Annotated in this window: 96 protein-coding genes and 3 pseudogenes (1 of these 99 cut by a window edge); 55 read left to right on the forward strand and 44 right to left on the reverse strand. The window is 72.1% G+C overall.

The features are described 5' to 3' along the window. Positions 1-214 precede the first annotated feature (214 nt). Together ABT245_RS02545 and ABT245_RS02550 are read right to left on the reverse strand one after the other, a co-directional pair. A complete protein-coding gene (locus tag ABT245_RS02545) occupies positions 215-877 on the reverse strand; it encodes a response regulator transcription factor (RefSeq protein ID WP_030041211.1) in 663 nt (220 codons plus the stop codon). 271 nt (positions 878-1,148) lie between these two features. Continuing rightward, a complete protein-coding gene (locus tag ABT245_RS02550) occupies positions 1,149-1,826 on the reverse strand; it encodes a DUF3000 domain-containing protein (protein WP_351727861.1) in 678 nt (225 codons plus the stop codon). Between the two features lie 131 nt (positions 1,827-1,957). Here ABT245_RS02550 and hemE point away from each other — a divergent pair, with 131 nt between their 5' ends. Next, a complete protein-coding gene (gene hemE / locus ABT245_RS02555; RefSeq protein ID WP_351727863.1) occupies positions 1,958-3,025 on the forward strand; it encodes a uroporphyrinogen decarboxylase in 1,068 nt (355 codons plus the stop codon). Between the two features lies 1 nt (position 3,026). On the opposite strand, the gene ABT245_RS02560 is transcribed toward hemE, so the two are convergent. Then, entirely contained in the window at positions 3,027-3,851 is an 825-nt protein-coding gene (locus tag ABT245_RS02560) for a rhomboid family intramembrane serine protease (RefSeq protein ID WP_351727864.1), read from the reverse strand. Positions 3,852-3,943: 92 nt separating this feature from the next. On the opposite strand from ABT245_RS02560, the gene ABT245_RS02565 reads away from it, so the two are divergent. Continuing rightward, positions 3,944-4,240 carry a hypothetical protein gene (locus ABT245_RS02565; protein WP_351727865.1) on the forward strand — a complete coding sequence of 99 codons (297 nt, stop codon included), beginning with the start codon at positions 3,944-3,946 and terminating at the stop codon, positions 4,238-4,240. 135 nt (positions 4,241-4,375) lie between these two features. Here ABT245_RS02565 and ABT245_RS02570 read toward each other — a convergent pair whose 3' ends face one another. Together ABT245_RS02570 and ABT245_RS02575 are read right to left on the reverse strand one after the other, a co-directional pair. Further along, positions 4,376-5,806 carry an FAD-dependent oxidoreductase gene (locus ABT245_RS02570; protein WP_351727866.1) on the reverse strand — a complete coding sequence of 477 codons (1,431 nt, stop codon included), beginning with the start codon at positions 5,804-5,806 and terminating at the stop codon, positions 4,376-4,378. Positions 5,807-6,349: 543 nt separating this feature from the next. Further along, positions 6,350-7,345, reverse strand: coding sequence for a DUF4349 domain-containing protein (locus ABT245_RS02575; protein WP_351727867.1), 996 nt, complete (start codon positions 7,343-7,345; stop codon positions 6,350-6,352). 160 nt (positions 7,346-7,505) lie between these two features. Here ABT245_RS02575 and hemG point away from each other — a divergent pair, with 160 nt between their 5' ends. After that, the gene (gene hemG, locus ABT245_RS02580) at positions 7,506-8,972 is read left to right on the forward strand and encodes a protoporphyrinogen oxidase (protein ID WP_351727868.1); all 1,467 of its coding nucleotides are present in this window, start codon (positions 7,506-7,508) and stop codon (positions 8,970-8,972) included. Between the two features lie 4 nt (positions 8,973-8,976). Further along, positions 8,977-9,708 (forward strand): hydrogen peroxide-dependent heme synthase, encoded by a 732-nt coding sequence (gene hemQ / locus ABT245_RS02585; RefSeq protein WP_351727870.1) that lies wholly within the window; start codon positions 8,977-8,979, stop codon positions 9,706-9,708. A gap of 147 nt (positions 9,709-9,855) precedes the next feature. Here hemQ and ABT245_RS02590 read toward each other — a convergent pair whose 3' ends face one another. The 3 genes from ABT245_RS02590 to ABT245_RS02600 all read right to left on the reverse strand — a co-directional run bounded on the left by ABT245_RS02590 (position 9,856) and on the right by ABT245_RS02600 (position 13,137). Further along, positions 9,856-10,629 carry a DUF4142 domain-containing protein gene (locus ABT245_RS02590; RefSeq protein WP_351727872.1) on the reverse strand — a complete coding sequence of 258 codons (774 nt, stop codon included), beginning with the start codon at positions 10,627-10,629 and terminating at the stop codon, positions 9,856-9,858. A 326-nt stretch (positions 10,630-10,955) separates the two neighbouring features. After that, positions 10,956-12,272, reverse strand: a complete 1,317-nt coding sequence (locus ABT245_RS02595) for an MbnB/TglH/ChrH family RiPP precursor modification enzyme (protein ID WP_351727873.1) — start codon at positions 12,270-12,272, stop codon at positions 10,956-10,958. A 394-nt stretch (positions 12,273-12,666) separates the two neighbouring features. Continuing rightward, positions 12,667-13,137 (reverse strand): MarR family transcriptional regulator, encoded by a 471-nt coding sequence (locus tag ABT245_RS02600; RefSeq protein WP_351727875.1) that lies wholly within the window; start codon positions 13,135-13,137, stop codon positions 12,667-12,669. 157 nt (positions 13,138-13,294) lie between these two features. Between ABT245_RS02600 and ABT245_RS02605 the strand changes: the two genes are divergently transcribed. The 4 genes from ABT245_RS02605 to ABT245_RS02620 all read left to right on the forward strand — a co-directional run bounded on the left by ABT245_RS02605 (position 13,295) and on the right by ABT245_RS02620 (position 17,060). Beyond that, positions 13,295-14,965, forward strand: a complete 1,671-nt coding sequence (locus ABT245_RS02605) for a purple acid phosphatase family protein (protein ID WP_351727877.1) — start codon at positions 13,295-13,297, stop codon at positions 14,963-14,965. Between the two features lie 254 nt (positions 14,966-15,219). After that, entirely contained in the window at positions 15,220-16,071 is an 852-nt protein-coding gene (locus ABT245_RS02610; protein WP_351727878.1) for a polysaccharide deacetylase family protein, read from the forward strand. 18 nt (positions 16,072-16,089) lie between these two features. Then, complete coding sequence (locus ABT245_RS02615) at positions 16,090-16,275, forward strand: hypothetical protein (protein ID WP_351727879.1); 186 nt, start codon at positions 16,090-16,092, stop codon at positions 16,273-16,275. A 62-nt stretch (positions 16,276-16,337) separates the two neighbouring features. Next, a complete protein-coding gene (locus tag ABT245_RS02620; protein ID WP_351727881.1) occupies positions 16,338-17,060 on the forward strand; it encodes a peptidyl-tRNA hydrolase in 723 nt (240 codons plus the stop codon). 131 nt (positions 17,061-17,191) lie between these two features. Here the strand turns inward: ABT245_RS02620 and ABT245_RS02625 are convergent, their stop codons facing one another. The 4 genes from ABT245_RS02625 to zapE all read right to left on the reverse strand — a co-directional run bounded on the left by ABT245_RS02625 (position 17,192) and on the right by zapE (position 21,911). Next, positions 17,192-18,103, reverse strand: a complete 912-nt coding sequence (locus ABT245_RS02625) for a slipin family protein (protein ID WP_351727882.1) — start codon at positions 18,101-18,103, stop codon at positions 17,192-17,194. Between the two features lie 101 nt (positions 18,104-18,204). Further along, a complete protein-coding gene (locus ABT245_RS02630) occupies positions 18,205-19,665 on the reverse strand; it encodes a SulP family inorganic anion transporter (RefSeq protein ID WP_351727883.1) in 1,461 nt (486 codons plus the stop codon). An 8-nt stretch (positions 19,666-19,673) separates the two neighbouring features. Continuing rightward, positions 19,674-20,252, reverse strand: coding sequence for a carbonic anhydrase (locus ABT245_RS02635; protein ID WP_351727885.1), 579 nt, complete (start codon positions 20,250-20,252; stop codon positions 19,674-19,676). 558 nt (positions 20,253-20,810) lie between these two features. Further along, positions 20,811-21,911 (reverse strand): cell division protein ZapE, encoded by a 1,101-nt coding sequence (gene zapE / locus ABT245_RS02640; RefSeq protein ID WP_351727887.1) that lies wholly within the window; start codon positions 21,909-21,911, stop codon positions 20,811-20,813. 259 nt (positions 21,912-22,170) lie between these two features. Between zapE and ABT245_RS02645 the strand changes: the two genes are divergently transcribed. From ABT245_RS02645 to ABT245_RS02700, 12 genes are all read left to right on the forward strand, one after another. Then, positions 22,171-22,956 carry a pyrimidine reductase family protein gene (locus ABT245_RS02645; RefSeq protein WP_351728220.1) on the forward strand — a complete coding sequence of 262 codons (786 nt, stop codon included), beginning with the start codon at positions 22,171-22,173 and terminating at the stop codon, positions 22,954-22,956. Positions 22,957-23,111: 155 nt separating this feature from the next. Further along, a complete protein-coding gene (locus ABT245_RS02650) occupies positions 23,112-23,585 on the forward strand; it encodes an indole-3-glycerol phosphate synthase (RefSeq protein WP_351727888.1) in 474 nt (157 codons plus the stop codon). 306 nt (positions 23,586-23,891) lie between these two features. Then, positions 23,892-25,283 (forward strand): UDP-N-acetylmuramate--L-alanine ligase, encoded by a 1,392-nt coding sequence (murC, locus tag ABT245_RS02655; RefSeq protein WP_351727889.1) that lies wholly within the window; start codon positions 23,892-23,894, stop codon positions 25,281-25,283. Between the two features lie 14 nt (positions 25,284-25,297). After that, on the forward strand, positions 25,298-25,705 hold the full coding sequence (gene msrB / locus ABT245_RS02660) for a peptide-methionine (R)-S-oxide reductase MsrB (protein ID WP_351727891.1): 408 nt from the start codon (positions 25,298-25,300) through the stop codon (positions 25,703-25,705). A 525-nt stretch (positions 25,706-26,230) separates the two neighbouring features. Then, positions 26,231-27,409 carry an AAA family ATPase gene (locus ABT245_RS02665; RefSeq protein ID WP_351727893.1) on the forward strand — a complete coding sequence of 393 codons (1,179 nt, stop codon included), beginning with the start codon at positions 26,231-26,233 and terminating at the stop codon, positions 27,407-27,409. Next, positions 27,369-27,806 carry a hypothetical protein gene (locus tag ABT245_RS02670; RefSeq protein WP_502982057.1) on the forward strand — a complete coding sequence of 146 codons (438 nt, stop codon included), beginning with the start codon at positions 27,369-27,371 and terminating at the stop codon, positions 27,804-27,806. The genes ABT245_RS02665 and ABT245_RS02670 overlap by 41 nt, the downstream gene beginning before the upstream one ends. A 15-nt stretch (positions 27,807-27,821) precedes the next feature. Beyond that, positions 27,822-29,192 carry a S8 family peptidase gene (locus tag ABT245_RS02675; protein WP_351727896.1) on the forward strand — a complete coding sequence of 457 codons (1,371 nt, stop codon included), beginning with the start codon at positions 27,822-27,824 and terminating at the stop codon, positions 29,190-29,192. Then, positions 29,165-29,944 (forward strand): phytanoyl-CoA dioxygenase family protein, encoded by a 780-nt coding sequence (locus ABT245_RS02680; protein WP_351727897.1) that lies wholly within the window; start codon positions 29,165-29,167, stop codon positions 29,942-29,944. Before ABT245_RS02675 ends, ABT245_RS02680 begins: the two co-directional genes overlap by 28 nt. An 848-nt stretch (positions 29,945-30,792) precedes the next feature. After that, positions 30,793-31,722, forward strand: a complete 930-nt coding sequence (locus tag ABT245_RS02685) for an aminoglycoside phosphotransferase family protein (protein ID WP_351727899.1) — start codon at positions 30,793-30,795, stop codon at positions 31,720-31,722. Between the two features lie 159 nt (positions 31,723-31,881). After that, positions 31,882-33,012: an ABC transporter ATP-binding protein gene (locus tag ABT245_RS02690; protein WP_351727900.1), complete on the forward strand. Its 1,131-nt coding sequence runs from the start codon at positions 31,882-31,884 to the stop codon at positions 33,010-33,012. After that, complete coding sequence (locus ABT245_RS02695) at positions 33,009-33,737, forward strand: ABC transporter permease (protein ID WP_351727902.1); 729 nt, start codon at positions 33,009-33,011, stop codon at positions 33,735-33,737. Before ABT245_RS02690 ends, ABT245_RS02695 begins: the two co-directional genes overlap by 4 nt. Next, positions 33,734-34,402 (forward strand): ABC transporter permease, encoded by a 669-nt coding sequence (locus tag ABT245_RS02700; RefSeq protein ID WP_351727904.1) that lies wholly within the window; start codon positions 33,734-33,736, stop codon positions 34,400-34,402. The genes ABT245_RS02695 and ABT245_RS02700 overlap by 4 nt, the downstream gene beginning before the upstream one ends. A 2-nt stretch (positions 34,403-34,404) precedes the next feature. Here ABT245_RS02700 and ABT245_RS02705 read toward each other — a convergent pair whose 3' ends face one another. From ABT245_RS02705 to ABT245_RS02720, 4 genes are read right to left on the reverse strand one after another with little or no spacing between them, the layout of a single operon-like run. Beyond that, positions 34,405-35,004, reverse strand: a complete 600-nt coding sequence (locus ABT245_RS02705; protein ID WP_351727905.1) for a GTP-binding protein — start codon at positions 35,002-35,004, stop codon at positions 34,405-34,407. Next, positions 34,991-35,407, reverse strand: a complete 417-nt coding sequence (locus ABT245_RS02710; RefSeq protein ID WP_351727907.1) for a DUF742 domain-containing protein — start codon at positions 35,405-35,407, stop codon at positions 34,991-34,993. Before ABT245_RS02710 ends, ABT245_RS02705 begins: the two co-directional genes overlap by 14 nt. Positions 35,408-35,452: 45 nt before the next feature. Next, entirely contained in the window at positions 35,453-35,929 is a 477-nt protein-coding gene (locus tag ABT245_RS02715) for a roadblock/LC7 domain-containing protein (RefSeq protein WP_351727909.1), read from the reverse strand. Next, positions 35,926-38,514: an ATP-binding protein gene (locus ABT245_RS02720; RefSeq protein WP_351727911.1), complete on the reverse strand. Its 2,589-nt coding sequence runs from the start codon at positions 38,512-38,514 to the stop codon at positions 35,926-35,928. Before ABT245_RS02720 ends, ABT245_RS02715 begins: the two co-directional genes overlap by 4 nt. 380 nt (positions 38,515-38,894) lie before the next feature. Between ABT245_RS02720 and ABT245_RS02725 the strand changes: the two genes are divergently transcribed. Further along, positions 38,895-39,857 (forward strand): ABC transporter substrate-binding protein, encoded by a 963-nt coding sequence (locus ABT245_RS02725; RefSeq protein ID WP_351727913.1) that lies wholly within the window; start codon positions 38,895-38,897, stop codon positions 39,855-39,857. Positions 39,858-39,867: 10 nt separating this feature from the next. Continuing rightward, positions 39,868-41,430, forward strand: coding sequence for an aromatic amino acid ammonia-lyase (locus tag ABT245_RS02730; RefSeq protein WP_351727914.1), 1,563 nt, complete (start codon positions 39,868-39,870; stop codon positions 41,428-41,430). 806 nt (positions 41,431-42,236) lie between these two features. On the opposite strand, the gene ABT245_RS02735 is transcribed toward ABT245_RS02730, so the two are convergent. Continuing rightward, positions 42,237-42,692 (reverse strand): tellurite resistance TerB family protein, encoded by a 456-nt coding sequence (locus tag ABT245_RS02735; RefSeq protein WP_351727916.1) that lies wholly within the window; start codon positions 42,690-42,692, stop codon positions 42,237-42,239. A 614-nt stretch (positions 42,693-43,306) separates the two neighbouring features. On the opposite strand from ABT245_RS02735, the gene ABT245_RS02740 reads away from it, so the two are divergent. Continuing rightward, complete coding sequence (locus ABT245_RS02740) at positions 43,307-43,954, forward strand: ScbR family autoregulator-binding transcription factor (protein WP_351727917.1); 648 nt, start codon at positions 43,307-43,309, stop codon at positions 43,952-43,954. Between the two features lie 22 nt (positions 43,955-43,976). Beyond that, positions 43,977-45,167: a damage-control phosphatase ARMT1 family protein gene (locus ABT245_RS02745; protein WP_351727919.1), complete on the forward strand. Its 1,191-nt coding sequence runs from the start codon at positions 43,977-43,979 to the stop codon at positions 45,165-45,167. A gap of 251 nt (positions 45,168-45,418) precedes the next feature. Here the strand turns inward: ABT245_RS02745 and ABT245_RS02750 are convergent, their stop codons facing one another. Beyond that, positions 45,419-45,577 carry a hypothetical protein gene (locus ABT245_RS02750; protein WP_351727921.1) on the reverse strand — a complete coding sequence of 53 codons (159 nt, stop codon included), beginning with the start codon at positions 45,575-45,577 and terminating at the stop codon, positions 45,419-45,421. A 617-nt stretch (positions 45,578-46,194) separates the two neighbouring features. On the opposite strand from ABT245_RS02750, the gene cyc2 reads away from it, so the two are divergent. From cyc2 to ABT245_RS02780, 6 genes and pseudogenes are all read left to right on the forward strand, one after another. Next, positions 46,195-48,354 carry a germacradienol/geosmin synthase Cyc2 gene (gene cyc2 / locus ABT245_RS02755; protein ID WP_351727922.1) on the forward strand — a complete coding sequence of 720 codons (2,160 nt, stop codon included), beginning with the start codon at positions 46,195-46,197 and terminating at the stop codon, positions 48,352-48,354. A 290-nt stretch (positions 48,355-48,644) separates the two neighbouring features. Beyond that, positions 48,645-49,208 carry a PDZ domain-containing protein gene (locus ABT245_RS02760; protein WP_351727923.1) on the forward strand — a complete coding sequence of 188 codons (564 nt, stop codon included), beginning with the start codon at positions 48,645-48,647 and terminating at the stop codon, positions 49,206-49,208. 165 nt (positions 49,209-49,373) lie between these two features. Further along, positions 49,374-50,501, forward strand: coding sequence for an aminopeptidase P family protein (locus ABT245_RS02765; RefSeq protein ID WP_351727924.1), 1,128 nt, complete (start codon positions 49,374-49,376; stop codon positions 50,499-50,501). A 72-nt stretch (positions 50,502-50,573) separates the two neighbouring features. Further along, positions 50,574-51,521, forward strand: coding sequence for a phosphotransferase family protein (locus ABT245_RS02770; protein ID WP_351727925.1), 948 nt, complete (start codon positions 50,574-50,576; stop codon positions 51,519-51,521). A gap of 46 nt (positions 51,522-51,567) precedes the next feature. Continuing rightward, positions 51,568-51,741, forward strand: coding sequence for a hypothetical protein (locus ABT245_RS02775; protein ID WP_502982058.1), 174 nt, complete (start codon positions 51,568-51,570; stop codon positions 51,739-51,741). Then, positions 51,734-52,200 (forward strand): annotated as a pseudogene (locus tag ABT245_RS02780) (NUDIX hydrolase). The gene ABT245_RS02775 and the pseudogene ABT245_RS02780 overlap by 8 nt, the downstream one beginning before the upstream one ends. Positions 52,201-52,306: 106 nt before the next feature. On the opposite strand, the gene ABT245_RS02785 reads toward ABT245_RS02780, so the two are convergent. Beyond that, entirely contained in the window at positions 52,307-55,063 is a 2,757-nt protein-coding gene (locus ABT245_RS02785; protein ID WP_351727927.1) for a SpoIIE family protein phosphatase, read from the reverse strand. Positions 55,064-55,451: 388 nt separating this feature from the next. After that, positions 55,452-57,311 carry a sigma-54-dependent Fis family transcriptional regulator gene (locus ABT245_RS02790; protein ID WP_351727928.1) on the reverse strand — a complete coding sequence of 620 codons (1,860 nt, stop codon included), beginning with the start codon at positions 57,309-57,311 and terminating at the stop codon, positions 55,452-55,454. A 254-nt stretch (positions 57,312-57,565) separates the two neighbouring features. On the opposite strand from ABT245_RS02790, the gene ABT245_RS02795 reads away from it, so the two are divergent. From ABT245_RS02795 to ABT245_RS02835, 9 genes are all read left to right on the forward strand, one after another. Next, on the forward strand, positions 57,566-59,479 hold the full coding sequence (locus tag ABT245_RS02795; RefSeq protein WP_351727930.1) for a hydantoinase/oxoprolinase family protein: 1,914 nt from the start codon (positions 57,566-57,568) through the stop codon (positions 59,477-59,479). A gap of 29 nt (positions 59,480-59,508) precedes the next feature. Continuing rightward, positions 59,509-59,937 (forward strand): acetone carboxylase subunit gamma, encoded by a 429-nt coding sequence (locus ABT245_RS02800; RefSeq protein WP_351727931.1) that lies wholly within the window; start codon positions 59,509-59,511, stop codon positions 59,935-59,937. Between the two features lie 31 nt (positions 59,938-59,968). Beyond that, positions 59,969-62,098 (forward strand): hydantoinase/oxoprolinase family protein, encoded by a 2,130-nt coding sequence (locus ABT245_RS02805; RefSeq protein WP_351727933.1) that lies wholly within the window; start codon positions 59,969-59,971, stop codon positions 62,096-62,098. A 38-nt stretch (positions 62,099-62,136) separates the two neighbouring features. Beyond that, positions 62,137-64,440, forward strand: a complete 2,304-nt coding sequence (locus ABT245_RS02810) for a hydantoinase B/oxoprolinase family protein (RefSeq protein ID WP_351727935.1) — start codon at positions 62,137-62,139, stop codon at positions 64,438-64,440. A 46-nt stretch (positions 64,441-64,486) separates the two neighbouring features. Then, on the forward strand, positions 64,487-65,542 hold the full coding sequence (locus ABT245_RS02815; protein ID WP_351727937.1) for a zinc-dependent alcohol dehydrogenase family protein: 1,056 nt from the start codon (positions 64,487-64,489) through the stop codon (positions 65,540-65,542). 82 nt (positions 65,543-65,624) lie between these two features. Next, entirely contained in the window at positions 65,625-66,431 is an 807-nt protein-coding gene (locus ABT245_RS02820) for a hypothetical protein (protein WP_351727939.1), read from the forward strand. A 17-nt stretch (positions 66,432-66,448) separates the two neighbouring features. Then, the gene (locus tag ABT245_RS02825) at positions 66,449-67,228 is read left to right on the forward strand and encodes a CoA transferase subunit A (RefSeq protein WP_351727940.1); all 780 of its coding nucleotides are present in this window, start codon (positions 66,449-66,451) and stop codon (positions 67,226-67,228) included. A gap of 2 nt (positions 67,229-67,230) precedes the next feature. After that, the gene (locus ABT245_RS02830) at positions 67,231-67,869 is read left to right on the forward strand and encodes a CoA transferase subunit B (protein WP_351727941.1); all 639 of its coding nucleotides are present in this window, start codon (positions 67,231-67,233) and stop codon (positions 67,867-67,869) included. 290 nt (positions 67,870-68,159) lie between these two features. Next, positions 68,160-68,462, forward strand: coding sequence for a YceI family protein (locus ABT245_RS02835; RefSeq protein ID WP_351728221.1), 303 nt, complete (start codon positions 68,160-68,162; stop codon positions 68,460-68,462). A gap of 25 nt (positions 68,463-68,487) precedes the next feature. Here ABT245_RS02835 and treZ read toward each other — a convergent pair whose 3' ends face one another. Then, the gene (treZ, locus tag ABT245_RS02840) at positions 68,488-70,233 is read right to left on the reverse strand and encodes a malto-oligosyltrehalose trehalohydrolase (RefSeq protein ID WP_351727943.1); all 1,746 of its coding nucleotides are present in this window, start codon (positions 70,231-70,233) and stop codon (positions 68,488-68,490) included. A 185-nt stretch (positions 70,234-70,418) separates the two neighbouring features. Here treZ and ABT245_RS02845 point away from each other — a divergent pair, with 185 nt between their 5' ends. Next, a complete protein-coding gene (locus ABT245_RS02845) occupies positions 70,419-70,970 on the forward strand; it encodes an FHA domain-containing protein (protein ID WP_351727945.1) in 552 nt (183 codons plus the stop codon). Positions 70,971-71,292: 322 nt separating this feature from the next. On the opposite strand, the gene ABT245_RS02850 is transcribed toward ABT245_RS02845, so the two are convergent. Then, the gene (locus tag ABT245_RS02850) at positions 71,293-72,543 is read right to left on the reverse strand and encodes a M14 family zinc carboxypeptidase (RefSeq protein WP_351727947.1); all 1,251 of its coding nucleotides are present in this window, start codon (positions 72,541-72,543) and stop codon (positions 71,293-71,295) included. Positions 72,544-72,884: 341 nt separating this feature from the next. Beyond that, positions 72,885-75,290 carry a malto-oligosyltrehalose synthase gene (treY, locus tag ABT245_RS02855; protein WP_351727949.1) on the reverse strand — a complete coding sequence of 802 codons (2,406 nt, stop codon included), beginning with the start codon at positions 75,288-75,290 and terminating at the stop codon, positions 72,885-72,887. Positions 75,291-75,766: 476 nt separating this feature from the next. On the opposite strand from treY, the gene ABT245_RS02860 reads away from it, so the two are divergent. The 4 genes from ABT245_RS02860 (at position 75,767) to ABT245_RS02880 (ending at position 80,394) form a co-directional block, all read left to right on the forward strand. Further along, complete coding sequence (locus tag ABT245_RS02860; protein ID WP_351727950.1) at positions 75,767-76,612, forward strand: Tat pathway signal sequence domain protein; 846 nt, start codon at positions 75,767-75,769, stop codon at positions 76,610-76,612. Between the two features lie 132 nt (positions 76,613-76,744). Continuing rightward, positions 76,745-78,064 (forward strand): copper amine oxidase, encoded by a 1,320-nt coding sequence (locus ABT245_RS02865; RefSeq protein WP_351727952.1) that lies wholly within the window; start codon positions 76,745-76,747, stop codon positions 78,062-78,064. A gap of 72 nt (positions 78,065-78,136) precedes the next feature. Then, a complete protein-coding gene (locus ABT245_RS02870) occupies positions 78,137-79,408 on the forward strand; it encodes a DUF5919 domain-containing protein (protein WP_351728222.1) in 1,272 nt (423 codons plus the stop codon). 272 nt (positions 79,409-79,680) lie between these two features. Further along, positions 79,681-80,394 (forward strand): exonuclease domain-containing protein, encoded by a 714-nt coding sequence (locus tag ABT245_RS02880; RefSeq protein WP_351727954.1) that lies wholly within the window; start codon positions 79,681-79,683, stop codon positions 80,392-80,394. Positions 80,395-80,439: 45 nt separating this feature from the next. Here ABT245_RS02880 and ABT245_RS02885 read toward each other — a convergent pair whose 3' ends face one another. Further along, positions 80,440-81,303, reverse strand: a complete 864-nt coding sequence (locus ABT245_RS02885) for a phosphotransferase enzyme family protein (RefSeq protein WP_351727956.1) — start codon at positions 81,301-81,303, stop codon at positions 80,440-80,442. Positions 81,304-81,478: 175 nt separating this feature from the next. Between ABT245_RS02885 and ABT245_RS02890 the strand changes: the two genes are divergently transcribed. The 4 genes from ABT245_RS02890 (at position 81,479) to mgt (ending at position 86,008) form a co-directional block, all read left to right on the forward strand. Further along, on the forward strand, positions 81,479-82,402 hold the full coding sequence (locus ABT245_RS02890) for a carbohydrate ABC transporter permease (protein ID WP_502982059.1): 924 nt from the start codon (positions 81,479-81,481) through the stop codon (positions 82,400-82,402). Continuing rightward, on the forward strand, positions 82,399-83,232 hold the full coding sequence (locus tag ABT245_RS02895) for a carbohydrate ABC transporter permease (protein ID WP_351727958.1): 834 nt from the start codon (positions 82,399-82,401) through the stop codon (positions 83,230-83,232). Before ABT245_RS02890 ends, ABT245_RS02895 begins: the two co-directional genes overlap by 4 nt. Continuing rightward, positions 83,232-84,509, forward strand: a complete 1,278-nt coding sequence (locus ABT245_RS02900; RefSeq protein WP_351727960.1) for an ABC transporter substrate-binding protein — start codon at positions 83,232-83,234, stop codon at positions 84,507-84,509. The genes ABT245_RS02895 and ABT245_RS02900 overlap by 1 nt, the downstream gene beginning before the upstream one ends. Positions 84,510-84,796: 287 nt before the next feature. After that, entirely contained in the window at positions 84,797-86,008 is a 1,212-nt protein-coding gene (gene mgt / locus ABT245_RS02905) for a macrolide-inactivating glycosyltransferase (RefSeq protein WP_351727961.1), read from the forward strand. Positions 86,009-86,574: 566 nt separating this feature from the next. Here mgt and ABT245_RS02910 read toward each other — a convergent pair. Further along, positions 86,575-88,818 carry an MMPL family transporter gene (locus ABT245_RS02910; protein ID WP_351727963.1) on the reverse strand — a complete coding sequence of 748 codons (2,244 nt, stop codon included), beginning with the start codon at positions 88,816-88,818 and terminating at the stop codon, positions 86,575-86,577. A gap of 412 nt (positions 88,819-89,230) precedes the next feature. On the opposite strand from ABT245_RS02910, the gene ABT245_RS02915 reads away from it, so the two are divergent. Next, on the forward strand, positions 89,231-89,779 hold the full coding sequence (locus ABT245_RS02915; protein ID WP_351727965.1) for a DUF1697 domain-containing protein: 549 nt from the start codon (positions 89,231-89,233) through the stop codon (positions 89,777-89,779). A 333-nt stretch (positions 89,780-90,112) separates the two neighbouring features. Here the strand turns inward: ABT245_RS02915 and ABT245_RS02920 are convergent, their stop codons facing one another. The 15 genes from ABT245_RS02920 to ABT245_RS02990 all read right to left on the reverse strand — a co-directional run bounded on the left by ABT245_RS02920 (position 90,113) and on the right by ABT245_RS02990 (position 105,157). Continuing rightward, entirely contained in the window at positions 90,113-90,946 is an 834-nt protein-coding gene (locus ABT245_RS02920) for a sirohydrochlorin chelatase (protein ID WP_351727967.1), read from the reverse strand. A gap of 8 nt (positions 90,947-90,954) precedes the next feature. Next, positions 90,955-91,845: an ABC transporter permease gene (locus ABT245_RS02925; RefSeq protein WP_351727969.1), complete on the reverse strand. Its 891-nt coding sequence runs from the start codon at positions 91,843-91,845 to the stop codon at positions 90,955-90,957. Continuing rightward, entirely contained in the window at positions 91,832-92,611 is a 780-nt protein-coding gene (locus ABT245_RS02930) for an ABC transporter ATP-binding protein (protein ID WP_351727971.1), read from the reverse strand. The genes ABT245_RS02925 and ABT245_RS02930 overlap by 14 nt, the downstream gene beginning before the upstream one ends. A 33-nt stretch (positions 92,612-92,644) precedes the next feature. Next, complete coding sequence (locus tag ABT245_RS02935; protein ID WP_351727972.1) at positions 92,645-93,757, reverse strand: aliphatic sulfonate ABC transporter substrate-binding protein; 1,113 nt, start codon at positions 93,755-93,757, stop codon at positions 92,645-92,647. 223 nt (positions 93,758-93,980) lie between these two features. Continuing rightward, positions 93,981-95,315 carry a sulfate adenylyltransferase subunit 1 gene (locus ABT245_RS02940; RefSeq protein ID WP_351727974.1) on the reverse strand — a complete coding sequence of 445 codons (1,335 nt, stop codon included), beginning with the start codon at positions 95,313-95,315 and terminating at the stop codon, positions 93,981-93,983. 1 nt (position 95,316) lies between these two features. Continuing rightward, positions 95,317-96,252 (reverse strand): sulfate adenylyltransferase subunit CysD, encoded by a 936-nt coding sequence (gene cysD, locus ABT245_RS02945; RefSeq protein WP_351727976.1) that lies wholly within the window; start codon positions 96,250-96,252, stop codon positions 95,317-95,319. Beyond that, on the reverse strand, positions 96,249-96,785 hold the full coding sequence (gene cysC, locus ABT245_RS02950) for an adenylyl-sulfate kinase (RefSeq protein ID WP_351727977.1): 537 nt from the start codon (positions 96,783-96,785) through the stop codon (positions 96,249-96,251). The genes cysD and cysC overlap by 4 nt, the downstream gene beginning before the upstream one ends. Positions 96,786-96,811: 26 nt before the next feature. After that, entirely contained in the window at positions 96,812-97,522 is a 711-nt protein-coding gene (locus ABT245_RS02955; RefSeq protein WP_351727979.1) for a phosphoadenylyl-sulfate reductase, read from the reverse strand. After that, a complete protein-coding gene (locus tag ABT245_RS02960; protein ID WP_351728235.1) occupies positions 97,519-97,758 on the reverse strand; it encodes a hypothetical protein in 240 nt (79 codons plus the stop codon). The genes ABT245_RS02955 and ABT245_RS02960 overlap by 4 nt, the downstream gene beginning before the upstream one ends. Further along, positions 97,755-99,452: a nitrite/sulfite reductase gene (locus ABT245_RS02965; RefSeq protein ID WP_351727980.1), complete on the reverse strand. Its 1,698-nt coding sequence runs from the start codon at positions 99,450-99,452 to the stop codon at positions 97,755-97,757. The genes ABT245_RS02960 and ABT245_RS02965 overlap by 4 nt, the downstream gene beginning before the upstream one ends. Positions 99,453-99,578: 126 nt before the next feature. Next, entirely contained in the window at positions 99,579-99,662 is an 84-nt protein-coding gene (locus tag ABT245_RS02970) for a putative leader peptide (protein ID WP_309486338.1), read from the reverse strand. Between the two features lie 127 nt (positions 99,663-99,789). Next, positions 99,790-100,362 (reverse strand): GNAT family N-acetyltransferase, encoded by a 573-nt coding sequence (locus ABT245_RS02975; protein ID WP_351727981.1) that lies wholly within the window; start codon positions 100,360-100,362, stop codon positions 99,790-99,792. 17 nt (positions 100,363-100,379) lie between these two features. Continuing rightward, entirely contained in the window at positions 100,380-101,714 is a 1,335-nt protein-coding gene (locus ABT245_RS02980; protein WP_351727983.1) for a hypothetical protein, read from the reverse strand. A gap of 244 nt (positions 101,715-101,958) precedes the next feature. Continuing rightward, entirely contained in the window at positions 101,959-103,236 is a 1,278-nt protein-coding gene (locus ABT245_RS02985; RefSeq protein ID WP_351727985.1) for a GAF domain-containing protein, read from the reverse strand. Positions 103,237-103,519: 283 nt separating this feature from the next. Further along, complete coding sequence (locus ABT245_RS02990; protein WP_351727986.1) at positions 103,520-105,157, reverse strand: acyl-CoA dehydrogenase family protein; 1,638 nt, start codon at positions 105,155-105,157, stop codon at positions 103,520-103,522. Positions 105,158-105,297: 140 nt separating this feature from the next. Between ABT245_RS02990 and ABT245_RS02995 the strand changes: the two genes are divergently transcribed. Both ABT245_RS02995 and ABT245_RS03000 read left to right on the forward strand, forming a co-directional pair. Next, positions 105,298-106,452, forward strand: coding sequence for a YihY/virulence factor BrkB family protein (locus ABT245_RS02995; protein WP_351727987.1), 1,155 nt, complete (start codon positions 105,298-105,300; stop codon positions 106,450-106,452). Positions 106,453-106,921: 469 nt separating this feature from the next. Further along, entirely contained in the window at positions 106,922-107,608 is a 687-nt protein-coding gene (locus tag ABT245_RS03000; RefSeq protein ID WP_351727989.1) for a helix-turn-helix domain-containing protein, read from the forward strand. Here the strand turns inward: ABT245_RS03000 and ABT245_RS03005 are convergent. After that, the gene (locus ABT245_RS03005) at positions 107,591-107,992 is read right to left on the reverse strand and encodes a VOC family protein (RefSeq protein ID WP_351727990.1); all 402 of its coding nucleotides are present in this window, start codon (positions 107,990-107,992) and stop codon (positions 107,591-107,593) included. The genes ABT245_RS03000 and ABT245_RS03005 overlap by 18 nt on opposite strands. A gap of 252 nt (positions 107,993-108,244) precedes the next feature. On the opposite strand from ABT245_RS03005, the gene ABT245_RS03010 reads away from it, so the two are divergent. Both ABT245_RS03010 and ABT245_RS03015 read left to right on the forward strand, forming a co-directional pair. Next, a complete protein-coding gene (locus ABT245_RS03010) occupies positions 108,245-109,108 on the forward strand; it encodes an isocitrate lyase/PEP mutase family protein (protein WP_351727992.1) in 864 nt (287 codons plus the stop codon). Further along, positions 109,105-109,362, forward strand: a complete 258-nt coding sequence (locus ABT245_RS03015) for a hypothetical protein (protein WP_351727994.1) — start codon at positions 109,105-109,107, stop codon at positions 109,360-109,362. Before ABT245_RS03010 ends, ABT245_RS03015 begins: the two co-directional genes overlap by 4 nt. 256 nt (positions 109,363-109,618) lie before the next feature. On the opposite strand, the pseudogene ABT245_RS03020 reads toward ABT245_RS03015, so the two are convergent. Beyond that, positions 109,619-109,771: pseudogene (locus ABT245_RS03020) on the reverse strand (LacI family DNA-binding transcriptional regulator); the annotation flags it as partial. Positions 109,772-109,892: 121 nt separating this feature from the next. Here ABT245_RS03020 and ABT245_RS03025 point away from each other — a divergent pair. Beyond that, a complete protein-coding gene (locus ABT245_RS03025; protein ID WP_351727995.1) occupies positions 109,893-111,461 on the forward strand; it encodes a carboxylesterase/lipase family protein in 1,569 nt (522 codons plus the stop codon). A 953-nt stretch (positions 111,462-112,414) separates the two neighbouring features. Here the strand turns inward: ABT245_RS03025 and mmuM are convergent. Together mmuM and ABT245_RS03035 are read right to left on the reverse strand one after the other, a co-directional pair. Beyond that, positions 112,415-113,341 (reverse strand): homocysteine S-methyltransferase, encoded by a 927-nt coding sequence (gene mmuM / locus ABT245_RS03030; protein ID WP_351727996.1) that lies wholly within the window; start codon positions 113,339-113,341, stop codon positions 112,415-112,417. 415 nt (positions 113,342-113,756) lie between these two features. Next, positions 113,757-114,185: a pyridoxamine 5'-phosphate oxidase family protein gene (locus ABT245_RS03035; RefSeq protein WP_351727997.1), complete on the reverse strand. Its 429-nt coding sequence runs from the start codon at positions 114,183-114,185 to the stop codon at positions 113,757-113,759. Between the two features lie 271 nt (positions 114,186-114,456). Between ABT245_RS03035 and ABT245_RS03040 the strand changes: the two are divergent. Continuing rightward, a pseudogene (locus ABT245_RS03040) lies at positions 114,457-115,343 on the forward strand (AraC family transcriptional regulator); its annotated part runs 46 nt beyond the window's last position; the annotation flags it as partial.

Below are 115,343 nucleotides of genomic sequence, written 5' to 3' on the forward strand. Positions count from 1 at the left end.
TGGTGGGGGGCTCTGTTTTTTTTCGGTGTTTTCTTGGCTTGGGGGGCGCGCCCCCCGCGGAACGTTCCGTCGACGGGCGCCGGGGGGTCGTAAACAAGTCAGGTCGGTAGGAAGCCAAGGACACGATCGGCGGGGGACACCGCCGGGGAACGGTCGCCGGTCCCGCGCACACGGGTGCGGGGCCGGGGTACGGATCCGGCCGTCGCCGGCGGGCTCAGTGGATGATGCCGGTGCGCAGGGCCACGGCGACCATGCCGGCCCGGTCACCGGTGCCCAACTTGCGGGCGATACGGGCGAGATGGCTCTTGACGGTCAGTGCGGACAGGCCCATCGAGACGCCGATCGCCTTGTTCGACTGGCCCTCGGCGACCAGCCGTAGCACCTCGACCTCGCGGCCGGACAGTTCGCGGTAGCCGCCCGGGTGGCTCGGGGCGCCCGGGGGGCGGCGGTGCATACGGGCGGCGGCCGCGCCGATGGGGGCGGCGCCCGGTCGGGTGGGGAGCCCGATGTTGGTCCGGGTGCCGGTGACGACGTAGCCCTTGACACCGCCGGCCAGTGCGTTGCGCACGGCGCCGATGTCGTCGGCGGCGGACAGCGCAAGGCCGTTGGGCCAGCCCGCGGCTCGGGTCTCGGACAGTAGGGTGAGGCCGGAACCGTCCGGCAGATGGACGTCGGCGACGCAGATGTCGCGGGGGTTGCCGATGCGGGGACGAGCCTCCGCGACGGACGAGGCCTCGATGACATCGCGCACACCGAGCGCCCACAGATGGCGGGTGACGGTGGAACGGACGCGCGGGTCGGCCACGACCACCATGGCGGTCGGCTTGTTCGGGCGGTAGGCGACCAGGCTTGCGGGTTGCTCAAGGAGAACGGACACCAGGCCTCCTGGGGTGCGGGACGGGGCCGGCTCGTGGGGGGTGAAGCCGGGACGAACCGTGCTTTCAAGGTCACAGTCGTCTTCGGCACCAAACCCGTTCGGCTTTAGAGAATGATCACGATCTGGTGAGAACATTCCGTGCAATTCGGACGCGCGATCGATCAGCCGAAGATCGAGTCGGTTCGAGCGGGTTCGCTTCCAGGATCGAAAGTGGCCGTATCGACAAAGAGATGGTCAATGGGAGGGTGACCGTCTTCGGTGACCGGGGCCGTCAGCGGGACTGCGGGTCCCTGCGCTGCGGCAGGGTCACCACCGACGCGTCCCCCGGGGCGGCCGGCGGCAGCCCCGCGACCTGCGCCAGCAGATCGCACCAGGAGGCCAGATGGGCCGCCGTGTCCGGCACCCCGCCCAGCCCCTCCCGGGGCGTCCAGGAGGCCCGGATCTCGATCTGTGAGGCGGGCGGACGCGGGGAAAGACCGCCGAAGTAGTGCGAGCCCGCGCGGGTCACGGTGCCGCTCGCCTCGCCGCACGACAACCCGCGCGCCTGGAGCGCACCGGTCAGCCACGACCAGCACACCTCCGGCAGCAGCGGATCGGCCGCCATCTCCGGCTCCAGCTCCGCGCGCACCAGCGTCACCAGCCGGAAGGCACCGCGCCAGGCATCGTGGCCGGCCGGGTCGTGCAGCATGATCAGCCGCCCGTCGGCCAGATCCTGGTCGCCGTCGACGACCGCCGCCTCCAGGGCGTACGCGAAGGGAGCGAGCCGCTGGGGCGCGGGCGTCGGATCCACCTCGATCTGCGGTCGCAGCCGCGCGGTCCGCAGCGCCTCGACCGCGGCCCGGAAAGCCGGCGGAGCCGAACTGTCCGTATCCCGGTCCGTCTCCCTGGCCCCCTTCCCCTCGTCCATCCCACCAGCGCCGTCCGACAGTCGTCCTTGAGCCGCAGCCATGCGGGGAAGAGTAAGGGGAACGGGCGCCTCGCGCAGGGAGAGACACCACCTAAGGACGCGCCCCAGGGCGCCGCCGCCCCTGGTGGAGGGCCTGGTCCGGCCGTGTTCCGCGCCATGCGAGACTTTCCGTCGTGAGTGCCAACGCAAGCCCCACGGGCCAGCAGCCGACAGCCACGTACGACAGCGCCTTCCTCAAGGCGTGCCGACGCGAACCCGTGCCGCACACCCCCGTGTGGTTCATGCGCCAGGCCGGCCGCTCCCTGCCCGAGTACCACAAGGTGCGCGAGGGCATCCCGATGCTGGAGTCCTGCACCCGCCCCGAACTGGTCACCGAGATCACGCTCCAGCCGGTGCGCCGGCACCACGTGGACGCGGCGGTCTACTACAGCGACATCGTCGTCCCGCTGAAGGCCATCGGCGTCGACCTCGACATCAAGCCCGGCGTCGGCCCGGTCGTCGAGCGTCCCGTGCGCACCCGGGCCGACCTCGACCGGCTGCGCGACCTCACCCCCGAGGACGTCACCTACGTCACCGAGGCCATCGGCCTGCTCACCCGCGAACTCGGACCGACCCCGCTCATCGGCTTCGCCGGCGCCCCGTTCACCCTGGCCAGCTATCTCGTCGAGGGCGGCCCGTCGCGGACGTACCAGAACGCGAAGGCGATGATGTACGGCGACCCCGAACTGTGGGCCGACCTGCTCGACCGCCTCGCCGACATCACGGCCGCCTTCTTGAAGGTGCAGATCGAGGCGGGCGCCTCCGCGGTGCAGCTGTTCGACTCCTGGGCCGGCGCGCTCGCCCCCGCCGACTACCGGCGCTCGGTGCTGCCCGCCTCAGCCAAGGTGTTCCGCGCCGTCGCCGGATACGGCGTCCCGCGCATCCACTTCGGCGTCGGCACCGGCGAGTTGCTGAAGCTCATGGGTGAGGCCGGCGCGGACGTCGTCGGCGTCGACTGGCGTGTCCCGCTCGACGAGGCGGCCCGCCGCGTCGGCCCCGGCAAGGCGCTCCAGGGCAACCTCGACCCGACGGTCCTCTTCGCCGGCGAGGAGGTCGTCGAGGCGAAGACCCGCGAGGTGCTGGACGCGGCGGCCGGGCTGGAGGGCCACGTCTTCAACCTCGGCCACGGCGTGCCGCCCGACACCGACCCGGACGCGCTGACCCGGCTCGTGGAGTACGTGCACACACGCACCGCCCGCTGACTCACCACGTCTGCCAGGGCCGGGCCTGCCTGCCGAACAGCAGCCGGGGCGGCTCCGGCGGAGGCGGGGTACCCGGCCGCAGCGGCAGCGCGAACAGCATGCCGACGACGAAGCCGACGATGTGCGCCGCGTACGCCACCGTTCCGGCGCCGAAGACGCCGAGGCCGGACGAGTACACCGCCTGGAGCACGAACCAGAAGCCCAGCACCAGCCAGGCCGGCAGCCTGAGCGGCAGGAAGATCAGGAACGGCACGAGGACCCAGACCCTGGCCTTCGGATACAGCACCAGATAGGCGCCGAGGACACCGGCGATCGCCCCGGACGCGCCGATCAGCGGTTCGTCCGAGGAGGCGTTGAGCAGCGCGAAGCCGTACCCGGCCGCATAGCCGCAGACTACGTAGAAGACGAAGTACCGGACGTGGCCCATCCGGTCCTCGACGTTGTTGCCGAAGATCAGCAGGAACAGCATGTTGCCCAGCAGATGCAGCCAGCCGCCGTGCACGAACATCGCCGTGAAGACCGACAGCGGCGGCGACTTGTCGTAGCCCGGCGGGGCCACCACACAGCCCGGCCCCTGCGGGCCGACGCCCACCGCGCCGGTCGGTACCAGCCGCGGCAACTGATGGTGGATCAGCTCTCGGGGCACCGCCGCGTAGTGGTCCATGAACGCCTGCAGATGACACAGCTGCGCCAGATCGCCGCCGCCGGCCACGGAACCGGCTGTGCCGGGCGTGCGCAGGAAGACGACGAAATTCGCGGCGATCAGCGCGTACGTCACCCAGGCAGTGCCGCGCACCGGGTTCACGTCATGGACGGGGATGACCACACAGGAGTACTGCCCGCGACGCGGCGGGCGAATCGGTGAACGCCGCCGGGCGCGGCCGCGTATCCCTGTGCAACCGACGTGAGGACCAGGCGATGAACGACCGAGTCACCCCCCAGACATTCCCCGCGATGCAGGCCCTGCCGGACGGCGAAGCGGAGATCTCCCTCGTGGTGCGGCTCCCCTGGGAGGACGTCGCCCGGCTCGGCCAGGAGGCCGGGCGGCTCGCCGCGCAGATGCAGCGGCCGGTGACCCTCGACGAGGCGGTCAGCCACCGTCTGCGATCCGCCCGCGCGACCGCCTCCCACGCGAAGCCCGCCGCGGAACAGCCCCAGGCCATGACGTCGAGTGCGTCCGTGGCGTCCCTGCCACGCATCAGCGGGACGGCCTAGCAGCCGGGCTGGGGTGGTTCTCCGCACGGTGGTCGGCGCCTTGCGCGTCATTGCCGATGGTGGCGGCTGTGGTGCGCGGGTGCGGTGGTTCTCGCTGAGGCCGTCTGTCTCGTCCGGGCCGCAGGGCGTGGGGGTTCAGCGGCGGGACGGGCCGGGCGCCTGAGGGGCGGGGGTGGTTCCGCGTACCTTGGTCGCCGCCTTGCGTGCCGCTACCAGGACCGGGTCCCACACCGGTGAGAACGGGGGCGCGTAGCCCAGGTCCAGGGCCGTCATCTCCTCGACCGTCATCCGCGCGGTCAGCGCCACCGCGGCGACGTCCACGCGCTTGGCCGCGCCCTCCCTGCCCACGATCTGCACACCGAGGAGACGGCCCGTGCCGCGCTCGGCGAGCATCTTCACCGTCATGGGGGAGGCACCGGGGTAGTAGCCGGCCCGGCTGGTCGACTCGATGGTGACCGTCTCGAACCGCAGGCCCACCCGGCGCGCGTCCTTCTCGCGCAGCCCGGTACGGGCGATCTCCAGGTCGCAGACCTTGCTCACCGCCGTACCGACCACGCCCGGGAAAGTGGCGTAACCGCCGCCTACGTTGGTGCCGATGACCTGGCCGTGCTTGTTGGCGTGGGTGCCGAGAGCGATGTGCCGCTCCTGGCCGGAGACCAGGTCGAGCACCTCGACACAGTCGCCGCCGGACCAGATGTTCTGCTGGCCCCGGACGCGCATCGCCAGATCGGTGAGCAGCCCGCCGTGGCGGCCGAGCGGCAGCCCCGCCGCCCGGGCGAGCGCCGTCTCGGGGCGCACCCCGATCCCGAAAACGACCACGTCGGCAGGGAACTCGGCGTCCTCCGTCGCCACCGACCGCACCCGGCCGTCGTCACCCGTGAGCAGCTTGGTGACGGGCGCGTCGTTGACCATGGTGATGCCCAGGCCCTCCATGGCCCGGTGCACCAGCCGGCCCATGTCCGGGTCGAGCGTGGCCATGGGCTCCGCGCCGCGGTTGACGACCGTCACCTCGTAGCCACGGTTGATGAGCGCTTCGGCCATCTCCACACCGATGTAGCCCGCGCCGACGACGACCGCGCGGCGGCCGTCGGTGTGCGCCAGCGTGTCCAACAGGGCCTGGCCGTCGTCCAGGGTCTGCACGCCGTGCACGCCGGGAGCGTCGATCCCCGGCAGTTCGGGACGCACGGGCCGGGCTCCGGTCGCGATCACCAGCTTGTCGTACGACGTCCAGGACTCGGCACCGGAATCGACGTCACGCGCGCGTACCCGTTGCCGGGCCATGTCGATCTCCGTGACCTCGGTGCGGATGCGCAGGTCGATGTCCCGCGCGCGGTGCTCCCGCGGGGAGCGGGCGATCAGCTGATCGCGTTCGGGGACGTCGCCGCCCACCCAGTACGGGATGCCGCACGCCGAGTAGGACGCGAAGTGGCCGCGTTCGAACGCCACGATCTCCAGCTCGTCGGGCCCCCGCAGCCGCCGGGCCTGCGACGCCGCGGACATCCCCGCGGCATCGCCGCCGATCACGACGAGCCGTTCCGTCCCACCCCGCGCACCGCTCATACCCATGCGAACACGCTACGACCACGGGGCATCTCATTCCCGCCCGGCCCCGCCCGGCCCCTGCCTGGGTCTCGCGTGCGGTCCTCGCCGGGGCCTCGCCCGGCCGGCCTCTGCCTGGCCCTCACCCGGCCTCGCGTGCCTGGCCCCCGCCTGGGGCGCCTGGCCCTCGCGCGGCCGGCTCACACGCGGCCTTGCGCGGCCGGCCCTCCTGGTCCTCGCGCGGTCATGCACGGCCTTGCGCGCGGTCGGGCCACGCCTGGTCCCAGCCCGGCCCCGCCAGGTTTTCGCGCGGTCGGCCCCTGCCCGGCCTGCACGCGGCCTCGCGTGCCTGGCCGCCGCTTGGGTCGCCTGGTCGTCGTGCGGCCTTTGCGTGGCCGACCCTCGTCCGGTCCTCGCGCGGCCTTGCGCGACCGGCCCCCGCCTGGTCCTCGCCCGGTCCTCGCCCGCCCGCCCCACGCCAGCCCGGTCCTCGCCCGGCCCGTGCCCGCCCCGCGCCCGGTCCTCGCGCGGGTCGCGCCCGGTCCTCGCGCGGCCCGTTGCGGTCCTTGCTCAGTTCTCGATGTCGGGCCTTTCGTCGCCCGTGGACCCCGAGGACGGGTCGGCCTGGGGCTGCGAGCCCACGGTGGTCGTGGCCGGTGCGGGCGTTGCGCGGTGCGGCAGCCGGTGACGCAGAAGCCGCAGCCACCCCAGCACGAGCAGCACCGCCAGTGCCGCGAAGGGCAGCACCGCGCCCAGGGCCAGGGCGATCCAGCGCAGCATGGTGACGAAGACGTCCCAGCCGCCGGACACGGCGTCCAGGAATCCGGGGCTGTCGTCCTTCGCCGTCTTCTTCTCCGGCGCCTCGGTCAGCGTCAGCGTGATCGTCGCGAGGCTCGTGCGGTCCTTCAGGGACGCCTGCTGGGCGAGCAGCGCCTCCAGGTCGGCCTCGCGGCTGCTCAACTCCCGTTCCAGGGTGACCACGTCGCTGAGCCGGCCGGCCCGGTCCATCAGCTCGCGGATCCGGGCCACGCTGGCCCGCTGGGAGGCGATACGGCTGTCCACGTCCACGATCTGGTCGGTGACGTCCTCGGCCCGCGCGGTGCGCGAGATCAGCCTGCCCGTGCCCTGGAGGTCGGTGAGGACCTGGTCGTACGCGCCGGTGGGCACGCGCAGGACCACTCGGGTGCGCTCATGGCCCGCCGCGTCCCGACTGGTGCTCTCCCGGCCGACGAAGCCGCCCGCGCCCTCGGCGGCGGTGCGGGCCTCGTCCAGTGCCTCGGGCACGTCCGCGACCCGCACCGTCAGGGAGGCGGTGCGGATGATGTGCTCGGCGGTGACCCGCGGCCCCTTCGGGGCCGTCTCGGCGGTATCCGGCCGGGCCGCCTTGCCGACCGCGTTGGAACCGGCGCTCGCGGCCGCGCCCCGCTGGGCCTCGCTCTTCGCGGCGGCCTTGTCGTCGCCGCTGCTCGCGGTGTCGGAGGCACCGCAGCCGGTCAGCGTGACGGTGGCGGCCAGCAGGATCCCGGCCAGGACGGGCACGGGGCGTACGGAGCGTGATGTGCGCATGTGGCAGTTCCCCCCAAGGGTTCATGACGACTGACGCTCCTTCGACGCCGCACCCGGGCGGGACGTTGGCGGGGCACGGTCCCGATGAGGTCACGGTCACGACGCGGGCCGGACACGAGGCTCCGGTCGGGCTGTCAGTGGCGTCTGAGAGGGTGGGGTCATGAACGGATCGGGTACGGACACGGGCCATGTCGTCGTCATCGGAGCCGGGATCGCGGGACTTGCGGCAGCGCACCGGCTGCTGGACCGCGGGGCGCGGGTGACCTTGCTGGAGTCGGCGGAGCGGGTCGGCGGCAAGCTGCTGCCCGGCGAGATCGCGGGCGTGCGGGTGGACCTGGGCGCCGAGTCGATGCTCGCCCGCCGGCCGGAGGCGGTGACCCTCGCGCGCGAGGTGGGCCTCGCGGACCGGCTGCGTACCCCGGCCACCACGACCGCCTCCATCTGGACCCGCGGCGCGCTGCGCCCCATGCCCAAGGGCCATGTGATGGGCGTGCCCGGCACGGCGTCCGCGCTGGCCGGCGTGGTCTCCGAGGAAAGCCTCGCGCGCATCGACCACGAGGCCGGCCTGCCGCGCACCGAGACCGCCGACGACGTGGCGGTCGGGGAGTATGTGGCGGCGCGACTCGGCCGCGAGGTCGTCGACCGCCTCGTCGAGCCCCTGCTCGGCGGGGTGTACGCGGGCGACGCGTACCGCATCTCGATGCGCGCGGCCGTCCCCCAGCTGTTCCAGGCCCTACAGACCCACGACTCCCTCACCGAGGCGGTCCGCGACCTCCAGGCGCGGGCCGCCTCGGCCCCACGGCCCGGCCCGGTCTTCCAGGGCATCGAGGGCGGGGTGGGCAGGCTGCCGCTCGCGGTCGCCGAGGCCGTACGGGCCCGCGGCGGCACCGTCCTCACGTCGGCACCGGTGACGGAGCTGCGCCGGGAGGCGGCGGGCGGCTGGCGGGTGGTCGCCGCCGACCGGGTGTGGCACGCGGACGCCGTGGTGGTCGCGGTGCCCGCGCCCGTCGCCGCCGGCCTGCTGGCCGCCGAGTCCCCCGGCGCCGCCGCCGAACTGCGGGCCGTCGAATACGCCTCCATGGCCCTGGTCACCCTCGCCTACCGGCGGGACGCCGTCACCCTGCCCGAGGGCAGCGGCTTCCTCGTGCCCCCCGTCGACGGGCACACCATCAAGGCGTCCACCTTCGCCTCCCGGAAGTGGGGCTGGATCGCCGAGGAGGACCCGGAGTTGATCGTGCTGCGCACCTCCGTCGGGCGGTACGGCGAGACGGAGATCCTCGGCCGCGAGGACGCCGACCTCGTCGATGTCTCCCGGCACGATCTGCGCGAGGCAACCGGCCTGACCGCACAGCCCCTGCAGACCCGGGTCACCCGCTGGACCGAGGCACTGCCCCAGTACCCCGTCGGCCACCACGCGCGCGTGGCCCGCATCCGCGAGCACATCGCCAAGCTCCCGGGCCTCGCCGTGTGCGGCGCCCAGTACGACGGCGTCGGCATCCCGGCGTGCATCGCGAGCGCCGAGGCCGCCGTGGACCGGCTCGCGGGCGACCTGCTCGCGCCCGGCTCCGCCGGGGCGGAGCCGACCGCCCACCCGGTGCACGGCCCGCACGGCGGAGCGGGAGAATAGGCACATGAGTGACGACGCCCCCACCACCGAGACCGGCAGGATCCCCAACAAGGGCAAGCTGGCCAAGGACCTCAACGAGGTCATCCGCTACACGCTGTGGTCCGTCTTCCGGCTGAAGGACGCGCTGCCCGAGGACCGCACCGGCTACGCCGACGAGGTCCAGGAGCTGTTCGACCAGCTCGCCGCCAAGGACGTGACGATCCGCGGCACCTACGATGTCTCCGGGCTGCGCGCCGACGCCGACCTCATGATCTGGTGGCACGCCGAGACCAGCGACCAGCTCCAGGAGGCGTACAACCTCTTCCGCCGCACGAAGCTGGGCCGCGCGCTGGAGCCGGTGTGGTCCAACATGGCGCTGCACCGCCCCGCCGAGTTCAACCGCGCGCACATCCCGGCGTTCCTCGCCGACGAGACGCCCCGCGCCTACGTCAGCGTCTACCCCTTCGTGCGCTCCTACGACTGGTACCTGCTGCCCGACGAGGACCGCCGCCGGATGCTCGCCGACCACGGCAAGATGGCCCGCGGCTTCCCCGATGTGCGCGCCAACACGGTCGCCTCGTTCTCCCTCGGCGACTACGAGTGGATCCTCGCGTTCGAGGCCGACGAACTGCACCGCATCGTCGACCTCATGCGCCATCTGCGCGGCTCTGAGGCCCGCCGGCACGTCCGCGAGGAGGTTCCCTTCTTCACCGGCCGCCGCAAGGAGATCGGCGAACTGGTCGCGGGGCTCGCCTGAGCGCTCCGCTGGAAGTGCCGCGACATGCCGTCGGCCGTTCGCGGCACCGTCGCGGCCGGTCGCGTGGTCCGACAGCGTCCCTTCGAGGCGCTGCCGGACCGTAGCGGACTTCGCCGGACCTGCTCAGCCCCTGGCCCGGTCCGCACATCAGGGACCGTCGGGCGGTGGTGCGGAGGCGGCCGGCGGGAGCGTCGCGGAGGGCGCGGGGGAGGGGGCGACCGGGATGGCCGAGGCGGCGTCGACCGCCGGCGGCGTGGTGTCGGACGTGGACGGCGGGCCGCTCGCCGCCAAGTCCCGGGCCAGCGCGGCGAAGTCGACGTAGCCCGTCGCCTCCAGGACCTTGATGTGGTCCAGGACGGTGGCGTTGGCGTCGTCGGCGAGATCACGCACCAGCGCGTTCTGGGTGCCCGCCCGGACCTGGGCGACGACCGAGAACACCTTGCCGTGTGCCAGCCTGAGGATGTTGGCGAACGCGCGGTCGAAGTCCACGCCCTGCGCGGCGTTCAGCTCCGCCAGCCAGTCCTGCTGCTGCGCGGTGGGCGCGTCGGGCAGGGCCAGACCGAGTCGCGAGGCGACGAGGCGGACGTGCGCGTCCAGCGTCGTGTGCCCGTCGACGAGATGCTGTCCGGCCGTCCGCACCGCCGCGGTGGTGCCCTTGCGCTCCGCCAGTTCACCGGCCGGCAGTTCCCACAACCCGGCCAGCCGGACCCTGGTGACGAAGTCCTGGTCGAGCGCGGACAGCGGGCCGTACGGTGTGGTCTGCGTCCGCGCGTTCAGCACATCCTCGCCGGTCGTCCCTGAGCGGTCGGCGTAGGACCAGACCGGGAAGACCAGCGCCGCGAGCGTCGCGGCCAGGCCCGTGATGATGAGCCCGGTGCCGCTGAAGATGCCTCTGCCCTTGATCGGGGGTCGCGGTCGCATGGTGCCTCCTGCTTGCGGCACCGCATGCCGGTGTGCGTCGGGTGGGTGCGGGTTGGCATATTACTGCGCAGACCGTCCCGGCCGTCCTACGGCAGACCTGGGCGAAGTACACCGAACCGGAAGTGAAGTGGGCAACAGTGCACGCCCGTTGACCCGGGCACGACTCCACCCACCCCGCACGACTCCACCCACCCCGCACGACCCAGCCCACTCCGCACGCCCCCGCACCGCGCCCTCTGCCCGGCGCCCCGACACTCGCGGGCACCCCTCACTCCGGGCCCCCACCCCCGGCCCGCCGCGGCACCCCCCGTGTCACCTCCGTAGTGTCACCCCAGTCGTGCCAGCACTCGGCGTGCCGCTTGGCCGACTCGGGCGACCGGGCGCCGGGAGCGTGGCACCGGTCCCGAGCGCTCCAGCCACCACACGCGCAACTCCCGCCGTACCCCGGCGTCCTCGGGGCGCCGCGCGCTCAGCAGATGCGCCACGAAGTCCAGCGCGTCCCGGCGGTATCCGCCGGTCATCGGCTGCCCCTGCGCATAGTCGAGGAACGCCGGACGGTAGCGGGCACCCAGGATCCGGGGCAGCTCGGGCGCGACCTTGGCCACCACGTCCGCCCGCTTCGCGGCGAGCGCCCGCGCCTGCACGCCCATCCGCACCCGGTCGAAGCCCTCGGGCAGCGGAGTCCCGGCGACCAGCGCGGACAGCACCGCCGCCTGGGCGAGCGCGACCCGCTCCCGGTTGGGTTCGCCCGCCGTCCGCGACGCCGTGAGCGTCGTCGTCCGCGGGGTCGGCTGCGAGGCGGTGGCGCGGTGGTTCGCTGAGCCCTCGTCCACGGCCGTCCGGATGGCCGCCAACTCCCGCTCCAGTTCCTTGGGTTCGGGGAAGTTCTCGTCGCGCTCCAGCAGTACCCCGGGCGGCGTGACCCGGGAGGCCAGATCGGTCAGGATGTCGAGGACGGGCCGCGGGACGGGGTGGGCGTGGCTGTCGTGCCAGACGCCGTCGCGCTGGAATCCGCCCGCGACATGCACGTACGCGATGGCCTCAAGCGGCAGTTCGGCGAGCGCCCGCGCCGGGTCGTCGCCGCGGTTGACGTGGTTGGTGTGCAGGTTCGCCACGTCGATGAGCAGCCGCACACCGGTGCGGTCGGCCAGCTCGTACAGGAACTGCCCCTCGGTCAGCTCCTCGCCGGGCCAGGAGATCAGGGCGGCGATGTTCTCCACGGCGAGCGGCACCGGCAGGGCCTGCTGCGCGATGCGTACGTTCGCGCACAGCACGTCCAGCGCGTCGCGGGTGCGCGGCACGGGCAGCAGATGGCCCGCCTCGAGGCGCGGGGACGCGGTCAGCGGGCCACCGGCCCGGACGAACGCGATGTGCTCGGTGACCAGGGGCGAGCCCAGTGCCGTCGCGCGTTCGGCGAGGGCGGTGAGCCGGCCCTCGTCGGGCCGGTCCGCGTCGCCGAGACCGAGCGAGACCCCGTGCGGGACCACGGTGACCCCGCGTTCGCGCAGCCGCAGCAGCGACGCGGGCAGATGCCCGGGACACACGTTCTCCGCGACGGCCTCGACCCAGTCGATGCCCGGCATGCGTTCCACGGCGTCCGCGATCTCCGGCCGCCAGCCGATCCCCGTCCCCAGTCGCCGCATCGCGCATCCCCTCCCGTGCCTCCTCGTCGCCGTCGTGGCGTGACGGAGGTATGGCCCGGTCATCCGCCACCGAATCCCGCCGCCCACGTCTTCAGAGCAACATTTGAGGTTCCCGGCGACTACGGTGCCGCGGTGCGGCGACCACGGTGCGATGGTCTGGCGACCACGGTGAGACGGTCCGGTGGCCTGCGCCGCGGTGCGGCGACCACGGTGCCGTGGTCCGGCGACCACGGTGCGACGGTCTGGCGACTACGGTGCCGTGGTCCGGCGATCAGGGTGCCGCGGTGCGGCGACTACGGAGCCGCGGTCTGGCGACCACGGTGCCGCGGTCCGGTGGCCACGGTGCGACGGTCCGGGGGCCTGTGCCGCGGGGCGGGGGATGGTTCGGTCTGAGCTACCAGGAGTGCCGTGCGACGGATTCGTTGAGCCGCTCGATGCAGTGGCTCAGGCGTTCCAGGTCCTCGTCGGACCAGTCCAGCAGGACCGCCTCCAGGAGCCGGGAGCGGTGAGCGGTGGCCCGGGTGAGGAAGTCGCGTCCGGTTTCCGTCAGTTCCACCCTGCGTGTGCGCCGGTCGACGACGTCCCGGACCCGGCGGACCAGGTCCTGTTCGACCAGTTGGTCGACGACGCGTACGGCGCGGGCCCGGTCGGTCAGCAACAGGTCGGCGATGTCGGACAGGGCGGGCGGCGGCGGTGAGCTGGCTTCGACGAAGCGCAGCACCCGGTAGCCGGTCGCCGTCACCTCTCCCGGCAGCCCGCTCAGGAACCGCTCCCTGACCACCGGCCCGTACAGCCCGAACCGCCCGTGCCGCAGCTCCCGCAGCACGGAATCCAGCTCGCGTACCGCGTCCGCCCGTTCGTTCACACCGACAGCCTGCTGTCCGCCGCCGGACGTCGCAATCACCGGTGCCGAAATGGTTGTCAGGGTTTGGTCTCCGGTTGCCTTCGCAGTCGAGGCGATTGGCGCACTGTTCACGACTCGCCGGTGTCGGACACAGCGGGGATCATGGGAGGTTCCCGGCATGACGACGACTTCCACAGGCAGAGAGCAGCCGGCCGGCACGCCGGTCGAGGAATCCGGTGAGCAGCAGGCGACCGGCCGAGGGGGGCAGCTCCACCGGGTGAGCCGGCGTGGGCTGATCGGTGCCGCCGGTGCGGCGGGCGCCGGCTGGGGAGGGCTGTTCGGCGCTGGGCCGGCCGCCGCCTCACCGGTGTTGTGGGTCCGCCCGGAGGGCTCCGGCATGCCGCCGGTGAGCGGCCTGCATCTGCAGTTCGGCGCGGACGCCTCGCACGAGATGGTGGTGTCCTGGCAGACGCCGGTGCCGGTGCGGCGGCCGCGTGTCCTGCTCGGCACGCCCGCGGGCGGGCTTGGCCGCGACGTTCCGGCACGGACCACGTCCTACAAGGACGCGAAGTCCGGACAGACGATCTATGCGCATCACGCCTGGCTGAGCCGGCTGCGCCCCGACACCGAGTATGTCTACGCCGCCGTGCACGACGGGGCCGCACCGGAGCCGGGGACGTTCCGGACGGCCCCGAACGGCAGGGCGCCGTTCACCTTCACCAGCTTCGGCGACCAGGGCACTCCCACGGTGGGAAAGCTGAACGGCCCCATGCCGTCGAAGATCACCTCGAAGCTCACCTACCTCAACGACAATCTCGGCTCGCCCTACGCGGGTGATGTGACCACGGCGGTGGAGCGCGTCGCACCGCTGTTCCACCTCATGAACGGCGACCTGTGCTACGCGAATCTGGCCGCCGACCGCATCCGCACCTGGTCGGACTGGTTCGACATGACCACTCGGTCGGCCCGGTTCCGGCCGTGGATGCCGGCGGCCGGCAACCACGAGAACGAGTCGGGCAACGGGCCGATCGGATTCGCCGCCTACCAGACGTACTTCGCGCTGCCGGGCAACGGCGGTGATCCGGAGACCCAAGGTCTGTGGTACGCGTTCACCGTGGGATCGGTGCGGGTGATCAGCCTGGCCAACGACGATGTGGCCTACCAGGACGCCGGCGACTCCTACGTCCGCGGTTACTCCGACGGGGCCCAGCGGCGCTGGCTGGAGGCGGAACTGACCCGCACCCGGGCCGACCACGACATCGACTGGATCGTCGTCGTCATGCACCAGGTCGTCGTCTCCACCGCGGACCATCCCGGCAACGGCGCCGACCTCGGCATCCGCCAGGAATGGCTCCCGTTGTTCGACCGGTACGGAGTGGACGTGGTCGTCTGCGGTCACGAGCACCACTACGAGCGCTCCCACCCGATCCGCGGCCATCAGCCCAACGACACGATGACCCCCGATCCGGCGGCCACCCGCACCGACCTCGTCGACACCACCGCGGGCACCGTCCACCTGGTCATCGGCGGCGGCGGCACCTCCATCCCGTCCAAGGACGTGCTGTTCGACACCCCGCAGTGCAACGTCATCACCGGCGTCGGACCCGCCGGGGCGAACGGCAAGAAGACGCCCCTGTACGTGACGGAGGCGGCGCCCTGGTCGGCGGTCCGTGACCGCGTCAACCCCTACGGCTTCGTCGCCTTCTCCGTCGACCCGGGCACCCCGGCCGGAGGCCGTACGAGCATGGCGGTCACCTATTACGCCGTCACCGGCCCCTACGGCCAGATCGACCCGGTCGACACCTTCACCCTGCGTCGCCCCCGCAACGACGTCCGAAAGCAGGGCTGAACCCGCGTAGCACGTACGCCGCGGCGCCAGGCGCCCGCATCACGATGTCGTTCGGGTACGGCGGTCGCACCAGCGGTGCCGCCTGTCAGGGCACCTGCTCCGAGTGGGCTCGCAGCGGACCGCTCGCACGGCAGCGGTGCGGTGGCAGTGGGGGTGCGGTGGCAGTGGGGGGTGCGGGGCCGGGCGGGTGACGTAGGTACTGCACGCCAGCCATGTCATCCGGATTGCCACATTTCCAGTCATATCTTCATACGGTGTTCACTCACGTACGCCGAGTCACCGCCCTCTGCTCCCTGGCCGCGGCCCTCGCCGCGTGTGGCACCGCCGGGGCCCCGCACCCCACGGGCCGGGCCCCGGCGGGGTCCGCCGCCCCGTCCGCCTCATCTTCGCGTCCGCCCACCCTCACCCCGGGCCCCGGCGGTCTCACCCCGGTCTTCACGAACGGTTCGCGCACCCGCGGCAAGACCGTCGCCCTCACCTTCGACGCCGACATGACCGCCGACCAGGGGCCGCGCGCCGCCGCGGGCGAGCACTTCGACAACCCCGACCTGATCGCCACCCTGCGCGAGCAGAAGGTCCCGGCGACCGTGTTCATGACCGGCCGATGGGCCGATCAGTACCCGGCCGAGGCCCGTTCCATCGGCACCGACCCGCTGTTCGAGGTCGCCAACCACTCCTACAGCCACTACGCCTTCACCGCCGACTGCTACGGCCTGCCGACCGTCGCCGCCGACCGGATGCGGGCGGACGTGGAGCAGGCGTACACCTCCCTCCGCGAGGCGGGCGTGCCGCACCCGATGCCGTACTTCCGCTTCCCCGGCGGCTGCTACGACCAGCAGGCGCTGCGCGCGCTGAGCGGGCTCGGGGTCACCGCGGTGCAGTGGGACGTGGTCAGCGGGGACGCGTTCGCGACGGACGCCGACGCGGTCGTCAAGCAGGTGCTGGACGGCGTGCAGCCCGGGTCGGTGGTCGTCATGCACTGCACCCGCAGCGCCGCCCCGACGACCGAACGGGTCGTGCGCGCGATCGTGCCGGAACTGCGCAAGCGGGGCTTTGAGTTCGTGAAGGTCTCCACGTTGATCTCGCAGACCGGCAGCCGCCGCTGACCCGCCTACCCTGAGGGCATGACCGACGAGGACCACCCCCGCCCGGCCGCCGGCCCCGACGGGCCCGCCGCGGCCGGCGGCCCGCCGTACGCGGAGTGCGTGCTGTGCCGCGAGCCGACCGAGTACCCGTCCGCGCACCGGGGCATCACGCTGTGCCCCGTCTGCGAGTGGCAGGAGGCGCAGCGCACCGCCTGCTCGGGGTGACCCATGGCGGAGCCCACCGGGCCACGGCGGCACCGCCGCCCGGACCCGTAAGGTGGGCTGTCGTGAGCGACGTTCCTGACTCCCCCGGTGACAGCCCCTTCCATGCCGAGCGCTCCCCGCGCGACGCGGCCCCGCAGTTCGTGCTGCCGCTCGTCGTACGGATCGAGCGGGCAGCGCCGCCCGCCCGCACCGACGCGCTGGAGACCGCCGCCCGGGCCGTGCTCATGCTGCTCGCCGACGAGCGGGCGCTGGGCGACGGCGAGTGGGCGCGGGCCGTACGGGACTGGCAGGACGCCCGGATCCGCAAGGTGGTGCGGCGGGCCCGGGGCGCCGAGTGGCGGCGGGCCGAGGCACTGCCCGGCATCACCGTCACCGGGAAGTCCGCGGAGGTACGGGTCTTCCCGCCGGTTCCCCTGGACGGCTGGCCCAAGGACCTCGCCCGGCTCCAGGTGTCCGGCACCGAACTCGACGAGCCCGAGCCGCCGGCCGACCCCGACCCGGCACAGCCCGTGCTGTGGCTGAACCCGGGCCTGGACATGTCGGCAGGCAAGGCGATGGCCCAGGCCGGGCACGGCGCCCAGCTCGCCTGGTGGGAGCTGGGCGCAGCGGAGCGGGACGACTGGCGGGACGCCGGCTTCCCCCTGGCCGTGCGCACCGCCGACCCCGCCGAGTGGCCCCGGCTCACCACCAGCGCACTGCCCCTGGTGCGGGATGCCGGCTTCACCGAGATCCGCCCCGGCTCCGCCACGGTCGTCGCGGATCACCCCGCCCTCCACACACGGTGACCGGCTACGGCCGCATGGGCGCGTGAGTCTCCGGGGGAATCACCGGGATCGCCCCCGGGCCGACTCGTACGGCCTCGGGGGCCGACCGCATCCCAGCCCGGCCCCCGAGGGCCGAGACGGGGCGGCGGAGGTCAGGGCAGATCCGGGCGGGGGGTCGGGGGCGGTGCGTCCTCCGGGGGCGTGGGGATCGGGCGCGGGGGTCGGGTGGTGGAGTGGTCCTGGCCGTTCGGAGTGGTGGCTTCCGGGTGCGAGGCGGCGGGAGGTGCCGGGTCGGCGCCCGCCGGCTGCTGCGCCTTTTCCAGGAAGCGGAGCAGTTCCACCGGGAAGGGCAGCACCAGCGTGGAGTTCTTCTCGGCGGCCACCGCCACCACCGTCTGGAGCAACCGCAGTTGCAGCGCGGCGGGGGTGTCGGCCATCTGCTGCGCCGCCTCGGCCAGCTTCTTCGACGCCTGGAACTCCGCGTCGGCGTTGATGATCCGGGCCCGGCGCTCACGGTCCGCCTCGGCCTGGCGGGCCATGGACCGCTTCATCGTGTCCGGCAGGGAGACGTCCTTGATCTCGACCCGGTCGATCTGCACGCCCCAGCCCACGGCCGGGCTGTCGATCATCAGCTCAAGGCCCTGGTTGAGCTTTTCGCGGTTGGACAGCAGATCGTCGAGGTCGCTCTTGCCGATGATCGAACGCAGCGAGGTCTGCGCCATCTGGGAGACGGCGAACCGGTAGTCCTCGACGTTGATGATCGCGGCCCTCGCGTCCATGACCTTGAAGTACACGACCGCGTCGACCCGGACGGTCACGTTGTCGCGGGTGATGCCCTCCTGCGCGGGGATCGGCATCGTCACGATCTGCATATTGACCTTGTGCAGCCGATCGACCCCGGGGATCACCATGGTGAAGCCCGGCGCCCGCGCCGGGTCCATGACCCGCCCGAGCCGGAAGACCACGCCGCGTTCGTACTGCTTGACGATCCGGGCCGCCGCGGTCAGATAGACCAGGCCGGCGGCGCCGAGGCCCACGAGGGCCCCCAACAGGTCGGGGAGCATGACGGCCTCCTCCACTCAGAGGTCCGTTCCATCCGTTCCTGCAACGATATGCCCGGTGTCTGGTCCGGGGCCACGCCCCTGCCCCGGACCGGACGGGCGCGTCACCGCGCCGTCGTGAGCCGTACCGGCTCGGTCCCGGACGAGCTGTGCCGCTCGGCCCAGGACTCCAGCGCGGTCCGGCAGGCGTGATCCAGGTGGTGCACGCCGGACAGGTCGAGCCGGACCGGCCGGTCCGTGGGCAGCGCCTCCAGGCTGTCGAGGATCTTCGGCAGCCGCAGGAAGGTGGCGTTGCCGGCCAGATACGCCTCGACGGGGCCGACGCCCTTGTCGACGAACTCCAGCCTGACGTGCGAGGCCTCCCACGCGGTCTTGCCGATCGCCAGTGCCAGGCCGATGAGCACGCCCTCGAACATGCTGACCGCGACGATCGACACGGCCGTGACCACCAGGATCAGCGCCTCGCCCCGGGACTCGCCCCACAGCTTGGCCAGCGCCCGCACCGGGACGAGCTTGGCGCCCGAGTACACCAGGATGCCCGCGAGGGCGGGGATCGGGAGGTAACCCAGCACGTCCGGCAGCAGGGCCGCGAACAGCAGCAGCCAGACGCCGTGCAGCACCCGGGACGCCTTGGTACGGGCGCCTGCCTGCACATTCGCCGCGCTGCGCACGATCACCGCGGTCATCGGCAGCGCGCCGAGCAACCCGCAGATCGTGTTGCCGGCGCCCTGGGCGACCAGTTCCTTGTCGTACTCGGTGCGTGGTCCGTCGTGCAGCCGGTCCACGGCCGCCGCGCTGAACAGCGACTCGGCGGACGCGATCAGCGTGAACGCGACGATCGTGCCGAGCACCCCGAGACCGGCGAGTTCACCGAAGGCGCTCAGCGGCGGCGGCTGGATCGAGCCCAGCAGCCCCTGCACCTCGACGGTGGCCACCGGCAGGCCGAGGGCCATCGCGGCCAAGGTGGCGAGGCCGACCGCGGCCAGCGGGCCCGGCACCGCGCGGATCGCGGCGGGGGCGAGCTTCCACAGCACGAGGACCGCGATCGTGCCCGCGCCGAGGGCGAGGGAGGCCGGCGCGTCCGTGTCGCCGAGGGCGTACACGAGCGCCCCGGGAAGTCCGGCTATTTTCCCGGGGCCCGAGTCGGGGGCCTCGGCGGCCAGCACCGGGTACAGCTGTCCGGCGATCAGGACCAGACCGATACCGGCCAGCATGCCCTCCACCACCGAGACCGAGATGGCCCGGAACCAGCGGCCCAGCCGCAGGGCGCCCATCGTCATCTGGAGCACCCCGCTGACGAGCACGATCACCCCGAGCGCGGGCAGCCCGAACTGCTGCACCGCCTCGAAGACCAGCACGGTGAGGCCGGCGGCCGGACCGGAGACCTGGAGGCTGCTGCCGCGCATCAGCCCGGTGACGATGCCCCCGACGATGCCGGTGACCAGGCCCAGTTCGGCCGGTACGCCGGAGGCGACGGCCACGCCCACGCACAGCGGGAGCGCGACCAGGAAGACGACGAGGGAAGCGGTGAAGTCCTGCCTGAGATGAGGGAACTTGTTCGTCACGGCGCCGCTCACAGTGCTTCGAAGGTGTCGGTCTGCGCGACGTGCGCCCGGACGGCGCCGGTGTGCACCTCGTAGTACCAGGCGTGCAGGGCGAGTCGCCCCTGGGCCAGCTTCCGGGCCACGCACGGGTACGAGCGCAGCCGCAGCAACTGGGTCAGGACGTGGCTCTGCACGCCCTCGGTGACGGCGGGGTCCTCGGCCGCTCCGGCCGGGCGCGGGGTCGCGTGCGCCAGCCAGTCGCGCACGGCGGGTACGGCGGTCAGGTCGTCGCCGCGCACCAGCGCGCCGACGGCACCGCAGTGGGAGTGGCCGCAGACGACGACGTCACGGACGCCGAGCACCTCGACGGCGTACTCGATGGTGGCCGCCTCGGCCGTGGGGTGCGCGCAGGCGTGGGGCGGGACGATGTTGCCGGCGGTGCGCAGTTCGAACAGCTCACCGGGGCGGGCGCCGGTGATCAGCGCCGGGACCACCCGGGAGTCGGAGCAGGTGATGAACAGGACCTGCGGGGACTGGCCTTCGGCGAGCTTGGCGAACTCCTCAGGGCGCTGTCCGAAGGTACGGGCGTTGTCGATGAGGGGCTGCATGGTGTGTTGGTTCCTCCTGGCGTGCCGGAACGGCGCGTCGGACGTGCACGACGGTTGTGGAGGCTGGCCCGTCTCTCAGCAGCGGAAGTCCTGAAGCGCCGCCGGGGTGTGGGCTCTTGAGGGTCTTGGGACGCGGGGCTGTGCGGCGCCGGGCGCGCTCGCCCGGCGTGCGGTCGTCATGGCCCGGTCGGGCGGTGGGGTGCCGTCGCCCGACGGCTTTCCGGAAAGCTCGGTTCCCGATTGAGCCTTGGCCTCGGCATGACGGAATGTATATGCGGATGCGAAGGAATCGATGGGCGCGAAGAATTGCAGGGTGAGCAGGGCGGCGGCGAGGAGCGTCAGCGCGCTCCGGCGCATTCCACCTTGGAACATGCGCCCCCCTCTCGGCAGTTCACACCTCTAGTACGGACCAAGCATTGGTCAATGGATGGTCAAGAAACACATTAACCCTGCAAAGTTCTTTGCAGGGTCAAATCCGTTTTTCGGGCGCGGGAGAGCGTGAAAATTGCGGGTCCTATGGCGTGAACCAGTCCTTGACCCGCTGAGCCTGATCGGCTGTCAGGCCGCCACGAGGGGCTTGGCGTCCCGGGCGAGCGCGGTGAGCCGGGATATCGCGCGGAAGTACTTCTTGCGGTAGCCGCCGTTCAGCATCTCCTCGCTGAACAGCGCGTCGAAGGGCACGCCGGAGGCCAGGACGGGCACTTCACGGTCGTAGAGCCGGTCCGCGAGGACCACCAGGCGCAGCGCCGTGGACTGGTCGGGCACCGCCCGCACATCGGTGAGGCACACGGCCCGCACGCCGTCCGCCAGCGCGCCGTAGCGGCTCGGGTGCACCTTCGCGAGGTGGTCCAGCAGACGCGGGAAGTCGTCGAGCGAGGCGCCTTCGGTGGCGTACGCCGTCCGGGTCACCTGCTCGTCGGAGTACGGCGCCGGAGCCTCGGGCAGGCCGCGGTGGCGGTAGTCCTCGCCGTCGATGCGCAGGGCGCGGAAGTGCGCGGACAGGCCCTGGATCTCGCGCAGGAAGTCGACGGACGCGAACCGGCCCTCGCCCAGCTTGCCCGGCAGGGTGTTGGAGGTGGCGGCGAGCGCCACGCCCGCGTCGACCAGCCGGCCCAGCAGCGTCGACACCAGGACCGTGTCGCCGGGGTCGTCCAGTTCGAACTCGTCGATGCACAGCAGCCGGTGGCCGCTGAGGGTGCGCACGGTCTCCTGGAAGCCGAGGGCACCGACCAGGTTGGTCAGCTCGACGAAGGTGCCGAACGCCTTGAGCGCGGGCTCGGCCGGGGTGGCGTGCCAGAGGGAGGCCAGCAGATGGGTCTTGCCGACGCCGTACCCGCCGTCCAGATAGACGCCGCGCGGGCCGGCCGGGGCCTTCGCCCTGGACCGTCCGAAGCCGAGGAACCCGCGCTTCGCGCCGCCCGTCGCCAGCGGTACGCCCAGCCCGGCCGCGAAGCCCTCCAGGGCCCGTACGGCCTCGGTCTGGCTGGGCTGGTTCGGGTCCGGCACGTAGGTGGCGAAGCGCACCGAGTCGAAGCGCGGCGGCGGCACCATCTCGGCGACCAGCCGGTCCGCGGGGACGTGCGGCTCGCGGGAGCACAGGGACAGCGGGGCCGCGTCGGCGGTGGAGCCGGGCCGGGAGGCGGCGGTGGAGGACGACACGGTTCCCCATGGTAAACGCCGTGTCACACTGCACCTCATGCGACGCCTGTTCCCTGTGACCGAAGAAACAGCAGCCCAGGACTTCGCCGCGGACGCCGCGTGGGCGGAGGCGGCAGCCCCCGCGGACGCCGAGGGGGTGGGGGCGGGAGCTGCCGCGGACGCCGAGGGGGTGGGCGCGGGAGCTGCCGCGGATGCCGCGGAGGCGGGGGCGGGAGCTGCCGAGGATGCCGCGGGGGTGGGCGCGGGAGCTGCCGAGGGGGTGGCGGCGGGGGCCGCCGCGGGCTCCGCTTCCCCGGGTGCGAGCGACCGCGTGGAGCGGGAGTGGAGCCTCGACGAACTGGCCGCCGCCTACGCCTACCCCGAACCGGACCGGCACGGCGGGGAGGCATGGCTGCGGGCCAACATGGTGTCCACGCTCGACGGCGCCGCCCAGTACGAGGGCCGTTCGCAGCCCATCTCCGGCGCGGCCGACATGCGGATCTTCGGAACGCTGCGGGCCCTGGCGGACGTCGTGGTCGTCGGTGCCCAGACGGTGCGCAAGGAGGGGTACCGGCCCGCACGCGCACGTGCCGAGTTCGCGGCGGCCCGCCAGGCCGCGGGACAGGGCCCGGCCCCGGCCATCGCGGTCGTCAGCGCGAGCCTGGAACTGGACTTCTCGCTTCCGTTGTTCACCGCACCGCTGGTGCCCACCCTGGTCCTGACCGGCGCAGCGGCGGACCGGGACCGGATCGCCGCCGCCGAGCGGGCGGGCGCCCGGGTGGTGATCGCGGGCAACGGCACCGAGGTGGATCCGGCGCGCGCGGTGCGGGCCCTCGCCGGGCTCGGCCACACCCGGCTGCTCACCGAGGGCGGCCCCCGGCTGCTCGGCCGGTTCGTCGCCGCCGGGGTGCTCGACGAGCTGTGCCTGACGCTCTCGCCGATGCTCACCGCGGGCAACGCCCAGCGCATCGCGGACGGTCCGCCGGTCGCCGTACCCCGGCGCTTCGAACTCGTGTCGCTGCTGACGGAGGCCGGATATCTGTTCGCCCGCTACCGGCGGTCCTGACAGCATCGGAACGTGTCGTTCCGTTTTGCCCCCGCCGGGCACACTGGATCCGGCGGGGTCCGTGCGATCACGGGGCAGGATGGTTTCTGCAGGGCCAGGTACGGTCCCCGCAGGAGAGAGGGGCCAAGGGGCCCTCGAAGGAGAATGGGGCACTGGTGTTCACAAGCGTTCTGATGATCGAGAAGGCCCTGACGTCCGCCGACGTGGAGTTCGTCACCACCTTGCACGGAGACGAGGCGGTCCTCTTCCACGTGCTGCTCCAGCCGCGGGGCGACCAGGCCGACCGGCTGCTGCGGGCCATCGACGACATCGCCCTCGGCGAACTCGACGACGCCGCCCGCGAAGGGGAGACACCGGAGGGCGCCGCCGCGAAGGAGCCCGCCGAACAGGCCCTGTCGGTGTCCCTCACCGCACTGCGGGCGACCGGCAGACAGGCGCAGGGGCGGCTGGTCGAGGACCATCCGCTGGACGCCCTGAAGGCCCTCGTCGACGAGGTCGGGGCCGACGAGGTGATCGTCCTCACCGACCCGCACTACGTGGAGGAGTTCTTCCACCGGGACTGGGCCTCGCGGGCCCGGCACAAGGTGGGGGTGCCGGTGCTGAAGCTGTTCTCGCACAGCAGGGCGTAGGCGCTCCGCGGTGGCCTCTCGCACGGTCCCGCGCCCTTGGGCGTAGGACCGGCGCCTCCGGCGTGCGTCCGGTGCCCCTTGTGGGGTGCTCCTTGCGTGCGTCCGGTGCCCCTTGTGGGGTGCTCCTTGCGTGCGACCGGTGCCCGTGGCGTGGTGCTCCTGGAAACCGTCGCGCGTCCGGTGCCCCTTGCGTGGCGCCCCTCGTGCCCCTCGGGTGCGACCGGTGCCCCTCGCTGCGCGGAGCCCGGCGCCCGAGCGCATAGGCTAGGCGTGCTCAGCCCGCACCATGATCCTGGGGAGATTCGCATGGCACCCGGCCTTCCTGCCGCCACGGACCGACCGCACTTCATCGGCATCGGCGGCGCCGGGATGTCGGGGATCGCGAAGATCCTCGCGCAGCGTGGGGCCAAGGTCGCCGGGAGCGACGCCAAGGAGTCGGCGACCGCCGAGGCCCTGCGGGCGCTCGGCGTGACCGTGCACATCGGGCACGCGGCCGAGCACCTCGCCGACGACGCCGACTGCGTGGTCGTGTCGTCGGCGATCCGCGCGGACAACCCGGAGCTGGCCCGCGCCGCCGAACTGGGCATCCCGGTGGTGCACCGCTCCGACGCCCTCGCCGCCCTGATGGACGGACGGCGGCCGATCGCCGTCGCCGGCACCCACGGCAAGACGACCACCACGTCGATGCTGGCGGTGGCGCTGACCGAGCTGGGCCTGCACCCGTCGTACGCCATCGGCGGCGAGCTGGACGCCCCCGGCTCCAACGCCCTGCACGGCACCGGCGAGATCTTCGTGGCCGAGGCGGATGAATCGGACCGCAGCTTCCACAAGTACGCGCCCGAGGTCGCGATCGTCCTCAACGTCGAACTCGACCACCACGCCAACTACGCCTCGATGGACGAGATCCACGAGTCCTTCGAGACCTTCGCCGGCCGGATCGTGCCCGGCGGCACCCTGGTGATCGCCGCGGACCACGAGGGCGCCCGGGAGCTGACCCGGCGGCTGGCCGGTTCGGTGCGGACGGTGACCTACGGCGAGCGCGCGGACGCCGACGTGCGGATCCTGTCCGTCGTCCCGCGGGGGCTCACGAGCGAGGTCACCGTGCAGCTGGACGGTGCGCCGCTGACCTTCACGGTCTCCGTGCCCGGCCGCCACTACGCGCACAACGCGGTGGCCGCGCTCACGGCGGGCGTGGCCCTGGGTGTCCCGGCGCCCGAGCTGGCGGCGGCGCTGGCCGCCTACACCGGGGTGAAGCGCCGGCTGCAGCTGACGGGCGAGGCGGCCGGCGTGCGGGTCGTCGACTCCTACGCGCACCACCCGACCGAGATGACCGCCGACCTGGAGGCGATGCGGTCCGCCGCGGGAAACGCCCGCATCCTCGTGCTCTTCCAGCCGCACCTGTTCTCCCGCACGCAGGAACTGGGCAAGGAGATGGGCCGGTCCCTGGCCCTCGCGGACGCCTCGGTCGTCCTCGACATCTACCCGGCCCGCGAGGACCCGATCCCCGGCGTGACCAGCGAGCTGATCGTCGAGGCGGCGCGCGCGGCGGGCGCGGACGTCACCGCCGTGCACGACAGGGCGGAGTCCGTGTCCGTGATCGCGGGAATGACGAGGCCCGGCGATCTCGTTCTCACCATGGGCGCGGGGGACGTGACCGACCTGGGCCCGCTGATCGTGGACCGCCTGTCGCAGCAGTGAAGGGGCTGAGACCCATGTCGTACGACGTCGAGAAGCCGGACGAGCAGTGGCGCGCGGAGCTGAACCCGGCCGAGTACGCGGTGCTGCGCCAGGCCGCCACCGAGCCGGCGTTCACCGGTGAGTACACGGACACCAAGACCACCGGCGTCTACTCCTGCCGCGCCTGCGGCGCCGAACTCTTCACCTCACACACCAAGTTCGAATCCCACTGCGGCTGGCCGTCCTTCTACGACCCGAAGGACTCCGACGCGGTGGAGCTGGTGGAGGACCGCACCCACGGCATGGTCCGCACCGAGGTCCGCTGCGCCCGCTGCGGGTCCCATTTGGGGCACGTGTTCGAGGGGGAGGGGTATGCGACTCCCACTGACCAGCGGTACTGCATCAACAGCATCTCGCTCCGACTGAGGCCGGACGAGAACTGACGGCGCTCCATCGAGGGCGCGCTTTCCGGGATCGGCTCCAAGGCACGTCATCGAGGGAGCCAGAACCCGGCCTACAGCCCGACTCGTCTGCCGCTGTTCAGAGGGCATGTTTCCTCGCTGAACAAACTGTCCGGGGTGAATCCGGGTCGAATTTGGGTTGCAAGTATCGCCGTCCCTGTCCGCTCCGCGTGCGTCTCGGCAGGGGATGGGCCGGAAACACGTGCACGAATGGTCTCCCGTCAGGCCTCGTCTGATGCCCGGCATTAGGGGGCGGTGCAGGCGAGGATTGCGAACCTGACTGGACCCATCAGCTGACGCGGGCTGTCATGCTGAGCCGCCCGAGTGCTGCGCTTAGCGTGAGGGGGGAAGGCCGCTGCCCTGTGCTGCATGTAACCGGGTGTGGTGTCTGCGGAGGGCGCCGGTTGGCGAGAATCACGATGTGGTCCAGGTGGTGGAGCCTGACATGCTGACTGTCTGAGGTCCACGTTACGGTGTCTGGTCCTACGAGCGAGGGAGGCGTGGACCGTGACGGCGAGCGCCGATCATCTCAAGGCGATGCTGAGCGCACACGCTGCTGGCGACGACGACCGGTTTTACAGTATTGCGCTGCAAGTCGTGGCGAAGTCTGCGCGCCAGGGCCACACTCGCCTGGCTGCCGAGCTGCGGGAGGCCATTGAGGCATCTCGTGCTGAGAAGGTCGGCCGGCAGTCCACGCCGACTCCTGTGGTGCAGCCGCGTGGTGAGCTGGCAAGTCTGCTCACTGCCGATTACCCCGGCACACAGCTGTCCGATATGACCCTTGCGGAGAGCACCCGGGCGGCTCTGGAGGAAGTGCTGCATGAACAGCGCCAGCGTGGCCGGCTGGAGCGTTTCGGCTTCGTGCCTGTGCACCGGCTGCTGCTGTCCGGTCCTCCGGGGACGGGGAAGAGCATGACCGCAGCGGCACTCGCCCGTGAGCTTGGTCTTCCGTTGTTCACCATCCGGCTGGATGGTCTGATCAGCCGATTCATGGGGGAGACTGCCGCAAAGCTCCGTCTCGTCTTCGATGCCGCCGCGCAGACCCGGGCCGTCTACCTGTTCGACGAGTTCGATGCGCTGGGGGCGGACCGCGCCAGCAGCAATGATGTCGGAGAGGCGCGCCGTATCCTCAATTCCTTCCTTCTCTTCCTGGACCAGGCACCCGCGGAGAGTCTGGTGGTGGCCGCGACCAATCACCGCCGCCTTCTCGACACGGCGCTTTTCCGCCGGTTCGATCTGGCGATCGTCTATGACCAGCCGTCGACTGATCAGGCGATCGAAATTCTTCGACGGCGGCTCGCCGCGATGGACACATCAGAAGTAAAGTGGGCAGATCTCTCTGCTCTCACGGAGCAGCTGAGTCACGCTGAGCTGGTCAAGGCTGCTGAGGCGGCCGCCAAGCGGGCGATTCTCGGGGGGGAGCGACGCGATCGATGCCGACCAGCTGAGGGACGCCCTCAACGAAAGGCACCTCCTGCATCATGCCTGAGGGTTCCCCCCGAGTGCCCCGCATCTCTTGGTTCCCTGGTCACCGAGAACTCTCACTCCACGGTCGCCTGGCCCTGCTGTGCAGCCCTCGAAGCTGGTGGACAGGTCCGCGGACCGAGCCGGACACGCGAGTCGGCTGAAGACCGACGTCGAAGAAGTGCAAAGCGATGCTCTCCTTCACAGGCAGTCCGTCGATGACCGCGACCGGGCAGCCGGCTTTGCGGTGACCGTGCAGGCTGCACCCGAGCACGAGCTGAAGCCGGACCCCCTCGACAAGTCCGGCCTCACGCTCATGAACGTCCATGAGGCGGATGAGCAGCACTCTCAGGAAGCTGTCGTCTGGATCTCGGACGGAGCAGTCCCCACTCTGCTGAGAAAGATCGACCAGTTCGCCGTCGAAGACGGCCCCTCCGGCAGTCCCAGGAACGCTGCGCTCGTCGCCAATATCGAGCAGATCGAACGAGCCACGGTCGAGAACTTGTGGCAGGAGAAGCTGCCGCTGCCCGACGAAGACGTCGACGTGTGGTGGGAGCTGTGGATCGACTCCAGGCTCAGCGAGTCGGATGCGGTGGAGACCCTGCGGCGGCTGGCATAGGCCAACGGCTGGCAGATGGTGCAACGGACCATCGGCATAGCACAGTTCAAGGTCGCCCAGGTCCACACCAGCATCCGCGGACTGACACAGATCCTGCGCACCAACGCCTGCCCGTCCGAGATCCGCAAGCCGACCTTCACCGAGGAACTCCACAGCCGCGAACTGCGAGACCTGCACCGTGACTTCGTGGCCGACCTGGTGAGCCGGATCCGGCCCGCCTCTACCGGCGCACCCGCAGTAACGCTGCTCGACACGGGCGTGGACCAGGAACACCCGCTGCTGCGACCTGTACTCCTCGCCGCCCACAGCGTCATGAGCCACGAAGGGCCGGACGACAACCATCCCCAGGGTCACGGCACCAGAATGGCCGGTCTCACCGCGTTCGGAGACCTGGAGAGCGCGCTCACTTCGCTCGCCCCGGTCCAGCTCGACCACCACGTGGAGACGGTCAAAATCCTCCCACGCAGGCAACTCGACATCCCCCGTCCGCACGGCGAAGTGACCGCGACGGCCGTCGCCACCGCGGAAACAGCCGATCCGGAGAATCCGCGCACGCGCGTCTTCGGCATGGCGGTGACCGCCGAGTCCGGTCCGGACAGCAACGGCACCGACGGAACAGCCACCCTGTGGTCCGCATCGGTGGACGCTCTCGCTGCTGGCACCGACATCACCGTCACCGACGACCGGATCGATCTGCTGGGCCCTCCCGAGCCCACCCAATCGCGTCTCCTGGTCATCTCGGCCGGCAACATCCGCGACCACCGGGCCACCGACCTCATCGCCGCCGACGGGAGTTCCAACCACCTGGACCTGTGCGACACCTCTCGCATCGAAGACCCCGCCCAGGCGTGGAACGCCCTGACCGTCGGCGCCCACACTGAGCTCGACCACGTACCCACCCACAAGGACTACGCCGGCTATCGCGCTGTTGCGGCCTCGGGAACCCTGTCACCGCACAGCCGCACGTCCGTGCTGTTCAAGGAAGCCGCAGTATGCAAGCCCGACATCGTGATGGAAGGAGGCAATCTCCTCGTCGACAAGGAAGTCACCAGAGTCGACGGCCACGACGCGAGTTCACTGACCACCACGGCCCGCTCGCACCTCGGCCAGCTCCTCACCACCATCGACGCCACGAGCGCGGCGACCGCCCAAGCCGCCCGCCTGGCCGCCCTGGCGCATGCCCGCTACCCGAACCTGCGGGCGGAGACCGTCCGGGGCCTGCTCGTTCATGAGGCCCGTTGGACCGATGCCATGACGGAAGGCGTCTTCAACCGCAACGGACGCCGCAAGATAACGGCGGGCAGTTCACGCGTACCGTGCTGCGACGCTACGGCTGGGGCGTTCCCACCGAGGAGCGGGTGCTGGCCAGCACCGCAAGCGCGGTAACCCTGGTGACGATCACCGCCGAGCAGAGGACCGCATTCCGCCAGCAGGGCTTCGTCGTGATTCCCGAGGTTCTCGGTGCCGAGCAGATTGCCGGCGGGCGCGAACTGGTCGCTGCGCTGCTGGAGCAGCAGCCTTACGCCGACGATCACGTCGGACCGTATTTCCTGTGGCCGCGCTTCGCTGCGGAGGGCCATCCACTGCTTGACCTCTACCGGGAGACGGGCGTCGGGGACCTCGCCGGCCAGCTGCTGCGTCCGGATCTGGATGTGCAGGACCCTGATTTCGCGCAGGTGGCCACCACGATTCCACCGTGGCCGCATCGGCCGGGTGGCCCACACGTCGACGGCCTGACGCCGACCGAACCGGACGGACGTCCCGGATCCTTCTCGCTGCTGGCCGGCGTGTGGCTCACCGGTCACGACCATCGGCACCGGGGAAACCTGTGGGTGTGGCCGGGCACCCATCTACGATTCGGTCAGTACCTCGCCGAACGCGGCGCCGACGCCCTCGCGCGCGTAGAGGAGATGCATCCGGGCCCGTATCCCAAGATCGAGGTCGGCGAGCCGACGCAGGCGGTCGGCCCCGCCGGCAGCGTCCTGTTCGCCCACTACCTACTTGCTCACAACATCGGCGGCCACGACGGCGTAGCCGGCGAGGGACGACGCGAGACGGTGTACTACCGGCTCCACGCCAGCGGTCACCGGGAGCGATGGCGGCAGGCCGTCACCAATCCGCTCGCCGAATTCCGCTGACCAGAAGCGATTCAGAGGTCAGGTTGAAGGATCGGCGTGTCAGCGCATCAGGCTGAAGCAGCGGGATCCTGATCACCGTCACATGCCCGTCGGTGGCCGGCTCCTTGCACATCGGTGGGATGTCACGGAGGGGGGAAGGGGATTTGGGAACGGAGGCAGTTCTCGTTCAGCCCTGCTGACCAGCGCCTCGTCCCGAGCAGCTCCCGAAGGTCGTCCCCGAGCGCGAATCGGAAGCAGTAGCCGTCGAGAACGGCCGACCCAGGTCCGGCCGCGGCGGCGCTGTAGATTTCCGGGGCATTTGCGATCTCCGGAATGCTCCGAAATCCGACTCCCTTGGTCCCGATCCCCTCGCCGACGGTCTTCTCGCTGCGGGCGAGCTTGCACACGGCCTCGATGCCGGACCAGGTGAACGGCGTGCCTCCGTTGGCCACATAGGGCGTCCCGTGTTCTCCCTCCTGCTCGTCGAGCAGGACGTGGCCGCTGCCGTCGCCGCGGTCTCACCAAGTTCGGGCGACCTGCGCCGACGAGTTGGCCGGTCATCTGCTCCTGCCGTTCCTCCGGCTGGGCGGCCCGCGAGGTATCTCGGCACTGCTGGGCCCCGCGTGCCCCGAGTCGGGAGGCGCGTACACCGTCGTGCGGCGAACTCCAGGTCAGCCGGGTGTCGGCGCCCGGATCCGCGAGTACGTCCGTCAGGTCGGCGTTGCAAGGGCGTCGTAGGGGGGCGCGTATGCCGCTGAGGTACTGGTCCGTGGGGTTGGGCACAGGGCCGGGTGGGCGAACGGTTGGTGGGTGTTTCTCTGGTCGGGCGCAGAGAAATGAGTGGGTGGGCGGGGCGTTAGGGTGGCGGGATGATCAGGGTGCCGGAGGGGTTTGCGCGGAGCACCGTCGAGCGGGAGGGGGAGGCCGGGGCGGCGTGGATCGAGCGGCTGCCCGGGATCGTGGAGAAGCTGACGGGCGCCTGGGGGTGTGTGCCGGACGGTGCGGTCATGCACGGGGGCGTCGGCGTGATCGTCCCGGTGCGGCGGGCCGCCGGAGCGGCCGTGCTGAAGGTGTCGTTCCCGCATCCCGGCAATGTCCATGAGCCGGACGCGTTCGCGGCATGGGCCGGGCGCGGTGCCGTCCTGCTGCACGAGCGCGACGACGAACGGTTCGCGATGCTGCTGGAGCGGGCCCGGCCGACGACCCTCGCGGATGCCGAGGACGGCGACGAGGTGGTGGCGGTCGCCGGACGGCTCAGCCGCCGGCTGGCCGTGGCCGCGCCGCCCGGACTGCCCCGGCTGTCCGAGCAGGCCGACGCCTGGGAGGAGCAGCTGTCCCGGGACGCCGCGGAGCTGCCGCACGAGCTGTCGCGCCGGGCACGGGATGCCGCCGTGGCGACCGTACGGGAGCTGGGCCGGGCCCAGCCGGACACCCTCTTCCACGGCGACCTGCACGCCCGGAACATCCTGCGCGCGGACCGTGAGGCATGGCTGGCCGTCGACCCCAAGGGGTACGCGGGAGACCCCGCTTACGACGCCGGCATCCTGCTGAAGTCCCGCGCGCCGGCGCTGCTCGCGGCGGACGACCTGGGCAAGGCCGTCCACCGTGTCCTGGACGTCTTCGCCGAAACCGCGGAACTCGACCGTGAACGTGTCCGGCGCTGGTCCCAGTTCCACGCCGTCCAGTCCGCGTTCTGGGACCGCCGGCACGGCTTGCGTATCGCCCGCACCGGACCGCGACTCGACTGGCTCACCCAATTCCTCGACCGCCTCGCCGAATTGCTCAGCGCACGCGCGTAGAGCGATCCGGCCACGGTCCGGTCACGACCCGGCTGCGAGTGGTCGTCCGCCAAGGTGCTGAAACAGTCGCGGTCTAAACTCTTCACGCAACGGCCTGCGCACCGACGACCGTGGCCGGAAGTGGGCAATACCTGCCAAACCCGAAGGGTATTCGGCGTTTTGATACGGATAGATTCAGTCACCAAGCGGTACCCGGACGGCACCGTGGCGGTCGACCGGCTGTCACTGGAGATACCGGACCGCTCGATCACCGTGTTCGTCGGGCCCTCCGGCTGCGGCAAGACGACGACGCTGCGGATGATCAACCGGATGGTGGACCCCTCCGAGGGGCGCATCCTCCTCAACGGCGTCGACGTCCAGGCGCAGCCCGTCAACACGCTGCGCCGGTCGATGGGTTACGTCATCCAGAACGCCGGTCTCTTCCAGCACCGCACCATCGTCGACAACATCGCCACGGTGCCCCGGCTGCTCGGCTGGAGCAAGCAGCGGTCCAGGGCGCGGGCCGCGGAACTGATGGCACGGGTGGGACTCGACGCCTCGCTCGCCAAGCGGTACCCCTACCAGCTGTCCGGCGGACAGCAGCAGCGCGTCGGCGTCGCCCGTGCGCTCGCCGCCGATCCGCCGGTGCTGCTGATGGACGAGCCCTTCTCGGCCGTCGACCCCGTGGTGCGCAAGGGCTTGCAGGACGAACTCCTGCGCATCCAGGAGGAACTGGGCAAGACCATCGTCTTCGTCACCCATGACATCGACGAGGCCATCAAGCTGGGCACGATGGTCGCCGTGATGCGCACCGGCGGCCGACTGGCCCAGTTCGCCCCGCCCGCCGAACTGCTGAGCGCGCCCGCGGACGCCTTCGTGGAGGACTTCCTCGGCGCCGACCGGGGCATCCGCCGGCTGTCGTTCTTCCCGTCGAACGCGCTGGAGCTGCGCACCACCCCGGTCGTCGCGATCGACGCCGACGCCGGGCAGATCGCCGCGCGCGCCGCCGACGACGTGCCGTACCTCCTCGTCACGGACCTCGACGGGAAGCCGCTCGGCTGGAGCGCGCCGGGCGACCTCGCCGCCGGGAAGATCGACCGGGAGCAACTGCTGTCGTACGGGCGGCCGTTCGTGCCCGGCACCGACTCGCTGCGCGCCGCACTCGACGGCGCCGTGCTGTCGCCGACCGGCTGGGCCGTCGGCGTGGACGCCACCGGACGGGTCGTCGGCGTCGTCTCCCAGCAGGTCATCGGCGAGGCGATCCGCTCCGCGCACGCCACGGGGCGCAGCACGGTGAAGGCCGGCCGATGAACGGCTTCTTCGACATCCCGAGCGACCTCCAGCACAGCTACTTCGGCCTGGTCGGGCTGCATCTGCGCGAGGCGCTGCTGCCGGTGCTCGCCGGACTGCTCGTCGCGCTGCCGATCGCCCAGTTCTGCGTGCGCTTCCGCCGCCTCTACGCGCCCGTGCTGGGCGTGACGACCGTGCTGTACGCGATCCCGTCGCTCGCCTTCTTCGTGGTCCTCATCGACTACACCGGCCAGAGCGAGACCACCGTGATGATCCCGCTGGCCGTCTACAGCCTCGTGGTGTTCGTCCCGGCGATCGTGGACGGGGTCCGCTCGGTGCCGCAGGAGACCCTCGACGCCGCCACCGCCATGGGGCTCGGGCCGGTACGCCGCTACCTCCAGGTGCAGCTGCCGATCGCCGTGCCCGCGATCATCGCCGGCCTGCGGGTGGCCACCGTGTCCAGCATCTCCCTGGTCAGCGTCGGCATGCTGATCGGCAACCAGGGCGGGCTCGGCAATCTGCTGCACGACGGCATGATCTACAACCAGCCCCGCCTGGTCTGGCTGTCCGTCGTCGGTACGGCCGTACTCGCCGTCCTCGCGGACGTCGTGCTGGTCGCCGTCCGTCTGCTGCTGACGCCCTGGATGCCGCGCGGCACCCGCACGGTCCGCACCGACGGGGCCGATGCGCGGCCCACCACCCGGCCCGAATCGACCGCGGTCGCCCTGGAGGACGCAGTCCGGTGAACGTACTCCACTTCGTCAACGCCTTCTTCAGCGACGGCGCCCACTGGCACGGCTACGACGGCATCCCCACCCGGCTGCGCGAGCACGTGCAGTACTCGCTGCTGGCGCTCGCCGTCGCGGCCGCCATCGGACTGCCGCTCGGCCTGCTGACCGGGCACACCGGACGCGGCGGCAACGTCCTCGCGTTCATCGCCACGGCCGCCCGCGCCCTTCCCAGCTTCGGCCTGCTGGTGCTGATGTTCGTGCTGCTCGGCTTCGGACTGCTCCCGGTGATGATCCCGCTGGTGGTGCTCGCCATCCCGCCGATCCTCGTGACGACGTACGAGGCGGTGCGCTCCGTCGACCCGTCCCCGGTGGACGCCGCCCGCGGCATGGGCATGGCGGAGTCGCGGATCCTGCTGCGGGTCGAACTGCCCGTCGCGCTCCCGCTGATCCTCAGCGGGCTGCGCTCGGCGGCCATCCAGATCGTCTCCACGGCCACCATCGCCGCGTACGTCAGTCTCGGCGGGGTCGGCCGCTACATCGTCGACGGCCTCTACCAGCACAACTACGAGAAGGTCGTGGGCGGCGCCAGTCTGGTGGCCGTGATGGCCCTGGCGACACTCGCGGTGTTCTGGGCGGTGGCCCGGATCGCGGTGTCGCCCGGCGTGCGCAGGAGCGGCTGAGGTCAGCGCTCGGTGCGGGACAGCGCCAGCTCCAGTACGACGAGCAGCGCGTCCCGCACCGAGCCGCGCTCCCGGGCGTCGAAGACCACCAGCGGGACGCCGTCGGCGACGTCCAGCGCCCAGCGGATCTCGTCCAGGGTGTGCTCCACCGTGCCGTCGAAGGCGTTGACGGCCACGGCGAACGGGATGCCCTTGTGCTCGAAGTAGTCGACGGCCGCGTAGCAGTCGTCGAGGCGCCGGGTGTCGACGATGACGAGCCCGCCGACCGCGCCCTCCACGATGTCGTCCCACATGAACCCGAACCGGTCCTGTCCGGGCGTGCCGAACAGATACAGCTTGAGCGTCGGGTCGATGGTGAGGCAGCCGAAGTCCATCGCCACCGTGGTCGTGGTCTTGTTCGGGGTGTGCGTGAGGTCGTCGACGCCCGCCGCGACCTCGGTGATGGCGGCCTCGGTGGTCAGCGGCTCGATCTCGGAGATCGCGCCGACGGTCGTGGTCTTGCCCACGCCGAAACCGCCCGCGATGACCATCTTCACCGGCAGGGGCGGTCGTACGGCGGTGTGCGCGGCAGAGCCGTGGACCAGTGGTTCAGTCGGTGTCACGGAGTACCCCTCGGGAGTCGGGGATGGCCCGCAGGCCATCGATAACCCTGCGCAGGACGGATGCGTCGTGGGTGGATTCGAAGTCGGGCACGTACACCGTCAACTGCCCGGCCGCGCGCAGGTCGTCGGCCAGCACGCGGACCACGTTGAGGTGCAGCCGCAGCCGGGCCGCCAGCTCGGCCAGCGACTGCGGCAGTCGGCAGGCGGCGACGATGTCGTGCTGCTCGAAGGAGAGCCCGTCGAGCGCGTCCAGGCCCGTGACGGTGGCCACCACCTGGGTCTCGACGGGCATCGTCCGGCCGGAATCGCTGTCCGCGACCCGGCCGGCGGTGACCAGGAACGGCCGCACGGCGGGGGCCGGGCCGACCGGGTCGGGGCCCGGGGGCGGGGAGCCGTCCGCCATGGGTTCCTACGCTTTCTTTCTCGTTCTCGACGGGCGGGCCGCCGGTCAGCGGGCCGACGCCACGCCGACGCTGTTCTTCAGTTCGAGCACCAGCTGGGGGCTGAGCGCGGCCCCGGCACGGTTGGCGAACAGCGTCATCTCGTAGGCGATGTTGCCCAGCTTGGCCTCCTTGTCGGCGACCACGCCGAGGACGGCGCCGCTGCCGATCGCGGAGACGATGACATGACCGCCCTCCAGATCGATGATGACCTTGTTGAGGCCGCCCAGGCCGTAGTTGCCGGAGGCGCCCGCGGCCAGGCTGGTGATGCCGGAGACGATCGCGGCCAGCCGCTCGGAGTGGGCGCGCTCGCGCAGCTCCGACACGGCGATGAGCAGGCCGTCCGACGATACGGCGATCGCGTCGACCACGCCTGCGGTCTCGGTCGCGAAGCGGTTCAGCAGCCAGGTGAAGTCGGCCGCGGCGGCCTGCAGATCGGTCGGCGTGGTGCCGCCCGTCGGGGTGTCACCTGTCGACGTGCTCACTGCTCGGCTCCTTCCGGATGGTGGTTCTGGTCATGCGGCTGGTCTCCGCGCGCGGCCCCGGTTGCGGGGCGCGCGAGACTGCCGGTGTCGCTGTCGAGCCGGGCTTGCGCCACCGCGGCCTCGAACTCCTCAAGGGCGTCACGCTCGGCCTGTGCGTCCCGGGGGCGCGCCGCCTGCGGTACGGCCTGCTGGGCGCCCGCGGTCGTGCGGAGCGTGGCCCCGCGGACCCGTCGGCGCAGCGGGCGTGCGCCCGTGGAGGCGTCGTCCGCGCGGGCGGCGGGCGGCGGCGTCTCGGTGCGGGCGCGCGGGATCAGCGGGGGCCGGTCTCCGGGGGCCGCTGGGGTGCCATGGGTCACGGCGGCATTCTCCACGGTCGCCGGGACAGTGCCGTCGGTGCCCTGCGGCGCCTCGCGCCGGGGCAGGCGGCGGGGGAGCGGGTCGTGCGGCTCGGCGGAGCCGTCGAGGCCGTGCGCGTCGGCCCGGCCCGGGCGCGCGCCGGTGGCGGAGGGGCGCGGCGACGGCGCGGGCAGCACCGTGGCCGGGTGCGGGCCCGTGCTCACGGGCGCGTCCGCCGCGGCGGCGGCCGGACGCCCGGTCCGGGCGGGGGCACCGTCCGCCGCCGGGCTCATGGCGAGCAGCAGCGAGGCCGGCAACGCCACCTCGGCCGTGACACCGCCGCCCGGCGTCCGGGTCAGCTCGACCCCGATCTCCCAGCGGCGGGCGAGCGTGCCCACCACGAACAGGCCGAGCACCTTCGTCGGTACGAGGTCGAGGCGTTCGCGGCGGATCAGCCGGGCGTTCTCCTCGGCGAGGCGGTCCGCGCTCATGCCGAGGCCATGGTCGGTGATGACGACGTGCGCGCCCTCGGCGCCGCAGCGGACGGTCACCTCGACGGGGCTGCCCTCCGGCGAGAACGACACCGCGTTCTCGATGAGTTCGGCCACCATGAGGGTGAGGTCGCCGATGATGTCGGGCTCGACCATGGCGTCCGAGGCGGTGTACAGCCGTACCCGCTGATAGCCCTCGATCTGGCCGAGCGAGGCCCGCACCACGTTGGTGAGGGGCGTGGGCCCGCCGTCCAGCACCGTCTCGCGGATGCCGGCCAGCAGCATCAGACTGTCGGCGTTGCGGCGCAGACGCACCGCGATGTGGTCGATGGAATAAAGGCGTTCGAGCACGGCCGGGTCGGTCTCGCCGCGCTCCACCGCGTCGATCAACGCCAGCTGACGGGTGGTCAGGTTGCTCACCCGGCGGCCGACGTTGCCGAACATCTCGGCGGTGTTGCGCCGGCTGAGCACCTGCCGCTCCAGCAGCGCGGCGGCGGTCGTCTGCACATGGTTGAAGGCCTCGGCCAGGTCGCCGATCTCGTCGCGCGCGGTGACCGGCATGTCCCGCAGCCGGGGCGGACGGTCGTCCTCGGTGTCGTCGTCGGCCACCCGGGCCAGTTCCCGGCCGGCCACCTCGGCGACCTCCTGTGCCGCTCCGGTCAGCGCCTGCACCGGGCGGATCACCGAGCGGCGGACCAGCACGGCGAGGGCGAGCCAGAGGGCGAAGCCTGCCAGCGCTCCGCTGAGCAGCAGTCCGGCGTTCCACTGGGCCGAACGGGACGCGTCGTCGGCCCGCTCGGCGATCTGGCCGATCAGCGAAGTGGTGATCTTCAGCCGGGCGGTGGCCTGCTCCGGGTAGACGGGGTAGGAGTTCAGCGCGTCCTTGACGGCCTGCCGGATCTCCTCCGGGCTGCCCGCCTCCAGCCTGCTGGTGTCGATCTGCAGTTCGGCGAAGGACTGGGCGATGGTGCGCTGCGCGGTGGTGTGCTCCACCCCAGCCAGCTGCTCCGTCTGCGCCTCGCTGGCGAACCGGCCGAACCGGTCGGCCTGGTGGTTGTACAGGTCGTAGGAGCCCACCGCGTTGGTGAACTCGATCAGCGCGTTGGTGTCCCCGGTGGTGGCCGAGAACACGCTGGTCTCGAAGGCGCCGTGGGCGGCGTCCGCGCGCAGCAGCGAGTCCAGCAGGTTGCCGGTGAAGGTGGAGGCGAGCGAGGAGTTGCGGTCCAGGCCGAGCCCGTCGATGAGGCCCTGCGCCACGTTGGCGTAGGCCGGGTCGATGTTGTCGGCCGGCAGATAGGCCGCCTCGACCGAGTCGCGCAGGCTGGACAGGCCCTCGACCTCCCGCAGGGCCTGCGCCTCGCTCTCCGGCAGCCGGTCGCCGAAGGTGTCGAGCACCTTCTGCGCCTGGCTGTCCACGGCCTTCTGGGCGTCCCGGTAGGCGGCGGGGGAGGGCTTGCTGAACCCGGACTCGTAGCGCACCGACAGCAGGATCGCCTGCTGGTGCTCGGCCTCCACACGGTCCACCAGCCGGGCGACCTGCGCGCTGTCCCGCACGAGCCGCGCCGCCGAATCCGCCGTGCTCGACTGCTGGACCAGATCCGTGATCATGTACGACAGGAGCGCGGCGACCACGGCGAGGGGAACGCCGACGAGCAGATTGAGTTTGCGCCTGAACGGCCAGCGGTCGGCGAAGCCCCTGATGCCGCTCCGCGTCGGCGGGGCGTGCCGGGCGGGCGCGTCCACCTCGTTCGTGGACACCGGTCCTCCTTCGTGGGGGATGTCTCCGCGGGGCGTGGCCGCCTCGCCGTGCGGGGCGTCGTCGCCCCCGTGGCGGGGCCCTCTCGCCCCGGAACTGTTGCGCAACGACGCCGAAGCGGAATCCGTGCACCGCTGTGCCCGCTATCAACTGCGGTGAGACTACAGCTTCCTTCAGGGACTGATCAGCTCGCCTTTCATCAAGAATCCGTTACAAAGAGAACGCTCTCCATACACAACTGGCCACGGATCGAAGCCAATCAGTGACCCGGTGGCACTTGACTGGGCGAGAACAGGCTGGATTGGATCAGTGGCGAGCTGTTCCAGAGTTGTTCAACCAACCCCCGCCAACCCCACCGACCACTGAACCCGGAACGGGAACCGTGACTTCCAACACCCACACCAGCAGGTTCATCCGGAGACACCGAAGCGCGGCAGCCGTCGCACTCGCCGCCGCAACGGCCCTGCTGGCGGGCTGTTCTTCTTCCTCCTCCGACACGTCCGACGACCCGCTCAAGGGCGAGAAGGCGAGCGGCGACACCGTCGTCGTCGGCTCCAACAACTTCGCCGAGAGCATCCTCCTGGCCGACATCTACGGCGAGGCCCTCAAGGCCAAGGGGATCAAGGTCACCTACAAGCCCAACATCGGCAGCCGTGAAACGACGTACGGCCTGCTCAAGAACGGTTCGATCTCCGTTCTGCCCGAGTACAACGGCGCTTTGCTCGCCTACCTCGACTCCAAGGCCACCCCGAAGACCATCGAGGAGACCACGGCGGGCATCGAGGCCAAGCTCGACTCCAAGCTGACCCTGCTGGAGCCGGCCAAGGCCCAGGACAAGGACTCCGTCACCCTCAACGCGGCCACCGCGAAGAAGTACAACCTGACCGACAAGTCCTCGATCGCCGACCTCAAGGGCATCGCGAAGGACCTGGTCATCGGCGGCTCCCCGGAGTTCCAGACCCGGCACCAGGGCCTTGAGGGGCTGAAGTCCGTGTACGGCGTGGAGTTCAAGTCGTTCAAGGCGCTCGACGCGGGCGGCCCGCTCACCCAGGCCGCGCTGAAGAAGGACACCGTCCAGGCCGCGGACATCTTCACCACGGACCCGACCATCTCCAAGGAGAAGTTCGTCGTCCTTCAGGACACGGAGAACCTGTTCGGGTTCGCCAACGTCCAGCCGCTGGTCTACAAGGGCTCGCTCTCCCAGGAGGGCACCGACGCGCTCAACGCGGTGTCGGCCAAGCTGGACACGGCGGCCCTGCTGGACCTCGACACCCAGGTGCAGCTGGAGAACAAGGACCCGCTGGACGTCGCCAAGGCCTGGCTGAAGTCCGCCGGCCTCGACTGACGTCCGCACCGTGGACGCGAGCACCAACGGAGCGACGCGGGTGTCCCCGGACACCGGGGACACCCGCGTCGTCCTGGACGGCCACGGCCTGGACCTGCCCGGACTCGTCCGGCTCGCCGACGCCGTCGCCGTCCCCTTCGTCCCCCGAGCGGCACTCGACCGGGCGCACCGCGCCTGGCACACCGTGCGCCGCCTGGCCGCGAAGGGCCGCCTCTACGGCCGCGGCACCGGCGTGGGCGCGAACCGCTCCGTCCCCGTCCAGGCGGGCGACGAGGCCGAGCACGGCCTGCGGCTGCTGCGCAGCCACGCGGGCGGTGCCGGACCGCTGCTGCCCGCCCGGCAGGTCCGTGCGATGCTCGCGGTCCGCGCCAACCAGCTCCTGGCCGGCGGCTCCGGCATCCACCCCGACGTCATCACCGCCCTCACCGAGGCCCTGCGGCTCGGTGTCCACCCGGCGGTCAACGCCTACGGCGGCGTGGGCACCGGCGACCTGGCGGCCCTGGCCCAGACGGGCCTCACCCTCATCGGCGAACGCCCCTGGCTGACCGCCACCGCGGACACGGCCCGGACACCGGCCGCGGACGGCGACACCGCCCGGCCGCCGGCGACCGGGGCGGACGCCGCGCCCGCCGGGCTGCCCGCGCCCGTCACGCCGCGCTCCGGCGACGCGCTCGCGCTGCTCAGCAGCAACGCCCTCGCGCTCGGACAGGCCGCGCTCGCCGCGCACGCCGTGGACGTCCTGCTGCGGGCCACACACGCCGTCGCCGCGCTCTCCCTCGCCGCCGTCGCCGGGTCCCCGGAGGCGTACGCCGCCCCGCCGCACGCCCTGCGCCCCTACCCGGGCCCGGCCCGCGCCGCCGCCGAGGTACGCAGGCTGCTGGGGCTGCCCGACCGGCCGGTCACCGCCGGGCGGCGCGTCCAGGACCCGTACGGCTTCCGCGCCTTCCCACAGGTGCACGGTGCCGCCCTCGACGCCTGGGACGCGCTGCGCCGGATCGTCGAGGTGGAGATCAACACCCCCACGGAGAACCCGGTGCTGGCCGCGGACGGCCATGCCTACCACCACGGCGGCTTCTTCGCCGCCCCGCTGGGCCTGGCCCTGGACGGCCTCGACCTGGCCCTGCTGCAGACGGCCCAGCTGTCCGTCGCCCGGCTGTCCGCGCTCGTCCGCGGCGACCTGACCGGACTGCCCGACTTCCTCGCCACCGGCCCGGCCGGCAGCTCCGGTGTGATGATCCTGGAGTACACCGCCAACTCGGCCCTCGCCGAACTGCGTTCGTGCGCCGCCCCCGCCTCCGCCGGGCACGCCGTCCTCTCCCACGGGCTGGAAGAGGCCGCCAGCTTCGCCGGTCAGGCCGCCCGGCAGACCCAGCGGGCGGCCGACGCGTACACCACCGTCCTCGCCTGCGAACTGGTCTCCGCCGTACGGGCGCTGCGCCTGCACTCGGCGGCCCCGCCCGTGCCCGCCCTCGCCCTGGCCGCGGCCGTGTTCCCACCGGACACCGAGGACCGCCCCCTGACCGGCGACATCACCACGGCGACCGAGCTACTGCCATTCCTGGCAGAACTCTGAGGCCGACGACAGAACCCGGCTGTACGTTCCCCGTGCCCGGCCACTTCGCCGGCCGCTTCTGGAGCCGAAGCGCACGCTCGACTTCTGGACGTGGCACGGGGCCGGCACCGGGGCCTTCCCGCCGAGCGGAGCGCCCGTGCGGCCCTCACGCAGGCCGACCGTGCCCGTGCCCTTCGGGCCGTCCTGGGCGGGGGCATCGAGCCGATGGACGAGGAGACCGAGCGCAAGGCGTGCCTCGGCGAGAACCACCGCCCCACCCGTACCGCGCCGCCCCCGGCCTGCTCGGCCCCGCGCAGCACCCGCCCGCGCTTTGCTGGGCCTGCGCGGCACCGGCCCGCGCTTTGCTGGGGCCTGCGCGGGTCGTGCCGGGTCTTGCCCTGGGATCCGCCCCGTCTCACCCGGGACTTGCCTCGGGTCCCGTTCGGGTCTTGGCCGGGGTCCGCGTGCGTCTTGTCCGGGTCTTGGCCGGGGGCCGCGTGTGTCTCGTCCGTGTCTCGGTTGGGGGCCGCTGGTGTCTTGCCGGGGGTCCTGTCTCCGCGCGCCGTCCGGGGGTCCGGCCCCGTCTCACCCGGGACTTGCCTCGGGTCCCGTTCGGGTCTTGGTTGGGGTCCGCGTGCGTCTTGTCCGGGTCTCGGCCGGGGGCCGCCCGGGTCTCGGGCCCGCTGGTGTCTTGCCGGGGCCTGCCCGGCTCCCGCCTGTGTCTCGCTCGCCCCGTCGGGGGCTCGCTCGGGGCCTGACCGCGCCCCGCCCAGGGGCCGTTTCTGGGACGTTGTCGGGCGGGGGTGGGGCGGGGCGCGGGGTGGGGATCAGAGGTCGAACTCGTGTGGGGGAAGGTCCAGGGTGAAGCAGGCCTCTCGTACCACCGCCTGCTCGGTCTTGTCGAAGTCGCCGTCGGCGCCGCCGATGACGATGCCGATCTGGATCACCGCGCGGGCCTCGGCAGGCTTCTTCTTCGCCTTGGCGATCTCCTGGAGCACGCTGACCTTGCCGAAGTCGAAGTCGGCGGTCAGCTTGTTCAGGTTCTCCTCGAAACGGCGCCGCAGGTCGTCCGCGGGGAAGTTCTGCAACACCTCGTTGGTGGCGATCAACTGGGCCACGCGCTGGCGTTCGGCCGGGTCGATGGTCCCGTCGGCGGCGGCGACGAGCGCGCACATCGCCATGCTCGCGTCACGGAAGGCACCGCTCTTCAGGTCGTTCTTCTTCGCCACGAGCTGGGTCTGCATCGTCGATGCGGACTCCTTGACGCGGTCCCACAGGGCCATGCGAACTCCTTGAATACACAGTCGAATGCCTCTACAGCACCGTAGAAACTCTCGGCGGTCCCGTTAAGTTCCGGCGCCCCGCGCCCCGGTGCAACCCGGCACGCGGCGTGCCGGGTCCATCGCATACCGGTCGACCGGCCGGATGCGGAGGGGCGTTTTCCGGCCGTATCGCATCGGCGGCCGGCGCGTGCCGCCGCGCACGGCACGGCGGGTGCCGTGCCGTTGCGGGCGTGATGACCGTGACTGGCGCGGTCTCAGGGGCTGTTGAACCCGTCGATGTGCAAGTGCACCGACCGGCCCGTCCGTTTTCCGGCCCCATGACGCGCCATTGAGAACAGACCGTCCGCCTCGTATTGTGGCGATCACCGGTGTGGCGTACGCCTGTCCGCCGGAGCCTCCGCAAACCGGAAGAGAACCGAGGGAGATCCGTGCTTCGACGCCGTCCGTTTGCGGAAGAGTCAGGGCCGTCGGGTCCGCCCGCGCCACCGTCGTGCGTGCGGGGCGCCCGGTCCGCACCCCGAACGACCGCTGGCGCACGGTGAGCTATCGTGTGCGGGGGGTAAAAAACAAACGGCACGTCCCGTTCTTTTTCCGGCGGTCAAGGAGTCCAGCAGATGGCGAGGCAGTTACGCGCCGAGCAGACCCGCGCGACGATCATCACGGCAGCGGCCGACCTGTTCGACCGTCACGGCTATGAGTCCACCAGCCTGAGCGACATCGTCGAGCACGCCCGGGTCACCAAGGGGGCGCTGTACTTCCACTTCGCCGCCAAGGAGGACCTGGCGCACGCCATCCTGGAACTCCAGTCCAGGGCCGTCCGGCAGGTGCTGGCCGAGGTGGACCGCCGCGGCTGCTCCTCGCTGGAGTCCCTGATCCGCACCACGTTCGGCATGGCCCGGCTCGCCGTCGAGGGCCCCGTCCCCCGGGCCGGACTGCGCCTCGCCACCGCGGACATCGTCGTACGGCCGCCGCTCAGACACCCCTTCACCGAGTGGCTTGAGCTGGCCACCCGCAGACTCCTGGGCGCCGTCAAGGAGTCCGACGTCCATCCGGACGCCGACGTGGAGGCCGCCGCCCACTCCCTGGTCTGTTTCTTCGTCGGCACCCGAGTCGCCGGCCGCCTGCTGGAACCCGCCGGGCGGCTGCCCCGCCGGATCGCCGAGATGTGGCACCTGCTGATCCGGGGCCTGGTGCCGGTGCCCCGCAGAGCCCGCTATCTGGCGCTCGCCACCCAGCTGGAACGGGAGACCAGAACCGTCTGAACCGCGCGGTACGGTGACCGACATGCCCGACACCCCCGCCGCGCCCGTGCTCCTCGGCAACGCGCCCGGCTCGTTCCCGCACAGCGTGCTCGCCGAACGGCACCCGGCGATCATCCGCCAGGTACGGGACGCCTTCCCGTACGGCCCCGAGCGGCACCGCGCGCTCGACGCACTGCTGAAGAGCTGCGCCGACGGCGTGATCGAACCGCTCCCCGCCGACGCGGCCGACCGCGACCGGTGGCGGGACTGGGGCATGGACGCGCGGACCGGCCGGTCCTGGTTCGACGTGCCGTGGCTGTGGTCCGAGAGCCACTTCTACCGGCGGCTCCTCGACGCCGTCGGCTACTTCGGCCCCGGCGCCTGGCAGGGCATCGACCCCTTCCGCCCCGTGAAACTCGCCGAACTCGACGCCGCCGAGACGGACGAGGAACTGGCCGCGCTGGACGCGCTGGAGGGCCGGCCGCACGACGAGCGGGCCCGGGCCCTGCTGCACGGCTCGCTCTGGGGCAACCGCGCCGACCTCGGCTTCCGCCTCTCGGCTGAGGGCAGTGAGGACCGGGCGGCGGTCCCCGCGCTGGTCCACGACGACAGCGACGCCCTGTGGGCCCAGCTCCCGCCCGCCGGGCCGGGCACGCTGTGCCTGGTCGCCGACAACGCTGGCCGCGAACTCGTCCCCGACCTGCTGCTGATCGCCCACCTGCTCGCCAAGGGCCGGGTCGGGCGTGCGGTGCTGCACGTCAAGCCGTACCCGTACTACGTCTCCGACGCGACCACCGCCGACGTGGTGGACGCGCTGCGCCGGCTCACCTCGGCGCCCGGTGCGGCGGCCCGGTACGGGAGGCTGCTGTGGGCGGCCATGGCCGACGGGCGCCTCGACGTGCGCGCGCACCCTTTCTCCTGCGCCCCGCTGCCGTACGCGGACATGCCGGACGACCTGCGCGCCGACTTCGCCGCGGCCGACCTGACGATCGTCAAGGGCGACCTCAACTACCGGCGCCTGGTGGGCGATCGGATGTGGCCGCCGACCACGCCCTTCCACGAGGTCACCGCCTACTGGCCCGGCCCGGTCGCCGCCCTGCGCACGCTGAAGTCCGACGTGATCACCGGCCTGGCCGAGGACACCGAGGCCGAACTCGTCCGCGCCGAGGGACAGCGCTGGCGCACCGCGGGCACGCATGCGCTGATCCAGGTCAGCGCGCCACGACGGCGGTAGCCGAACCGACTTGAGCCTGTCGGCGAAGCCCCGCGGACAGCCGCGCGAGCATGCCGTCCGAGCGACGACGAGGCCCGTACCGGGCGGCCTGCTGGATGCCGTCCGCGCGAGCCCGTCGTCCGCGCGAGTGCGCTGTCCGCGCGAGCACGCCCCCGTGCAAGGCGCCGTCCCGGCAGGGCGCCGCCGGAGAGCGCCGCCGCGCGGTCGCGCCCACCGTCCTCGGGCTCGGCACGGTCGGCCTCACCGGCGGGTCAGGCACCGGCGGTTTCGGCACCGGCGGTTTCGACGTCGGCGGTTTCGAGTTCGGCCGTTTCGAGTTCGGCCGTTTCGAGTTCGGCGGGTTCCGCACCGGCCGCTTCGACGTCAGCCGCTTCGGCGGCGTCGCGAGGCGCGGCGGCACGGACAGGCACCCGTCGACATGCGGACCGTCCCGGCGCGGCGACGTGTCGACGGCCGAGGCGAGCGGGGCCTGCCCGGTGCGCGGCAGCCGGTACGCCCGCGGGTGCCCGGCCGGTTCACGGGCGCAGACGAACCTGTCCCGCAGCCGCGCCGGGGAACGCGCATCGAGCGCCCTGCCGGCGGCTCGCCCGTCTCGCTGTTTCCGTGCGGTGCGGCCACGCGGCCACCGGGGTGCCGCGGTCCGTTGTACGCCGGCTGCGGGTGGTTCGTGGCCGCTCGCGCCGTTCCCGCGCCCCTTTGGGGGGCGCGTGACGAAGGGCCCCTCCGTCAAGGGGCCGTACACGTCGGCGACGAGGGTGACCATGTCGACCGTGCCGTCCCCGCCCCGGGGCCGCTCGCAGCGCACCGGCGGAACAGGGCGCGGCCCGTTCCCGGGCGAGCGCCCTTCGGCGTACGACGAGTTGGTCGTCGCATCCTTGAACGGCCGGACCGCGCCGGTGTGCACCGGCAGCTTCGTGCGGACAGCTCCGTACCGTGAAAGTTCCGGTGTTCGGAGGGGGTTCACGCGATGGTGTGATCATGTGGTGGGGGGTGGATGGGGGTCGGAGGGCGCGGGTAGGGCCCGGCCATGACGCAGCCCTTCGAACTTCCGCACTTCTACATGCCGTACCCCGCGCGGCTGAACCCGCATGTCGACGAGGCGCGTGCCCACTCGACCGCGTGGGCGCGCGAGATGGGCATGCTGGAGGGCTCCGGGGTCTGGGACCAGGCCGACCTGGAGGCGCACGACTACGGTCTGCTGTGCGCCTACACACACCCCGACTGCGACGCCCAGGCCCTCTCGCTGATCACCGACTGGTATGTGTGGGTGTTCTTCTTCGACGACCACTTCCTGGAGAAGTACAAGCGCAGCCAGGACCGCGCCGCGGGCAAGGCCCACCTCGACCGGTTGCCGCTGTTCATGCCGCTGGATGTGACGGCCGCCGTGCCGGAGCCGGAGAACCCCGTGGAGGCGGGCCTCGCCGACCTGTGGGCGCGCACGGTGCCGTCGATGTCGGCCGACTGGCGCGCACGGTTCGCCGTCGCCACCGAGCATCTGCTCAACGAGTCCCTGTGGGAGCTGTCCAACATCAACGAGGGGCGGATCGCCAACCCCGTCGAGTACATCGAGATGCGCCGCAAGGTGGGCGGCGCCCCCTGGTCGGCGGGGCTCGTCGAGTACGCGACCGCGGAGGTACCCGCCGTCGTGGCGGGCTCACGGCCGCTGCGGGTGCTCATGGAGACCTTCGCCGACGCCGTGCACCTGCGCAACGACCTGTTCTCCTACCAGCGCGAGGTGGAGGACGAGGGCGAGAACAGCAACGGCGTACTCGTCCTGGAGACCTTCTTCGGCTGCACCACACAGGAGGCCGCCGACACCGTCAACGACATCCTCACCTCGCGCCTGCACCAGTTCGAGCACACCGCGCTCACCGAGGTGCCCGCGCTCGCCCTGGAGAAGGCCCTCACCCCGGACCAGGTGGCGGCGGTTGCGGCCTACACGAAGGGCCTTCAGGACTGGCAGTCCGGCGGCCACGAATGGCACCTGCGTTCCAGCCGCTACATGAACGAGGGCGCCGTCGTCCGCTCCCCGTGGCAGGGGCCGGCCGGCCCCGGCACCTGTGCGGCGGACATCGGCGCGCTGCTCGCCTCCGCCGCGGCCGAACGGCTGCGTGCCTACTCCCACATGCCGTTCCAGAAGGTCGGCTCGTCCCTGCTGCCCGACTTCCACATGCCCTTCCAGCTGGAGCTGAGCCCCCACCTCGATGCCGCCCGTGGCCGGCTCACCGACTGGATGCACCGCATGGGCATGCTGGCCGAGGGAGTCTGGGACGAGGACCGGCTCGCCGCCTACGACCTCGCGCTGTGCGCCGCGGGACTCGATCCGGACGCCGCTCCTGAGGCCCTTGACCTCGGCTCCGCCTGGCTCGCCTGGGGGACCTACGGCGACGACTACTACCCGCTGCTGTTCGGCCACCGCCGGGACCTGGCCGCCGCCCGGGTCACCACGGCGCGGCTGTCGGCGTGCATGCCCCTGGACGGCGCGCCGGCTCCCGCCCCGGCGAACGGACTGGAGCGCGGCCTGATCGACCTGTGGGCGCGTACGACGGCCGGCATGACCGCCGAACAGCGGCGCGCCGTGAAGGCATCCGTCGACGTGATGACCGAGAGCTGGCTGTGGGAACTCACCAACCAGCTGAACAACCGCATCCCCGACCCGGTCGACTACCTGGAGATGCGGCGGGCCACCTTCGGAGCCGACCTCACCCTCAGCCTGTGCCGGATGGGCCAGGGACCGGCGATCCCACCGGAGGTCTACCGCAGCGGCCCGGTGCGCTCGATGGAGAACGCCGCCGTCGACTACGCGTGCCTCCTCAACGACGTCTTCTCGTACCAGAAGGAGATCGAGTACGAGGGCGAGATCCACAACGCCGTCCTCGTCGTGCAGAACTTCTTCGGCGTCGACTACCCGGCCGCGCTGGGCGTCGTGCACGATCTGATGACCCAGCGCATGGCGCAGTTCCAGCATGTCGTGGCCAACGAACTCCCCGTTGTGCGAGAGGACTTCGGCCTCTCGGACGAGGCCGGCCGGGCGCTCGACGGCTACGTGGCCGACCTGCGGAACTGGCTGGCCGGCATTCTGAACTGGCACCGCATGGTCGACCGTTACAAGTCCGGCTATCTGGCCCGCCGCGCCCACCGCTTCCTGCCCGACCGGCCACCGGCCCCCGCGCTGCCCGTCCGCTGAGATCCGGCCCCGCCCGGCGCGCACGGTCCCGCGTACGCGGACATGACCGTCCGCGTCGTGACCCCAGCAGCCGAGCCCGTGCGCGCCCAGCGGGCCCAGGCCGGGCGGGGCGTACGCGCGGAAGTACCGCGTACGCGTTCAGGACCGGCCGGTCGCGCTCGGCGAGCGCGTTGAGCAGAAGCGGGGGGCCTTCTCCCATGGCTTCCCGCCCTCGCCCCCCGGGCAGTCTCACTCGTTCGTGGCTCGTCGGGTCCGGGCCCGCCGGGTAGAGCATCTGCCGGAGGCGATCCATGGAACAGACTGCGTTGCGTCCCAAGCCCGTGCCCGATCAGCAGCGGCCGGCCAGACCCAGGCCCGGTTCCGGCCCGCGCCCGCACGCCGCGCGACGCCGCGGCCGGCGGCTCAGGGCCCTACTGTTCGGACTGTTCGCCGGCACGGTGCTGGTGCTGTCCGGCGTCGGGCTCGGCGCGGTCGGCGCCACCGCGGTCGGCACCGGCAAGCTGGCCCAGCTCCAGCGGCAGGCGCCGCACCGGCACCCGTCGTCGACCCCGGTCACCCCCGCCACTGCTCCCGGGCCCGCGGCACCGGTGGGCGCGACCCTGGGGGTCGAGGCCGTGGACGCCGAGAAGGCGGGCGCGCGGATCATCGCCGTCCATGAACCCGGCCCCGGCCACGCGGCGGGCCTGGCACGCGGCGATGTGATCCTCCAGTTCGGGCCGAGCCGTATCGACACGGCCGCCGACCTCGCCCGGGCCGTGTCCCGCGCCCGCCCGGGGGAGCGGGTCGCCCTCGGCGTGCGCCACGACAGCGGCGGCTACCAGCAGATGACCGTCGTACCCGGCGTCGTCACCTGAGACCCGCGAGCGGCCCGTCGCCGGCACCGGGGAGGGCCGGCCGCCGCCGGGACACCGCCGTCACCGCGACGCGAGCCGGTAACGGCTCGCGTCGCCCTCCGGGTCCGGGCAGGATGCTTCCCGTGGTTGTCCGCCCTGCCCGCGCACGCGTCCCCGGAGGCCCCGATGTCCGGTAGCCCGCCCGCTCCCTTCACCGCCGACGACTACCGGGCCCGCATGGAACGCGCGGCGCGCTCCGCGGCCGACGCGGGACTCGCCGGACTGCTGGTGGCGCCGGGCCCCGACCTGGTGTGGCTCACCGGCTACGCGCCCACCGCCGTCACCGAACGGCTCACCCTGCTGGTGCTGGCCCAAGGCAGCGACCCGGTGCTCGTCGTGCCCGCCCTGGAGGCCCCGGACGTCCGGCAGGCGCCCGGCGCGCCCGCGCTGACCCTGCGCGACTGGAGGGACGGCGCGGACCCCTACGCGGTGGCCGGCGACCTGCTCGCCCCGAACGGCCGGTTCGGCGTCAGCGACAACGCCTGGGCGATGCACCTGCTCGGCCTGCAGAAGACGCTGCCCGACACCTCCTACGCCTCCCTCACCGACGCCCTGCCGATGCTCCGCGCCGTCAAGGACGCCGCGGAACTGGAGCTGCTGGCGGCCGCGGGAGCGGCGGCCGACGCGGCGTTCGAGGAGATCCGCAAGGCACCCTTCGCCGGCCGCCGCGAGTCCGACGTGGGCCGCGACCTCGCCGACCTGCTGCGGCGGTTCGGGCACTCCCAGGTCGACTTCACCATCGTCGGCTCCGGACCGAACGGCGCCGACCCGCACCACGAAGTCGGCGACCGCGTCATCCGGCGCGGCGACATGGTCGTCCTCGACTTCGGCGGCCTGAAGGACGGCTACGGCTCCGACACCACGCGTACGGTCCACGTGGGCGAGCCCACCGACGAGGAACGCGCGGTCCACGACGTCGTGCGCGCCGCCCAGGAGGCGGGCTTTCGCGCGGTACGGCCCGGCGTCGCCTGCCAGGAGGTCGACCGCGCGGCCCGCGCGGTGATCGAGGACGCCGGGTACGGCGCGTACTTCATCCACCGCACCGGGCACGGCATCGGCGTCACCACGCACGAGCCGCCGTACATGATCGAGGGGGAGGAGCAGCCCCTCGTGCCCGGCATGTGCTTCTCCGTGGAACCCGGCATCTACCTGCCCGGCCGGTTCGGCGTGCGCATCGAGGACATCGTCACCGTGACCGGGGACGGCGGCCGCCGGCTCAACGACACCACCCGCGAGATGGTCATAGTGGAGTGAGGGCACCGCCCCCACGAGCAGGACAGCCCCCTCGACGACACCGACGACACCCCGGACGACAACGGCGCGATCATGACCCAGGCACCGACCCCCGACACGGACACCGTCCGCCGGCTGATCCGCGCGCTCGTCCAGGAAGGCGCGGCCGACGCCGCCGGACCCGAAGTGCGGCCCGTCGCCCAGGGCGGCGAGCACGCCACGTGGTGGGTCGGCAGCGGCTACGTGCTGCGGCTCGCCCCCGACCGGGACGCCGCCGCCCGGCAACGGCGCGAGCTGCGCGTGCGCGACCTGGTGCGCCCGCACCTGCCGGTCGGCGTCCCGGTCAGCGTGGCGCACGGCGAGTGGGCGCCGGGACTGACGTACACCCTCGACATCAGACTGCCCGGCCGCTTCGCGGACGAACGCGATGTGTCCGCCGTCGGCGAGGCCGACCTCGCCGGGCTGCTCACGGGCCTGCGCGAGGTGCCCGTACGGCAGGCCCAGAGCCTCGGCGTGCCGCGCGCCGCGCCGCGCTCGCTGGAGGCGCTGCGCCGGATGGCCGTGCCCGCCGCCGAACGCCTGGGCGCCGCCGACGAGTTCGATCCCGTCCTGCTGCGGCAGCTCACCCGGGCCGGCGCGGCGCAGCTCACCGCCCAGTCCGGCACCGCGGTCCTCGTCCACCATGACCTCAAGGGCGAGCATCTGGTGGTGAGCGACGACGGGCGGGTACGCGGTGTCCTCGACTGGACCGACGCGGCGGTCGGCGACCCCGCGGAGGACATCGCCGGGCTCGCGCTCGCCGTCGGCTCCGGCGCGGCCGTGCGCGCCGCCACCCTCGCCGCCTACGGCGCCCGGCTCTGCCTGCGCGGGCTGTGGCTCGCCCGCTGCGACACCGTGCTGCGTCTCGCGGACCGCCTCGACGGCCGTGACGTGGGCCCCCTGCCGCTGCTGCGGACCCAGCTGCGGCGGGCCTGGGAGGCGATCCTGCTGGAACGGGTCACCGAGTTCAGACCGGACAAGCCGGACGAGCCCGGTACTTGACGTGCTCCATGTGACCCCCGGGGATCGGCTGGAGCGTTTGTGGACGATGAAGGAGACCGACGACGCCCCTCGCGGGCAGGAGCGCAGCGTCGGCCACGATGCTCCTGCGTTGCATCTGCGCCGTCATCAGGACGACGGCATGTTTGATCGCTTTGCCGCGCACGCCGAGGAACTGTGGAAGCGGGGCACCCCGGTGTGGGAGGAGGAGGGGCATGAGTAGGCGCGACTACGAGGACGACCCGAACGCTCCGGCCGCGAACAGCTTGGTTCCGGCTGCTTCCGCTGTCGTTGTCGACGGCTCCGGGCGCATTCTGCTCCAGCGCCGGCGCGACAACGGCATGTGGGCACTTCCCGGTGGCGCCATGGACATCGGCGAGTCGTTGCCGGACTGCGCGATTCGGGAGACCCGTGAGGAAACCGGGCTTGACGTCGAGATCACCGGCATCGTCGGGACCTAACCGACCCCCGTCACGTCTTCGCCTACGATGACGGCGAGGTCCGGCAGGAGTTCTCCGTCTGCTTCCTGGCTCGGCCCGTGGCCGGGCAGTTGGCCGTGTCCGAGGAATCCACCGATGTCCGCTGGTTCGAGCCCGAGGCGGTCGACGCGCTCCCCATGGTCGCGAGCATCCGGAAGCGGGTGAACGACTGGCGCGATGGCACCATGCCCGCAGCCCGGTAGCCGGCGTTGTCCCGATGCCGGCCCTGGCCGGGGGAGATGCTGTCTGGGCGGGCGCTGCGGAGGGAAGGGGCAGGAGTCGGTCGGTGCCTTCAGCAGGGCCTGGTTACTAGACCGGCTGTCCGGGCAGCGACAGTTCGACCCAGATGACCTTGCCTTGCGTGGTGTACCGGGTGCCCCAGCGCTGGGTGAGCTGGGCGACCAGGAAGAGCCCGCGCCCGCCCTCGTCCAACGTCAGTGCCCGGCGCATACGGGGGGCGATGCTACTGCCGTCGGACACCTCGCAGATCAGCGTGCTGTCGTGGAGCAGGCGCAACTGGATGGGCTCACAGCCGTAGCGGATCGCGTTGGTGACCAGCTCGCTGACGACCAGTTCGGTGGTGAACGCCAGCTCTCCCAGGCCCCAGCCGGTCAGCCGCGCGATGACGTCCTCACGCACCCGGGAGACGACCGACGGATCGGCGGGCAGGTCCCAGGTCGCGAGCTGGCCGGCGCCGAGGGCGCGGGTGCGGGCCACCAGAAGGGCGATGTCGTCCGAGGGCTCCGCCGGAATGAGCGCGCCCAGCGCCTTGCAGACCTGTTCCGGCGTTCGGCCGCGAGCGGCGAGGACGCTCCGCAAGCGGTCGAGGCCGTGTTCGAGGTCGCCCCCGCCGAGGTGCTCGATCAGCCCGTCGGTGTAGAGGACGAGCAGGCTGCCTTCGGGCAGTTCGGCATCGACCGTCTCGAAGGGCAGACCGCCCAGGCCCAGCGGCGGACCCGCAGGCACGTCGGGGAATTCCACGGTGCCGTCGGGGAGGACCATGGCGGGCGGCAGATGGCCGGCCCGTCCCAGGGTGCAGCGCCGCGTGCTGGGGTCGTACACGGCGTACAGGCAGCTCGTGCCGACGATTCCCATGGAGGATTTTCCGGCCCGTTGGTCGTCGAGGTCGAGGCGGATGACGAGGTCATCGAGCTGGGTGAGGATCTCGTCGGCCGCCAGGTCGAGTGCCGAGAAGTTGTGGACCGCGGTGCGCAGCCGGCCCATGGTCGCCGCGGCGTGCAGGCCGTGCCCGACCACATCGCCGACGACCAGCGCCACCCGCGCCCCCGACAGCGGAATGACGTCGAACCAGTCGCCTCCCACCCCGGATGCCGCGGGCAGGTAGCGGTGAGCCGCCTCCACCGCGTGCTGAACGGGCAAGCCGCTCGGGAGCATGCTCTTCTGCAGCGTGAGCGCCATGGCGTGCTCACGGGTGAAGCGGCGCGCGTTGTCGATGCATACGGCGGCGTGTCCCACCAGTTCCGCCGCGAGGATGAGGTCGTCCTCCTCGAAGGGGCCGTGCGCCCGGGACCGGTAGAAGCTGACGACGCCCAGGACCGTATCGCGGGCGAGCATGGGCACGGCAATCAGCGAGTGAACGCCCGCACCGAGGATCTTGGAGCCGCGGACCGGATCATGGGCCATCCACCCCGGAGCCCGGGACAGCGTCCGTTCGCGCACCGGCTCGCCCGTGACCAGTGCCTGGGCCTGCGGTGTGGACGGAGCGAAGGCGATCAGATCGCCCAGCCCGTGGAGGTGGGAGGCTTCGTACGCGCCGCCCATCGCCGCCCGGCGCAGCGGGCCGTCCACCCGGATCGGTTCCTCACCGAGCAGCACCGAGTCCGGCAGGTCGACGGCCGCGAAGTCGGCGAACCGGGGAACGGCCACCTCGGTCAGTTCCTCGGCGGTCCGGGACACATCGAGCGTGGTCCCGATCCGGGAGCCGGCATCGGCGATCAGGCCGAGGCGCTGACGAGCCCGCAGGGCGAGCCGGCCGATGACGGGCTCGCCGACGGCGAGCAGCCACCGGTCCGCCGGCGCGGCGGACGGCGCGGTGGGGAGGGGACGCCCCGACAGGTGACCGTGCGCCATGAGCGATGCCGTGCCGGGTGGCTGTGGCTCGGGAGACTCCGCAGGCTGCCGGGAACGGAGAGGGTGAACGCCGACGCCGGGGAAGGCGGCCTCGACGGCGAGACCCGTCACGCCGGACGGGCTTCCGACCGGCCGGCTGACGAGGATGGCCGCGCGTCCATGGCTGAGCCGCACTTCGGCGAGACCGGCTTGACCCGACGAGATCAGCTCGGTCGCGCGCTCCTCCAGGACGAGTCGGTCACGAAGGTCGAGGAAGTCCCAGGGCGTCAGGGACATCCCTGACGGCTGGCCGGCTGCCCTGCGGCCGGAGGGGCCGGAGGCGCCCTGGTAGGCATCCAGCAGGGCACGCTCGCGTGCGGTGACGCCGTCGAGCAGCCGCTGCTCGATGCCGTGGGCCGCCTCGGTCACGGCCTTCAGCATGGCCACGTCGGAATCGCGATCCCTGCACGTCAGGTCGAGCACGCCGAGGAACTGCCCGCTCAACGGATCGCGAATGGGCGCGCCCGCACAGGCGAGTGTGCGCCAGACATCGGCGAAGTGCTCGCGGCCGACCACGATGGTGGGCCCGGCCACTGCGAGGGCCGTGCCGATGCCGTTGGTGCCGACGAGTTCCTCGGGGATGCCGAAGCCGGGGGCAATCTGCAGCCGGTGGAGGTAGCGGTTCAGGGAGGGCTCGCCTCCCCGGCGCTCCATGATCCGCGCCTGCTCGTCGGTGAGGAACATGGTGACCGGTATGCCCGAGAGCACGGACTCCAGACGGTCGAGTACGGGACCGGCGGCGTGGGCGAGCTTGCCTTCGACGTCCAGGGCGGACTCGTAGGGGACCTCGAAGCCGTCGGCCGCGATGCCCCTGAGGCGACACCGCTGCCAAGAACTCCGGATCGGCTTGCGGACGGCGGCTCCCACCGTCCTGCCGGAGAGCAGCCTGTCGTATGCCTCCGCAAGGGCAGCAGCGTCGTCCCAGGTACTGCTCATCTGAGCCTCTTCACCCAGAGAGGGATACGTTACCTTCAGTGTCACGCATGGAGCACCGTCGCGTAATCGGCGACGGCGAGAGCGCCCATGTTGTGCACGAGGCCGGCTGAGGCCCATCGAGCTGCACGTCGTCGGCCTGCCGGAGAGCCGGAGAGCTACGAGGGCGTGCTGCGAGACCCCGGTCGCCCCGACGGGGTGTCCCCTCGCTTTGATCATGGACCTCGGCGAGGCCGAGGCCGAGGTCGCGGGTGTCGAGGTGATCGTTTCCGGTCTGATCCCAGGGCTCGGCGAAGGGGTGAGGGCTGAGGGCTGAGGGCTTCCCATGCTGCGACGTCAGGCAGTGCACACGGATACGCTATGCCCCCATGTGGGACAGTTCCGGCACCTGTCAGGCCGTTATTCCGTAGGACTGCAGCTTCCGGTACAGGCTGCTGCGCGATATGCCGAGGTGCGCCGCGGCGGCGACCCGGTTCCCGTCCTTCTCCCGTAGCGCCGCGATGATCGCGTCACACTCGGCGGCCTCGATCCGCGAGAGGTTCTTGCGGGACCGCGTCTGGCAGTAGCTCGGTAGGTCCTGGTTCTGGATCTCCCCCACCGGCCGCGCATGGAGCGCATGGGTCAGCGCCTCGCGCAGCTGCGACACGTTGCGGGGCCAGGTGTACTGAGCGATGGTCCGCATGACCTGGGGGGAGAGCCGGACCCGCCGACGTGGGGCGATCTCCTCCAGGAGCCGGTTGGCGATGAGCGTGAGGTCCTCGGTGCGGCAGCGAAGCGGTGGGATGGTCACAGCGACCTCGAAGTGTCCGAGGAGGGCATGGAACGGCAGGTCGGAGTCGAGGCTGGAGTCCGACACCGTCGCGGCGAAGGTGACGGGAGCCGTCGTCGCACCGAGGGTCGTGAAAAGCTCGTCGATGCGTTCGACTCCTGCTGTGCTCGCCTGGTCGATGTTCCGGACGATGCACAGGGTCTGCTCCCGGGCGCTGCCCAGCAGGGCGTCGAGGTCGCTCTCGCCTCCGGACTGCAACTGGGTCGCGTCGACGGAGACACTGTGGCCCCCGGGGTGGTCGGTGTGGAAAAGCTCTGCGACGAGGGTGAACTTGCCCGCCCCGGTCTCGCCGAGGACGATCGTCGGAGCCTTCGCAGCGAGCGCGTCGCGCAGTTCCGAGCAGGCGCGGATCCATGCCGGGGACGAGCCGGAGGCGATCGGCACGTGCGGTCGGCGCAGGTCGCCGACGAGACCCCTGGTCTCGGTGCCGGCCATCGCCACCCGGGGCAGGACACGGTCGTCGAAACCCGCCCTGGGGACGGAGGCCGACGCACGCGATGCCTGGACGGTGACGGCGTCGGCGATGACGACGATGCCGGCCGTGTCGGAGCCCGAGACGATACGGGTCCCGCGTATGTGGATGATCCGGCCGGACTGCAGGGTCATCGTCTCGTTCACACGATCGCGGCGGGTCATGAGGAAGGTCGCGTGCTCCCGGACGGCCAGCTGCTCGACCGGGTCGAACAGTGCCTGGGCCGCGGCATTGGCCATGAACACCGATTCCGCGATGGCGAAGACCGCCTGTCGGGTCGAGCGGGCGTCGGCCCTCAGATAGGTCTCGAACAGCGCCTGCTGGGCCTGGTTCCGGTCCAGGAGGAGGTTGCGCCCGATGTCCCTGGCCGCCGACTTGACGAGCGTGTGCACGAGCGGATTCCACGCGTCGGCCAGCGTGGAGATGTCGAGGATGCCCTCGATGCGCCCGGTCAGCGGGTCGATGACCGGCGCACCGGTACAGGCGAACGCCTGGAGCTCCTCCGTGAAGTGCTCAGGACCGACCACGGACACGGCCTGCCCCGCCTCCAGCACGGTCCCGACCCCGTTGGTGCCCTTCTTCCCCTCGGCGTAGTTGTATCCCGGGGCGAAGTCGACCCGGTCGAGCAGCCGGCCGACCGCCGAGGAGGAGTCCCGGCGCTGCACCAGGCGGGCCCGGCTGTCGGTGAGGGCGATGACCAGCGGCAGGTCGGCGGTGTCGTTGCCGAGCTGGTCCAGGACCGGCTCGGCGCAGCGGACCAGACGGCAGCTGGTGTCGATGTTGTCGTTGAAGTCCGTGGACGGACGGGTGATGTCGATCCCGGCCTGCTGACTGCGCTCCCATGACGCGGCGAGGATGTCGGGAACGCCCGCGGCGCCCTGCCGTCCGTATTCCAGGAAGTCGGCTCGGGCGGCCGCCATACGCAGCAGCCTGCTGTTCTGGTCCGGCATACGACCTCCTCGTCGCGGCCACCGAGGCGTGCGGCCCTCACGCGTCGGGCCCTCATGATGCCCAGGGCAGCTGGCTGGGACCAACCGGCGTGCGTGTCCCAATTTGGGACGGCCACGAACTGTGAGACGCCAGCACCTTGGATCTCACCGTCGAGGGCGACGGCCGGGCCGGACGCTTCGGGGGCACCCCGGGGTCACTGACCGCGTCGCTCCCGCAGATCCGTTGCGGTCCGAGTTGCAGCCCAAGGAGTGGCATGGACACCCTCATCAATATCGACAATGGTGGGACGCTCACCGACATCTGCGTCTGGGACGGAACCGGCTTCACCTTCACCAAGACGCTCACGACGCCCCACGACCTCTCCGAGTGCCTCTTCGCCGGAGTGGAGAAGGCATCCGCGGCGCTGTACGGCACGCCCGACATCGAGCGGCTGCTGCACTCGACCCAGCACATCCGGTACTCAACCACACAAGGGACGAACGCGCTCGTCGAGCGCCGCGGCCCGATGATCGGCATCCTCACGACGATGCCGGACCTCGCGGCGGCGTTGCGGACGACCGAAGCCGAGCGGGACCTCTTCGAGGGCCTCGTGGGCGACCGCATCCTCGTGGTCGACATGGAGGCCGACGAGGAGACGGTCGACTTCGAGGTGGTCCAGAAGGTCAACCGGCTGGCGACCCTCGGGGCCGCGCGCGTCGTCGTCGCCGGCGGCGATGTGGAGCAGGAGCGCCGGCTGCGGGCCGTTCTGCTGCGCAAGTTCCCGCGCCATCTGCTCGGGTCCATCCCGCTGATCTACAGCTGGGACCTGGCCGGCGACCGGAGCGACCCCCGCCGGGTCTGGTCGTGCGTCATCAACTCCTTCCTCCACCCGACGATGGAGCGCTTCCTGTACGGCGCGGAGCGGCGCCTGAAGTCCTACAAGGTCGTCAACCCGCTCCTCGTCTACCGCAACGACGGCGCGTCCTCACGGGTCGCCAAGTCCGTCGCTCTCAAGACCTACTCCTCCGGCCCCCGCGGCGGGCTGGAGGGCACGGCGGCCCTGGCCCGCGCCTACGGCTTCGAGCACACCCTCATGATCGACGTCGGGGGCACGACGACGGACGTCGGTGTCGTGGTCGGTGACCGCGTCGACGCGGACGAACGGGGCACGATCAAGGGCGTCCCGATCTCCTACCCGATGAGCAGCGTCCATTCCAGGGGTGTCGGCGGTTCCTCCGTCATCGCCGCCGAGGACGGGCACATCACGGTCGGGCCGCAGTCCGTGGGAGCCGCGCCCGGACCGGCCTGCTTCGGCTTCGGGGGCAAGCAGGCGACGATCACCGACGTCAACCTGCTGCTGGGCGTCCTCGACCCGGACACCTATCTCGACGGCACGTTCCGGCTCGATGCCGAACGTTCCCGGACCGTCATCACCGAGACCGTAGCGAACCCGCTCGGGATCAGCCTGGAGGAGGCACTGATCCGGATGGAGCGGGCCTACTTCGAGGCGCTGTCCTCGGCGTTCGCCCCCCTCGTGCAGGAGGACACGACACTGGCGGCCTTCGGCGGGGCCGGACCGATGAGCGCCACCGGCGCCGCCCGGCCCGCCGGGGTGAACAGGGTCCTGATCCCGCGCACGGCCGCGGTCTTCTCCGCACTCGGCATCGCCTTCTCCGACATCGGCAAGACGTATGAGGCCGGCGTGGACGAGCCGGCGACCGCGGCGACGAGGAAGACGTACGACGAACTCCTCGGCCGGGCCGAGCGCGACATGTTCCAGGAGGGCTACACCCTCGCCGACTGCGACGCCTCGTGGCAGGTGATCGTCGAGGAGGAGGACGGGACGCCGGTGTCCCGCGCCCCCTACCGTCCGGGCGACGCCGCCGACCATCCGGAACGGCGGGTCTCCCTCCAGCTCACCATCGTCGCGCCACTGCCCCACCCGGAACTGACCCCGGACCAGGAGGTCGAGACCCGGCCCGCGCCGTCCGCCGGGACCCGCTCGGTCCGGTCGGCCGCCGACCGTGTCGACGAGGTGCCGGTGCACGTCCTGGCCGATCTCGGCCCCGGAGACGCCGGAGCCGGCCCGGCGATCGTCGAGGGGCCCTTCTTCACCGCGCGCGTCCTGCCCGGCTGGACCTTCCGGGTCACCTCGGCCGGCGATCTCCTCCTCCACGACACCCTCTGACGGCCACGACCCCGCGAAGGAGGGCTCCCATGCGAGTCCCCATGACCGAATACCTCGTCATCGACCTCACCACGGAGCGCTGGGTGTGCCGCGTCTGCGACCAGGACATGGGCAGCGCACACGGCAACTACAAGGAAGGCACCCTCGTCCACGACCGGGACCCCCGGGAGATCCACCAGCCGATCATCGACCCCGAGCGGTACGAGTTCACCTTCTCCCCGGACCCGGGCTACTGCCGGATCCTGGAGTACTACTGCCCCGGCTGCGGCACCCAGATCGAGGCCGAGTACCTCCCACCGGGCCACCCGCCGACCGTCGACATCCTCATCGACGTCGCCGCCCTTCGGGCGCAGTGGGAGGAGCGCGGTGTGGACCCGGAGGAGGTTCACACCTACGGGCCCGGCGAGGACGCCCAGAAGCACACCGCCGCCCTCAAGGCCATCGGCCACGTCCGCTGAAACCGCACCCCGCGAGCCCCCAGGAGAAACCATGAAGCGTATCTCTGTCGACATCGGCGGTACGTTCACCGACTGCTTCTTCGTCTGGGACGACCAGTACGTCGAGGCGAAGGCCCTGACGACCCACCACAACCTCGCCCTCGGCTTCAACGAGGCCCTCGACCTCGCGTGCAAGAGGGCAGGGCTCGACCGGGGCACCGTACTGAAGAAGGTCGACTCCGTCCGCTACGCGACCACGCTCGGTACCAACGCGCTGATCGAGCGCAAGGGCCCCAGGGTCGCCGCGATCGTCACCCACGGCTTCGAGGACACCATCCCGCTGTCCCGGGGCCGTGGCTACGGCGAGGGCCTTGACTACTCGATGCAGCAGAACCTCCCCGCGGCCGAACGGCCGGAGCCGATCGTGCCCCGCCAGATGATCCGTTCGGTCAAGGAGCGCATCAACTCGGCGGGCAGGATCGTCGCTCCCCTCGACCCCGAGGACGTTCGCCTGGTCGTCCGTGAACTCGTCGATGCCGGCGCGGAGGCGATCGTGGTCTCCCTCGTCCATGCGACCGAGAACCCCGTGCACGAACTCGCGATCCAGGAGATCATCCTGGAGGAGTTCCCCGCCCACGAGCTGGGCGCCATCCCCGTCCTCCTCGGCCACCAGGTCTCCGGCCGCAAGGGTGAGTACGTCCGGGCGACATCGACGATCATCGACGGCTTCCTCCACGAGATCATGTTCCACGCGCTCTCGCAGCTGTCCAACAACCTGCGCGACTCGGGCTACGACAAACCGATGCTCGTCATCCACAACTCCGGTGGCATGGCGCAGATGAACTCCACCGACGCCCTCCAGACGATCCACTCCGGTCCGATCGCCGGTGTCGGGGCGGCCGAGCACCTGTCGAACGAGACCGGGCTCGGGCACGTCATCTCGACCGACATGGGCGGCACGTCCTTCGACATCGGACTCGTGCCCGAGGGCGGCGTCAAGCACTACGACTTCCTGCCCACGATCGACCGCTGGCTCGTCTCGGTCCCGATGGTCCACCTCGACACCCTCGGGGCGGGCGGCGGCTCGATCGCCGCTTACGACCGCATCCACGACTCGATCAGGATCGGCCCGGAGTCGGCGGGCTCGAGCCCCGGCCCGGCCTGCTACGACCGCGGTGGTCTGCGCCCGACCGTGACCGACGCCGACCTGCTGCTCGGCTACCTCGATCCGGAGAACTACGCGAACGGCTACATCAAGCTCAACGCCAAACGGTCCCGGTTCGCCATCGAGGAGAACCTGTGCGACCTGCTCGGCATGACCGTCCTGGACGTGGCGCGGGCGATCAAGGACGGCGTGGACGAACAGATGGCGATCGGCATCGGCAAGGAGCTGCGAGTCCGCGGCTATCTGCCGGAGGATTTCACGATGCTCGCCTACGGCGGCAACGGCCCGCTCCACGCGTGCGGCATCGCCCGGCACGCCGGGATCAAGCGGGTACTGGCCCCGCCGTTCTCCTCCGTGTTCTCCGCCTGCGGCGCCGGGAACATGAAGCAGCTCCACTTCCACGAGCGCGGCGTCCACGTGACGATGTACAACCCGACGACACGTCATCTCTACGACGATTACGACGAGTTCAACGCGGTCGTCGAGGAGCTTGAGGCGCGCGGGCGGGAGGACCTGGTCCGACAGGGCTTCCCCGCCGAGGACGTGAAGCACCGGCTCGAACTCGACATGCGCTACGGCAACCAGCTCCTCACCCAGGCGGTGGCGCTGGAGGACATCACCCGGATGAACGGCGTCGGCGACGTCCTCAACATGATCAAGATCTTCGGTGACGTGTACAGCCACCGCTTCGGGGCGTCGAGCGCGGCCCCCGAGGCCGGCATCCGGTGCAACACGGTCCGGGTCGCTTCGTACGTCGACGGGGCCGTCGTCAGCTTCGACACCCTCGACACCGGGGGGAAGCGGACGATCCCGGTCGAGATGTCCCGCCGGGACGCCTTCTTCATCGGCCACGACGAACCGCTCGACACACCCGTCCACGACCAGAGCGCGCTCACACACGAGCACGTCATCCATGGTCCGGCGATCGTCACCACGGAGACCACGACCTACCTCGTCGAGCCCGGCTGGCGGCTGGAGCCCACGCGCCAGGGAGCGGTCTGGTTCCTCCAGGACTGACCCGGCCCGCCCACGCGCAGCAGAAGGAGCCCATTGACATGACCACCATCGACGACAAGCCCTCGACGATCCTGACTCCCCAGGAGCAGGAATGGGTCGACAAGTTCATGGACGAGACAACCCTGTTCCTCGGCCCGGACCCCGACATCATGCGCGACCACAGCATCACGTCGCGGTCCGCGCACGAAGAACGGGCGATCGCTGCCGGTGTCGACCGTCTCCAGGTCGAGCGCATCCGCAAGCGCATCGCCGGCGCGCTCGACGAGGGATACGAGATGTGCGAGGCGCAGGGTGCGGCGCCCGGCGCGAAGTGGGGCGACCTGACGACCGCCCTCTACACCGCGGCCGGGGACGTCTCGTATCTGTCCTGCCACGGTGTCATCGCCTTCAGCGCGATCCTCCACCACCCGATCCGGTACATCATGAAGTACTGGAAGGACGAGCCGACCGTCGGGATCCACGAGGGCGACGGGTTCATCCACAACGACGCGCGGTTCGGGAACGTCCACAACACCGACCAGTCGATGATCATGCCGATCATCAGGGACGGCGAGGTCATCGCCTGGGTCGCCGCCACGATTCACGAGGGCGAGAACGGCGCCTGCGAGCCGGGCGGTATGCCGTCGGGGTCGGAGACGCCCTTCGACGACGGGCTGCGGATGAGCCCGTTCAAGATCGTCGAGCGGGGACACCTCCGTCGCGACCTGCTGACCTTCCTCCAGCACTCGGTGCGTGACCCCAAGCTCCAGCTCGCCGACCTCAAGGTGAAGATCACCGCGGTGCGCAAGATCATGGAACGGGTCGACAAGATCATCGACGAGGTCGGCGTCGACACCTTCGCCGCGGCCCTGCGGACCACGGTCGAGGACGTCGACGCGGAAGTGCGCCGCCGGATCAGCGAACTGCCCGACGGCACCTACCGGTTCGACCAGTTCATGGACTCGACGCTGAAGGAGAACATCCTCATCAAGTTCGCCTGCAAGATCACCGTCAAGGGCGACAAGATGACCGTCGACCTGCGCGGCACCGGCCCGGAGATCCTCAACCGCGCCATCAACAGCCCGCTCTGCTCGGTCAAGTCGATGTTCATGCAGGCCATCCTCGCCTTCTGGTGGCCCGACCTGCCGCGCTGCACCTCGGCCATGAGCTGCATCGAGATCATCTCCGACGAGGGCACCTGGGCCGACGCCTCCTACGACGCGCCGATGGGGCAGTCACTTCAGGCATCCTTCCGCGGGTTCTCGGCGATGCAGGCGCTCTACAGCCGGATGTCCTTCTCCACCCCGAAGAAATACAGCAACGTCGTCGCCAACTGGTTCAACCAGATCAACACATTCCTGTGGGGCGGCGTCACCCAGCACGGCGACATGGTCGGCAACCTCTGCGCCGACCTCAACGGGATGCCGGGCGGCGCCAAGCCCTTCCGCGACGGTGAGGACGCGGTCTCCCCCCTCTTCTGCGCCATGGCCGACACGGCCGAGCAGGAGGTCATGGAGGATGAAGTCCCGTTCATGCAGCTCGTGTCCAAGCGGCTCGTGCGCGACAACATGGGCTTCGGGAAGTTCACCGGCGGCATGGGCTACGAGATGATCGTCGCCGCCGAGGGCACCCCGCAGTGGGGCTTCATGACGGTGACGTCGGGTGCGAAGTTCTCCTCCATCTACGGCATGTACGGCGGTTACGGCTGCGGCACCTACCCGCTCGCCATGGTCAAGGGCACCAATGTCTACGAACACATCCGCCGCGACAGCAAGAAGTTCGACCTGTCGATCGAGAAGGTCATGAACGAGCGTCCCTTCGAGGACGGCCGCTACGCGACCTACCACATGGGCCTGCAATTCGACATCGCCAAGGACGGCGAGCTGTACATGATCAGCCAGGGCGCCGGCGGCGGCTACGGCGACCCGCTGGAGCGGCTGCCCGAATCCGTCGTCAAGGACGCCGAACTGGGCCGCATCAGCCAGAAGGTCGCGGAGGAGATCTTCGGGGTGCGCTACGACCCCGAGACGTTCCGCCTCGACGTCGAGGCCACCGCGGCCGCGCGCGCCGCAGCCCGCACGGCCAGGCTCCGGCGGGGCAGGCCGTACGCCGAATTCTGCGCGGAGTTCGTCAAGCCGGAACCTCCCAAGGACCTGCCCTACTACGGCTCCTGGGGTTCGGACACCGAGGACATCACGGCGACGGTGTTCACGATCGACGGCCCGCAGCGTGTGACGGCTCCGCTGAAGGAACTCCCCATCGTCATGGTCCCCGACCGCCGCGAGGTCAAGATCGCCCGGCTTGAGGAGCGGGTCCGCGAGTTGGAGGAGAAGCACGGCGAAGAAGTGCAGCGCAAGTCCTGACGCGCCCCTGAACCCCTCTGCTCGGCACTGCACAAGGAGAACCGCCATGAAGGCTCTCGTCTACCACGGCGTCGGCCGCACATCGTGGGACACCGTCCCCGACCCGGCGATCGAGGCGCCCACGGACGTGATCGTCAAGATCGACGCCACCACCATCTGCGGCAGCGACCTGCACATCCTCAAGGGCGATGTGCCCTCGGTCACCGAGGGCCGGGTGCTCGGGCACGAGGGCGTCGGGACGGTCGTGGCGACCGGCAGCGCCGTCACCACCCTGACCGCCGGCGACCAAGTGATCATCGCCTGCATCAAGAACTGCGGGCGATGCGCCTACTGCCGTCAAGGGCTGCACTCCCACTGCGCCGGTGACGAGGGGGCGCCGGGCATGGGGTGGATCCTCGGCCACCTCGTCAACGGCACCCAGGCCGAATACGTCCGCGTGCCGTACGCGGAGACCTCGCTGCACAAGCTGCCCGAAGGGGTCACCCCCGCGCAGGGTGTGATGCTCTCGGACATCCTCCCCACCGGCTTCGAGATCGGCGTTCGCTACGGGCGGGTCAAGCCGGGCGACACCGTGGCGGTCATCGGCGCCGGGCCGGTGGGCCTGGCGGTGTCGGCCACGGCCGGGCTCCAGGGCGCCGCGCGCATCATCGCGCTCGACATCGACGGCCACCGCGCACAGCAGGCGCTCTCCTTCGGCGCCACACACGCCGTCGACTCCGGCGGCGACGGCTGGCGGGACGAGGTCCTCGCGCTCACCGACGGGGACGGGGTGGACGTCGCGGTGGAGGCGGTCGGGATACCGCAGACCTTCGCCATGGCGCTCGACCTGGTCCGTCCGGGCGGGAACGTCGCCAACGTCGGAGTCCACGGCAAGCCGGTGGAACTGCCGCTCCAGGACCTGTGGATCAAGAACATCGTGATCTCCATGGGCCTGGTGAACACCGACACCCTGCCGATGCTGCTCCGGCTGGTGCGCGACGGGCAGCTGCCCGTGGACCGGTTCGCCAGCCACCACTTCCCGCTCGACCGGATCCTCGACGCCTACGACACCTTCGCGGACGCGGCCAAGACGAACGCCCTCAAGGTCATCCTCAACGGCTGAGCCGGCCACCCGCACCCGGTGGGGAGCCGCAGCGCGGTTCCCCACCCCTCGTCCGAGCCTCTCCTCGACACCAGGAACACCCATGGCCATGGACTTCGCCTCCCTCCTGTCCGCCCCGCCCTCCGGTCGGCCGACCGCGCTGATCATCGACCACCAGCACTACGCCCCCGCGGTCATCCTGCAAGGCCGCCCCGTGCCGTGGACCGACCCGGTCGCCTTCGCGCAGTACACCGGGCAGGCCCAGGGCCTGCTCGGCCCCGACACCACCCTGCTGGATCTGGGCGCCTACTACGACGACGCCCTCATCCGTCAGGAAGCGCTGCGTGCCAGCCTGTCCTCCCGGCCACGGACCGGGTACGCCCTGCGCACGATGCTGGCCCACGAGCCCACCGCCGTCGCCGCCGTCGAGCTGGCCGAGCTGGTGGCGCGGACCACGGCCGCGCCGCTCGTGCTGCAGATCCCGTCCCCGATGCGGTGGCTGGCGCGCACCCACGAACTCAGCGGCGCCGGTCCGCTCACGGACCTGACCGCCGACCACGCGGAGACCGCCGCGATGTACGTCGCGGACTGGCTGCGGCGGCTGGCAGCGGCACCGGTCTCGATGCTGCTGCTCGACGAACGCGACCCACACGCCGGCCTGTTGCCGCAGATCGACGACAGCGCCTGGGCGCCGGTCAGCAACGTGAGCGACCACTACCGCTGGGCGCTGGGCCATCGGACCGGTCACGGTGTGCGGGTCGCCGGTTCCGGGCTGACCGGACCGCGGATCCCCGAGGCGTTCTGGCACGGTGACGGGGTGGCGCTGCCGTCCGGTGACTTCCTCCTCGCCGACATCCCCGCGGACGCCGCGCCGGAGACCGTTCTCGCCCAGCTCGCCAAGCTCAACTGACCAGGGAGGAACGGACGGTGGACAAAGTGGTCGCCACCGCGGCCGAGGCCGTGGCGGGCATCCGGGACGGAGCGTCGATCGCCTCGGGCGGCTTTGGGCTCTGCGGCATCCCCGCCGTGCTCATCGACGCGGTCGTCGAGGCCGGCGTGGGGCGGCTGGAGATCTTCTCCAACAACTGCGGAACCGACGGCGTGGGCCTCGGCAAGCTGCTCGACCGCGGCCGGATCCGCAGGATCGTCGCCTCCTACGTGGGAGAGAACAAGGAGTTCGCCCGGCAGTACCTCGGCGGCGAACTGGAGGTCGAACTCACCCCGCAGGGCACCCTGGCGGAACGGCTGCGCGCCGCAGGAGTCGGCATCCCCGCCTTCTACACCAGGACCGGCACCGGCACCGCGGTCGCCTCCGGCGGCCTGCCGTGGCGGTACGCCCCCGACGGCACGGTCGCTCTCGCCTCGCCGCCCAAGCCGGCCGCCGAGTTCGACGGTACGTCCTTCGTGCTGGAACGGGCCCTGCCGGCCGACTTCGCGCTGGTGCGCGCATGGAAGGGAGACCGGCACGGCAACCTGGTCTTCCGCAAGGCCGCCCGCAACTTCAATCCGGTCTGCGCCATGGCCGGCCGGATCTCCGTCGCCGAGGTCGAACACCTCGTCGAACCCGGCCGACTCGACCCGGACACGATTCACCTCCCCGGCATCTACATCGACCGCGTTCTCCCGCTCACGCCCGGTCAGGCCGCAGCCAGGGGCATCGAACGACGGACCACCCGCCCCCGCCACGGCGCCGGACGAGGAGCATGACCATGGCACTGACCAGAGACCAGATGGCCGCCCGCGCCGCGCGGGAACTGCGGGACGGCGACTACGTCAACCTGGGGATCGGGCTGCCCACCCTGGTACCCAACCACGTGGCCGCCTCCGTAGAGCTGGTGCTGCAGTCCGAGAACGGCATCCTCGGCACCGGCCCGTACCCGTACGACGGGGACGAGGACCCCGACCTGATCAACGCAGGGAAGGAGACCGTGACGGTACGCCCCGGCGCCAGCTTCTTCGACTCCAGCACCAGCTTCGGGATGATCCGCTCGGGCCGGATCGACGCGGCGATCCTCGGGGCGATGCAGGTGTCGGCCCGGGGCGACATCGCCAACTGGATGATCCCGGGCAAGATGGTCAAGGGGATGGGCGGCGCGATGGACCTGGTCCACGGCGCGCGCAAGGTGATCGTCCTGATGGAGCACGTGGCCAGGGACGGCACCTTCAAGATCGTCGACGACTGCTCGCTGCCGCTCACCGGGGAACGCGTGGTCCACCGGATCATCACCGACCTCGCCGTGCTGGACGTCACGGACCGCGGACTGCGTCTGGTCGAGTGCGCGCCCGGGGTCACCGAAGCCGACGTCCGAGGAGCCACCGAACCCGAACTGATCACGGCGCCCGCGTGAACACCGCCCTGCTGCTCGGCCGCCGTTCGGCGGCGGCCCGGCCCGAGCGGCGGCCACCGGTTCCCCGACCCCACTGCCGTCCGGCGGCCCGTGGTGGACGGCGGCACCGACGCCTATAGCCTGTTCACCACCGCCGTACCGCCGGGCGATCACCAACCGGCGGTGGCCTGCGACGGCTTCCAGCCACACCGCGCCCTTGTCCGGGTGCTCCCGGGAGCGCGGGCCTCGGCCGGGCGATCGACCTGGCCGCCGCCCCGCTGCCGCCGACCCCGCAACCCGGCCACTGGGACATCGACCCGAACCGCACCGCGATCCGGTTCGTCGCCCGGCACCTCGGCCCGGCCGAGATCCACGGCCGGTTCGACCGCTGCTCCGGCGGCCTGGGGATCGCCGAGCGGATGCGCGACTCCTGGATCGGCGTGCCCGTCGAGGCCGACGGTATTGACACCGGCATCTGCATGCGCGACGACCACCGGCGCCCGCCGGACCGCCCACGTCGCCGCCACCCGTATCCGAGCTTCGGCGACGGCGACTTCGTGCACCGCGGGGCCATGCTCGCGGGCGAGTGGGGTGCCCACGCGCATACGCGGTAGGCCCGGCGCCCCGCTCCGTGGTGTGTCAGCCGTGGTTCAGTACGACGCATGACTGGCCGGGAAGGTGGAGGAGGCCGTCCGGGCCGGGGGGTCGGATCGGGGTCCACGTGGCGAGCACCTGGGACCCGCGGGTGCCCAGCGGGATCGCCGCGGGCCCGGAACCGAGGTTCACGGCGACCCGGATGTCCCCGCGGCGGAAGGCGAGCCAGCGTGCCTCCTCGTCGTACGCCACCTTGGTGTCGGCGAGGTCGGGATCGGTGAGGTCCGGCTGTTCCCGGCGCAGCGCGATGAGCCGGCGGTACCAGGCCAGCACGCGCGCGTGGGGCTCGCGTTCCGGTTCCGACCAGTCCAGGCAGGAACGCTCGCGGGTCGCCGGGTCCTGGGGATCGGGCACCTCGTCCTCGGCCCAGCCGTGCGCCGCGAACTCCCGCCGCCTGCCCCGCCGTACGGCCTCAGCCAGGGCGGGATCGGTGTGGTCGGTGAAGAACTGCCACGGCGTGCCCGCCGCCCACTCCTCGCCCATGAACAGCATCGGTGTGAACGGCGCGGTCAGCGTGAGCGTGGCCGCGCAGGCCAGCAGGCCCGGCGGGAGCGTGGCCGACAGCCGGTCGCCCCGGGCCCGGTTGCCGACCTGGTCGTGGTTCTGGGCGTAACCGAGCAGCCGGTGCCCGGCCACGCGGGTGCGGTCCAGCGGCCGGCCGTGGTGCCGGCCCCGGACGCTCGCATACGTGCCGTCATGGAAGAAACCACCCGTCAGGGTCTTGGCGAGGGCGGCGAACGGGGCCCGCGCGAAGTCGGCGTAGTAGCCCTGGGACTCACCGGTCAGCGCGGCGTGCAGGGCGTGGTGGAAGTCGTCGTTCCACTGCGCGTGCACACCGAGCCCGTGCTCAGCGCGCGGGGTGATGAGCCGCGGGTCGTTGCGGTCGGACTCGGCGATCAGGAACAGCGGCCGGCCCACCTCGGCGGCGAGGCCGTCCACGGCCGCCGACAGCTCCTCCAGGAAGTGCAGCGCGCGCGTGTCCCGCAGCGCGTGCACCGCGTCAAGCCGCAGCCCGTCGATCCGGTAGTCGCGCAGCCAGGCCAGCGCGCTGCCCACCAGATAGCCGCGCACCTCGTCGGAGCCGGGAGCGTCGAGGTTCACGGCCGCGCCCCACGGGGTGTGATGGGTCTCGGTGAAGTACGGGCCGAACGCGGGGAGATGGTTGCCGGCCGGGCCCAGATGGTTGTGCACGACGTCCAGGACGACGCCGAGCCCGAGTTCGTGCGCCCGGTCGACGAACCGTTTGAGTGCCTCGGGGCCGCCGTACGGCTCGTGCACCGCCCACGGCGACACTCCCTCGTAACCCCAGCCGTGCCGCCCGGGAAAGGGACACAGCGGCATCAACTCCACGTGGGTCACGCCCAGTTCCGCCAGATGCCCGAGCCGACCGGCCGCCGCGTCCAGGGTGCCCTCGGGGGTGTACGTGCCCACGTGCAGTTCGTACAGCACGGCGCCCGGCAGCGCGCGGCCCGCCCACGGGGCGCGCCACGCGTACCGCGCGTGGTCCACGACGGCGCTCGGCCCGTCCGGTCCCTCCGGCTGGCGGCGGGACCGCGGGTCGGGCAGCACCGGGCCGTCGTCCAGCGCGAACCCGTACCGCGCGCCGTCGTCGGCCGCCGCCTCCACCGACCACCACCCCGCCCGGTCCGGATCGCGTTCCAACGCGCGCGTGGCGCCCTCGCAATGGAGCGTCACCCGGTCTGCCGGCGGTGCCCACACCTCGAACTTCACGGACGGTTCCCCTTCGTCTGCACACCGTGATGTAGCCCGTCCATGGTGCCGTGAGCGGGGTGGATCCGCTTTTGAATCCTGGCTTTTCCCGGTGCATGTCGCCCGGAGTACGCGCGCGTGGCGGGCGATTTCCCATCGCGGGGATCTTCTGGACACCCGGGGTTCACTGACCGACAATCACCAGCGTGACGTCGTCCTTCGAGCACCACACGTATCCCGCGCGGCTGTCCGACGCCGAGCGCGACAAGGCGTTGAAGGTGCTGCGCGACGGCGTCGTCGCGGGCCGGCTGTCGCACGACACGTTCGTGCGCCGCATGGGGCTGGCCCTCGCCGCGCGGCGGCCCGAAGAACTCGTCGCGCTCACCGCCGACCTGCCCCGGGAGGGCCGCCTCACGCGCGGCGTCCTCGGCGCCGTCGAGGCGGTCTCCGGGTTCACCGCACGGCTGCGCAGGGCCTGGCACGCCGAGCGGCTGCCCAAGCTGCTGCTGCCCCACCCGGCGGTCGGCCACCCGCTGCGCATCGGCCGTGACCCGGCCAACGGGCTGCGGCTGAACCATGAGACGGTCTCCCGGGTGCACGCCGAACTCAGCCGCCAGGGCGGCATGTGGGTGCTCAGGGACCTCGGCTCGACCAACGGTACGAGCGTGAACGGGCGCCGGGTGATCGGCGCCGCCGTGGTCCGCGCGGGCGACCAGGTCTCCTTCGGGCGGCTGGCCTTCCGGCTGGCGTCGAGCTGAACACCCCGCCGAACGCCGGCCCTCCTCCCCACGAGGACACGCGCGTGTCCGCGGGGGTCTGGTGGGGGGCGTGCTCGTGTCCGCAGGACCTGGTGGGGGGGCGTGCTCGTGTTCGCGGGGCCTGGTGAGGGGGCGCGCGTGTCCATGGGGCCCGGCGAGGGGCGTGCTCGTGTTCGCGGGGTCCGGCGAGGGGCGTGCTCGTGTTCGCGGGGTCCGGCGAGGGGCGTGCGGGTGGTCGGGGGGCTCCGTCGAAGGCGCGTGGTTGTGGTTGCGCGGGGCGGCGTACGTGTGTGTTCCCGTCCATCGGGGGGTCGGGGCGGGCTCACGCGGCCCGGTCGCGTGCGTGGTGGGCCGCGGCCAGCACCGTGCGCGACTGGTGCTCCACCTGGTGCTCCAGGGGCACCCAACGAGCGCGGAAACGTGTCGCGAAGGCGTCGCACCAGCCCGCGACGAGGTGTTCAAGGCCGGGCGCGGCACGGTCGTCCGCGGCCCGGAGCACCCGCAGCAGCATGGCCGCGGCCCGCAGCGGCAGCCGCCGCCCGAACGCGTCCACGCTCCCGACGTACGCCATCGTCGTGTCGACGGGCGGCGTGTCGATCCAGTCCGCGGCCAGCCCCGGGATCAGCTCCAGCGCCCACCGGGCGGCCCGCAGCAGCGGACCCCCGGTGCCGTCCAGCCGCGGCAGCGCCTCGGCCAGCACCCGCTCCACCTGGAGCGCGTCCCGCTGCAACCGGTGCGCCAGCCGGCGTATCGCCGCCGCCGGGGCGGGATGCGGCGCCGGATCGTCCACCAGGTCGCTCGCCCACATCGGCACCTCCACCACAGCCGTCAGACCGCCGTACCGGTGCGCGTGGTACCAGGTGCTGCGCCGCGCGTCGTCCGGCATGCTCGGGTACGCGGCGCCGGTGTCCGGCCCCGGCATCACCCGTACCCCGGGTCCCGAGGCGGGCCATCCGGCCGCGTCCGAGGCGCCCGTCTCCACCGGTATGCGCAGCTCGGCCGCAGACTTGGCGAACGGCTCGGCGAGCCCGGGCACGTCCCTGGTCAACTGCACCCAGCTGCCGCCCAGATCGGTGCCGTGCAGCGTCACCTGGAGGTAGGGCCGCAACTCGTCGATCACCCCGGTCAGGGTCCGGGTCTCGGGCGGCAGCCGGTCCGGCGGCAGCGCGGCGGGCGACCACTCCGGCTGTTCGGGCCCGGCGGGGCGGTAGAAGCCGAGGTGGTAGTCGAGCAGGCTGCGTGGCGCGGGCGCCACATGCAGACTGGCCCCGTCCGGGTCCGCGCACAGCAGGAAGTGCCAGGAGGTGGCGGACCGCAACTCCCGCTCGTACAGCACCCGTTCGGCGAGGGTGAGCAGGGTGGAGCCACCGGTCGGCTCGTTGGCGTGGGCACCCGCCACCACCAGGACGGCCCGTGGGGCGTGCCCCACGGACAGCAGGTGCAGAGGTCTGCCCGCGCTGGAGACACCCACCTGCCGCAGTGCGCACAGGCCCGGTCGATCCCTGGCCAACGTCCGTGCGACCGCGGTGAGTTCGGAAACGCTGGGGTAATGCAGCTCCGGCAGCAGACCCACCCCCGATTTGTCCGCCTGACTTCGCCATCCCCAGTGCCGCATGCCGGGAAGCAACTGTCAAGCGGGATGCGGCGGAGCCACCAAGTCCGCGGTCACCGCCGCCGGTGCGGGCCGCGCCCACCGAGTGCCGGGAGCCGGACACGGACCGCCTCCGTCCGGCACCGGCGCCGGCACGGTACGCGTCTCGCCGCGCGGAGGCGAGGGGGTGGACCCACTGCCGCAGCGGCAGCCGCGCCGAGCGCTCCGCGGTCCTCGGTGCCCATACCCGCGAACCGAGCCGACCCGGCCGCATATGACCGGGGTCCGCTATGACCGGTGTCCGCCCGCCGTCGGCGCTCGGGTCAGACCGTCGCCGCGCCCCGCTCCAACAGGGCCACCGGGCACGGTCCGAACAACTCGGCCACGCGCGCGTGCCCGTCGAACGTGCGCTCCGGGTCCAGCACGTCCACCCAGCGGCCCGGCGGAAGCGCCAGCCGCGTGTCGCGCCAGCCGCCCGCCTCCGCGAGCCGCAGCGACAGCCGCGTCACCGCGGTCACCACCTCCCCGGACCGCGTGAACGCCAGGCAGTGTGCCGCGGCCGGACCCTCCGCGGCCAGCGGCGCGTACGTCCCCGCGGCTCCGAAGACGTGCGGCCTGCGTGCGCGCAGCCGCAGCGCCGCCGCGGTCACCGCGGCCTTCTCCCCGGACCGCCCCGGCTCCGGGGGCGCCCCGGACCCGTCGGCCGCCCCGGTCGGGAACCGCACCGGCCGGCGGTTGTCCGGGTCCACCAGCGCCCGGTACTCGTCCTGCGTGCCCTGGTACAGGTCCGGCACGCCTGGCATCGTCAGATGGACCAGGGCGGTGCCGAGGACGTTGGCCCGTACATGCGCCGCCAGCGCGTCCCGGAAGGCGGCCACGCGCTCGCCGGGCGGCCCGCACGGCCCGGCCGCGACGAACCGGGTGACCGCCTCCTCGTACGGCGTCTCCCGCTGCGTCCAGCTCGTGTGCAGACCCGCCTCGCGTACGTGCTTCAGCAGCGCCTGCCCGACCCGCTCCGGGTCCGCCGGGCCCAGCCCGAACACCGTCTGCCAGGCCGCCCAGGCGAGCTGCGCGTCCGGCGCGACCGCGCCGTCGCGGCTCACCTCGGTGAGGAGGTCCGCCCACCGCGACGGGCACTCGGTGAGCACGGCCAGCGCGGCGCGCACATCGGCGCTGCGCTTGGTGTCGTGGGTCGACACCACGGTCCCGGTGCCCGGCCAGTCGCGCTGCACGCGCGCGCAGTGCGCGTGGAAGTCCTGCGGGGACACGGCCGGGCTGCCCGGGTCGCCGCCGACCTCGGTCGCGGACAGCAGCGGAAGATACCGGTAGAACGCGGTGTCCTCCACGGACTTGGCGCGCAGCGCCGACGCGGTCTGTGCGAACCGGGCCCGGAACTCCGCGAGGGCCGGACCGGCACCGGGCGCCCCGTCCCCGCCCGGCCCCAGCAGGCCGCGCACGACGTCCACCGCCTCGCCCTCCTCGGGCACGGCGAAGGCGCGCCGGGCCTCGGCGGCGGCCTCCTCGGTGACCACGCGGGCCGCGTCCTCGGAGCCGTACGGCCGGTACACCCGCAGCCGGACCAGCAGCTCCCGCAGCGCGGTGCGCAGCGCCCAGGGCGCGCGGTCGCGCAGGGCCAGGTCCGGCGAGGCGGCGCACAGCCGGCTCACCACCCGGGTCAGCCGGTCCGTCTCGGCGGCCAGTTCGTGCGTGAGCACCTGGTGGGCGGCCCGCCGCACCGTGGCCTCCCAGTCGCCGCCCCGGTCCGTGTGCGGCGCCGCGAACCGCCGGTAGTGCCCGAGCAGTTGCCGCGCACCCGCCGGATCCGTGAACACGCCGTCGACGTGCCGGAGGGCGTCGTAGCCGGTGGTGCCGGCGACGGGCCAGGCGGCGGGCAGGCGTTCCCCGTCGGCCAGGATCTTCTCCACGACGGTCCAGCGCCCGCCGGTCGCCTCGTGCAGCCGCCGCAGATAGCCGTCGGGGTCGGCGAGGCCGTCGGGGTGGTCGACGCGCAGCCCGTCGATCACGCCCTCGCGCAGCAGCTGGAGGATCTTCGCATGGGTGGCCGCGAACACCTCCGGTTCCTCCACCCGTACGCCGATGAGTTCGGAGATGCTGAAGAAGCGCCGGTAGTTGAGTTCCGTACGGGCCAGCCGCCACCACACCGGCCGGTACCACTGGGCGTCCAGCAGCAGGGGCAGCGGCAGGTCTTCCGTGCCCTCGCGCAGCGGGAAGGCATGGTCGTGGTAGCGCAGCACGTCGCCGTCGACCACCAGGTGCTCGGCCTCCGCGCCCAGCGGACCGCCGAGGACCGGCAGCAGCAACTGCCCGCCCCGCGCCTCCCATTCGATGTCGAACCAGCGCGCGTACGGCGACTTGGGGCCCTTGCGCAGCACCTCCCACAGGGCGCGGTTGTGCCGCGGGGCCATCGCCATGTGGTTGGGCACGATGTCCACCACGAGCCCGAGGCCGTGCTCCCGCGCGGTCCGTGCGAGCGCCCGCAGGCCCCGCTCACCGCCCAGCTCGTCCCGTACACGCGCGTGGTCCACCACGTCGTAGCCGTGCGTGGAGCCCGGCACGGCCTCGAGTACGGGGGACAGATGCAGATGCGACACGCCGAGCGAGGCCAGCTGGGGCACGGCGGCCGCGGCCGCCGCGAACGGGAACTCGGGCTGCACCTGGAGCCGGTAGGTGGCCGTGGGCACCACCGGCGCGGGACGCTCGTCTGCCATGCGGACATCCGTCATGCAGACCTATGTACCCATCCCACCCCTTTTCGCGTCACGGTCCCCCGCACGCACGCATCCACGCGCGCGTGAAAGACGGCCGGGTGCCCGGCCTGAGCAGGGCGTGGCAGCACCGCCGGGCTTCGGTCCCGGAGGGTGAGGCAGACGCCCGCGGCCACCTTCGGGCCGGGCCTCGGCCGTCCGGACGGGACGTGCCGACGGTGATCGGGTCGAGCAGCAGCTTCGCCGAGTCGCAGCGCAGCCCGCGCCCCGGCTCGTACGGTCCCTGCACCCGGAACCCTCCGTACCGCAGGGGGCGCCTTGGCCCCGAGTATCGGCGGAAAGTAAGGGAACCCGCCGTCACTTGACTCCCTCTTACCGAGCGACCAGTGCTCACGGCGAACGCATGCATGCGACGCCGTGGGCCGAACCAGTGGGGCAGACACGTACTCCCGGGACCACAGGGGGAGTTGGGGGAAGAAGTGCGCGAGACAGTGCACCGACATCTGGGCAAGGTGGTGGCCGGTGCGGCCATAGCGGTGGCGGCGACCGCCGTGATGATCGGGATCACCCTGCCGGGCACGGCGGGAGCAGAGGGGGCGGGCGGTGGCGCGGCCGGCGGCCGGTCCACGGGGCAGACCGCGTCCGGGCAGACCGCGTCCGGGCAGACCGCGTCCGGGCAGGACGCGGCGGTCGCGCCGGGCGTGGTCGAGCAGGCGCCCGCGGAGGGCGCGCGGGGCAGGGGAACCGACCCGCTCACCGACGACGAGATCGCCCGGGTCGAACAGATCGCCCTGGGCGGGCAGCGGTTCGGCGCCGCGCAGGACGTCGAGGGCGAGCGCGGCCCGCAGCGCCTCACCGTCGACCTCGCCGAACCGGACGCCGGCGAGGTCGACGACCCGGCCGCGCCGCGCCGCGCGGACGTGACGTTCTACGACTACCGGGACGACACCCTCGTCACCAGGACCGTCGACCTGGACGCCGGGAAGGTGGTGCGCACCGGCGTCCAGCACGGCGTCCAGCCGCCGCTGAGCCGTGCCGAGAACGCCGAGGCGGCCCGGCTGCTGATCGCCGACCCGCTGGGCGCGGGCCTGCGCGCCGACTACCGCGACGCCACCGGCCGGGACCTCACCTCCCCGGACCAGTTGCTGCTCAACGGGGCGGTCTACCGTGCCGCGCCGGGCGCCCAGCCCGCGGCCCTGGACCGGTGCGGCGAGCACCGCTGCGTACGGCTGTTCCCGAAGGTCGTCAACGGGCCCTGGGTCGACACCCGTTACCTGGTGGTCGACCTGAGCGCGGGCAAGGTCGCCGCGCTCGACCGCGGCTGAGCCGCGGCCCGCCCGCCGCTCCGGACGCCTCCGTGAATCCCGGTACCGCCGTGAATCCCGGTACCGCCTGAATCCCAGTACCTCCTGGATCCCGGTGCCTCCCGCACCTTCCTGCAAGGGAGTCATTCCTTCATGCGTGTGAACAGAATCAGCCGTGCCCGCACACGGGCGGCCGTCGGACTGTCCGTGGCCGCGCTGGCCGCCGGTGCGACCACCGGCACGGGCCCGGCCGTCGCCCAGCCGCGCGCCGCCGCGCCGGCCGCCGCCGAGTGCAGCGCCGCCTACCGCATCGAGCAGAAACTCGCCGGCGGCACCACCTGGCGGATGTGCTGGCGCTACGACAGCAAGGCCGGGCTGGTCCTCGACGACGTCTCCTACCAGCCCAAGGGCGAGGCCAAGCCGATCAAGGTGCTGAACAGCGCCCGGCTGGGACAGATCCATGTCCCCTACGACGACGGCAGCGTCGAGTACGACGACCTGACGGGCTTCGGCTTCGCCCAGGGCCTGATGAACCTGGCGCCTGGCGAATGCCCCGGCGGCACCATCAAGACCGTCAAGGTGCCGGACGCCTGGGACCCGCAGCACCCGAACGTCAAGGGTTTGTGCACCACCACCCGCACCCGCGGCCACGCCTACCGGATGCAGGGCGACAGCGCTGCCAAGGTCTACCAGACCCAGGGCAAGGACCTGCTGGTCTACACGGTCAACCAGGTCGGCTGGTACGAATACATCTCCGAGTGGCGCTTCCAGGACGACGGCACCATCGCCATGAACGTCGGCGCGACCGGCAGCCTCTCCTACGAGGACTACGACGCGGGCGACGGCCGCGGCTGGCCGATCGGCAAGGGCGCCAAGGCCTACGCCACCAGCCACAGCCACAACGTCTTCTGGCGGCTGGACTTCGGCCTCGACGGCTCGTCCAAGACGAAGATCGAGCAGTACGACTCGACCGTCACCGCCCCGGCCCGCGGCCAGGAGGCCCCGACCGCGAAGACCACCCGCACCAAGGTCACCAAGGAACTCGCCGGGGACCACAAGACCTACCGCTGGTGGCGGGTGGTCAGCGCCACCGGCAAGAACAAGGACGGGCACGCCCGTTCGTACGAGATCGTCCCCGGGGCCACGACCAGGTACCCCGGGCGCAGCTACACCCGGCACGACGTCTACTTCACCCAGTACGACAAGTGCGAGCAGTTCGCCAGCAACAACACCGGCAACTGCCCCGCCGGAGCGGGCAAGTCCGTCGACAAGTGGGTCAACGGCCAGACCCTCACCCACCCCGTGGTCTGGATGAATGTGGGCTTCCACCACATAGCGCGGGACGAGGACCAGCAGCCCATGCCCGTCCACTGGCAGGGCTTCTCCATCGCGCCCCGGGACGTCACCGCCATGAATCCGCTCACCCCCGACCAGCTCTCCTGGCAGAACGGACACTGGCAGCCTCGCAGTTGAGCAACGACCCTGTCCATCCGGCTGCACCGCCGACCGCTCCCGGAGTACCCTTCCTTGATCGTTGGGACGGGGATGCCCGGGGGAGCGGAAGGCGGTGCACGGGTGGGCTCGGGAGGGTTGGAGCTGCCGCCTGGTGACGAGAGTCACGAGGGGAACTCCACAGACGTCCCGCCCGGCGCGGTGTCCCTGGCCCGGCCGATGGACGCGGCGGGCTCCATCGGACCGGAGCTGGACTGGGACACCGACGCCTGGCTGGAGGTGCGCACCCGGGCCCAGCGGGCCGGGCGGGCCTACATCTGGCTGAACCTGGTCGAACAGCGGCTGCGCGCGGTGGTGGCCGCGGTCCTGCGGCCCGTCTACGAACCGGTCCACGGCGACGACTGGGTGGTCGCGGCGGCCGGACCCGCCGGACAGGAGTGGGTGCAGCGCGCGGTCGCCGTGCGCGAGGTCAGCCGCCGCAAGGGCTACTTGCTCGACCCGGCCGACGACAACGTGCTCAGCTTCCTCACCCTGCCGCAGCTGCGCGAGCTGATGGTGCAGCACTGGCCGTGCTTCGAGCCCTACTTCGACGAGCGCCGGGACGTCGAACTCGCCCTGGACGAGCTGGAGGTCACCCGCAACGTCGTCTCCCGCAACCGGGCGCTGTCCGAGGCCGTCCTGGGCCAGGCCGAACGGGCCTCCGCCCGGCTGCTGGAGACGCTCGGCACGGGCGGTGACGTGCCCTCGGCGCGACGGCTGCCCGTCGACGCGGTGGAGGACCTGGTCGGCGACCGGTACGCGGACGTGGTCGCCGTGCACCCCGACCGGGTGCGGCTGCTGCGCCAGTTCCCCGCCGAGGACATCTTCGGCGGCGCCCGCCGACTGGACGCCATCGGGATCAGCCTCAACCTGCTCGTGCAGAACTTCTCCGGGCGGCGTCTGGTGCGGATGGCCGAGTCCGGCGGCCGGGCCCGGCTGCTCTTCCTCAACCCGGCCTCCAGCGCGGTGAAGCGGCGGGAGCGCGAACTGGGGATGAAGCGGGGCGAGCTGAGCCGGTCGGTGGAGATGAACATCCTGCACATGCGCCGGGTGCGGTCCCGGCTGCGTGACCCGGGCGCCTTCGAGATCCAGGTGTACGACGAGACGCCGCGCTTCACGGCGTATCTCGTGGACGGCGACGGCGCGGACGGGGTCGCCGTGGTGCAGTCCTATCTGCGCGGGGCGCGGGGGATGGAGTCGCCGGTGCTGGTGCTGCGGGGCGGCAGCCGTCTGGTCAAGCCGGACGATGTGGTCGAAGCCGGGCTCTTCCCGACCTATCGCGAGGAGTTCGAGCTGGCTTGGGCGGATTCGCGCCCGGTGTCCTGAACCGTCCCCGGGCACAAGCGGAATGCGGTCCTCGGATTGTCAGTGGCGCATGCGATCGTAAGAACCACTGGGGGAACGCACCATCAGGAAGGGGGGCCGCCCATGGGCCGGCACCGGGAGCCGCTGATCGGCTCCGACCTGGAGACGACCGGGAGAAGGCCGCGCGAGTGGCGCGCCGTCACTGCCGTCGCAGCCGTCAACACGGCCTGTCGTCCTCGCGCTTCGGCAGGGCCCCGGGCCCTCCGGGCCGCGGCGGCGAGCGGGGTCCTGCGATGAGCTGGCTCAGCGGACCGCTGGTCGCCTTCGACCTGGAAACCACGGGGACCGACATCGAGACCGACCGGATCGTCACCGCAGCGGTCGTGGCCGTGGACGCGGACGGACGCCCGCCCGAACCCCGGACCTGGCTGCTCGACCCGGGGGTCACCATCCCGCACCAGGCGTCCGCCATCCACGGCATCTCCACGGAACACGCCCGCAGACACGGCGTGTCGGCGGCTCCCGCGATAGAGGAGATCACCTCGACGGTGGCCGAAGTGCTCAACTCGGGGACCCCGCTGGTGGTGATGAACGCGCGCTACGACCTCTCGCTCCTGGACCGCGAATGCCGACGCCACGGCATGCGGCCGCTGGCGGCCCGGCTGCGGGCAGGCGCGTCGCCCGTCATCGACCCCCTGGTCCTGGACAAACACGTGGACCGCTACCGGAAGGGGTCGCGCAACCTCCGCGCGCTCTGCGAGCACTACGGGGTGCCGCTCGACGACGCGCACAACGCGGTCGCGGACGCGGTGGCCGCGGCGCGCGCGGCGCGCTCCATGGGCGCAAGACACGCGGTCATAGGCACGCTGGCCCCGACGGAGCTGCACGACCTCCAGGTCCGTGCGGCGGCCGAACAGGCGGCCTCGCTCCAGCGCTATCTGCGCCGCACCTCGAACCCCGCGGCGACCGTCGAGCCCGCCTGGCCGCTCGTGCCCTACGTCCACTGACACCCGCGTCGGCCGAGGGCGGGGCGAGGTCCGGTCGGCGGCGGTTCAGAAGGAGTGCCAGCGCACCGTTTCGTCGCCGTCGCGCAGCGAGGCCACCCGGCGGCGGAACTCCGCCAGGGCCTTGGGGTTGGCCGGGGCGTGCTGGGCGACCCAGGCACAGCTGGCCGTCTCCCGGGCTCCGCGCAGCACCGAGCAGCCCTCCCAGGCGCGCACGTCCCAGCCGTACGCCTCGGTGAAGGAGTCGTAGGCCGCGGCGGGCAGGCCGTAGCGGTCGTGGGAGAGGGCCATGACCACCAGGTCGTGCTCGCGCAGGTCGGCGGAGAAGGTCTCCAGGTCGACCAGGACCGGACCGTCCGGGCCGATGTGCACATTGCGGGGGAGCGCGTCCCCGTGGATGGGGCCCGGCCGCAGCCGAGGGGTCAACGCGGCGGCGGCCACCGCGAAACCGTCGCGCCGCGCGCGCAGATACGCCGCGTCCGCCGGGTCGATCGTGTCGCCCGCGAGCCGCAGCCAGCGCTCCACGCCGGCCAGCAGCTCACGCGGCGGCAGCTCGAAGGGAGCGGCGGGCAGGGCGTGCACGAGCCGCAACACCTCGGCCAGGTCCCGTGGTTCGGCAGGGCGCAGGGCCGCGGGCAGCCGGTGCCACACGGTGACCGGGTGCCCGTCCACCAGCCGGGCCTCCGGGTCGGCCGCACGCACCGCCGGAACGCCCGCCTCGGCCAGCCATCCGGCGATCCGCAGCTCGCGCCGCGCCCGGTCCAGCAGGTCGGCGTCCCGGCCCACCTTGACCACCAGATCACCGGCGGCGAACACCGCGTTCTCGCCCAGGGCGAGAATCCGCGCGCCCCGGGCCGGCCCCGGCAGCACCCCTGCCGTGGCCAGTACGTCCCGTGCGCGTGCCTCGTCCATCGTCCGCCTCCGTGTCCGTGTGCGTGTCCGTGCCCATGGCGTCGCCCGGTGGCGTCGCCCGTCGGCCAGTCTCGCATCCGTACAGGTCGCGGCCTGGACGCGATGCCTTGACGCGGCCCGCCGCCATCACGACCATGACGGGGCCCGCACGGGCCGCGCAGAGGGGGGAGACGCCGTGGCAGTGCTGACCGAGGCGAGAGGGCGACCGGAGGCGCGGTCCACGGGGCGGGCCACCGGGCACGGCGCCTGGTTCCTGGTGCTGCCCGCCCTGATCCCCATCCTGGTGCTGAGCGTGGGGCCGCTGCTGTACGGCATCCTGCTGGCGTTCACCGACGCCCAGTCCGGCCGCACCGCGCCCACGCGGTGGATCGGCGGGCTCAACTTCCGGGACCTGCTCCAGGACACCCTGTTCTGGGAGTCGTTCCGGATCGGGCTGGTGTGGGCCGTCGCGGTGACCGTCCCGCAGTTTCTGCTCGCGCTGGGCCTGGCTCTGCTGCTCGATCAGGACCTGCGGCTGCGCTGGCTCGCCCGCGCGCTGGCGATCGTCCCCTGGGCCATGCCGGAGGTCGTCGTCGGCCTGATGTGGCGGCTCGTCTACCACCCGGACGCAGGCGTCCTCAACGAGACCCTGCGCGGCCTGGGCCTCGGCGACGGCCGGGACTGGCTCGGCGGGCTCGGCACCGCCCTGCCCGCGGTGGTCGTCGTCGGGGTCTGGGCCGGCCTGCCGCAGACCACGGTCGCCCTGCTCGCCGGGCTGCAGAACACCCCGCGCGAACTGCACGAGGCGGCGGCGGTGGACGGCGCGGGCGCCTGGCGCCGGTTCCGCACGGTCACCTGGCCCGCCCTCAGACCGGTCGCCCTGGCCATCACCGCCCTCAACCTCATCTGGAACTTCAACTCCTTCGCCCTGGTCTATGTGCTGACCAACGGCGGCCCCGGCGGACGCACCCGGCTGCCCATGCTGTTCGCCTACGAAGAGGCCTTCCGCTACGGGCAGTTCGGCTACGCGGCGGCGATGGGATGCGTGATGGTCGCGGTGATCTCGGTACTCCTGGCCGTCTTCCTGGCAGGGCGGCTGCGGGGAGGTGACGAGGCGTGAGGACCCGTACCGGCGCACGGCTCGGCCAGTACGCGGCGCTGCTCGGCTATCTCGCCTTCCTCGCCCTGCCGTTCCTCTGGCTGGTCTCCACCGCGTTCAAGTCGCCGCGGGAACTGGGCGGCGCGCACCCCACCTGGATCCCGCGGGATCCCACACTGGCCAACTTCCGGCAGGCCTTCGACGAGCAGCCGCTGCTGCACGCGGCACTCAACTCCCTGCTCGCCGCGCTCGGGGCCGCGGTGATCGCCGTACTGATCGGGACTCCGATGGCGTACGTGGTCGCCCGCCGCCGCACGGCGCTGTCCCGGGCGGCCACCGGATGGGTGGTGGTCAGCCAGGCGTTCCCCTTCGTCCTGGTCATCATCCCGCTGTTCCTCGTGCTGAAGAGCCTGCGGCTGATCGACTCCCTGGCCGGGCTGATCCTGGTCTACGTCGTGTGGGCGCTGCCGTTCGCCCTGTGGATGCTCACCGGCTATGTGCGGGCGGTGCCGGCCGAACTGGAGGAGGCCGCGGCGGTCGACGGGGCCGGGCGGCTGCGGACCCTGGTGTCGGTGACCGCGCCGCTGCTGGCGCCGGGGATCGTGGCGACGGCGCTGTTCGCGTTCGTCACCGCGTGGAACGAGTTCTTCTTCGCGCTGGTGCTGCTGAAGACCCCGGAGAAACAGACCCTGCCCGTCGTCCTCACCCACTTCATCGGCGCGGAGGGCGCCCTGGACCTGGGGCCGCTGGCCGCCGCCGCGTCCCTCGCGACCCTGCCGTCCCTGCTGGTGTTCGCCCTCATCCAGCGACGGATCACCGGCGGCATGCTCGCCGGGGCGGTGAAGAGCTGATGCGCACCCGCACGGCGACGCTGCTCGTCGCACTGCTGCTGCTCCTCGCGGGCTGCTCCTTCGAAGACGGGGACGGCACCGGCCCGATCCGGCTGCGGTTCCAGTCCCTGGCCTGGCAACAGGAGTCCGTGGCCGCCACCAGGGAACTGGTACGGGAGTGGAACGCCACGCATCCCGGTGTCCGGGTCGAGTACGTCCAGGGAAGCTGGGACAGCGTCCATGACCAACTGCTCACCGCCTTCGAGGGCGGCGAGGCCCCGGACATCGTCCACGACTCCTCCGACGACCTCGCGGACTTCGCCTACGGCGGCTATCTCGCCGATCTCACCGACCTGCTGTCCGACCGGCTCACGTCGGACATACCTCACCGGAGCTGGCGGACCACCACGTTCGGGGACGGCATCTATGGCGTGCCGTTCCTTCAGGAGCCGCGGGTGCTGATCGCGAACGCGGACTGGCTGCGGGCGTCCGGCGTGCGCATACCGACGCCCGAACGCCCGTGGAGCTGGGCCGAGTTCCGGCAGGTGACCGCGCGGCTGAGCGGAGCCGGGAAGTACGGCGTGGCCTGGCCGCTCAAGGAGCCCGTCTCCGCCACGCTCAATCTGTCCCTGTCCGCGGGCGGCCGGCTGTTCCATCGGGGCGCGGACGGCCGGGTGACGGTGCGGTTCGAAGCGGGCGACGCGGTGGTGCCGCGCACCGTCCGCGATCAGGTCGCCGATCGCAGCGCGCCCGGATCGACGCTGGGCAGCGGCGGCTCCGACACGCTGCCCGGGTTCTTCGGCGGCCGGTACGCGATGGTCCCGCTGGGCTTCTCCTACCGGCAGCAGGTCGCGCAGCAGGCACCCGAGGGCTTCGAGTGGCAGGTGCTGCCCGCCCCGGCCGGCGCCGACGGGCTCACCCAGGGGGTCAGCCCGCAGACCCTGTCCATCGCCGAGGACAGCCCGCACAAGAAGGAGGCCGCCGCGTTCGTCGACTTCCTGCTGCGGCCCGGGAACATGGTGCGGCTCGCCCTCGGCGACTGGATGCTGCCCACCGGCGCCAGGGCCCTGCGGGACCCGGCGCTGCACACCGCCGAGGACGGCTGGGCGGTCGGGGCCGCCCTGGCCGCCCACCTCAGCCCGGCACCCGCCCAGTCCGTGCGCGGCTACCCGGAATGGAAGGACAAGGTCGCCACCCCGGCCCTCCAGGAGTACTACAGCGGAGCCGTCGGCCTGGACGAACTCCGCCACCGCCTGGAACACGACGGAAACCTGATCCTCTCCCGCTACCAACGCTGACCCGCACCCCAAGACCCCGGGCCGGCGGCCCCGCACCCCCGCGAGCCCCGGGCTCGCGGGCATGTGTCTCGGCGCGGCGCCACCTCGGGGCGTCCCGTGCGCGCGGGGCCGGTTTCGCGCGCGGGGGTTGGACCAAGCTGACCCGCGCCACCGGCGGTGACGTGCAGCACCAACGCTGACCCGCGGCACCAACGCTCAGCCGGCGGTGGGCTGCTGGGTGTCGGCTGCTGGGCAGGGGGTCGGAAACCTCGTTGCACGAGACGTATCGTCTTGTCTAGCCTCACGGTATGACCACTCCCGCGCATATCGCCATGTTCTCCATCGCCGCGCACGGCCATGTGAACCCCAGCCTGGAGGTGATCCGCGAACTCGTCGCGCGGGGGCACCGGGTGACGTACGCGATCCCGCCGGCCTTCGCCGAGAAGGTGGCCGCGACCGGGGCCCAGCCGGTGCGCTACACCTCCACGCTGCCCGGCCCGGACGCCGACCCCGAAGCCTGGGGGAGCACCCTGCTGGACAACGTGGAGCCCTTCCTGAACGACGCGATCCAGGCACTGCCCCAGCTGATCGAGGCCTACGAGCACGGCGGGCACGGCGTGCCCGACCTCGTCCTGCACGACATCGCCTCCTACCCGGCCAGGGTCCTCGCCCACCGGTGGGGCGTGCCCGCGATCTCCCTCTCGCCGAACCTGGTCGCCTGGGACGGCTACGAGGAGGAGGTCGCCGAGCCGCTGTGGGCCGAGCCGCGGAAGACCGAGCGCGGCCGGGCCTACTACGCCCGCTTCGAGTCCTGGCTCGCGCAGAACGGGATCACCCAGCACCCCGATCCGTTCGCCGGCCGCCCCGCACGCTCCATCGTCCTGATCCCGAAGGCGCTCCAGCCGCATGCCGACCGGGTCGACGAGCGCGTCCACACGTTCGTCGGCGCCTGCCAGGGCGACCGCTTTGCCGAGGGCGACTGGCGGCGCCCGGCCGACGCCGAGAAGGTGGCGCTGGTGTCGCTCGGCTCGGCGTTCACCAAGCAGCCCGCGTTCTACCGGGAGTGCGTCGCCGCGTTCGGGGACCTGCCCGGCTGGCACCTGGTGCTCCAGATCGGCCGGCACGTCGACCTCGGCGACCTGGGCGTCGTACCCGCCAATGTGGAGGTGCGCACCTGGGTTCCGCAGCTGGCGATCCTGAGGCAGGCCGACCTGTTCGTCACGCACGCCGGCGCGGGCGGCAGCCAGGAGGGACTGGCCACGGCCACGCCGATGATCGCCGTACCGCAGGCCGCGGACCAGTTCGGCAACGCCGATGTGCTCCAGGGGCTCGGGGTGGCCCGACGCCTCGACACCGAGCAGGCGGACGCCGCGACGCTGCGGGCCACGGCGCTCGCCCTGGTCGACGACCCCGAGGTGGCCCGGCGGCTCAAGCGCATCCAGTCCGACATGGCCCAGGAGGGCGGCACCCCACGAGCGGCCGACCTCATCGAGGCCGAACTCCCGACCCACCGCCACTGACCCGGCCCCCGCGGCGCGCGAGCGGGACCGCATCCCAGCACGGACTCCGGCCGGGGCACGGCGCACGGGGCACAGGGGGCGGGGGCGGGGGCGGGGGGCAGGGGACGACGAGGGCACGGGTGCGTGTCGGCGTCGCGCCCAACTGGGGCGGGAGACGGGGCTCGTGTGGCTTTCGCGGGCTGGGGTTGGAAACCGCGGGCTCGCGCTCCGGGGTCGGCGCCCCCGGGCCCTGGGCGGGACGGCGTACGGATCCCGTGGCCCGGGCGGGACGGCGCATGGTCTCGTGGCCCGGGCGGGACGGCGCATGGTCTCGTGGCCCGGGCGGGACGGCGCATGGTCTCGTGGCCCGGGCGGGACGGCGCATGGTCTCGTGATCCGGGCGGAACGACGTATGGATCCCGTGATCCGGGCGGGAGGGCGTATGGGTCCCGTGCCTCGGACGGGACGGCGCATGGGGCCCATGGCCAAGGGTGGGTGTCGGGGGCGTGGCTTCGGTGGCGGGATGGGTGAGGGCCCGCCGTTTCCCGGGGGGAACGGCGGGCCCTCGTGGAGGGGGTGGGGCGGGGTCAGACTCGTACGGGTTCGCCCTCGGCACGGTGCGTCGGGGCCGGGGGCTCCGGGGACTCGTCGTGGGTGAGGTCGGGCAGCCGGTGCAGCCACTTCGGCAGATACCAGTTCCGCTCGCCCAGCAGCGCCATCACGGCCGGCAGCAGCACACCGCGGATGACGGTCGCGTCGATCAGCACCGCCGCCGCGAGGCCCACGCCCATCTGCTTCATGGACTGCATGGACAGCGTGCCGAAGATCGCGAACACGGCGACCATGATGACCGCGGCACTGGTGACGACCCCCGCCGTGGTGACCACCCCGTGCTGGATCGCCTCCTTCGTGCCGCGCCCGCGCAGCCGTGCCTCGCGGATCCGGGAGACCACGAACACGTGGTAGTCCATGGACAGCCCGAACAGGATCACGAAGAGGAACAGCGGCAGCCAGGTGACGATCGCGCCGACACCCTCCGCCCCCACCAGTGAGGCACCCCAGCCGTGCTGGAAGACGGCGACGAGAATGCCGTAGGCCGCGCCCACCGACAGCAGGTTCAGCACGATCGACGTGATCGCGACGGTCAGCGAGCGGAACGACAGCAGCATCAGCAGGAAGGCGAAGACGACCACGAACGCGAAGACCGGGACGACGGAGCTGGCCATCTGGTCGTTGAAGTCCTTGGAACCGGCGACCTGACCGGTGATCGGCGCCTTGAGACCGTCGACCTTGCCGAGCGTGGCCGGCCGCACGTCGTCGCGCAGTTTCTCCAGGCTCTTGCCCGCCTTGTCCATGTCGGAGCCGCCGACCAGCGGCACGGACACCAGGGCGACGTTCTGCGCGTCGTGCAGCGTGATGCCCACCGGACCGCGCGAGGCGCCCGAGTCGACCGCCTGCTGCTTGAAGTCGGCCAGCGCCTGCTTGACCTCGGGCGCGTTGATGTCCCGCGCCTTCACGACCACCTCGGCCGGCTCGGAGCCTCCTGGGAACGCCTCGTTGACCCGGTTGTACGTCTGCACGATGGGCAGCCCGTCCCCGAACTCCTGGTCCAGTGTGAGCTGCGAGGTCTTCATGCCCAGCGCGGGCGCCGCGAGGGTCAGCAGCGCGCCCGCCGCGACGACGACGGACACCATGGGCCGGGCGAGCACGCCCCGCAGCACGGCGGTCCAGAACCGGCTCTCGGCGGGAACGCCACGGCTGCGCCGGCGCAGGAACGGGATCCGCCCCTTCTCGACCCGCTCGCCCAGCAGCGACAGGAGCGCGGGCAGCACCGTCACCGACCCGACCATGGCGACCGCCACGACCATCAGCGAGGCCAGGCCCATCGCCTCGAACTCGGCGATCCCGGTGAAGAGCATGCCCGCCATCGCCACGCACACCGTGACACCGGAGACGATGATCGCGCGCCCGCTGGTCGCGGCGGCGATCCTGAGGGCCGTGCCCGCGTCCCGCCCGGCGTCCCGTTCCTCGCGCTCCCGGCGCAGATAGAACAGGCAGTAGTCGACACCGACCGCCAAACCGACCAGCAGCATCACGGAGTTGGCGGTGTCGCTCATCGGCTGGAGGTGGCTGACGAGGCCCATCAGACCCATCGTCGCCATGATCGCGGTGAGCGCGAGCGCCACCGGCAGCAGCGCGGCCACCAGCGTGCCGAAGGCGATCAGCAGAATGCCGAGGGCGACCGGCACGGCGGAGTACTCGGCCTGCTGGAAGTCGGACCCGAAGGCGTCCTGGTACTGCTTGTTCATGCTGGCGCCGCCGATCTCCTCGATCCGCAGCGACCCATGGTCCTTCTGCACACCCTCGACGGCCTTCAGCACCGGCTCGACCCGGTCGGCGGCGGTCTCCGCGTCGCCGCGCATGTCGAACTGCACCAGCGCGCTGCGACCGTCCTTCGAGATCGTCCCCGAGTCGTACGGGGACGTCACACCGGTGACCCTGCCGGTGGCCCCGACCGCCTCGACGACATCGGCGACGGCTGCCTTGAACGCGGCGTCGGTGGACTTGACCGAGCCGTCCCGGGCCTGGACCAGCACGGTCTCGCCGGCCGGTTCCTTGATCCCCGCGTCATCGATGATCTTCGCCGCGGTGTGTGTCTCGCCTCCCATCTGATCGCTGGCGTTGACATCGACCCGTCCCGCGGCCGAACCGAGCCCCGTGGCCAGGACGACGAACAGCACCCAGATGCCGACGGCAGCCCATCGGTGGCGTGCGCTCCAGCCGCCGGCCCGGGCGGCCAGGCCCCGCACCCGCGAATCTCCGTTCCCCATGACGGGCTTGCCCCCTCGTATGCGGTGACGGCTTCGGCCGCCACACGTTCGCTGCGTGTCGCTTCGAAGGTAGGTGCGGAACAAGCGCGTCTCGTCGTGCTGCCCGGTGAACTGCGGCCGGCCCGGGTCATTCCGTGGGACTCCGGGGGCTCATCGCCCAGGAGTACGGTTGCCCCCTACACCTGTCCGGGGCCGCGGGGAGCGGGATCAGGGTCGCCGAACGCGCCGCGTCCGATCCGGGCCAAGAATCCGCTTTGTGCCGGCGCAAGCTTGTTGAACGGCTCACAGGCGCGTGGAGGGGTTGCTCCCTCCCCCGCGATCGGCGAGAGTTTCGCCCAGCCCGCGACCACGGGCACGGCCGTCGTGCCCGCCCCCACGGGGCACGACGGCCGCTCGTGGCTATCGTGTGCGGATGACGACGTACGCGGCGCTGCTGCGCGCAATCAACGTGGGCGGCAGAAAACTCCCGATGGCCGAGCTGCGCGGGCTTCTGGAGGGCCTGGGCCATGACCGCGTGCGCACCTATCTGCAGAGCGGACAGGCGGTCTTCGCCGCGGACCACGGCGACGAGGAGTCCCTGGCCGCGGAGATCAGCCGGGCGTCGAGGGAGCGGTTCGGTTTCGACGTGGACGTGATCGTGCGCGACCACGCCTATCTGAAGGCGGTCGCCGACGCCTGCCCCTTCCCGGCCGCCGACCTCGAAGGACGACAGCTCCACGCCACCTACTTCTCCGCCCCGGTCGACGCGGCCCGCTACGCCGACATCGACACGGCCGCCCACCGCCCCGAGGAGTTCCGGCTCGGCGACCGCGTCCTGTACCTGTACGCGCCGGACGGCCTCGGCCGCTCCAAGCTGGCGGAGGCCCTGTCCCGGCCCCGCCGGACCAGGGACGTGATCGCCACCAGCCGCAACTGGAACACCGTCCTCAAACTCGTGGAGCTGACCGCCACGGCACAGTGACCCTGCGCGGCCCGAGGCACGGCGCCCGGAAAAGGATCACGCGCGGGCTGTCGCATTTGTTCAAGAGGCCGCGCCGGGTGCTCCCTAGGGCGTGTTTCGAAAGTGGCGTCGTCCGCCCGGAGGGCGGGGCCCGCGGCGTCAGGTGCGGTGTGGCCGCGACCCGCGGCAAAGGGCGCCCGGCCACCGCGTTGCGAGGAGAACCGGCCGCATCTGACCCCCGTGTCACGCCGACTGCTCGGGACCCGCGGCTGGTCTGCGCCTTTAGATATAGGGGCGCGGGGAACTGCGCGCCCAGCCACGACGCACCCGCACCGGAGAGACGACGTCTGCGCCCTATAGGGGCGCGGGGAACTGCGCGAGAGGCCTCCACGCACCCGCACCCGCACCCGCCCCCAGCAGCCGACGCCCCCCGGCGAATCCGGCTGACCCGGCGGAGTCGTACCGTTCCAGCACCACCCGCGCCACCTCCGCACCCGCACCCGCACCCAGCACATCGGCCAGCACGTCCGCCCCGGCGTCCCGCGCGCCCCGCGCGATACGGTCCGGCAGGAAACCGGGCGCGAGGACGTACGGCGCGACCGCCACCCGGGCGCAGCCCAGACCGCGGAGTTCCCGCACCGCCTCCTCGGTGGGCGGAAACCCCGCGGGCGATCCGGCGGAGGCGAACGCGGGCCGCACGGCGCGCCATCCGGTGCGCCGCCACTCCCGTGCGATGCCGGCGATCACCGCGATCGCCTCCGGGTCCGTGGACCCCGCGGAGGCCAGCACGACCCCGGTCGACGGCTTGTCGGCCGGTGTCACCCCGGCCTCCCGCAGCCGCCGCTCCAGCGCCGTCAGCAGCAGCGGCGACGGCCCGAGCACATTGGCCTGCCGGATCCGCAGCCGCGGCGGGGCGTCCCGCAGCACCGCGGGCACGTCCGCCTTCGCGTGGTAGGCGCGGGTGAGCAGCAGCGGCAGCGCCACCACGTCCCGTACGCCCTCCGCCGCCAGGGACTCCAGCGCCGTGTGCACGGACGGCACGTCGAAGTCCAGGAAACCGGTCGCCACCCGCAGCCCCGGCCGCAGCGACCGCACCCGCCGCACCAGGGCGTGCACGGTCGCGGCATGCCGCGGATCGCGGCTGCCGTGGGCGATCACCACGAGCGCGGGGCGGACCGGTGTGCGCATGCCGTCTCTCAGCCCTTCACCAGCAGCCCGCGGCTGCGCAGCACCCACCGCTCCAGCGGGCTGAAGATCAGCAGGTCGATGGCGATGCCGACGAACAGGATGAGCAGGATGGCCTCGAACACCATGGCCATGTCGCTGGCGTTGCGGCCGTTCTCCAGCAGTTGGCCGAGGCCCACGCCGAGGTCGGGGAACGACGCGATGATCTCGGCGGCCATCAGCGAGCGCCACGAGAAGGCCCAGCCCTGCTTCATGCCGGCCACATAGCCGGGGAGCGCGGCGGGCAGCGTGACGTGCCAGGTGCCCTTGAGACCCGTCGCGCCCATCGTGCGGCCCGCGCGCAGGAACAGCGGCGGCACCTGGTCCACGCCGGACACCAGCCCGTTGGCGATGGACGGCACCGCGCCGAGCAGGATCACCGCGTACATCATCGAGTTGTTCAGGCCCAGCCAGATCACGGCCGGCGGCACCCATGCCACGGACGGCAGCGACTGGAGCCCGGACAGGATCGGACCGATGGCCGCGCGCACGAACCGCACCCGTGCCACCAGCAGTCCGAGCGGGGTGCCGATGAGCAGCGCGAAGCCGAAGCCGAGCAGACCGCGCGAGACGCTGGTCCAGATGTACTCCAGCAGCGTGCCCTGCAGCCAGGCGTTCTGGATCTCGTGCCACACCGCCGTCGGGGAGGGCAGCTTGGTGGGGTCGTCGACGATGCCGAGGGATATCAGGCCCTGCCAGACCACGAGGACCACGACGATCGCGGTGACCGGCGGCACGACCTTGTCGACGAGGGTCTTGCGCAGCGGCGTGCGGCCCGCGGTGGAGGTCTCCAGCGCGTCCAGGCCCGCCTCGATGCCGGGCAGTTCGGCGGAGTCCGCCGTCTTCGTCTCAGTGCTGGCCATGGCGGCGGATCTCCCCACGCAGTACTTCGGTGATCTCGACGGACAGTTCCGCCACGGGAGCGTCCTCGATGCGCCGCGGCTGCGGGATGTCGACGGTCCACTGCCGGGCCACCCGGCCCGGCCGGGAGGACAGCAGGACGACGCGCTGGGCGAGCCGTACGGCCTCGCGCACGTTGTGCGTCACGAACAGCACGGACACGCCGGTCTCGGCCCAGATGCGGGTCAGCTCGTCGTGCAGCACGTCCCGGGTGATGGCGTCGAGCGCGGCGAACGGCTCGTCCATCAGCAGCAGTCTGCCTTCCTGGGCGAGCGCGCGGGCCAGCGCCACACGCTGCCGCATACCGCCCGACAGTTCGTGCACGCGCTTGCCGTGCGCGCCCTTCAGACGGACGAGTTCGAGCAGTTCCTCGGCCCTGGTGCGACGCTCGGGCTTGGCGACGCCACGGAGCTTGAGGGCGAGTTCGATGTTCTTGCCCGCGGTCAGCCACGGGAAGAGGGCGTGCTCCTGGAACATCAGGGCCGGGCGGCCGTCCGTCGTGATCGAACCCGCGGTGGGCTCGTCGAGGCCCGCCACCAGGTTCAGCAGCGTTGACTTGCCGCAGCCGGAGGCCCCCAGGAGGGTGACGAACTCGCCCGGCGCGACATCGAGGCTGATGTCGTCCAGGACGAGTTGCTGCCCGCCCGGCCCCGCGAAGGACTTGGAGACATGCTCAAGGCGTGCCGCGTGCTCGACGGCCTCGGCGGCCTCGGCGTACGTCGTGGCCATGGTCGTCACCTCCTGGGAACTCGTAGGAGCGGGTCAGCTGGTGCCGAGACCGGCGGCGTCGACGGGGCTCTCGCCCGCGGCCTTGAGCACCTTGTTGAGGATCGTCAGGTCGTAGATGCCGGCCAGGTCGGGCTTCTCCAGCAGTCCGGCCTTGACCGCGTGCTCCGCCTCGGTGTGGAGCGTGGCGGCCAGCGGGTCGTCGGTGATCTGGATCGACTTCCACGCCGGGTCCAGCACCTCGGCCGACAGCGCCTTGCCGGAGTCCTGCTCCAACTGCTTGTTGGCCGCCGCCTTCGCCTGCTCCGGATTGGCGTTGATCCACTTGTTGGTCTCGACGGACGCCTTCAGCACCGCCTCGACGGCCTTCGGGTGCTGTGCGAGGAACTTCTGCGACACGATGATGTTCGTGATCACGAACTTCTTGTCCGGCCAGAGCGTGGCCTCGTCGAGCAGCACCTTGCCGCCCTCGGCGACCAGCTTCGACGCCGTCGGCTCCGGCACCCAGGCGCCGTCGATCGAGCCGGCCTTGAACGCGTCCGGGGTCACCTTGTTGTCGCTGCGGACGACCGTGACGTCGCCCTTGCCGCTCTGCGCGTCGACCTTCCAGCCCTGGTCCGCGATCCAGTTGAGGAACGCCACGTCCTGTGTGTTGCCGAGCTGAGGGGTGGCGATCCGCTTGCCCTTGACGTCCTTCAGAGACTTGATCTTGTCCGGGTCGACCACGAGCTTCACTCCGCCCGAGGCCGAACCGCCGATGATCTTCAGGCTCTTGCCCTTGGACTTGGTGTAGCCGTTGATCGACGGGGACGGGCCGATCCAGCCGATGTCGATGGAACCGGCGTTCAGCGCCTCGATCTCGGAGGGCCCGGCGTTGAAGGTCGCGTACTGGGCCTTGGTGGCCCCCAACTCCTTCTGGAAGAAGCCCTTCTGGTTGCCGACCAGCGCGGTCGCGTGGGTCAGGTTCCCGAAGTAGCCGATTCGTACGGAGTCCAGGCCGTCGATCTTCTCGGATCCTGCGGCGACCTTCTGGTCGGACGAGCTGTCCTTGGACTCGGAGCCGTAACCGCAGGCGGCGAGTGCGAGGAGGGGGAGCGCGGCGGCCGCGGCGAGCCCGCGGCGGAGTGCGAAGGAGCGGTTGGCAGGCACGGGAGGTGTTCCTCTCGTTGGCCCGGCGGTCACGGTCTCTCAGGGCGTGGCCGGGAGTTCGGCAGGTCTTCGGTCAGGGGCATGGGGGGTGAGGGCGCGCCGGCAGTGCGCGTACGTCAGCGCACACATCGCGCCACTCCGCCCTGCCCGCTGCCGAGGGCACCGCTGCCCACACGGCCGCCCTCCTTGGCGAACGTCGAGAAGAAATCGGTCGTGGTCATGCTCAGAAGTCCCAGCCGTCGTTGTCGTCGTCGTCCTTGACCGGCTCGGGCGCGGCGAAGGACTCGCCGACCATGCCGGCGGTGAGGGTCGTGCCGTCACCCGGGTCGATCAGGATGAACGAGCCGGTGCGGCGCGAGTCGGCGTACGAGTCGAGCGGCAGCGGTTCGGCGGTGCGGATCTTGACCCGGCCGATGTCGTTGGCGACGAGCCGGCCCGGGTGCGGGTGCAGGGAGAGGTCGTCCAGGGTGAGCCGGGACGGGATGTCCTTGACGATCGCCTTGACGGTGCGGGTGCCGTGCTTGAGCAGCACCCGGTGGCCGATGGTCAGCGGCTGGTCGGCGACATGGCAGACGGTCGCCTCGACATCCTGCGTGGTGGCCGGGGCGTCCTTGCTGGGCACGATCAGGTCGCCGCGCGAGATGTCGATGTCGTCCTCCAGCAGGATCGTCACCGACTGGGTGGTCCAGGCCGTCTCGACGGGGGTGCCGAGCAGGTCGATGCCGCTGATCCTGGAGGTCCGGCCGGCGGGCAGGATCGTCACGTCATCGCCGACGCGGAAGGTGCCGGCCGCGATCTGTCCGGCGTAGCCGCGGTAGTCGGGGTGTTCGGCGGTCTGCGGGCGGATGACGTACTGGACGGGCAGCCGGGCGTGGCAGTGCGCCAGGTCGTGGCTGACCGGGACGGTCTCCAGGTGCTCCAGGACGGTCGGGCCGCCGTACCAGTCCATGGTGGCGGAGGGCTCCACCACGTTGTCGCCGGCCAGCGCCGAGATCGGGATGGCGGTGACCTCGGGGACGCCCAGTTCCTTCGCGTACGCGGTGAACTCCTCGGCGATCGCGGCGAAGGCGGGCTCGCGGTAGTCGACGAGGTCCATCTTGTTGACGGCGAGGACGACATGGGGGACGCGCAGAAGGGCGGCGATGGCGGCGTGACGGCGGGTCTGTTCGACGACGCCGTTGCGGGCGTCGACGAGGATGACGGTGAGTTCGGCGGTGGAGGCGCCGGTGACCATGTTGCGGGTGTACTGCACATGGCCGGGGGTGTCGGCGAGGATGAAGCGGCGACGGGGGGTGGCGAAGTAGCGGTAGGCGACATCGATGGTGATGCCCTGTTCGCGTTCTGCGCGCAGTCCGTCGGTGAGCAGGGCGAGGTCGGGGGCGTCCTTGCCGCGGCTGAGGGAGGCGTGCTCGACGGCTTCGAGCTGGTCGGCGAGGACCGACTTGGAGTCGTGCAGCAGGCGGCCGACGAGGGTGGACTTGCCGTCGTCGACGGAGCCGGCGGTGGCGAACCGGAGCAGGGTGGTGGCTTGACGGTCCTCGGTGGTCGTCGTCGTCATGCTAGAAGTACCCCTCGCGCTTGCGGTCTTCCATCGCGGCTTCGGAGAGCTTGTCGTCGGCGCGGGTGGCGCCGCGTTCGGTGAGCCGGGAGGCGGCGATCTCGGCGATCACCTTGTCGATGGTGTCGGCGTCGGAGTCGACGGCGCCGGTGCAGGACATGTCGCCGACGGTGCGGTAGCGGACCTGTCGTTTCTCCACTTTCTCGCCGTCCTTCGGCCCGCCCCACGCACCGGCCGTCAGCCACATGCCGTTGCGCTGGAACACCTCGCGCTCATGGGCGTAGTAGATCTCGGGCAGGTGGATGTCCTCGCGGGCGATGTACTGCCAGACGTCGAGTTCGGTCCAGTTGGACAGTGGGAAGACACGGACGTGTTCGCCGGGTGCGTGGCGGCCGTTGTAGAGGTTCCACAGTTCGGGGCGCTGGCGGCGGGGGTCCCACTGGGAGAAGGCGTCGCGGAGGGAGAAGACGCGTTCTTTGGCGCGGGCCTTTTCTTCGTCGCGGCGTCCGCCGCCGAAGACGGCGTCGAACCTCTGGTGCTGGATCGTCTCGGTGAGGGGGAGGGTCTGGAGCGGGTTGCGGGTGCCGTCCGGGCGTTCTTTGAGCACACCGCGGTCGATGTAGTCCTGTACTGAGGCCACATGGAGGCGGAGGCTGTGTGTGGCGGCCACATGGTCGCGGTAGTCCAGGACTTCGGGGAAGTTGTGTCCGGTGTCCACATGGAGGAGGGCGAAGGGTATGGGCGCGGGGGTGAAGGCTTTCAGCGCGAGGTGGAGCATGACGATGGAGTCCTTGCCGCCGGAGAAGAGGATCACCGGTCGTTCGAACTCGCCCGCGACCTCGCGGAAGATATGCACCGCCTCCGACTCCAGCGCGTCCAGATGCGACAGCGAGTACGGCGTGCCCGTGCCCTCGCCGGCCTTCGCGACGGTCGTCATGCCAGTCCCCTCTCGCTGAGCAGGGCGTACACCGACGCCGCGGACTCCTGCACGCTCTGGTGCTGCGACTCGATCCGCAGATCGGGCGCCTCGGGCTCCTCGTACGGGTCGTCGACGCCCGTCAGACCGGTCAGTTCGCCCGCCGCCTGCCGGGCGTACAGGCCCTTCACATCCCGCTCGGAGCACACCTCGACCGGGGTCGCCACATGCACCTCGACATACGACGTGCCGTTCTCCTCGTGGCGCTTGCGGACCGCCTCGCGGCTGTCGGCGTAGGGCGCGATCACCGGGACGAGCGCCGTGACGCCGTTACGGGCCAGCAGTTCGGCGACGAAGCCGATGCGCTGCACATTGGTGTGCCGGTCCTCGCGGCCGAAGCCGAGCCCCGCCGAGATGAACTCGCGGATCTCGTCGCCGTCGAGCACCTCGACGAGGTGTCCCGCCGCGCGCAGCCGGCCGGCCAGTTCGTACGCGATGGTGGTCTTGCCGGCACTCGGCAGACCCGTGAGCCAGACGGTGGCTCCGTTCGTCACGTGCGTCTCCTGGGTCTCGGTGATCGTCATTCGTGCAGCCCGCACTCGGTCTTGGCGCGCCCGGCCCAGCGGCCGGCACGCGCGTCCTCGCCCGCCAGGACCCGCCGGGTGCAGGGCGCGCAGCCGACGGAGGCGTAGCCGTCCATCAGCAGCGGGTTGGTGAGCACGCCGTGCTCGGCGACATACGCGTCCACGTCGTCCTGGGTCCAGCGGGCGATCGGGGAGACCTTGACCTTCTGCCGCTTCTCGTCCCAGCCGACGACCGGAGTGCCCGCCCGGGTCGGGGACTCGTCGCGGCGCAGCCCGGTCGCCCAGGCCTGATAGCCCTTCAGACCCTCCTCCAGAGGCCGCACCTTGCGCAGCCGGCAGCACAGGTCCGGGTCGCGGTCGTGCAGCCTCGGGCCGTACTCGGCGTCCTGTTCGGCGACCGACCGGCGCGGGGTCAGGGTGATGACGTTGACGTCCATCACCGCCTCGACCGCGTCGCGGGTGCCGATGGTCTCGGGGAAGTGGTAGCCGGTGTCGAGGAAGACCACGTCGACGCCCTTCATGACCCGCGAGGCCAGATGGGCGACCACCGCGTCCTCCATGGAGGACGTCACACAGAAGCGGCGGCCGAACGTGTCCGCCGCCCACTGGAGGATCCGGAGCGCGGACGCGCCTTCCAACTCGTGTCCCGCCTGCTCGGCGAGCGCCCGCAACTCATCACTCGTACGGTCTTGTTGAGCGGTCGTCATCTGCGATCGTGCCCTCCGTCGTCGGCAGGCCGAAGGCCGCCCGCGTCCGGGACGTGCGCCCGCGGAGAGCCGGCGCCGGCGCTCCTGCTCACGCCCCGGGCGAGCAGCCCGAGGAACTTCAGCTGGAAGGCGCGGTTGCACGCCGCGCATTCCCAGGCGCCGTGGGTCTGCTCGCTCGGACGCAGGTCCTCGTCGCCGCAGTACGGGCAGTAGAAGGGGGCGGCCCGCTCGCTCATGACAGGGCCTCCTCGTCGGCCCGGGCGGCCCAGGCGGCGAACCGCTCGCCGTCCTCGCGTTCGGCCGCGAAGCGCTTGAGGACCCGCTCCACATAGTCCGGCAGTTCCTCGGCGGTCACCTTGAGGCCGCGCACCTTGCGGCCGAACCCGGCCTCCAGGCCGAGCGCGCCGCCCAGGTGCACCTGGTAGCCCTCGACCTGGTTGCCGTCGCCGTCGAGGACCAGCTGGCCCTTGAGACCGATGTCCGCGACCTGGATGCGGGCGCAGGCGTTCGGGCAGCCGTTCAGATTGATGGTGATCGGCTCGTCGAAGTCGGGGAGGCGGCGCTCCAGTTCGTCGATGAGCGAGCTGCCGCGCGCCTTGGTCTCGACGATCGCCAGCTTGCAGTACTCGATGCCGGTGCAGGCCATGGTGCCGCGCCGGAACGGGGACGGCTGCACGGTGAGGTCCAGCGACTCCAGGCCCGCGACCAGCGAGTCGACCTGCTCCTCGGTGACGTCCAGCACGATCATCTTCTGCTCGACGGTGGTCCGCACCCGGCCCGAGCCGTGCGCCTCGGCGAGGTCGGCGATCTTGGCCAGGGTGGCGCCGTCCACCCGGCCGACCCGCGGGGCGAAGCCGACGTAGAAGCGGCCGTCCCGCTGCCGGTGCACCCCGACGTGGTCGCGCCAGCGCTCCACGGGCTGGGCGGGCGCGGGGCCGTCGGCCAGCCGCCGCTTCAGATACTCGTACTCCAGCACCCGCCGGAACTTCTCCGCGCCCCAGTCGGCGACCAGGAACTTCAGCCGCGCCCTCGTGCGAAGGCGCCGGTAGCCGTGGTCACGGAAGATCGACAGGACACCCTCGAAGACGTCCGGCACCTCGTCGAGCGGGACCCAGGCACCCAGCCGCTGCCCGATCTTCGGGTTGGTGGACAGGCCGCCGCCGACCCACAGGTCGAAACCGGGTCCGTGCTCGGGGTGCTCGACGCCGACGAACGCGACGTCGTTGATCTCGTGCGCCACATCCAGCAGCGGCGAACCGGAGATCGCGGTCTTGAACTTGCGGGGCAGGTTCGAGAAGGCCGGGTTGCCGATGACCCGGCGGTGGATCTCCTCGATGGCCGGGGTGCCGTCGATGATCTCGTCCTCGGCGATGCCGGCGACGGGCGAGCCGATGATGACGCGGGGCGTGTCGCCGCAGGCCTCGGTGGTGGACAGCCCGACGGCCTCCAGCCGGTTCCAGATCTCGGGGACGTCCTCGATCCGGATCCAGTGCAGCTGGATGTTCTGCCGGTCGGTGATGTCCGCGGTGCCCCGCGCGAACTCCTGCGAGATCTCGCCGATGACCCGCAGCTGCCGGGTGGTGAGGCGTCCGCCGTCGATCCGCACCCGGAGCATGAAGTAGGAGTCGTCCAGCTCCTCCGGCTCCAGGATCGCGGTCTTGCCGCCGTCGATCCCGGGGCGGCGCTGGGTGTACAGCCCCCACCAGCGCATCCGGCCGCGCAGGTCGTTGGGGTCGATCGAGTCGAAACCGCGCTTCGCATAGATCGTCTCAATGCGCGTCCGCACATTGAGACCGTCGTCGTCCTTCTTGAACTGCTCGTTGCCGTTGAGCGGGGTGAAGTGCCCCGCGGCCCACTGACCCTCTCCGCGGTGACGGCTCACCTTGCGGCGGGGCGCGGAGGCAGCAGGGTTCGGCGGAGTGGCGGCCATGGTGAGTACGTCCTTCGGGACAGGCGGAAACGGCTCTGACCTGCGCTGCGGGCGCGTAGATGCATTCCTGCGCACCATTGCGCAAGAAGCGGGGGAAAGCGGGGAATGTCGGCTTCGCTGGGATGCTCAGCTCGCCGGACAGATGGCGCTGGACATGCGGCCGAGGTCGACGTGCCGCCGACTCACCAAGGCAATTCCAGTTCCAGACATGACGGAAGCGTGTCACGGCGTTCTGGACACAGTCCAGCTTCGTCCGTGATGCGGACACCCTGGTCTCGACATGCGAGACGAGGGTGTCATCGGTCACACGTTCCGCAGGGCACCTTGTCGACGCAGGTCAGGCAGGGTATGCGCCGGGCCAGGGGCCGGGCGTGGGGACCTCCCGTTCCTCCTCGACCTTGGTGTCGAACAACCGGAACCCGCGGCGCAGGTAGTTGTCCATCGCGTACGCCCCGTCCTTGCTGCATGTGTGCAGCCACACCCGCTTCGTCGGGGTCCGCTCGGGCCACCGCTCCACGAGGTCCCAGGCCCGGCCCGCGCCGTACGACAGCAGATGGCCGCCGATCCCGCGCCCCCGGAACGCCGGGATCAGACCGAACTGGACGATCTCCACGACACCGTCGTCCTGCGGGGCCAGTTCCAGATAGCCGGCGGGGGTGCCCCGGTCGAGGGCGACCCAGGTCTCCACGCCGGGCCGGTCCAGATGCTCCAGCCAGCGGGCGTGGCTCCAGCCGAGCCGGTCGGTCCAGCGGATGTCACCGCCGACCGACGCGTAGAGGAAGCGACTGAACTCGGGGGAGGGGACCTCGGCGCGGACGATCCGGACATCGCTGTCGGGTGCGGCGGCGGGCAGCAGGTCGGCCGGGGACGTCTGTTCCAGGGACCAGGTGGTCACGGTGACGTTGCTCATGCGGGTCAGCGAATCATCTAACCCAGCGACCTGTCGATGGAGGCGAGCGGGACGGCGAAGAGCATCCGGTCGGTCACCGACCACACCTCGCCGGTCGGCTGCGCGTAGGACAGCGACCCGGCGTGCTCCGCCCAGCAGTGGTGCGCCGCGTCCGAGCCGCAGCGCGCCGCGCGCGCCCCCGTGATGTCCTGGCGCCACAGGCTGCCGTGGCCGTCCAGGTCGCCGGGCGGGTGTCCGAGGTACCAGGCGGTGCGGGCCGAGCCCGGCGGCCGGTAGGACAGCACCCCGCGGATACCGGCGGCCCGAGTCGTGTACGCCTCCACCGCGTCCGCGTGTCCCGCGGCATCGGTGGCGAGCAGTCCGCTGCGGGCCGGGGCGGAACTGAACGAGTAGCGCCACAGCCGGGCCCGCCGGTCGCCGCCGGCGGCGGTCTCCTCGCCGACGACCAGACTGTCCGGCGCCGTGCCGCGGTCCAGGGAGATCGTGCCCGGGCACGGGGAGCCGGTAGCGGTGCACCGCCCCGCCGGGTAGCGGTAGGCGGCGACGGCGGGCATCACATACCGGTGGCCGTCGGCCGACCAGCCGCCCGGTACGCGGCCGATCGCCGTGCCGTCGACCGTGCTGCGCTGGATCCGGTTCAGGTCGTACACATAGAGCGCTTCGGTGCTGTCGGTGGCCGTGGTGACCAGCAGTTTGTCCTGGTACCAGACCATGCCGGAGACCCGCGAGGACAGGCCCCGGTAGTCGCGGCCGTCGGCGGTGGGCACCACGAGCAGCACCCAGCGGTAGGCGGGCCGGGCCGGGTCGTCGGCGTCCACGAAGGCGACCCGGGCCAGGCCCCGGTCGGCGGCCGGCCCATCCGTGGTGCTGTGCGTCGCGCCCGCGAGCAGTACGCGGTGCTTGCCCCACCGCCCGTCGTCGTCCGTGTCCGCCGAGGTGGTCACCGAAGCGGTCCGCCAGTCCCGTACGGCGGTGTCGGCGGGATCCCAGCAGTACGCGTGCCGGGGTGACGGCGCGACCGGCAGCGTGTCCCGGTCGTCGGCCGGGCACTCGGCCGCGGTGCGCAGCCTGCGGTCCGCGCTCCTGAGGACGGCGTCGACGCCGACCGGGCGGCCCATCGCGGAGGCCAGCCGGTCCAGGGTCCGGCGCGGCACCGGGCGCTCCTGGAGCCGCAGCTTCGCGGTGTCGGCGGCGGAGGCCAGCGGCTTGAGCGCGCCCGGGTCGCCGGCGACCGTGGCCTGCGAGGCGCTGATCAGGGTGGCGGCCGCGGTGAGGGCGAGCGCGGCCCCGGCCAGGACCCCGCGCAGCGCCTGGCCCCGCCTGCGTCGGCGATGTCTGCCGCGATGCTTCATAGTTCCTCCCGAGACGGGCCAACTGCGCCTGATGGTCCGTACGTTGACCGAGGAGCAGGTGGGGAAGCCCGTAGGGGGATGCTACGGCAGGAGCGGGCCGCTGCGGCCGAAGACCCTGCAAATATGCGGAAGATACCGCCGGATCTGCCGAATCGGATGCGCCGCATATGCCACTGGCCGTACCCTTTCACCGCCCGCGCCCGCGTTCACCGCCCGCGCCCGCGTTCACCGCCCGCGCCCGCGTTCACCGCCCGCGTGCCGCCGTGACCGCCGGGGCCGTGGAGTGCGGCAGCAGGTCGCGGCTCTGGTCCGGGAGTAGCAGCTCGACCTCGGTGTCCTCGCAGAAACGATACGGCCGATGGCACAGGAGCGCCCCGAGATAGCGTCGTATCCGCGACAGCTCCGCGCGCACCGTCACCGTGCGGGACGGATCGCCGAACACGTCCTCGGCCAGGTCCGCCGCGCTGCGCCCGTCCCGGCGCACCGCCAGCAGATAGAGCAACTCGGCGTGCCGCAGACTCAGTTCCCGCGACCAGGAGGAAGCACCCGCGGACACCGTCACCGACCGGCGGTGCGGCCGCGCCAGATCCAGCACCACCCGGGTCGCCGCGGGCGACGGCTGCTCGTCGACCGTGCGCACCAGCCAGCCCCCGGCCAGCGGTTCCACCAGGCAGGCGCCGAGCCCCGGCAGCCAGCGCCGCCCCGCCGTCAGTGACTTGGGCAGCGCCACCCGCCGGGTGTACGGCATCCCCGTGACCGCCGCCGTCCAGCCGTTCCCGTCCACTACCAGGGCCCGCTCGGCCAGCCGCGCGAGCACCGGCGCCGCCACCGCGCGCAGCCGCTCCAGCGACCCGTGATGCTGCTCCCGCAGCCGTGCCTCGGCCAGCTTCGCCACCGAGGCGACCCACGCCAGCGTGGCCGGATGCATGGTCTCCAGCGGGCCGCTGACATCCACCACCCCGAGCAGCCGGCCGTCCCGCGGATCGGTGATCGGGGCACCCGCACAGGTCCAGGAGGTATGCGTGCGGACGAAGTGCTCGGCGGCGAACACCTGCACGGGCCGGCCCACCACCGCCGGGGTGCCCACGCCGTTGGTGCCGACGACGTCCTCCCGCCAGTCGGCACCCAGGTCGAAACCGAGACCGTCGGCCTTGCGCAGCACCGACGCGGACCCCTCGCGCCACAGCACCCGGCCGTCCGCGTCCGCGACCACCATGATGTGCTGGGCGTTGTCCACGGCCGAAAGCAGCCCCTCGCGCAGCACCGGCAGGACCTGCGCGAGCGGTGACCCCTCCCGTCGGGACCGCACCTCGTCGCGGCTGAGCGGCTCCGGCCTGAAGCCGATCTCCGGGTCGACACCGCCGCGCAGCATCCGCCCCCAGGACTGCTCGATCACCGGCCGGGGCGCGAGCCGCGCACGCCGGCCCGTCAGCGTGGCCTCGCGCACCTCGTTGAGCAACCGCGCAGCCTGCGCGGCGTCCACGGCGGCGAGCTGGGCCACGGTCATCGGCGGGTGCGCCACTGGGATCCTCCCGCAAGCATCGAGCGATCGTCGGCAGGTCATCCGGGCGTTCGTCTCCGATCCGGCTGCCGTTTCCCATACTGCCGGTTCGCTCGTGCCGGACGCATACCCTCCGCGCACAGCCGCCGACGAGTTGCAACCCCCTGCAACCCTGGTGATCGGCCGGAGGGTGGCCAAAACTTGAGGTGCGTCGCCCGGAGCGGCGCTCGTGGCCCCTGACGGGCCCGAGACGGGGGTGGTGCCGTGTCGGCGCAGCACCACCCCCGCGTCGCGTGCCCGCCGCTCAGGACCGCGGCCGCGCCCGGTCCACCACCGCCGCCAGGTCCAGCGAGGGCGGCAGGGTCCCGAAGGCGGAGCCCCAGTCGCCGCCCAGCCGCGACGCGCAGAACGTGTCGGCGACCTCGGGCGGCGCGTACCGGACCAGCAGCGACCCCTGGAGCACCAGCGCCATCCGCTCCACCAGCCGCCGCGCCCGCCCCTCCGCGCTCTCCAGGTCGCCGAGTTCGGTCAGCAGGTCCTTCACCGCCCCGTCCAGCCGCTGGTCCGCGCCGCGCGCCCGGCCCACCTCCAGCAGGAAGGCGTCCAGCGCCTGCGGTTCGCGGGCGAGCGCCCGCAGCACGTCCAGCGCCTGCACGTTCCCGGCGCCCTCCCACACGGAGTTGAGCGGCGACTCGCGCACCAGCCGGGGCAGCCCCGACTCCTCGACATAGCCGTTGCCGCCCAGGCACTCGGCCGCCTCCACCACCACCGGCGCACACCGCTTGGTCACCCAGTACTTGGCGGCCGGCACCGCGAGCCGCAGCAGCGCCCGCTCCTGCTCGCCCCCGTCGTCACAGGCGGCGGCCAGCCGCAGCCCGAGCGCCGTCGCCGCCTCCGACTCCAGGGCGAGGTCGGCCAGCACATTGCGCATCAGCGGCTTGTCGACCAGCTTGCCGCCGAAGGCCTCGCGGTGCGCGCAGTGGTGCACCGCCTGGGCCACCGCCTGCCGCATCAGCCCCGCCGAGCCGAGCACGCAGTCGATCCGGGTCGCGGCGACCATCTCGATGATCGTCGCCACCCCCCGCCCCTCCTCGCCCACCCGGCGCGCCCAGGTCCCCGCGAACTCGACCTCCGCGGACGCGTTCGACCGGTTGCCGAGCTTGTCCTTGAGTCGCTGGAGGAGGAAGACGTTGCGGCCGCCGTCCGCCAGCACCCGCGGGACGAGGAAGCAGGTCGGACCCTGCGGGGCCTGCGCCAGCACCAGGAAGCCGTCGGACATGGGCGCCGAGCAGAACCACTTGTGCCCGGTCAGCTCGTACGTCCCGGCCTCGGCGAGCGGCCGGGCCCGCGTCGTGTTGGCCCGTACGTCGCTGCCGCCCTGCTTCTCGGTCATCCCCATGCCGAAGACGGCGCCGGGCTTCTCCCCGGCCGGCCGCAGCTCGCGCTCGTAGACCGTGCACGTCAGCCGGGGTTCCCACTCCGCCGCGAGCGCGGGATCGGCGCGCAGCGCGGGCACCGCGGCATGGGTCATGGACAGCGGACAGCAGGTGCCGGCCTCCGCCTGGGTCCAGACCAGGAACCCGGCGGCCCGTCGTACATGTCCGGCCGGGCGGACCCAGGCGGTGGTCAGCCCCGCGGAGATCCCCTTGCCCAGCAGCCGGTGCCAGGCCGGGTGGAAGTCGACCTCGTCGATCCGGTGGCCGTAGCGGTCGTGGGTGCGCAGCCGCGGCGGGTTCTCGTTCGCCTGCGTCGCCCACTCCTGCACCTGGACCGAGCCGGCGGACCGGCCGAGCGCGGACAGTTCGGCGCGCACCTCGTCGAGCAGGGCGGGGTCGGTGTGCCGCTCGACCGCCTCCGTGAGGGCGCGGTCCGCGGTGAACAGGTCGTAGCCGACCAGCGGCGGAGGCTGGTTCGTCACGGTGTGGGTGGTAGTGCCTGCCATGTCTGCGAACCTATCCGGGACGACGGCGGAGGGCACCACAGTGACACAAGGACGGCGCCCGAGGTCCTGCCCGGCCGTCGGCCGCCCCGGCCGGACCCCGGAAGGTGAGTGCGACGCGGCACGGCGGATACCTTTGGCTCGTGCAGCCAGCAAGTGATATCTCCGAGCGGCCTTCTGGGCGCCTCCACCGGGCACGCGCCCTCTACCGGAACGTCTCCAAGCGGAGGACCGCCTGGCTGCTGCTCAAGGACACCGTCAACTCATGCCTGGAGTACCGCATCCTGGGCCTGGCGGCCGAGGCGGCGTTCTTCACGCTGCTGTCGGTGCCGCCGCTGCTGCTGAGCCTGATCGGACTGCTCGGCTACGTCGACGACTGGACCGGCGCCGACACCATCCAGAGCCTGGAGACCAATCTGCTGGACGCCTCCCGCACGGTCCTGTCGGACAAGGGCGTCAAGGAGATCGCCGAGCCGATCCTGCACGACGTGATGCAGGGCGGCCGGCCCGACGTCATCTCCATCGGCTTCCTGTTCGCGCTGTGGTCCGGCTCCCGCGCGGTGAACGTCTTCATCGACACGATCACCGTGATGTACGGCCTCGACGGCGTCCGGGGCATCGTCCGGACCCGGCTGATGGCGTTCCTGCTGTTCATCGTCGCGCTGCTGATCGGCTCGGTGGCGCTGCCGCTGATGGTGGCCGGGCCGGACGCGGTGGTGCGGATCGTGCCCTGGTCGGAGACGGTGGTGCAGGTCCTGTACTGGCCCGTCGTGATCGTGCTGTCGATCGCCTTCCTGACGACCCTGTACCACGTCTCCGTGCCCGTGCGCTCGCCGTGGATCGAGGATGTGCCCGGTGCGCTGGTGGCCCTCGCGATGTGGGTCCTCGGCAGCTTCCTGCTGCGCATCTATCTGACGCACACGATCGAGGGCGCCACCATCTACGGCTCCCTGGCCGCCGCGGTGGCGGTCCTGTTGTGGGTCGGGGTGTCGGCGTTCGCGGTGCTCGTCGGCGCCGCCGTGAACGCCGCGATCGACCGGGTCTGGCCGGCCGCCGCCACGGCCGCGGCCCGCGCCGCCAACGAGCGGCAGCGCGAGGCCCAGGTCGCCGAGTACGTGGCCAGGGCCGCCGCCGTCGGGGATCCCGACGACCCGGACGACCCCGACATGCCGTCCGAGTTCCCCGAACGCTGGTCCCGCTTCCTGCCCCCGGAAGACGTGACCGCGCGCCTGCGCACCCACCCCAAGAACACCCCCCAGACAAAGCCGAACGAGCCCACCTCCCCGCCGGACAAGTAACGCGCCCCCCACGCCACGGACTTCGCCCCCGGCTACCCCTACGTCCGGTGACCTCCCCGACCCCGGCGGGGCCGTTCAGGCCCGGTCCCGGTGCCGGTGACCGGCCCTGATCCCCTCCACGCCTGGGCCTGGGGCCGCGCCGCCACCGCAGTTTCATCACGCCCTGAACGCCCCCACCCCCGAATCTCGTCCTGGCTGCCCCGCGGCTGGGGTTTTCCCGAGCCTGGCGGTGTCACGCGGGTGGCGCCCCGTTCAGGCCCGGTCCCGGTGTCGGTGACCGGCCCTGGATACCCCTGGGGATGGCGTGCGGCTGGGAAGTTTCTCCGTGCCCGGGGGTGTCGCGGGCGGCGGGTCGTGCTGGAAGCGGTGCCCGGCGTCGGGGGCTTCGCCCCCCTGGCCACCGCCTTCGAACGGGCGTACGGGGTCGGCCCGTAGGGGCGCCGGGGGCGGGCGGCGTAATCTGACCCGCGTGTACGAGGAGCGGGCGGCCCGGCTGACCGGCGCGGTGGTGTGGCACATCACCCCGGACGGCGCCGCCGGCCGGCCTGTGCTGCCGGACGGCTGCATGGACCTGCTGTGGAACGAGGGCCGGCTGCTGGTCGCGGGCCCGGACACCCGTGCGTACCTGTCCCATGGCCCGGCCCGCCGCTGGGCCGGCCTCCGCTTCCGGCCGGGCACGGCGCCCGCGTTCTTCGGTGTGCCCGCACACGAACTGCGCGACCAGCGGATGGAGTTGGCCGACCTGTGGCCCGCCGCGCAGGTGCGCCGCCTGACCGCCCGCGTCGACGCGGCGGCCGACCCGGTGACGGCGCTGGAGGACCTCGCCCTGGAACGGGCGGCGGACCTGGCGCCCCCCGAGCACTGGGTGACCCGCCTGGTCGAGGCGCTGGAAGCGGGCCGTCCGGTGGCCGCCACCGCCGACGAACTCGGCATCGGCGCCCGCCAGTTGCACCGCCGCAGCCGCAACGCCTTCGGCTACGGACCGAAGACGCTGGCCCGCGTGCTGCGCCTGCAACGGGCCCTGCGGCTGGCCCGGTCCGGGGTGCCGCTCGCCGAGACCGCGATCCGGGCCGGCTATGCCGACCAGCCCCATCTGTCCCGGGACGTACGGGAGTTGGCGGGGATGCCGCTGGGGCGGCTACTCGGCGGCGGGTAGCGGCGCGAACAGGTCGACACCGTTGCCGTCGGGGTCGTGCACGGTGGCGTACCGCTGTCCCCAGAAGGCGTCCCACGGCTTCAACTCTCCGTGGTACCCGGCGTCCACCAGGTCCTGGTACACGGCGTCCACCTCGGCCGGCGAGGCGCACCGGAAGGCGAGCGCGACCCGGCCCCCGTCGGCCGGCGGGCGCCATCCGGGGTGGAAGGAGCGGACGGTCTCCTCGGTGTCCAGGGCGAGGGCCAGTCCGCCGGGCAGCTCCGCCTCGACGTGCGGCTGCTCCTCGGCTCCCGCGGGGAAGTCAAGACCGAGACGGCGGTAGAAGGCGAGCGAGGCGGCCAGGTCGGAGGCGACCACGCCGATCACGGCGAATCGTGGAGTCATGCCGTCACCGTAGGCGGGGCGCGGCCCCCGGTCTTGAACGAATCGGACACCTCTCCGGGCGCCGGGGCCGAGACGGGACGAGAGCGGCGGGCCGTGCGGTGGCCCGTGCCGATGGTGACCAGTGACGTTTCTCCGGTGAACCGCTTACGCCGATGGAGTGAGTAAAGCGCGTGCACGGTGAAGGTCACGTGAACCCATAGACATCCTCTTGTCCTGGTAAAGGAACCACCCCCTACGGGAAGAAGTCAGACCGTGACCCATGGGAAGAAACTGCGCGAGCGGATCGCCGCGCCGGAGACCACTCCACTGATCGGCGTGTACGACATGTACTCGGCGTCGATCGCGGCGAAGCACTACGACGGGATGTTCGTCTCCGGCTTCGGCTTCGCGGCCTCGTACTACGGCCTGCCGGACATCGGGTTCATCGCCTGGCCCGACATGGTCGCGTTCGTCCAGCGGCTGCGGGGCGCGTTCCCGCACCACCACCTGCTGGTGGACATCGACGACGGCTACGTCGACCCCGAGGTCGCCTGCCACGTCGTCGAGGGTCTGGAGCGGATCGGCGCCTCCGGGGTGATCCTCGAGGACCAGAAGCGCCCGCGGCGCTGCGGCCACGCCGACGGCAAGCAGGTACTGCCCCTGGAGGAGTACCTGGAGAAGCTGGAGAAGGTGCTGGCGACCCGCCAGGACCTGGTCGTGGTGGCCCGTACGGACGCCACCGACGAGCACGACATCCTGCACCGGGCCGAGCGGCTCGCCGCCACCGACGCCGACGTGGTGCTGGTCGACGGGGTGCGCAGCGTGGCGTGGATCCGCCGGATCCGCGAGGTCGTCGGCGACAAGCCGCTGCTGTTCAACCAGATCGCGGGCGGCAAGTCGCCCCGGCTGTCGCTGGGCGAGCTGACCGACCTCGGCGTGGACGTCGCGATCTACAGCACGCCGTGTCTGTTCGCGGCCCACGAGGCGATGGACGCCGCGCTCACCGAACTCAAGGCGGCGGACGGCCGGTTGGCCGAGGTGGACGCGGCGAGCGGGGTCGGCGTCAAGGCGTCCACCCGGCTGCTGGAGCAGAACATCGCCCGGGACCGGCTGATGCCCGAGAGCGTGGGCGTATGACGCCTGCCCTGCCCGTGCTGCGCGCGGCGACGGTGGTCGCCGCGGCGCTGCTCGGGGCCGCGGCCACGCCCGCGGTCGCGGACGGGGGCCTGATCACCGTCCTCGACAACTCGCGGTCCGACTCGATCCTGGAGGTCGACCGCACGGGGAACCTCCAGACCGGCCACGGCACCGCGGGCAGCGATCATGACGGCAGCGCCGTCGACGCCATCCAGGCCCTCATGGGCGAGGGCGACGCGGACGACGAGGACTGACCCGCCCCCGCCCGAGCCGACGGCCGGACGTCCGAGGGCCCCCGCCCGAGGGCGCCCGGCCGCAGCTGCGCAGCGGACCGTTCTCCGAGCGGCCGGCGGCGAGCCGCTGCCCGCTCCCGTCCGCAGAGCGATTCGCCCACGGCTTGCCGCCCCGACCGGCCACCGAGACACCACGGGCGCGTGGCCGGGCCCCGACCGGCGAGGAGCCCGGGGCCCCGGCCGTACCGACATCGGTCGCGCCGCCGAGTGGACCGCCGGGCGCGCGGGGCGGTGCGGGGAACGGCCCGGCCGGGGAGCCGAGCCGGTCCAGGGCCTCGCTCACCCGGCGGCGGGTCTCCGGCGCCACGTCCTCGCGGCCGTCGACCACCGCCGACGCGGTCGGCACCGGCACGCCCGCCTCGCGCGCCACCCTCCACCCCGGCGTACGCCGAACAGCCCTCCGGGCACTGCGCGGCCCCGGAATACCGGCGGACGATGGAGTGCTCTGATGTCACCGGTGCAAGCGCGCGGCGGGAGGAGCTGGTGGGCGGATGACAGCAGACCAGGCGGGCCCCGTGGTCACCACGCCGTACGGGGCGGTACGCGGCAGATACGAGCGCGGCGTCGCGGTGTTCCGCGGCATCCCGTACGCGGCCCCGCCCTTCGGGCCCCGCCGGTTCCGCCCGCCCGAGCCGCCCGCACCCTGGGACGGCGTGCGGGACGCGGGAGCCTTCGGGCCGACCGCGCCGAAACCGCCGTACTCGGAGGCGTTCGCGCACTACCTGTCCGACCCGGAGGTGCCCGGCGACGACTGCCTCAACCTCAACGTATGGACCCCCGAGCCCGGCCCCGGCGCCCGTCTCCCGGTCCTGGTGTGGCTGCACGGCGGCGCCCTGACCAGGGGCTCCGCCGCCGTGCCCGTCTACGACGGACACACCTTCGCCCGCGACGGCATCGTCCTCGTCTCCCTCAACTACCGGCTCGGCGTCGAAGGGTACGGACTGTTCCCGGACGCGCCCGCCAACGCCGGACTGCGCGACCAACTGGCCGCGCTGCAATGGGTGCACGCCTCGATCGCGGCCTTCGGCGGCGACCCCGACCGGATCACCCTGGCCGGACAGTCGGCGGGGGCGATCAGCATCGGCGCGCTGATCGCCGCGCCGCAGACCCAGGGTCTGGTGCGGCGGGCGGTCCTGCAGAGCGGGCCGCCGGAGGCCGCCGAGCGGGACAAGGTACGGCGCATGGTGCGCCGCATGGCCACCCGGCTGAAGATCCCCGCCACGGCCGAGGCCTTCGCCGCCGTCGACCGGGACCTGCTGCTGCGTACCCAGGCCGAGGTGGGCCGGCTGAGCAGCCCCGTCCTGGGCGGCCCCGCCTTCGGCATCGTCGTCGACGGCGACCTCGTGCCGCGTGACCCGCTGGAGGCGCTGACCGAGGGGCACGCCGCGCGCGACATCGACCTGCTCCTCGGCTGGACCCGCGACGAGTACCGGCTGTGGCTGGTCCCCGGCGGACTGATGGACCACGTGGACCGGCTCGGACCGGTCGCGCTGGCCGGCGCGATGGCCCGCTGCCACTGCGGCCACGAGGTGCCGCGCGGCTACCGCGCCCTGCACCCCGAGGCCCGCACCGCCGAGATCGTCGGCCAGTTGGTCACCGACCACCTGCTGCGCCGCCCGCTGCACCGGCTGGCCGACTCCCGTCCCGGCTCCTGCCACGTCTACGAGTTCGCCTGGCCCTCCAACCTGCCCGACCTCGGCGCCTGCCACGCCCTCGAACTGGGCTTCGTCTTCGACACCGGGGACAACCCCGAGTCACGGAAGCTGGCGGGCGAGGGCGGCCCGCGGGAACTGTGCGACGCGATGCACGGAGCCTGGGTACGGTTCGCCGCCGGCGGTGATCCCGGGTGGCGGGCCTGGGACGACCGTCACCCGGTGCGGGTCTTCGGGGACGGCGATCCGTACACCGCGTACGGTCCCCGTGATCGCGAACTGGCCCTGTGGACGGCCGGTGACGTCCGTGAGTCCGTCCCCGTCGGTGGTGCGGCGTCCGTGCGCGGCACGGAAGTGGCCTCCGCGGTACGCCGACTGCGCCGCACGATGCGCGCACACCCGCGCTGAGCCCGACGCCGACCGGGTGCGCGTGGCTGCGCTGGGACCGGCGGGGGGGAGTGTGCGGGGTTGCGCTGGATCTGATGGCGGACGGGGTGTGCAGTGGGGCTGGGACTGGCCGGGATGGGTGCGCGTGGTTGTGCTGGGACCGGCAGGGGGGAGTGTGCGGGGTTGCGCTGGATCTGATGGCGGACCGGGGTGTGCAGTGGGGCTGGGACTGGCCGGGATGGGTGCGTGTGGTTGTGCTGGGACCGGCGGGGTGGGCTGCGTGTCGCGGTGGGGGATCGGCGGGGCGGCGTGTGCGGGGTGGTGCTGGGACTGGCGGGGCGAGGTGTGCGGGATGGTGCTGGGACTGGCGGGGCGACGTGCGCGGGATGGCGCTGGGACTGGCGGGCGCGCCTGTGGTGGTGTGCTTGCTGAGACTGGCGGAGGCGAGGTGTGCGGCGTTGTGCTGGATCTGATGGCGGACCGGGGTGTGCAGTGGGGCTGGGACTGGCCGGGATGGGTGCGTGTGGTTGTGCTGGGACCGGCGGGGTGGGCTGCGTGTCGCGGTGGGGGATCGGCGGGGCGGCGTGTGCGGGGTGGTGCTGGGACTGGCGGGGCGAGGTGTGCGGGATGGTGCTGGGACTGGCGGGGCGACGTGTGCGGGATGGCGCTGGGACTGGCGGGGGCGGGGTGTGCGGGGTTGCGCTGGATCTGATGGCGGACAGGGTGCGCAGTGGTGCTGGAACTGGCGGGGGTGATGTGTGCGGGTGGGGCTGGGACTGGCCGGGATGGGTGCGCGTGGTTGTGCTGGGACTGGCGGGGTGGCGTGTGTCGCGGCGGAGGGATCGGCGGGGCGGGGTGTGCGCAGTGGTGCTGGAACTGGCGGGGGCGCCTGTGGTGGTGTGATGGGACTGGCGGGGGTGGGGCGGGTACAGGTTGCGCCTGAGTCCGTCGGTGGGTGGGTGTGTGTGGGGGGCTCAGGCGGGGGTGAGGGTGCGGGCGATCGTCGTGATGGTCCGTGGTCCCACCCGGCAGCAGCCGCCGATCAGCCGGGCGCCCTCCTCCCGCCACTCCGCGACCTGCTCGGCCCGGAAGCCGGCGCGGCCGTCCCAGGCGTGGGCCGCGGCGTCCCAGGACTCGCCGCTGTTGGGGTAGGCGACGACCGGCTTGCCGGTGACCCGCGCGGCGATCCGGACCGCCCGGCCGACGTCCTTGGGGGCGCAGCAGTTCACGCCGACCGCGATCACCTCGTCGGCGTCCGCGGCCGGGGCGAACGCCTCCGCCAACGGCTGCCCGGCCCGGGTGCGGTCCCCGTCCACGGTGTACGACAGCCAGGCGGGCACGCCGAGCCCGCGCACCGCCCGCAGCAGGGCGGCCGCCTCATCGGCGTCCGGAACGGTCTCCAGGGCCAGCACGTCGGGGGCGGCGCCGGCCAGCACCTCCAGGCGTGCCCGGTGGAAGCGCTCCAGCTCCGCCACGCTCAGCCCGTACCGGCCCCGGTACTCGGAGCCGTCCGCGAGCATCGCGCCGTACGGCCCCGCCGACGCGGCCACCCACAGCGGACGCGTGATCCCCTCGGCGCGGGCGCGCCGCGCGGCGTCCCGGGCCAGCTCCACGCTCAGCGCGAGCAGCCGGGCCGCCTCCTCCCGGCCGATCCCACGCCGTGCGAAGCCCTCGAAGGTGGCCTGGTAGGAGGCGGTGATCGCCACGTTCGCGCCCGCCCTGAAGTAGGCGAGGTGCGCCTCGGTGACCGCCTCGGGCCGCTCGGCCAGCAGCCGCGCCGACCACAGCGCGTCCCCCAGGTCGTGCCCCGCGGACTCCAGCTGATTGGACATGCCGCCGTCGAGCACGACCGCTCCGGCGCGCAGCGCCGCGGCGAGCGGGGGTGTGCTGTCGCTGCTCATGCCCCGACGCTAACCGATGCCGCACACCAGCCGGCAGCGGCGTTTCAGGGAGCAGGCCGGGCCGCCCGTCGGGCACATGACCGACGACGTAGTCTAGAAAGCGCTTGTCGAGAGCGGTACGGTCCAGCCGCCGGACCTGTCGCCGTGACGGAGGGGAGTGCAGTGAGACGCATCAGCGGTCTGCGCATCGCCGTACCGGCCGTACACACCCCGAGCACGCCCTGTCGGCGGCGCCCGCCCACGCGAGCGACGGGCAGGCACGGCGCGACCGGCTGCGCCGGCCTTGGTCCGCGATGAGCTTCTCGCCCGGCGTCTGGTGCCCGGGGGCGCCGCGCGGGCGGGATGAAGCCCTGGGGCGCCCCGACCGGAACCGGGGCGTCCCAGGCCGGCGACCCCGGTTTCCTCCCGCACCGTTTCAATGCACGTAGCGGCTTATGGATTCCGGGTGGATGGTGAGACGTACCTGGTCCGCGGCCAGGATTGCGGCGAGTTCATCGGCGCGGACCGGGTCGGTGAGGTCCCAGTAGCGGGCGGCAAGGCGGGCGCATAGATCGTGGGCTCCGTCGCCGTCCAGCGTGGTGCGGCCCGCGACCGACAGCCAGCGCTCGCGTTCGCCCACCGGGGCGGCGACGACGAGCGAGGCGCGGGGGTCGCGGCGCAGACGCCGCACCTTGACCGAGTCCGGGGCCGTGAACAACTGGATCGTGCCCTCGGCCGTGGCCTCGAACCACACCGGGCGGGGCTGTGGCGGCAGCGGCCCCGCGGCCACCGACAGGAAGCCGTACAGGGGGCGTCGGAGGAATTCGAGGTCCTGGGCGGTCAGCGAACCGGCGTCGGTGCTCATCACAGTCCTTCCGATGATGGGGGAAACGGTTCCGCGGACGGTCATCGCCGCCAGGCTTTTGCCGCCGCGACCCGCACGGCGTAGTCCTCGAAGGCCCGGGGCGCCCGTCCCAGCACGATGGCGAGACCATCCGTCGTAGCGGCAAGCAACCCCCGTCGCGCCGAGGACGACAGCGGTGTCGTTGCTCATGACGCCGATTGAACCCGGTCCGCTCGGACGATCCCATAGGTGAGAAGCCGGATCGCCTGTGTGTGCGTCTAACCTCGCTGAGGTGGACGTGTTCAGTGATCTGATCCGTGGGGTGCGGGCCCACGGCTCGTTGTTCGGCAGTTCGACCCTGTCCCCGCCCTGGGCACTGCACTTCGTGGACGGCGCGCCGCTGACCCTGTGCACCGTGCCGACCGGAGCGGGCTGGATCGTGCCGGAGCACGGTCCGCCCGAGCCGCTGCGCGCCCGCGAGACGATCGTCGTGCGCGGCCCCGCGACGTTCACCTTCGTCGACGAGGTCGGCACCCGGGCCGAACCGGTCGCGTGCGGCGAGCACTGCGCGACGCCCGAGCAGGGCGGGACCCGGCACCGACGCGGCTGGCACGACCCCGGTGGGGACGCCGCTGCCGGCCCCGGTGCGACGACCCTGATCGTCGGCGCCTATCCGGTGCGCGGCGAGATCAGCCGCCGACTGCTGGACGCGCTGCCCGTCGTGCTGCGCGTGGACGCCGGGGGCACGGCCGACCCCGTGCTGGACCATCTCGCCGCCGAGGTCGCCGTCGACGCACCGGGCCGGCAGGTCGTACTCGACCGGTTGCTGGACTGGATGCTGGTCTGCACACTGCGGGAGTGGTTCGACCGGCCCGGCGGTGAGCCCCCGGTCTGGTGGGCCGCCCAGCGGGACCCGGTGGTCGGCGACGCGCTGCGTCTGCTGCACGCCGAACCGGCGGCACCATGGACGGTCACCGCGCTGGCCGAGCGCACCGGGGTGTCGCGTTCGACGCTGGCCAAGCGGTTCGCCGACCTGGTGGGCGAACCGCCGCTGACCTATCTCACCCGCTGGCGCATGACGCTCGCGGCCGATCTTCTGGTCGAGCGGGAGGCCGCGACCGTCGCGGACATCGCCCGCACCGTGGGCTACTCCGACCCGTTCGGGTTCAGCGCGGCCTT

The organism is Streptomyces sp. NPDC001508, assembly GCF_040298665.1.
GTDB lineage: Bacteria > Actinomycetota > Actinomycetes > Streptomycetales > Streptomycetaceae > Streptomyces.

Bases quoted from the DNA above. Each gene is read 5' to 3' on its own strand.
- ABT245_RS02570 (WP_351727866.1), bottom strand. From the start codon at position 5,806: ATGGGTATGAGCGGTGCGCGGGGTGGGACGGAACGGCTCGTCGTGATC.
- ABT245_RS02795 (WP_351727930.1), top strand. From the start codon at position 57,566: ATGGACACCCTCATCAATATCGACAATGGTGGGACGCTCACCGACATC.
- ABT245_RS02765 (WP_351727924.1), top strand. From the start codon at position 49,374: ATGTCCGGTAGCCCGCCCGCTCCCTTCACCGCCGACGACTACCGGGCC.
- ABT245_RS02695 (WP_351727902.1), top strand. From the start codon at position 33,009: ATGAACGGCTTCTTCGACATCCCGAGCGACCTCCAGCACAGCTACTTC.
- ABT245_RS02590 (WP_351727872.1), bottom strand. From the start codon at position 10,629: ATGCGACCGCGACCCCCGATCAAGGGCAGAGGCATCTTCAGCGGCACC.
- ABT245_RS03005 (WP_351727990.1), bottom strand. From the start codon at position 107,992: ATGACTCCACGATTCGCCGTGATCGGCGTGGTCGCCTCCGACCTGGCC.
- ABT245_RS02565 (WP_351727865.1), top strand. From the start codon at position 3,944: ATGAACGACCGAGTCACCCCCCAGACATTCCCCGCGATGCAGGCCCTG.
- treY (WP_351727949.1), bottom strand. From the start codon at position 75,290: ATGGCAGACGAGCGTCCCGCGCCGGTGGTGCCCACGGCCACCTACCGG.
- hemQ (WP_351727870.1), top strand. From the start codon at position 8,977: ATGAGTGACGACGCCCCCACCACCGAGACCGGCAGGATCCCCAACAAG.
- hemG (WP_351727868.1), top strand. From the start codon at position 7,506: ATGAACGGATCGGGTACGGACACGGGCCATGTCGTCGTCATCGGAGCC.
- ABT245_RS02830 (WP_351727941.1), top strand. From the start codon at position 67,231: ATGGCACTGACCAGAGACCAGATGGCCGCCCGCGCCGCGCGGGAACTG.
- ABT245_RS02800 (WP_351727931.1), top strand. From the start codon at position 59,509: ATGCGAGTCCCCATGACCGAATACCTCGTCATCGACCTCACCACGGAG.
- ABT245_RS02550 (WP_351727861.1), bottom strand. From the start codon at position 1,826: ATGGCTGCGGCTCAAGGACGACTGTCGGACGGCGCTGGTGGGATGGAC.
- ABT245_RS03025 (WP_351727995.1), top strand. From the start codon at position 109,893: ATGACAGCAGACCAGGCGGGCCCCGTGGTCACCACGCCGTACGGGGCG.
- ABT245_RS02970 (WP_309486338.1), bottom strand. From the start codon at position 99,662: ATGTCTGGAACTGGAATTGCCTTGGTGAGTCGGCGGCACGTCGACCTC.
- ABT245_RS03035 (WP_351727997.1), bottom strand. From the start codon at position 114,185: ATGAGCACCGACGCCGGTTCGCTGACCGCCCAGGACCTCGAATTCCTC.
- mgt (WP_351727961.1), top strand. From the start codon at position 84,797: ATGACCACTCCCGCGCATATCGCCATGTTCTCCATCGCCGCGCACGGC.
- ABT245_RS02910 (WP_351727963.1), bottom strand. From the start codon at position 88,818: ATGGGGAACGGAGATTCGCGGGTGCGGGGCCTGGCCGCCCGGGCCGGC.
- ABT245_RS02775 (WP_502982058.1), top strand. From the start codon at position 51,568: ATGAAGGAGACCGACGACGCCCCTCGCGGGCAGGAGCGCAGCGTCGGC.
- ABT245_RS02920 (WP_351727967.1), bottom strand. From the start codon at position 90,946: ATGCGCACACCGGTCCGCCCCGCGCTCGTGGTGATCGCCCACGGCAGC.
- ABT245_RS02930 (WP_351727971.1), bottom strand. From the start codon at position 92,611: ATGGCCACGACGTACGCCGAGGCCGCCGAGGCCGTCGAGCACGCGGCA.
- ABT245_RS02740 (WP_351727917.1), top strand. From the start codon at position 43,307: ATGGCGAGGCAGTTACGCGCCGAGCAGACCCGCGCGACGATCATCACG.
- ABT245_RS02735 (WP_351727916.1), bottom strand. From the start codon at position 42,692: ATGGCCCTGTGGGACCGCGTCAAGGAGTCCGCATCGACGATGCAGACC.
- ABT245_RS02865 (WP_351727952.1), top strand. From the start codon at position 76,745: ATGCGTGTGAACAGAATCAGCCGTGCCCGCACACGGGCGGCCGTCGGA.
- ABT245_RS02595 (WP_351727873.1), bottom strand. From the start codon at position 12,272: ATGCGGCGACTGGGGACGGGGATCGGCTGGCGGCCGGAGATCGCGGAC.
- ABT245_RS02625 (WP_351727882.1), bottom strand. From the start codon at position 18,103: ATGCTCCCCGACCTGTTGGGGGCCCTCGTGGGCCTCGGCGCCGCCGGC.
- ABT245_RS02975 (WP_351727981.1), bottom strand. From the start codon at position 100,362: ATGAGCAACGTCACCGTGACCACCTGGTCCCTGGAACAGACGTCCCCG.
- ABT245_RS02870 (WP_351728222.1), top strand. From the start codon at position 78,137: ATGCCCGGGGGAGCGGAAGGCGGTGCACGGGTGGGCTCGGGAGGGTTG.
- ABT245_RS03015 (WP_351727994.1), top strand. From the start codon at position 109,105: ATGACGCCTGCCCTGCCCGTGCTGCGCGCGGCGACGGTGGTCGCCGCG.
- msrB (WP_351727891.1), top strand. From the start codon at position 25,298: ATGTCGTACGACGTCGAGAAGCCGGACGAGCAGTGGCGCGCGGAGCTG.
- ABT245_RS02990 (WP_351727986.1), bottom strand. From the start codon at position 105,157: ATGGCAGGCACTACCACCCACACCGTGACGAACCAGCCTCCGCCGCTG.
- ABT245_RS02605 (WP_351727877.1), top strand. From the start codon at position 13,295: ATGACGACGACTTCCACAGGCAGAGAGCAGCCGGCCGGCACGCCGGTC.
- ABT245_RS02575 (WP_351727867.1), bottom strand. From the start codon at position 7,345: ATGCGCACATCACGCTCCGTACGCCCCGTGCCCGTCCTGGCCGGGATC.
- ABT245_RS02965 (WP_351727980.1), bottom strand. From the start codon at position 99,452: ATGGCCGCCACTCCGCCGAACCCTGCTGCCTCCGCGCCCCGCCGCAAG.
- ABT245_RS02815 (WP_351727937.1), top strand. From the start codon at position 64,487: ATGAAGGCTCTCGTCTACCACGGCGTCGGCCGCACATCGTGGGACACC.
- ABT245_RS02710 (WP_351727907.1), bottom strand. From the start codon at position 35,407: ATGGCGGACGGCTCCCCGCCCCCGGGCCCCGACCCGGTCGGCCCGGCC.
- ABT245_RS02615 (WP_351727879.1), top strand. From the start codon at position 16,090: ATGACCGACGAGGACCACCCCCGCCCGGCCGCCGGCCCCGACGGGCCC.
- ABT245_RS02980 (WP_351727983.1), bottom strand. From the start codon at position 101,714: ATGAAGCATCGCGGCAGACATCGCCGACGCAGGCGGGGCCAGGCGCTG.
- murC (WP_351727889.1), top strand. From the start codon at position 23,892: ATGGCACCCGGCCTTCCTGCCGCCACGGACCGACCGCACTTCATCGGC.
- ABT245_RS02770 (WP_351727925.1), top strand. From the start codon at position 50,574: ATGACCCAGGCACCGACCCCCGACACGGACACCGTCCGCCGGCTGATC.
- ABT245_RS02900 (WP_351727960.1), top strand. From the start codon at position 83,232: ATGCGCACCCGCACGGCGACGCTGCTCGTCGCACTGCTGCTGCTCCTC.
- ABT245_RS02685 (WP_351727899.1), top strand. From the start codon at position 30,793: ATGATCAGGGTGCCGGAGGGGTTTGCGCGGAGCACCGTCGAGCGGGAG.
- ABT245_RS02820 (WP_351727939.1), top strand. From the start codon at position 65,625: ATGGCCATGGACTTCGCCTCCCTCCTGTCCGCCCCGCCCTCCGGTCGG.
- ABT245_RS02635 (WP_351727885.1), bottom strand. From the start codon at position 20,252: ATGCAGCCCCTCATCGACAACGCCCGTACCTTCGGACAGCGCCCTGAG.
- ABT245_RS02880 (WP_351727954.1), top strand. From the start codon at position 79,681: ATGAGCTGGCTCAGCGGACCGCTGGTCGCCTTCGACCTGGAAACCACG.
- cyc2 (WP_351727922.1), top strand. From the start codon at position 46,195: ATGACGCAGCCCTTCGAACTTCCGCACTTCTACATGCCGTACCCCGCG.
- ABT245_RS02745 (WP_351727919.1), top strand. From the start codon at position 43,977: ATGCCCGACACCCCCGCCGCGCCCGTGCTCCTCGGCAACGCGCCCGGC.
- ABT245_RS02960 (WP_351728235.1), bottom strand. From the start codon at position 97,758: ATGAGCGAGCGGGCCGCCCCCTTCTACTGCCCGTACTGCGGCGACGAG.
- ABT245_RS02785 (WP_351727927.1), bottom strand. From the start codon at position 55,063: ATGAGCAGTACCTGGGACGACGCTGCTGCCCTTGCGGAGGCATACGAC.
- ABT245_RS02810 (WP_351727935.1), top strand. From the start codon at position 62,137: ATGACCACCATCGACGACAAGCCCTCGACGATCCTGACTCCCCAGGAG.
- ABT245_RS02940 (WP_351727974.1), bottom strand. From the start codon at position 95,315: ATGACGACGACGACCACCGAGGACCGTCAAGCCACCACCCTGCTCCGG.
- cysD (WP_351727976.1), bottom strand. From the start codon at position 96,252: ATGACGACCGTCGCGAAGGCCGGCGAGGGCACGGGCACGCCGTACTCG.
- mmuM (WP_351727996.1), bottom strand. From the start codon at position 113,341: ATGAGCAGCGACAGCACACCCCCGCTCGCCGCGGCGCTGCGCGCCGGA.
- ABT245_RS02760 (WP_351727923.1), top strand. From the start codon at position 48,645: ATGGAACAGACTGCGTTGCGTCCCAAGCCCGTGCCCGATCAGCAGCGG.
- ABT245_RS02915 (WP_351727965.1), top strand. From the start codon at position 89,231: ATGACGACGTACGCGGCGCTGCTGCGCGCAATCAACGTGGGCGGCAGA.
- ABT245_RS02805 (WP_351727933.1), top strand. From the start codon at position 59,969: ATGAAGCGTATCTCTGTCGACATCGGCGGTACGTTCACCGACTGCTTC.
- ABT245_RS02925 (WP_351727969.1), bottom strand. From the start codon at position 91,845: ATGGCCAGCACTGAGACGAAGACGGCGGACTCCGCCGAACTGCCCGGC.
- ABT245_RS02955 (WP_351727979.1), bottom strand. From the start codon at position 97,522: ATGACGACCGCTCAACAAGACCGTACGAGTGATGAGTTGCGGGCGCTC.
- ABT245_RS02790 (WP_351727928.1), bottom strand. From the start codon at position 57,311: ATGCCGGACCAGAACAGCAGGCTGCTGCGTATGGCGGCCGCCCGAGCC.
- ABT245_RS02885 (WP_351727956.1), bottom strand. From the start codon at position 81,303: ATGGACGAGGCACGCGCACGGGACGTACTGGCCACGGCAGGGGTGCTG.
- ABT245_RS02675 (WP_351727896.1), top strand. From the start codon at position 27,822: ATGGTGCAACGGACCATCGGCATAGCACAGTTCAAGGTCGCCCAGGTC.